Origin of the sequence: Spiribacter halobius (genome assembly GCF_020883455.1) — a bacterium.
In the GTDB taxonomy this organism is placed as follows: Bacteria; Pseudomonadota; Gammaproteobacteria; order Nitrococcales; family Nitrococcaceae; genus Sediminicurvatus; species Sediminicurvatus halobius.
In genome coordinates, this window is sequence record NZ_CP086615.1 from 3,142,412 (window position 1) to 3,254,594 (window position 112,183).

Annotated in this window: 108 protein-coding genes, 4 tRNA genes and 5 pseudogenes (1 of these 117 only partly in view); 36 read left to right on the forward strand and 81 right to left on the reverse strand. The window is 67.7% G+C overall.

Annotated features, from left to right (window positions below; genetic code table 11):
* The 38 genes from rplO to LMH63_RS14940 all read right to left on the reverse strand — a co-directional run.
* On the reverse strand, window positions 1-239 hold the 5' portion of the coding sequence (rplO, locus tag LMH63_RS14755; RefSeq protein WP_109679324.1) for a 50S ribosomal protein L15. The gene continues 196 nt to the left of window position 1, outside the view; the window shows 239 of its 435 coding nt (coding positions 1-239); the start codon lies at window positions 237-239; the stop codon falls past the left edge of the window.
* Window positions 240-241: 2 nt separating this feature from the next.
* On the reverse strand, window positions 242-430 hold the full coding sequence (rpmD, locus tag LMH63_RS14760) for a 50S ribosomal protein L30 (protein ID WP_109679323.1): 189 nt from the start codon (window positions 428-430) through the stop codon (window positions 242-244).
* A gap of 2 nt (window positions 431-432) precedes the next feature.
* On the reverse strand, window positions 433-933 hold the full coding sequence (gene rpsE, locus LMH63_RS14765) for a 30S ribosomal protein S5 (protein WP_109679322.1): 501 nt from the start codon (window positions 931-933) through the stop codon (window positions 433-435).
* Window positions 934-950: 17 nt separating this feature from the next.
* A complete protein-coding gene (gene rplR, locus LMH63_RS14770; protein ID WP_109679321.1) occupies window positions 951-1,304 on the reverse strand; it encodes a 50S ribosomal protein L18 in 354 nt (117 codons plus the stop codon).
* A gap of 71 nt (window positions 1,305-1,375) precedes the next feature.
* Window positions 1,376-1,912, reverse strand: a complete 537-nt coding sequence (gene rplF / locus LMH63_RS14775; RefSeq protein WP_109679320.1) for a 50S ribosomal protein L6 — start codon at window positions 1,910-1,912, stop codon at window positions 1,376-1,378.
* 18 nt (window positions 1,913-1,930) lie between these two features.
* Window positions 1,931-2,326, reverse strand: coding sequence for a 30S ribosomal protein S8 (gene rpsH, locus LMH63_RS14780; protein ID WP_109679319.1), 396 nt, complete (start codon window positions 2,324-2,326; stop codon window positions 1,931-1,933).
* Window positions 2,327-2,372: 46 nt separating this feature from the next.
* Complete coding sequence (gene rpsN, locus LMH63_RS14785; RefSeq protein ID WP_109679318.1) at window positions 2,373-2,678, reverse strand: 30S ribosomal protein S14; 306 nt, start codon at window positions 2,676-2,678, stop codon at window positions 2,373-2,375.
* 12 nt (window positions 2,679-2,690) lie between these two features.
* The gene (gene rplE / locus LMH63_RS14790) at window positions 2,691-3,230 is read right to left on the reverse strand and encodes a 50S ribosomal protein L5 (RefSeq protein ID WP_109679317.1); all 540 of its coding nucleotides are present in this window, start codon (window positions 3,228-3,230) and stop codon (window positions 2,691-2,693) included.
* Window positions 3,231-3,239: 9 nt separating this feature from the next.
* Entirely contained in the window at window positions 3,240-3,554 is a 315-nt protein-coding gene (gene rplX, locus LMH63_RS14795) for a 50S ribosomal protein L24 (protein ID WP_109679316.1), read from the reverse strand.
* Between the two features lie 3 nt (window positions 3,555-3,557).
* Window positions 3,558-3,926 (reverse strand): 50S ribosomal protein L14, encoded by a 369-nt coding sequence (rplN, locus tag LMH63_RS14800; RefSeq protein WP_109679315.1) that lies wholly within the window; start codon window positions 3,924-3,926, stop codon window positions 3,558-3,560.
* A 55-nt stretch (window positions 3,927-3,981) separates the two neighbouring features.
* Entirely contained in the window at window positions 3,982-4,245 is a 264-nt protein-coding gene (gene rpsQ, locus LMH63_RS14805; RefSeq protein ID WP_109679314.1) for a 30S ribosomal protein S17, read from the reverse strand.
* The gene (gene rpmC, locus LMH63_RS14810; protein ID WP_109679313.1) at window positions 4,242-4,445 is read right to left on the reverse strand and encodes a 50S ribosomal protein L29; all 204 of its coding nucleotides are present in this window, start codon (window positions 4,443-4,445) and stop codon (window positions 4,242-4,244) included. The genes rpsQ and rpmC overlap by 4 nt, the downstream gene beginning before the upstream one ends.
* Window positions 4,445-4,858, reverse strand: coding sequence for a 50S ribosomal protein L16 (rplP, locus tag LMH63_RS14815; RefSeq protein ID WP_109679312.1), 414 nt, complete (start codon window positions 4,856-4,858; stop codon window positions 4,445-4,447). The genes rpmC and rplP overlap by 1 nt, the downstream gene beginning before the upstream one ends.
* Window positions 4,859-4,880: 22 nt before the next feature.
* The gene (rpsC, locus tag LMH63_RS14820; RefSeq protein ID WP_109679311.1) at window positions 4,881-5,567 is read right to left on the reverse strand and encodes a 30S ribosomal protein S3; all 687 of its coding nucleotides are present in this window, start codon (window positions 5,565-5,567) and stop codon (window positions 4,881-4,883) included.
* Window positions 5,568-5,580: 13 nt separating this feature from the next.
* Window positions 5,581-5,913, reverse strand: a complete 333-nt coding sequence (gene rplV / locus LMH63_RS14825) for a 50S ribosomal protein L22 (RefSeq protein WP_109679310.1) — start codon at window positions 5,911-5,913, stop codon at window positions 5,581-5,583.
* A gap of 3 nt (window positions 5,914-5,916) precedes the next feature.
* Window positions 5,917-6,192 (reverse strand): 30S ribosomal protein S19, encoded by a 276-nt coding sequence (gene rpsS, locus LMH63_RS14830; RefSeq protein ID WP_109679309.1) that lies wholly within the window; start codon window positions 6,190-6,192, stop codon window positions 5,917-5,919.
* Window positions 6,193-6,212: 20 nt separating this feature from the next.
* Window positions 6,213-7,037, reverse strand: coding sequence for a 50S ribosomal protein L2 (gene rplB / locus LMH63_RS14835; protein WP_109679308.1), 825 nt, complete (start codon window positions 7,035-7,037; stop codon window positions 6,213-6,215).
* A gap of 26 nt (window positions 7,038-7,063) precedes the next feature.
* The gene (gene rplW / locus LMH63_RS14840) at window positions 7,064-7,363 is read right to left on the reverse strand and encodes a 50S ribosomal protein L23 (protein WP_109679307.1); all 300 of its coding nucleotides are present in this window, start codon (window positions 7,361-7,363) and stop codon (window positions 7,064-7,066) included.
* A complete protein-coding gene (gene rplD / locus LMH63_RS14845; protein ID WP_109679306.1) occupies window positions 7,360-7,965 on the reverse strand; it encodes a 50S ribosomal protein L4 in 606 nt (201 codons plus the stop codon). The genes rplW and rplD overlap by 4 nt, the downstream gene beginning before the upstream one ends.
* Window positions 7,965-8,618 (reverse strand): 50S ribosomal protein L3, encoded by a 654-nt coding sequence (gene rplC / locus LMH63_RS14850; protein ID WP_109679305.1) that lies wholly within the window; start codon window positions 8,616-8,618, stop codon window positions 7,965-7,967. Before rplC ends, rplD begins: the two co-directional genes overlap by 1 nt.
* 296 nt (window positions 8,619-8,914) lie before the next feature.
* Window positions 8,915-9,232 (reverse strand): 30S ribosomal protein S10, encoded by a 318-nt coding sequence (gene rpsJ, locus LMH63_RS14855; RefSeq protein WP_109679304.1) that lies wholly within the window; start codon window positions 9,230-9,232, stop codon window positions 8,915-8,917.
* A 6-nt stretch (window positions 9,233-9,238) separates the two neighbouring features.
* Window positions 9,239-10,429, reverse strand: coding sequence for an elongation factor Tu (gene tuf, locus LMH63_RS14860; protein ID WP_109679292.1), 1,191 nt, complete (start codon window positions 10,427-10,429; stop codon window positions 9,239-9,241).
* 58 nt (window positions 10,430-10,487) lie between these two features.
* On the reverse strand, window positions 10,488-12,581 hold the full coding sequence (fusA, locus tag LMH63_RS14865) for an elongation factor G (RefSeq protein ID WP_109679303.1): 2,094 nt from the start codon (window positions 12,579-12,581) through the stop codon (window positions 10,488-10,490).
* A 22-nt stretch (window positions 12,582-12,603) separates the two neighbouring features.
* Window positions 12,604-13,074, reverse strand: coding sequence for a 30S ribosomal protein S7 (gene rpsG / locus LMH63_RS14870; RefSeq protein ID WP_109679302.1), 471 nt, complete (start codon window positions 13,072-13,074; stop codon window positions 12,604-12,606).
* Window positions 13,075-13,115: 41 nt separating this feature from the next.
* Window positions 13,116-13,490: a 30S ribosomal protein S12 gene (rpsL, locus tag LMH63_RS14875; RefSeq protein WP_109679301.1), complete on the reverse strand. Its 375-nt coding sequence runs from the start codon at window positions 13,488-13,490 to the stop codon at window positions 13,116-13,118.
* A gap of 266 nt (window positions 13,491-13,756) precedes the next feature.
* On the reverse strand, window positions 13,757-18,031 hold the full coding sequence (rpoC, locus tag LMH63_RS14880; RefSeq protein ID WP_109679300.1) for a DNA-directed RNA polymerase subunit beta': 4,275 nt from the start codon (window positions 18,029-18,031) through the stop codon (window positions 13,757-13,759).
* Window positions 18,032-18,167: 136 nt separating this feature from the next.
* On the reverse strand, window positions 18,168-22,232 hold the full coding sequence (gene rpoB / locus LMH63_RS14885; protein WP_109679299.1) for a DNA-directed RNA polymerase subunit beta: 4,065 nt from the start codon (window positions 22,230-22,232) through the stop codon (window positions 18,168-18,170).
* 176 nt (window positions 22,233-22,408) lie between these two features.
* Window positions 22,409-22,789, reverse strand: coding sequence for a 50S ribosomal protein L7/L12 (gene rplL, locus LMH63_RS14890; protein ID WP_109679298.1), 381 nt, complete (start codon window positions 22,787-22,789; stop codon window positions 22,409-22,411).
* 70 nt (window positions 22,790-22,859) lie between these two features.
* Complete coding sequence (gene rplJ, locus LMH63_RS14895) at window positions 22,860-23,381, reverse strand: 50S ribosomal protein L10 (protein ID WP_109679297.1); 522 nt, start codon at window positions 23,379-23,381, stop codon at window positions 22,860-22,862.
* Window positions 23,382-23,804: 423 nt separating this feature from the next.
* A complete protein-coding gene (gene rplA / locus LMH63_RS14900; RefSeq protein ID WP_109679296.1) occupies window positions 23,805-24,497 on the reverse strand; it encodes a 50S ribosomal protein L1 in 693 nt (230 codons plus the stop codon).
* 4 nt (window positions 24,498-24,501) lie between these two features.
* Entirely contained in the window at window positions 24,502-24,933 is a 432-nt protein-coding gene (gene rplK, locus LMH63_RS14905) for a 50S ribosomal protein L11 (protein ID WP_109679295.1), read from the reverse strand.
* 194 nt (window positions 24,934-25,127) lie between these two features.
* The gene (gene nusG, locus LMH63_RS14910) at window positions 25,128-25,661 is read right to left on the reverse strand and encodes a transcription termination/antitermination protein NusG (RefSeq protein ID WP_109679294.1); all 534 of its coding nucleotides are present in this window, start codon (window positions 25,659-25,661) and stop codon (window positions 25,128-25,130) included.
* A 6-nt stretch (window positions 25,662-25,667) separates the two neighbouring features.
* Window positions 25,668-26,045, reverse strand: a complete 378-nt coding sequence (gene secE, locus LMH63_RS14915) for a preprotein translocase subunit SecE (RefSeq protein ID WP_109679293.1) — start codon at window positions 26,043-26,045, stop codon at window positions 25,668-25,670.
* A gap of 61 nt (window positions 26,046-26,106) precedes the next feature.
* A tRNA-Trp gene (locus LMH63_RS14920) sits at window positions 26,107-26,182 on the reverse strand.
* Between the two features lie 103 nt (window positions 26,183-26,285).
* Window positions 26,286-27,476 (reverse strand): elongation factor Tu, encoded by a 1,191-nt coding sequence (gene tuf, locus LMH63_RS14925; RefSeq protein ID WP_109679292.1) that lies wholly within the window; start codon window positions 27,474-27,476, stop codon window positions 26,286-26,288.
* Between the two features lie 63 nt (window positions 27,477-27,539).
* Window positions 27,540-27,614 (reverse strand) — tRNA-Thr (locus LMH63_RS14930).
* A 41-nt stretch (window positions 27,615-27,655) separates the two neighbouring features.
* A tRNA-Gly gene (locus LMH63_RS14935) sits at window positions 27,656-27,729 on the reverse strand.
* Between the two features lie 199 nt (window positions 27,730-27,928).
* Window positions 27,929-28,013, reverse strand: a tRNA-Tyr gene (locus tag LMH63_RS14940).
* A gap of 177 nt (window positions 28,014-28,190) precedes the next feature.
* Between LMH63_RS14940 and LMH63_RS14945 the strand changes: the two genes are divergently transcribed.
* Both LMH63_RS14945 and LMH63_RS14950 read left to right on the forward strand, forming a co-directional pair.
* Window positions 28,191-29,213, forward strand: a complete 1,023-nt coding sequence (locus LMH63_RS14945; protein ID WP_109680427.1) for an IS110 family RNA-guided transposase — start codon at window positions 28,191-28,193, stop codon at window positions 29,211-29,213.
* Window positions 29,214-29,795: 582 nt separating this feature from the next.
* Complete coding sequence (locus tag LMH63_RS14950; RefSeq protein WP_109679887.1) at window positions 29,796-30,221, forward strand: VanZ family protein; 426 nt, start codon at window positions 29,796-29,798, stop codon at window positions 30,219-30,221.
* 205 nt (window positions 30,222-30,426) lie between these two features.
* On the opposite strand, the gene LMH63_RS14955 is transcribed toward LMH63_RS14950, so the two are convergent.
* Window positions 30,427-31,905 (reverse strand): MBL fold metallo-hydrolase RNA specificity domain-containing protein, encoded by a 1,479-nt coding sequence (locus LMH63_RS14955; RefSeq protein WP_109679888.1) that lies wholly within the window; start codon window positions 31,903-31,905, stop codon window positions 30,427-30,429.
* A gap of 68 nt (window positions 31,906-31,973) precedes the next feature.
* Between LMH63_RS14955 and LMH63_RS14960 the strand changes: the two genes are divergently transcribed.
* The gene (locus LMH63_RS14960) at window positions 31,974-32,237 is read left to right on the forward strand and encodes a hypothetical protein (protein WP_109679889.1); all 264 of its coding nucleotides are present in this window, start codon (window positions 31,974-31,976) and stop codon (window positions 32,235-32,237) included.
* Window positions 32,238-32,266: 29 nt separating this feature from the next.
* Here the strand turns inward: LMH63_RS14960 and LMH63_RS14965 are convergent, their stop codons facing one another.
* Both LMH63_RS14965 and LMH63_RS14970 read right to left on the reverse strand, forming a co-directional pair.
* Complete coding sequence (locus LMH63_RS14965; protein WP_109679890.1) at window positions 32,267-33,331, reverse strand: hypothetical protein; 1,065 nt, start codon at window positions 33,329-33,331, stop codon at window positions 32,267-32,269.
* Window positions 33,331-34,398, reverse strand: a complete 1,068-nt coding sequence (locus LMH63_RS14970) for a hypothetical protein (RefSeq protein ID WP_146205273.1) — start codon at window positions 34,396-34,398, stop codon at window positions 33,331-33,333. The genes LMH63_RS14965 and LMH63_RS14970 overlap by 1 nt, the downstream gene beginning before the upstream one ends.
* 242 nt (window positions 34,399-34,640) lie before the next feature.
* On the opposite strand from LMH63_RS14970, the gene LMH63_RS14975 reads away from it, so the two are divergent.
* The 3 genes from LMH63_RS14975 (at window position 34,641) to LMH63_RS14985 (ending at window position 36,649) form a co-directional block, all read left to right on the forward strand.
* Window positions 34,641-35,708 (forward strand): lipase family protein, encoded by a 1,068-nt coding sequence (locus LMH63_RS14975; RefSeq protein ID WP_109679892.1) that lies wholly within the window; start codon window positions 34,641-34,643, stop codon window positions 35,706-35,708.
* 129 nt (window positions 35,709-35,837) lie between these two features.
* Window positions 35,838-36,134, forward strand: coding sequence for a nucleotidyltransferase domain-containing protein (locus tag LMH63_RS14980; RefSeq protein WP_146205274.1), 297 nt, complete (start codon window positions 35,838-35,840; stop codon window positions 36,132-36,134).
* The gene (locus tag LMH63_RS14985) at window positions 36,131-36,649 is read left to right on the forward strand and encodes a hypothetical protein (protein WP_109679894.1); all 519 of its coding nucleotides are present in this window, start codon (window positions 36,131-36,133) and stop codon (window positions 36,647-36,649) included. The genes LMH63_RS14980 and LMH63_RS14985 overlap by 4 nt, the downstream gene beginning before the upstream one ends.
* A gap of 374 nt (window positions 36,650-37,023) precedes the next feature.
* Here the strand turns inward: LMH63_RS14985 and LMH63_RS14990 are convergent, their stop codons facing one another.
* A complete protein-coding gene (locus LMH63_RS14990; RefSeq protein ID WP_109679895.1) occupies window positions 37,024-37,791 on the reverse strand; it encodes a S1C family serine protease in 768 nt (255 codons plus the stop codon).
* Window positions 37,792-38,118: 327 nt separating this feature from the next.
* Here LMH63_RS14990 and LMH63_RS14995 point away from each other — a divergent pair, with 327 nt between their 5' ends.
* From LMH63_RS14995 to rfbA, 12 genes are all read left to right on the forward strand, one after another.
* Window positions 38,119-38,769 carry a hypothetical protein gene (locus tag LMH63_RS14995; protein ID WP_109679896.1) on the forward strand — a complete coding sequence of 217 codons (651 nt, stop codon included), beginning with the start codon at window positions 38,119-38,121 and terminating at the stop codon, window positions 38,767-38,769.
* A gap of 34 nt (window positions 38,770-38,803) precedes the next feature.
* Window positions 38,804-39,109 (forward strand): HPr-rel-A system PqqD family peptide chaperone, encoded by a 306-nt coding sequence (locus tag LMH63_RS15000; protein WP_158280460.1) that lies wholly within the window; start codon window positions 38,804-38,806, stop codon window positions 39,107-39,109.
* On the forward strand, window positions 39,106-40,071 hold the full coding sequence (locus LMH63_RS15005; protein WP_109679898.1) for an HprK-related kinase A: 966 nt from the start codon (window positions 39,106-39,108) through the stop codon (window positions 40,069-40,071). The genes LMH63_RS15000 and LMH63_RS15005 overlap by 4 nt, the downstream gene beginning before the upstream one ends.
* Entirely contained in the window at window positions 40,028-41,107 is a 1,080-nt protein-coding gene (locus tag LMH63_RS15010; protein WP_109679899.1) for a nucleotidyltransferase domain-containing protein, read from the forward strand. The genes LMH63_RS15005 and LMH63_RS15010 overlap by 44 nt, the downstream gene beginning before the upstream one ends.
* Window positions 41,100-44,537 (forward strand): VanZ family protein, encoded by a 3,438-nt coding sequence (locus tag LMH63_RS15015; RefSeq protein WP_109679900.1) that lies wholly within the window; start codon window positions 41,100-41,102, stop codon window positions 44,535-44,537. The genes LMH63_RS15010 and LMH63_RS15015 overlap by 8 nt, the downstream gene beginning before the upstream one ends.
* Complete coding sequence (locus LMH63_RS15020; protein WP_109679901.1) at window positions 44,534-45,676, forward strand: Kelch repeat-containing protein; 1,143 nt, start codon at window positions 44,534-44,536, stop codon at window positions 45,674-45,676. Before LMH63_RS15015 ends, LMH63_RS15020 begins: the two co-directional genes overlap by 4 nt.
* 51 nt (window positions 45,677-45,727) lie before the next feature.
* Window positions 45,728-49,390 (forward strand): VanZ family protein, encoded by a 3,663-nt coding sequence (locus LMH63_RS15025; protein WP_109679902.1) that lies wholly within the window; start codon window positions 45,728-45,730, stop codon window positions 49,388-49,390.
* Window positions 49,311-50,387, forward strand: coding sequence for a dTDP-glucose 4,6-dehydratase (gene rfbB, locus LMH63_RS15030; RefSeq protein WP_109679903.1), 1,077 nt, complete (start codon window positions 49,311-49,313; stop codon window positions 50,385-50,387). Before LMH63_RS15025 ends, rfbB begins: the two co-directional genes overlap by 80 nt.
* A 227-nt stretch (window positions 50,388-50,614) precedes the next feature.
* A complete protein-coding gene (rfbC, locus tag LMH63_RS15035) occupies window positions 50,615-51,163 on the forward strand; it encodes a dTDP-4-dehydrorhamnose 3,5-epimerase (RefSeq protein WP_109679904.1) in 549 nt (182 codons plus the stop codon).
* A complete protein-coding gene (gene rfbD / locus LMH63_RS15040) occupies window positions 51,160-52,080 on the forward strand; it encodes a dTDP-4-dehydrorhamnose reductase (RefSeq protein ID WP_109679905.1) in 921 nt (306 codons plus the stop codon). The genes rfbC and rfbD overlap by 4 nt, the downstream gene beginning before the upstream one ends.
* 119 nt (window positions 52,081-52,199) lie before the next feature.
* The gene (locus LMH63_RS19555) at window positions 52,200-52,517 is read left to right on the forward strand and encodes a four helix bundle protein (protein WP_373317939.1); all 318 of its coding nucleotides are present in this window, start codon (window positions 52,200-52,202) and stop codon (window positions 52,515-52,517) included.
* A gap of 69 nt (window positions 52,518-52,586) precedes the next feature.
* Window positions 52,587-53,480, forward strand: a complete 894-nt coding sequence (rfbA, locus tag LMH63_RS15045; protein WP_109679907.1) for a glucose-1-phosphate thymidylyltransferase RfbA — start codon at window positions 52,587-52,589, stop codon at window positions 53,478-53,480.
* Window positions 53,481-53,795: 315 nt separating this feature from the next.
* Here rfbA and LMH63_RS15050 read toward each other — a convergent pair whose 3' ends face one another.
* On the reverse strand, window positions 53,796-55,289 hold the full coding sequence (locus LMH63_RS15050) for an amidase (RefSeq protein WP_109679908.1): 1,494 nt from the start codon (window positions 55,287-55,289) through the stop codon (window positions 53,796-53,798).
* Window positions 55,290-56,170: 881 nt separating this feature from the next.
* Between LMH63_RS15050 and LMH63_RS15055 the strand changes: the two genes are divergently transcribed.
* Together LMH63_RS15055 and LMH63_RS15060 are read left to right on the forward strand one after the other, a co-directional pair.
* Window positions 56,171-57,256 (forward strand): alpha/beta hydrolase, encoded by a 1,086-nt coding sequence (locus LMH63_RS15055; protein ID WP_109679909.1) that lies wholly within the window; start codon window positions 56,171-56,173, stop codon window positions 57,254-57,256.
* A 137-nt stretch (window positions 57,257-57,393) separates the two neighbouring features.
* Window positions 57,394-57,855, forward strand: a pseudogene (locus LMH63_RS15060) (sugar phosphate nucleotidyltransferase); the annotation flags it as partial.
* 23 nt (window positions 57,856-57,878) lie between these two features.
* Here LMH63_RS15060 and LMH63_RS15065 read toward each other — a convergent pair.
* The 11 genes and pseudogenes from LMH63_RS15065 to LMH63_RS15115 form a co-directional block, all read right to left on the reverse strand.
* On the reverse strand, window positions 57,879-58,079 hold the full coding sequence (locus LMH63_RS15065) for a PIN domain-containing protein (protein WP_199225739.1): 201 nt from the start codon (window positions 58,077-58,079) through the stop codon (window positions 57,879-57,881).
* Window positions 58,080-58,280, reverse strand: coding sequence for a PIN domain-containing protein (locus LMH63_RS15070; protein ID WP_199225740.1), 201 nt, complete (start codon window positions 58,278-58,280; stop codon window positions 58,080-58,082). It lies immediately after the preceding gene.
* Complete coding sequence (locus LMH63_RS15075; protein WP_109679911.1) at window positions 58,277-58,507, reverse strand: type II toxin-antitoxin system Phd/YefM family antitoxin; 231 nt, start codon at window positions 58,505-58,507, stop codon at window positions 58,277-58,279. The genes LMH63_RS15070 and LMH63_RS15075 overlap by 4 nt, the downstream gene beginning before the upstream one ends.
* Window positions 58,508-60,226: 1,719 nt before the next feature.
* Window positions 60,227-60,592 (reverse strand): hypothetical protein, encoded by a 366-nt coding sequence (locus tag LMH63_RS15080; protein WP_146205275.1) that lies wholly within the window; start codon window positions 60,590-60,592, stop codon window positions 60,227-60,229.
* Window positions 60,593-61,004: 412 nt separating this feature from the next.
* Window positions 61,005-61,514, reverse strand: coding sequence for an Xre family toxin-antitoxin system antitoxin (locus tag LMH63_RS15085; RefSeq protein WP_146205276.1), 510 nt, complete (start codon window positions 61,512-61,514; stop codon window positions 61,005-61,007).
* A gap of 215 nt (window positions 61,515-61,729) precedes the next feature.
* Window positions 61,730-62,533: a metallophosphoesterase gene (locus tag LMH63_RS15090; protein WP_229332612.1), complete on the reverse strand. Its 804-nt coding sequence runs from the start codon at window positions 62,531-62,533 to the stop codon at window positions 61,730-61,732.
* Window positions 62,534-62,548: 15 nt separating this feature from the next.
* Window positions 62,549-63,064, reverse strand: coding sequence for a 3'-5' exonuclease family protein (locus tag LMH63_RS15095; RefSeq protein WP_109679914.1), 516 nt, complete (start codon window positions 63,062-63,064; stop codon window positions 62,549-62,551).
* A gap of 23 nt (window positions 63,065-63,087) precedes the next feature.
* The gene (locus LMH63_RS15100) at window positions 63,088-65,109 is read right to left on the reverse strand and encodes a type IV secretory system conjugative DNA transfer family protein (RefSeq protein WP_229332613.1); all 2,022 of its coding nucleotides are present in this window, start codon (window positions 65,107-65,109) and stop codon (window positions 63,088-63,090) included.
* A 1,653-nt stretch (window positions 65,110-66,762) separates the two neighbouring features.
* Window positions 66,763-67,541, reverse strand: a pseudogene (locus LMH63_RS15105) (IS1595 family transposase); the annotation flags it as partial.
* A gap of 146 nt (window positions 67,542-67,687) precedes the next feature.
* Complete coding sequence (locus tag LMH63_RS15110) at window positions 67,688-68,068, reverse strand: helix-turn-helix transcriptional regulator (RefSeq protein WP_109680364.1); 381 nt, start codon at window positions 68,066-68,068, stop codon at window positions 67,688-67,690.
* 360 nt (window positions 68,069-68,428) lie between these two features.
* A complete protein-coding gene (locus tag LMH63_RS15115; protein WP_158280494.1) occupies window positions 68,429-69,148 on the reverse strand; it encodes a helix-turn-helix domain-containing protein in 720 nt (239 codons plus the stop codon).
* 190 nt (window positions 69,149-69,338) lie between these two features.
* On the opposite strand from LMH63_RS15115, the gene LMH63_RS15120 reads away from it, so the two are divergent.
* Window positions 69,339-70,610, forward strand: a complete 1,272-nt coding sequence (locus LMH63_RS15120) for a hypothetical protein (protein ID WP_158280495.1) — start codon at window positions 69,339-69,341, stop codon at window positions 70,608-70,610.
* A gap of 54 nt (window positions 70,611-70,664) precedes the next feature.
* Here LMH63_RS15120 and LMH63_RS15125 read toward each other — a convergent pair whose 3' ends face one another.
* The gene (locus tag LMH63_RS15125) at window positions 70,665-70,889 is read right to left on the reverse strand and encodes a ribbon-helix-helix domain-containing protein (protein ID WP_109680369.1); all 225 of its coding nucleotides are present in this window, start codon (window positions 70,887-70,889) and stop codon (window positions 70,665-70,667) included.
* Window positions 70,890-71,215: 326 nt separating this feature from the next.
* Between LMH63_RS15125 and LMH63_RS15130 the strand changes: the two genes are divergently transcribed.
* Window positions 71,216-71,470, forward strand: coding sequence for a type II toxin-antitoxin system TacA family antitoxin (locus tag LMH63_RS15130; protein WP_158280496.1), 255 nt, complete (start codon window positions 71,216-71,218; stop codon window positions 71,468-71,470).
* Window positions 71,467-71,982, forward strand: coding sequence for a GNAT family N-acetyltransferase (locus LMH63_RS19560; protein ID WP_109680368.1), 516 nt, complete (start codon window positions 71,467-71,469; stop codon window positions 71,980-71,982). Before LMH63_RS15130 ends, LMH63_RS19560 begins: the two co-directional genes overlap by 4 nt.
* A gap of 319 nt (window positions 71,983-72,301) precedes the next feature.
* On the opposite strand, the gene LMH63_RS15140 is transcribed toward LMH63_RS19560, so the two are convergent.
* From LMH63_RS15140 to LMH63_RS15165, 6 genes are all read right to left on the reverse strand, one after another.
* Window positions 72,302-72,550: a hypothetical protein gene (locus LMH63_RS15140; protein WP_109680411.1), complete on the reverse strand. Its 249-nt coding sequence runs from the start codon at window positions 72,548-72,550 to the stop codon at window positions 72,302-72,304.
* 11 nt (window positions 72,551-72,561) lie between these two features.
* Entirely contained in the window at window positions 72,562-74,106 is a 1,545-nt protein-coding gene (gene tnpC / locus LMH63_RS15145) for an IS66 family transposase (protein ID WP_373317936.1), read from the reverse strand.
* 84 nt (window positions 74,107-74,190) lie between these two features.
* Window positions 74,191-74,538, reverse strand: a complete 348-nt coding sequence (tnpB, locus tag LMH63_RS15150; protein WP_109680413.1) for an IS66 family insertion sequence element accessory protein TnpB — start codon at window positions 74,536-74,538, stop codon at window positions 74,191-74,193.
* Entirely contained in the window at window positions 74,535-74,927 is a 393-nt protein-coding gene (tnpA, locus tag LMH63_RS19410) for an IS66-like element accessory protein TnpA (RefSeq protein WP_146205305.1), read from the reverse strand. Before tnpA ends, tnpB begins: the two co-directional genes overlap by 4 nt.
* A 99-nt stretch (window positions 74,928-75,026) precedes the next feature.
* The gene (locus LMH63_RS15160; protein ID WP_109679742.1) at window positions 75,027-75,218 is read right to left on the reverse strand and encodes a hypothetical protein; all 192 of its coding nucleotides are present in this window, start codon (window positions 75,216-75,218) and stop codon (window positions 75,027-75,029) included.
* Window positions 75,219-75,614: 396 nt separating this feature from the next.
* Window positions 75,615-76,874 carry a hypothetical protein gene (locus LMH63_RS15165; RefSeq protein WP_109679744.1) on the reverse strand — a complete coding sequence of 420 codons (1,260 nt, stop codon included), beginning with the start codon at window positions 76,872-76,874 and terminating at the stop codon, window positions 75,615-75,617.
* A 1,414-nt stretch (window positions 76,875-78,288) separates the two neighbouring features.
* Here LMH63_RS15165 and LMH63_RS15170 point away from each other — a divergent pair.
* Window positions 78,289-78,990, forward strand: a complete 702-nt coding sequence (locus LMH63_RS15170; protein WP_146205262.1) for a glycosyltransferase — start codon at window positions 78,289-78,291, stop codon at window positions 78,988-78,990.
* 855 nt (window positions 78,991-79,845) lie between these two features.
* Here the strand turns inward: LMH63_RS15170 and LMH63_RS15175 are convergent.
* Together LMH63_RS15175 and LMH63_RS15180 are read right to left on the reverse strand one after the other, a co-directional pair.
* Window positions 79,846-82,014, reverse strand: coding sequence for a vWA domain-containing protein (locus LMH63_RS15175; protein ID WP_158280450.1), 2,169 nt, complete (start codon window positions 82,012-82,014; stop codon window positions 79,846-79,848).
* Window positions 82,015-82,136: 122 nt separating this feature from the next.
* Window positions 82,137-82,778 (reverse strand): hypothetical protein, encoded by a 642-nt coding sequence (locus LMH63_RS15180; protein ID WP_109679747.1) that lies wholly within the window; start codon window positions 82,776-82,778, stop codon window positions 82,137-82,139.
* Window positions 82,779-82,964: 186 nt separating this feature from the next.
* On the opposite strand from LMH63_RS15180, the gene LMH63_RS15185 reads away from it, so the two are divergent.
* Window positions 82,965-83,729 (forward strand): hypothetical protein, encoded by a 765-nt coding sequence (locus LMH63_RS15185; RefSeq protein WP_146205263.1) that lies wholly within the window; start codon window positions 82,965-82,967, stop codon window positions 83,727-83,729.
* 81 nt (window positions 83,730-83,810) lie between these two features.
* Window positions 83,811-86,006: a hypothetical protein gene (locus LMH63_RS15190; RefSeq protein ID WP_109679749.1), complete on the forward strand. Its 2,196-nt coding sequence runs from the start codon at window positions 83,811-83,813 to the stop codon at window positions 86,004-86,006.
* Window positions 86,007-86,048: 42 nt separating this feature from the next.
* Here the strand turns inward: LMH63_RS15190 and LMH63_RS15195 are convergent, their stop codons facing one another.
* From LMH63_RS15195 to LMH63_RS15215, 5 genes and pseudogenes are all read right to left on the reverse strand, one after another.
* Window positions 86,049-87,611, reverse strand: a complete 1,563-nt coding sequence (locus tag LMH63_RS15195) for a two-component system sensor histidine kinase NtrB (protein ID WP_109679750.1) — start codon at window positions 87,609-87,611, stop codon at window positions 86,049-86,051.
* Window positions 87,608-88,666 (reverse strand): cobalamin B12-binding domain-containing protein, encoded by a 1,059-nt coding sequence (locus LMH63_RS15200; protein ID WP_158280451.1) that lies wholly within the window; start codon window positions 88,664-88,666, stop codon window positions 87,608-87,610. Before LMH63_RS15200 ends, LMH63_RS15195 begins: the two co-directional genes overlap by 4 nt.
* A gap of 64 nt (window positions 88,667-88,730) precedes the next feature.
* Window positions 88,731-89,039 (reverse strand): antibiotic biosynthesis monooxygenase family protein, encoded by a 309-nt coding sequence (locus LMH63_RS15205; RefSeq protein WP_109679752.1) that lies wholly within the window; start codon window positions 89,037-89,039, stop codon window positions 88,731-88,733.
* Between the two features lie 2 nt (window positions 89,040-89,041).
* A pseudogene (locus LMH63_RS15210) lies at window positions 89,042-89,320 on the reverse strand (hypothetical protein); the annotation flags it as partial.
* Window positions 89,321-89,958: 638 nt separating this feature from the next.
* The gene (locus LMH63_RS15215; protein ID WP_109679754.1) at window positions 89,959-90,465 is read right to left on the reverse strand and encodes a hypothetical protein; all 507 of its coding nucleotides are present in this window, start codon (window positions 90,463-90,465) and stop codon (window positions 89,959-89,961) included.
* Window positions 90,466-91,275: 810 nt separating this feature from the next.
* Here LMH63_RS15215 and LMH63_RS19625 point away from each other — a divergent pair.
* From LMH63_RS19625 to LMH63_RS15230, 4 genes are all read left to right on the forward strand, one after another.
* Complete coding sequence (locus tag LMH63_RS19625; RefSeq protein ID WP_442777721.1) at window positions 91,276-91,413, forward strand: hypothetical protein; 138 nt, start codon at window positions 91,276-91,278, stop codon at window positions 91,411-91,413.
* Between the two features lie 7 nt (window positions 91,414-91,420).
* Window positions 91,421-92,071 carry an IS1595 family transposase gene (locus LMH63_RS15220; protein WP_109679755.1) on the forward strand — a complete coding sequence of 217 codons (651 nt, stop codon included), beginning with the start codon at window positions 91,421-91,423 and terminating at the stop codon, window positions 92,069-92,071.
* A gap of 499 nt (window positions 92,072-92,570) precedes the next feature.
* The gene (locus tag LMH63_RS15225) at window positions 92,571-92,879 is read left to right on the forward strand and encodes a type II toxin-antitoxin system TacA family antitoxin (RefSeq protein ID WP_109679756.1); all 309 of its coding nucleotides are present in this window, start codon (window positions 92,571-92,573) and stop codon (window positions 92,877-92,879) included.
* A complete protein-coding gene (locus LMH63_RS15230; protein WP_109679757.1) occupies window positions 92,851-93,369 on the forward strand; it encodes a GNAT family N-acetyltransferase in 519 nt (172 codons plus the stop codon). Before LMH63_RS15225 ends, LMH63_RS15230 begins: the two co-directional genes overlap by 29 nt.
* A gap of 118 nt (window positions 93,370-93,487) precedes the next feature.
* Here LMH63_RS15230 and LMH63_RS15235 read toward each other — a convergent pair whose 3' ends face one another.
* Genes LMH63_RS15235 through LMH63_RS15240 form a run of 3 tightly spaced genes read right to left on the reverse strand, consistent with a single transcriptional unit; the run spans window position 93,488 to window position 95,743 of the window.
* The gene (locus LMH63_RS15235; RefSeq protein WP_109679758.1) at window positions 93,488-95,032 is read right to left on the reverse strand and encodes a Fic family protein; all 1,545 of its coding nucleotides are present in this window, start codon (window positions 95,030-95,032) and stop codon (window positions 93,488-93,490) included.
* Window positions 95,033-95,055: 23 nt separating this feature from the next.
* Entirely contained in the window at window positions 95,056-95,472 is a 417-nt protein-coding gene (locus LMH63_RS19630) for a transposase-like zinc-binding domain-containing protein (RefSeq protein ID WP_442777722.1), read from the reverse strand.
* A complete protein-coding gene (locus LMH63_RS15240; protein ID WP_146205265.1) occupies window positions 95,456-95,743 on the reverse strand; it encodes a hypothetical protein in 288 nt (95 codons plus the stop codon). The genes LMH63_RS19630 and LMH63_RS15240 overlap by 17 nt, the downstream gene beginning before the upstream one ends.
* Window positions 95,744-96,199: 456 nt before the next feature.
* On the opposite strand from LMH63_RS15240, the gene LMH63_RS15245 reads away from it, so the two are divergent.
* From LMH63_RS15245 to LMH63_RS15250, 3 genes are all read left to right on the forward strand, one after another.
* Entirely contained in the window at window positions 96,200-96,526 is a 327-nt protein-coding gene (locus LMH63_RS15245) for an MTH938/NDUFAF3 family protein (protein WP_109679760.1), read from the forward strand.
* 89 nt (window positions 96,527-96,615) lie between these two features.
* Window positions 96,616-96,738 carry a hypothetical protein gene (locus LMH63_RS19415; RefSeq protein ID WP_255414640.1) on the forward strand — a complete coding sequence of 41 codons (123 nt, stop codon included), beginning with the start codon at window positions 96,616-96,618 and terminating at the stop codon, window positions 96,736-96,738.
* A gap of 2,296 nt (window positions 96,739-99,034) precedes the next feature.
* Window positions 99,035-99,685: a hypothetical protein gene (locus LMH63_RS15250; protein ID WP_146205266.1), complete on the forward strand. Its 651-nt coding sequence runs from the start codon at window positions 99,035-99,037 to the stop codon at window positions 99,683-99,685.
* Window positions 99,686-100,406: 721 nt separating this feature from the next.
* Here LMH63_RS15250 and LMH63_RS15255 read toward each other — a convergent pair.
* Window positions 100,407-100,793 (reverse strand): type II toxin-antitoxin system VapC family toxin, encoded by a 387-nt coding sequence (locus LMH63_RS15255; protein WP_109679762.1) that lies wholly within the window; start codon window positions 100,791-100,793, stop codon window positions 100,407-100,409.
* Window positions 100,790-101,029: a type II toxin-antitoxin system Phd/YefM family antitoxin gene (locus LMH63_RS15260; RefSeq protein WP_229332615.1), complete on the reverse strand. Its 240-nt coding sequence runs from the start codon at window positions 101,027-101,029 to the stop codon at window positions 100,790-100,792. Before LMH63_RS15260 ends, LMH63_RS15255 begins: the two co-directional genes overlap by 4 nt.
* A gap of 1,043 nt (window positions 101,030-102,072) precedes the next feature.
* Between LMH63_RS15260 and LMH63_RS15265 the strand changes: the two genes are divergently transcribed.
* The gene (locus LMH63_RS15265; RefSeq protein WP_109679763.1) at window positions 102,073-102,729 is read left to right on the forward strand and encodes a hypothetical protein; all 657 of its coding nucleotides are present in this window, start codon (window positions 102,073-102,075) and stop codon (window positions 102,727-102,729) included.
* Between the two features lie 33 nt (window positions 102,730-102,762).
* Here LMH63_RS15265 and LMH63_RS19635 read toward each other — a convergent pair.
* The 3 genes and pseudogenes from LMH63_RS19635 to LMH63_RS15275 all read right to left on the reverse strand — a co-directional run.
* Window positions 102,763-102,936, reverse strand: a pseudogene (locus tag LMH63_RS19635) (IS1634 family transposase); the annotation flags it as partial.
* 9 nt (window positions 102,937-102,945) lie between these two features.
* Window positions 102,946-103,809, reverse strand: a complete 864-nt coding sequence (locus tag LMH63_RS15270) for a nucleotidyl transferase AbiEii/AbiGii toxin family protein (protein ID WP_109679764.1) — start codon at window positions 103,807-103,809, stop codon at window positions 102,946-102,948.
* Complete coding sequence (locus tag LMH63_RS15275; protein ID WP_109679765.1) at window positions 103,806-104,633, reverse strand: type IV toxin-antitoxin system AbiEi family antitoxin domain-containing protein; 828 nt, start codon at window positions 104,631-104,633, stop codon at window positions 103,806-103,808. Before LMH63_RS15275 ends, LMH63_RS15270 begins: the two co-directional genes overlap by 4 nt.
* 345 nt (window positions 104,634-104,978) lie before the next feature.
* Here LMH63_RS15275 and LMH63_RS19565 point away from each other — a divergent pair.
* Together LMH63_RS19565 and LMH63_RS15280 are read left to right on the forward strand one after the other, a co-directional pair.
* Window positions 104,979-105,044, forward strand: a pseudogene (locus LMH63_RS19565) (hypothetical protein); the annotation flags it as partial.
* 71 nt (window positions 105,045-105,115) lie between these two features.
* Complete coding sequence (locus LMH63_RS15280; protein ID WP_199225728.1) at window positions 105,116-105,715, forward strand: aldolase/citrate lyase family protein; 600 nt, start codon at window positions 105,116-105,118, stop codon at window positions 105,713-105,715.
* A gap of 151 nt (window positions 105,716-105,866) precedes the next feature.
* Here LMH63_RS15280 and LMH63_RS15285 read toward each other — a convergent pair whose 3' ends face one another.
* The 5 genes from LMH63_RS15285 to LMH63_RS19575 all read right to left on the reverse strand — a co-directional run bounded on the left by LMH63_RS15285 (window position 105,867) and on the right by LMH63_RS19575 (window position 112,168).
* The gene (locus LMH63_RS15285; protein WP_158280452.1) at window positions 105,867-107,207 is read right to left on the reverse strand and encodes a lyase family protein; all 1,341 of its coding nucleotides are present in this window, start codon (window positions 107,205-107,207) and stop codon (window positions 105,867-105,869) included.
* Between the two features lie 228 nt (window positions 107,208-107,435).
* Window positions 107,436-107,756: a helix-turn-helix domain-containing protein gene (locus LMH63_RS15290; RefSeq protein ID WP_109679767.1), complete on the reverse strand. Its 321-nt coding sequence runs from the start codon at window positions 107,754-107,756 to the stop codon at window positions 107,436-107,438.
* Window positions 107,757-108,151: 395 nt separating this feature from the next.
* Window positions 108,152-108,358: a type II toxin-antitoxin system CcdA family antitoxin gene (locus LMH63_RS19570; protein ID WP_109679777.1), complete on the reverse strand. Its 207-nt coding sequence runs from the start codon at window positions 108,356-108,358 to the stop codon at window positions 108,152-108,154.
* Window positions 108,359-109,320: 962 nt separating this feature from the next.
* Entirely contained in the window at window positions 109,321-111,798 is a 2,478-nt protein-coding gene (locus tag LMH63_RS15295; RefSeq protein WP_109679768.1) for a TOTE conflict system archaeo-eukaryotic primase domain-containing protein, read from the reverse strand.
* Window positions 111,799-111,850: 52 nt separating this feature from the next.
* On the reverse strand, window positions 111,851-112,168 hold the full coding sequence (locus LMH63_RS19575; RefSeq protein WP_109679769.1) for an ATP-binding cassette domain-containing protein: 318 nt from the start codon (window positions 112,166-112,168) through the stop codon (window positions 111,851-111,853).
* Window positions 112,169-112,183 lie beyond the last annotated feature (15 nt).

Below are 112,183 nucleotides of genomic sequence, written 5' to 3' on the forward strand. Positions count from 1 at the left end.
CCAAGGCGCACTTCGGCGGCGAAGCGGCTCTTGCGCGAGCGGAAGCCGATCTTCGGCACCCGCCGCTGCATCGGCATCTGGCCGCCCTCGAAGCCCACCTTGGTGAAGCCGCCGCTGCGGGACTTCTGGCCCTTGACGCCGCGGCCCGCGGTCTTGCCGAGCCCGGAGCCCGAGCCACGGCCGACGCGCGTCGCGCCGGGGCGGCTGCCCGGTGCCGGACGGAGTGTATTCAGGCGCATGGTCACGCTTCCTCCACGGCCAGCATGTAGGAGACCTTGTTGATCATCCCCCGGTTCTCGGGGGTGTCGGCGACGACGACGGAGTGGTGCATCCGCCGCAGGCCGAGCCCGGCGACGCAGGCCCGATGGGCGGCGACCCGCCCGGAGAGGCTGCGCACCAGGGTCACGCGGAGCTGCTTCTTGGCGGTCATGATCAGGCCTGGATCTCTTCGACGGTCTTGCCGCGCTTGGCGGCGACTTCCTCGGGCGAGTGGTAGTCGCTGAGGGCCTTGATGGTCGCGCGCACCACGTTCACCGGGTTGCGCGAGCCGATCGCCTTGGCGAGCACGTCCTGCACGCCCACCACCTCGAAGACGGCGCGCATGGCGCCGCCGGCGATGATGCCGGTGCCCTCGGAGGCGGGCTGCATGAACACCTTGCTCGAGCCATGATTGGCGGTGAGCGGGTACTGCAGGGTCGGCCCGCTGAGGTTCACCGGGCGCATGTTCTGCCGCGCCTTCTCCATCGCCTTCTGGATCGCCAGCGGCACCTCACGCGCCTTGCCATAGCCGAAGCCAACCCGGCCCTCGCCGTCGCCGACCACGGTCAGCGCGGTAAAGCCGAACTGGCGGCCGCCCTTCACCACCTTGGCCACGCGGTTGATGGTGATGAGCTTCTCGCGAAGACCCTCACCGCTAACGTCGCTCGTCGCCATAGCCTATGTGCCCCTGGTTAAAACTTCAGTCCGGCCTCGCGGGCCGCATCGGCGAGCGCCTGGACACGCCCGTGGTAGCGGAACCCCGAGCGGTCGAACGCCACCTGGGTAATCCCTGCCGCCGCGGCGCGCTCGGCAATGGCGCGGCCCACGGCCTTCGCCGCCTCGACGTTGCCGCCGCTGGCGAGATCGCCGCGCACGCTCTTCTCCAGCGTGGAGGCGGTCGCCAGGGTGCGGTCGGCATCGGCCGAGATCACCTGTGCGTATGTGTGCCGCGGAGTGCGGTGCACGGTCAGCCGCACCGTCCCGAGCTCCCGGATCTTGGCGCGGGCGCGTCGCGCCCGCCGCAGTCGTGCCGCCTTCTTGTCCATCGCCCAATCAACCTCGCTAAGACGCCTCCGGCACCGTGGCCGCGGTGTGCGGCCCGGCCCGCCGGCCGGCGTTACTTCTTCTTGGCTTCCTTCATCACCACGCGCTCGTCGGCGTAGCGCACGCCCTTGCCCTTGTAGGGCTCCGGCGGGCGATAGGCGCGGATCTTCGCCGCCGTCTCGCCCACCAGCTGCTTGTCGATACCCTTGACCACCACCTCGGTGTTGCTCGGGGTCTCCACCGTCACCCCGTCCGGGACCGGATGGTCCACCGGATGCGAGAAGCCGAGGGTCAGGCTCACGTTCTTGCCCTGGGCCTGGGCGCGGTAGCCCACGCCCACCAGCTGAAGCCGGCGCTCGAAGCCCTGGGTCACGCCGTGGACCATGTTGTTCACCAGCGCCCGGGTGGTACCGGCCAGGGCCACCGCCTCCTGGCGGTCCTGGTTGGCGGCGAAGCGCAGCTCGCCCTCACCCTCGGTGACATCCACCCAGCGATGGATGGTGTGGCTGAGCTCGCCCTTGGAGCCCTTGACGGTGATCACCCGCTTGGCGTCGATGGTCACCTCGACACCCTTGGGGAGCGCAATCGGGTTTTTCGCTACTCTGGACATGACGCCTGGATCCCGTCGTTAAAACACCACGCAGAGCACTTCACCGCCGTGGCCCGCATCGCGTGCGGCCCGGTCGGTCATGACGCCCTGGGAGGTGGAGATGATCGCGGTGCCGAGGCCGCCGCGCACGCGCGGCAGCGAGCGCTTGCCCTCGAATCGGCGCAGGCCAGGACGGCTGACGCGCTGGATCTCCTCGATGACCGGACGGCCCTCGTGGTACTTCAGCTCCACCACCAGACGGGGCTTTCTGTCTTCGCCCTCCACCCGGTAATCGTGGATGTAGCCCTCGTCCTTCAGCACCCGGGCGATGGCCGCCTTCAGCTTCGAGGAGGGCATCGTGACCTCCGACTTCTCGGCGGACTGCCCGTTGCGGATGCGGGTCAGCATATCCGCGATGGGATCGGTCATGCTCATGTTCGCGTCACCTGGTTCCTTGCCTGGTTGCCCGTGCCCGCTGCGCTTACCAGCTGGACAGCTTCAGGCCGGGGATCTCGCCGCGCATCGCGGCCTGGCGGAGCATGTTCCGCGCCAGCCCGAACTTGCGGTAGTAGCCGCGCGGGCGCCCGGAGATGTTGCAGCGGTTGCGCCCGCGCGTCGGGCTCGAGTTCCGCGGCAGGTTCTGCAGCTGCTCCTGGGCGGCGACCCGCTCCTCGTCGGACGAGGCGGGGCTGCGGATGATCTCCTTGAGCTCCGCGCGCTTGGCGGCGTACTTGCGGCGCAGGCGCTCGCGCTTGCGCTCCCGCTCCACCATGGAAACCTTTGCCATTTCCGACCCTCTCTACTTGCGGAACGGGAAGCCGAAACCCTCGAGCAGGGCCATCGCTTCCTCGTCGGTCTTCGCCGTGGTGCCGATGGAGATATCCATCCCCCGGGTCATGTCGACCTTGTCGTACTCGATTTCCGGGAAGATGAGCTGCTCGCGCACACCTACGTTGTAATTGCCACGGCCGTCGAACGAGCGCGGCGAGAAGCCGCGGAAGTCGCGGATGCGCGGCGCGGCGACGTTCACCAGCCGGTCCAGGAACTCGTACATGCGGTCCCGGCGCAGCGTCACCTTGGCGCCGATCGGCCAGCCCTCGCGGATCTTGAATCCGGCCACGGACTTGCGCGCATAGGTGATCACGGGCTTCTGCCCGGACAGCCGCGCCAGGTCGTCGGCGGCGTTGTCGAGGACCTTCTTGTCGCGCACGGCCTCGCCGAGGCCCATGTTGATCACGATCTTCTCGAGCCGCGGCACCTGCATCGGGTTGCCGTACTCGAAGCGCTCGGTCAGTGCAGGGACGACGTCCGTCCGGTATTGCTCACGCAGCCTCGCCATCACGGCACCCTAGTCGATGAGTTCGTTGTTGGACTTGAAGAAGCGCACCTTGCGGCCGTCCTCCTCGCGGATCCCCACCCGATCGGCCTTGCCGGTCTTCGGGTTGTAGATCGCGACGTTGGAGCGGTGCAGCGGCATCTCCATCTCGACGATGCCGCCGGACTCGCCGGACTGCGGATTGGCCCGGCGGTGCTTCTTCACCATGTTCGCGTTTTCCACCACCACGCGGTCCTTCTCCGGGATCACGCGGGTGATGCGGCCGCGGCGGCCCTTGTCCTTGCCGGCGATGACCATGACCTCATCGCCCTGCCTGATCTTGCGCATGACTTACAGCACCTCCGGGGCGAGCGAGATGATGCGCATGAACCGCTCGGTACGCAGCTCGCGGGTGACCGGGCCGAACACGCGGGTGCCGATGGGCTGCAGCTGGTTGTTCAGCAGCACCGCCGCGTTGCCGTCGAAGCGGATCAGCGACCCGTCCGGGCGGCGCACGCCACGCTTGGTGCGCACCACCACGGCGTTGTACACCTCACCCTTCTTGACCCGGCCACGGGGGATGGCGTCCTTGACGCTCACCTTGATGATGTCCCCGATCCCGGCGTAGCGGCGCTTGGAACCGCCCAGCACCTTGATGCACTGGACTTCCCGCGCCCCGCTGTTGTCCGCCGCGCCGAGCAGCGTCTGCATCTGAATCATGGTGATCGACTCTCTCGTATCCGTTTGACGGCGCGGCCCCGAGGCCGCCGCCGGACTACTGCGCGCCGCGCTCCAGGATCTCCACCAGCCGCCAGGACTTGCGCTTGGACAGCGGGCGGCACTCCTCCACCGCCACCCAGTCACCCGGCTGGCAGGCGTTGTCGGCGTCGTGCGCGTGCAGCTTGGTGGTGCGGCGGACGAACTTGCCGTACAGCGGATGCTGCACCATGCGCTCCACCGCCACGGTGATGGTCTTGTCCATCTTGGTGCTGACCACGCGCCCGTTTACGGTCCGCTTGACGGCCTTCTGCTCACTCATGACGTCTCGCCTGCCTTGATCTTCTCGTTGAGCACGGTCTTGATCCGCGCGATGTCGCGGCGGACCTTGCGCATCTGATCGGGGCGCGAGAGCTGGCCGGTGGCCTGCTGCATGCGCAGGTTGAACTGCTCCTTGCGCCGCTCCAGCAGCTCCTGGTTCAGATCGGCCACGCCCTTGCCGCGAAGCTCGCTTGCGTTCATCACATCACCGTCCGCTGCACGAATGTGGTCTGCACCGAGAGCTTCGCCGCCGCACGGCGGAAGGCCTCCCGGGCGACATCCTCGGACACGCCCTCGATCTCGTAGATCACCCGGCCGGGCTGGACCTTGGCCGCCCAGTGGTCGACGTTGCCCTTGCCCTTGCCCTGGCGGACCTCGAGGGGCTTGGACGTGATCGGGGTGTCCGGGAAGATCCGGATCCAGATCTTGCCGCCACGCTTGACGTGGCGGTTGATCGCCCGGCGGCCGGCCTCGATCTGGCGCGCGGTCACCGGACCGCGGGTGGTCGCCTTGAGGCCGAACTCACCGAAGCTCACCTTGTCGCCGCGCGTCGCCAGGCCGTTGTTGCGGCCCTTCTGCTGCTTGCGGAACTTCGTGCGCTTGGGCTGAAGCATGTCTGACTCCTTACCTCCCGGCTCAGCGCGCCGCGGCGCGCTTGCCCGGGGCCTGACCGGTGCCGCGCGGGGCGGTGTCGGCGTCGAGGATCTCGCCCTTGAAGATCCACACCTTCACGCCGATGACGCCGTAGGTGGTCTTCGCCTCGGCAAAGCCGTAGTCGATGTCCGCGCGCAGGGTATGCAGGGGCACGCGGCCCTCGCGGTACCACTCGCTGCGGGCGATCTCGGCGCCGTTGAGGCGCCCGCCCACCTGGATCTTGATGCCCTGGCCGCCGAGGCGCATGGCGTTACCCACCGCGCGCTTCATGGCGCGGCGGAACATGATGCGACGCTCCAGCTGCTGGGCCACGTTCTCGGCGACGAGCTGCGCATCGAGCTCCGGCTTGCGGATCTCCTCGATGTTGACGTGCACCGGGATACCCATCCGCTTGCTGAGGTCCCGGCGCAGGCGGTCGATGTCCTCGCCCTTCTTGCCGATCACGATGCCCGGCCGCGCCGTGTGGATCGTGATCAGCGCGTTCTTCGCCGGGCGCTCGATGCGGATGCGGCTGATGGACGCGTGGGACAGGCGCTGCTTGATGTAGTCCCGGATCTTCAGATCCGTCGCCAGATAGTCACCGAAATCGGCGCTGTTGGCGTACCACATGGAGCGCCAGTCCTCGGTGATCCCGAGCCGGAAACCCGTCGGATGAACCTTGTGACCCATTCGGTAACCCCTGTCAGTCCTCGGCCACCGCCACGGTGATGTGGCTGGTGCGCTTCAGGATGCGATTGGCTCGGCCCTTGGCCCGAGGCTGAACGCGCTTGTACGTCGGCCCCTCGTCGACGAACACGCGAGCAATGCGCAGCTCGTCGATGTCCGCGCCGGCATTGTGCTCGGCGTTTGCAATGGCCGAATCCACCACCTTGCGGATCACCCGGGCCGCCTTGCGCGGGCTGAACTCGAGAATCTCCAGCGCCCGCGCAACCGGCAGGCCGCGGATCTGGTCGGCCACGAGCCGCGCCTTCTGCGGCGAGATGATCGCGAACCGAAGCCTGGCCGCCGTCTCCATGACTTACCTCTTCGCCTTCTTGTCGGCCGCGTGGCCCTTGAAGGTCCGCGTCGCCGCGAACTCGCCGAGCTTGTGGCCGACCATGTTCTCGTTCACCAGCACGGGCACGTGCTGGCGCCCGTTATGCACCGCGATGGTCAGACCCACCATCTCCGGGACCACCATCGAACGGCGCGACCAGGTCTTGATCGGCCGCTTGCTGTTGGCCTCCGCCGCCTGCCGAACCTTGTTCAGCAGATGGGTGTCGACGAACGGCCCTTTGCGAATCGAGCGTGGCACGGTTCACCCACCTCTAGTCGTTAACGTTTCCGCCGGCGCACGATGAACTGATCGGTACGCTTGTTGCTGCGCGTCTTGTGGCCCTTCGTGGGGATGCCCCACGGGGTCACCGGATGACGGCCGCCGGAGGTCCGGCCCTCGCCGCCGCCGTGCGGATGGTCCACCGGGTTCATCACCACGCCGCGCACCGTCGGCCGCTTGCCGCGCCAGCGCGTCGCCCCGGCCTTGCCGAGGGAGCGCAGCGCATGCTCGCTGTTGCCCACCTCGCCCACCGTGGCGCGGCACTCGGAGAGCACCTTGCGCATCTCGCCGGAGCGCAGGCGCAGCGTTGCGTAGGCGCCCTCGCGGGCCACCAGCTGCACACCGGCGCCGGCAGAGCGCGCGATCTGCGCCCCCTTACCGGGCCGCAGCTCGACACAGTGCACCTGGGTACCAACCGGGATGTTCCGGAGGGGCAGCGCGTTGCCCGGCTTGATCGGGGCGTTGGTGCCGGAACGGATCTCCCGGCCCGTCTCGATCCCGCGGGGCGCGATAATATACCGCCTCTCGCCGTCGCGATAAAGCACCAGCGCGATATGCGCGCTCCGGTTCGGATCGTACTCCAGGCGCTCCACCACGCCGGGGACGCCGTCCTTGTCGCGGCGGAAGTCGATCTCGCGGTAGCGGCGCTTGTGGCCGCCGCCGATGTGCCGCGTGGTGATGCGGCCCTGATTGTTGCGACCGCCGCTCTTGCCGAGCTTGCGCACCAGGGGCGCGTACGGCTCGCCCCGGTGCAGCTGCTTCTCCGTGGTCTGGACCACGAAGCGGCGGCCCGGGGAGGTCGGTTTCGCCTTGCGAAGTGCCATGGTGTTCGTCCCGTTCGCCTGAACCGTTACTCGGCGCCGCCGATGAAGTCGAGCTCCTCGCCCGCCGCGAGCGCCACGTAGGCCTTCTTCCAGTCCGGCCGCCGGCCGCGGATGCGGCCAAAGCCCTTGCGCTTGCCGTTGACGTTGGCGACGCGCACGTCCCGGACCTTAACCTCGAAGAGCTGCTCCACGGCGGCCTTGATCTCGCGCTTGTTGGCGTCGCGCGCCACCTGGAACACCACCTGGTTCGCCTCGTCGGCGATCAGGGTGCTCTTCTCGGAGACGTGCGGCCCGCGCAGGATCTGATAGATACGCTCCTGATTCATGCCAGCCACTCCTCGATGCGGCGCACCGCGTCCACGGTCATGATCACGTGCTCGTGGCCGAGCAGGCTGACCGGATCCACCGCCTCGGTGTCGCGCACGTCGACGCCGGGCAGGTTGCGGGCGGCAAGGTAGAGGTTCTCGCTCACCTCGCTGCCGATGATGAGCACGTCGGCGACGCCCATGCCCTCCAGCCGCGCCTTCAGGTCGCGGGTCTTGGGGCTCTCGGCATCGAAGCTCTCCACCACGTGCAGGCGCTCCTGGCGCACCAGCTCGGAGAGGATCGAGCGGATCGCGCCGCGATACATCTTGCGGTTGACCTTCTGCGAATGGTCCCGCGGGACCGCCGCGAAGGTCTTGCCGCCACCCCGCCAGATGGGGCTGCGGATGCTGCCGGCGCGCGCCCGGCCGGTACCCTTCTGCCGCCACGGCTTGGAGCCGCCGCCGCTCACCTGGGCGCGGGTCTTCTGCGCCTTGGTGCCGGCACGGGCACCGGCGAGATACGCCGTCACCACCTGGTGCACCAGGGGCTCGCGGAAATCGGCGCCGAAGGTGGTCTCGGAGACGGTCAGCGTGCTGCCGCCCTCGCGCAGCTGGAGCTCCATCACTTGCCTCCCTTGGCCGCAGCCTTCACCGCCGGACGCACGATGACGTCACCGCCGCGGCTGCCCGGCACCGCGCCGCGCACCAGCAGCAGGTTGCGCTCGGCGTCGACCCGGAAGATCTCCAGGTTCTGGGTGGTGCTGCGCACATTGCCCATCTGCCCGGCCATCTTCTTGCCCGGATGCACCCGGCCCGGGTCCTGGGCCTGGCCGATGGAGCCCGGCGCGCGGTGGGCCTTGGAGTTGCCGTGGGTGGCGTCCTGGGTGCGGAAGTTATGCCGCTTGACGGTGCCGGCGAAGCCCTTGCCCTTGGAGGTACCGGTGACGTCCACGGTCTGCCCGGCCTCGAACTGGTCCACCTTGAGCTCGCCGCCGGCCTCGACGCCCTCGGCGTCCGCCTCGAGGCGGAACTCCCAGAGCCCGCGGCCCATCTCGACCCCGGCCTTGGCCACGTGGCCGGCCACGGGCTTGGGCACGCGGTTCGGGCGGCGCTCGCCGGTGGTCACCTGGACCGCGCGGTAGCCGTCACGCGCCTCCGCCTTGATCTGGGTGACGCGGTTCGGTGCGGCTTCGATCACCGTCACCGGCACGGAGGCCCCGTCCTCCGTGAAGATCCGCGTCATGCCGCGTTTGCGGCCGACGATTCCGATTGCCATCGCCGTGTTCCTCTCTCAGTCCGTTGTGCCGGATCGGGCGCGCTGCCAGACCGGGACCGTTCCCGTTGCCGGTGTCCCCCGCTGCGCGCCGCGTGGGGCGCGAAGGGTACACGAGACACCGGCGCGGCGCGAGCCCCGCGCCGCGATTGCTGCGTCCGGCCGGGCCGCGCCCGCCGGTCGCATCAAGGGGACCTGCCCCCGGTCTGTTTCCCGCTACCCGGGCCGGATGCCCGGAGTTCATGGGGCCCGCCTCGGCTGACCGGCCAGCGGCCGGGGCCGGGGTAGTTCCCCGGATCTCAGTAGAGCTTGATCTGCACGTCGACGCCGGCGGCGAGGTCGAGCTTCATGAGCGCGTCCACCGTCTTGTCCGTCGGATCGACGATATCCATGAGCCGCTTGTGCGTGCGAATCTCGTACTGATCCCGCGCGTCCTTGTTGACGTGCGGAGAGATCAGGATCGTGTACCGCTCCTTCTTCGTGGGCAGCGGCACCGGGCCCCGAACCTGGGCCCCGGTACGCTTCGCCGTCTCCACGATCTCCCGGGCGGACTGATCGATCAGCCGGTGATCGAACGCCTTCAGGCGGATGCGGATGCGCTGACTGCTGGCTGCCATATCGCGTTACTCGAGGATCTTGGAGACGACGCCGGCGCCCACGGTGCGGCCGCCCTCGCGCACCGCAAAGCGCAGCCCCTCCTCCATCGCGATCGGCGCGATCAGCGAGACCGTCATCTTCACGTTGTCACCCGGCATCACCATCTCCGTGCCCTCCGGCAGGTCACAGGCACCGGTGACGTCGGTGGTGCGGAAGTAGAACTGCGGCCGGTAGCCGTTGAAGAACGGCGTGTGCCGCCCGCCCTCGTCCTTGGAGAGCACGTACACCTCGCACTCGAACTTCGTGTGCGGCGTGATCGAGCCCGGCTTGCAGAGCACCTGACCGCGCTCGACGTCGTCACGCTTGGTGCCGCGCAGCAGCGCGCCGATGTTGTCCCCCGCGCGCCCCTCGTCGAGCAGCTTGCGGAACATCTCCACCCCCGTGACCACCGTCTTCGTGGTCGGGCGGATGCCGACGATCTCCACCTCCTGGCCGGTCTTGATGATCCCGCGCTCCACGCGCCCGGTCACCACCGTGCCACGGCCCGAAATCGAGAACACATCCTCGATCGGCATCAGGAAGGCACCGTCCACCGCCCGCTCGGGCTCGGGGATGTACTCGTCCATCGACTCCACCAGGCGCACGATCGAGGGCGCCCCGATCTCGCTCTCATCACCCTCCAGCGCCTTCAGCGCCGAGCCGGTGATGATCGGGATGTCGTCGCCCGGGAACTCGTACTGGCTCAGCAGCTCTCGGACCTCCATCTCCACGAGCTCCAGCAGCTCCGCGTCGTCCACCATGTCCGCCTTGTTCAGGTAGACCACCATCGCCGGCACGCCCACCTGGCGCGCCAGCAGAATGTGCTCGCGGGTCTGCGGCATCGGGCCATCGGCGGCCGAAACCACCAGGATCGCACCGTCCATCTGCGCCGCACCCGTGATCATGTTCTTCACATAGTCCGCGTGCCCGGGGCAGTCGACGTGCGCATAGTGACGATGGTCGGTCTCGTACTCCACGTGCGCCGTGGCAATCGTGATGCCCCGCGCACGCTCCTCCGGCGCGTTGTCGATCTGGTCGAACGCACGCGCCACACCACCGTACTTCTCCGCCAGAACCTTCGTCAGCGCCGCGGTCAGCGTCGTCTTGCCATGGTCCACGTGACCAATCGTGCCAACGTTCACATGCGGCTTCGTGCGCTCAAACTTCGCCTTGGACACGACTCACCTCTTTCCCGTCAATTCCGTTCCGATTCCATTCCGGCCGCGCGCGTCGCGCTCAGCCGGCCTTCTTGATCACTTCGTCGGCGATGTTGCTCGGCGCTTCCTGGTAGCCCTCGAACTCCATCGAGTAGGCCGCGCGCCCCTGGGTTGCCGAACGCAGGTCCGTGGCGTACCCGAACATCTCCTTCAGCGGCACCTCGGCGCGGATGATCTTGCCGGCCGGGCCGTCTTCCATGCCCTGGACGGTGCCACGACGACGGTTGATGTCGCCCATGACGTCGCCCATGAACTCCTCGGGGGTGACCACCTCGACCTTCATGATCGGCTCGAGCAGCACCGGATCCGCCTTCGCAAAGCCCTCCTTGAAGGCCATGGAGCCGGCGATCTTGAACGCCATCTCCGAGGAGTCGACATCGTGGTAGGAGCCATCGAACAGCTCCACGGCGAGGTCCACCACGGGGAAGCCCGCGAGCACGCCGTTCTCCATCTGCTCCTGGATGCCCTTGTCCACCGAAGGCACGTACTCCTTCGGCACGACACCGCCCACGATCTTGTTGGTGAAGCTGTAGCCCTCGCCGCGCTCCTGCGGGCGCATGCGGATCCAGACGTGACCGTACTGGCCGCGGCCGCCGGACTGGCGCACGAACTTGCCCTCGACCTCCACCGGCTTGCGGATGGTCTCGCGGTAGGCCACCTGGGGCTGGCCGACGTTGGCCTCCACCTTGAACTCGCGCTTGAGCCGGTCGACGATGATCTCGAGATGGAGCTCGCCCATCCCGGAGATGATGGTCTGCCCGGACTCCTCGTCGGTGCGCACCCGGAAGGACGGGTCCTCCTGCGCCAGCTTCTGCAGCGCGAGGCCCATCTTCTCCTGGTCGCTCTTGGTCTTCGGCTCCACCGCCACGGAGATCACCGGATCCGGGAACTCCATGCGCTCGAGCATGACCCGGTCGTTGTTGTCGCAGAGGGTATCGCCGGTGGTGACGTCCTTCAGGCCGATGGCGGCGGCGATGTCGCCGGCGCGGACCTCGGAGATCTCCTTGCGCTCCTTGGAGTGCATCTGCACGATCCGCCCGAGGCGCTCGCGCTTGCCCTTGACCGGGTTGTAGACGGTGTCGCCGGTCTTCACCACGCCGGAGTAGACGCGGAAGAAGGTCAGCGTGCCGACGTACGGGTCGGTGGCGATCTTGAAGGCGAGCGCGGCGAAGGGCTCGTCGTCCGAGGGATGGCGCTCCACCAGGGTGCCGTCCTCGCGCTCGCCCTGGATCGCGGGGACATCGGCCGGGCTCGGCATGTACTCGACGACGGCGTCCAGCATCGCCTGCACGCCCTTGTTCTTGAACGCCGTGCCGCAGAGCACCGGGACCACCTCGTTGGCGATGGTCTGGCTGCGCAGGCCGAGGTTGATCTCCTCGGCCGTGAGGCCCTCGCCGCCGATGTACTTCTCCATCAGCTCCTCGTTGGCCTCGGCGGCGGCCTCGATGAGCTGCTCTCGATACTGGGCGACCTGGTCGGCGTACTCGGCGGGCACGTCCCGCTGATCGTAGGTCGCGCCCATGTCGTCCATGTTCCAGTAGATCGCCTTCTCGCGGATGAGGTCGATCACGCCCTCGAACTGGTCCTCGGTGCCGATGGGCAGCTGCACCGGCACCGCGTTGGTGCCGAGGCGCTCGCGCAGCATCTTCACGCAGCGGAAGAAGTCCGCCCCCATCTTGTCCATCTTGTTGACGAACACCATGCGCGGCACGCCGTACTTGTTGGCCTGGCGCCAGACCGTCTCGGTCTGGGGCTCCACGCCGGCGTTCGCGTCCAGCACGCAGACGGCACCGTCGAGCACGCGCAGGGAGCGCTCCACCTCGATGGTGAAGTCAACGTGCCCGGGGGTGTCGATGATGTTGATCCGGGTCTCGGGGTACTGCTGATCCATGCCGCGCCAGAACGTGGTCGTGGCGGCGGAGGTGATGGTGATGCCCCGCTCCTGCTCCTGCTCCATCCAGTCCATCACGGCGGCACCGTGATGCACCTCGCCCATCTTGTGGGAGATGCCGGTGTAGAACAGGATGCGCTCCGTCGTCGTCGTCTTGCCGGCATCGATGTGGGCCATGATGCCGATATTGCGGTAGCGCTCGATCGGTGTCTTGCGTGCCAAAGCTGCAAATTCCTCTAAACCGTTACCAGCGGAAGTGCGAGAACGCCTTGTTCGCCTCCGCCATGCGGTGCGTGTCCTCGCGCTTCTTCACTGCGCTGCCACGGCCCTCCGAGGCCTCCAGCAGCTCGTTGCCGAGACGGTGCCCCATGGTGGCCTCGCTGCGCTTGCGCGCGGCGTCGATCACCCAGCGCATGGCCAGCGTGTTGCGGCGCGTCGGGCGCACCTCCACCGGCACCTGGTAGGTGGCACCACCCACCCGGCGCGACTTCACCTCGACCATCGGGCGGACGTTGTCCAGCGCCGTCTCCAGCACCTCCATGGGGTTGTCGTGCCCCTTGGAGGCGATGCGGTCGAGGGCACCGTAGACGATCTTCTCGGCCACGGCGCGCTTGCCGTCGCGCATGATCATGTTCACGAAGCGCGTGAGCATCTCGCTGCCGTACTTCGGATCGGCGAGAACCTTGCGCTTGGGAACTTCTCTTCTTCTCGGCATCGTTGCTTACCCGCAATCGTCCGTTCGGTGGTGGCGGCCGCTCAGCCCTTGGGCCGCTTGGCGCCGTACTTGGAGCGACCCTGGCGGCGCTTGGAGACGCCGGCCGTGTCCAGCGAGCCGCGCACCACGTGGTAGCGCACGCCGGGCAGGTCCTTCACGCGGCCGCCACGGATCAGGACCACCGAGTGCTCCTGGAGGTTGTGGCCCTCGCCGCCGATGTAGCTGGAGACCTCGTAACCGTTCGTGAGCCGCACGCGCGCGACCTTGCGCAGCGCCGAGTTCGGCTTCTTCGGCGTGGTGGTGTACACGCGGGTGCACACGCCGCGCCGCTGGGGGCAGGCCTCCAGCGCGGGCACGTTGCTCTTCTCGTGCCGGCGCTTGCGCGGCTTGCGGACCAGCTGGTTGATCGTGGCCATAAACCCTTGACTCCGGTCTTAACGGAAGACAGGCCGGAGAACCCCGGCCTGTCGAGAGCGCGTAAGTTTAGGGGCGGGGCTGTGGGGTGTCAACCGCAAAGCCCCGCCAAGACACGGTCTTATCGCCGCCGGCCCCAGTGGGAGCGGCCTCCGACCGCGAGCGCGCGCGCAGCGCCGAACGCTACGCCGCTGCGCGGCGTTTCGCGGTCGGAGACCGCTCCCACCGACGGGCCCGCCCTACGGCGGGCGTCCGCGGGACCGGTCGCCTAGGACCCCTCGCCCGCCCCGGGCTCGTCCAGCGTCGCCGTCTGCCCGCGCAGGCCGAACTGGGGCGCCATCGGGATCATCGGCTCCGGCGGCTCCTGGCGCTGGCGCTGACGCTCCTGGTGATAGGCGTTGCCCGTGCCCGCCGGGATCAGCCGGCCGACGATGACGTTCTCCTTCAGCCCGCGCAGGTCGTCCCGGGCGCCGCGGGTGGCGGCGTCGGTGAGCACGCGGGTGGTCTCCTGGAAGGAGGCCGCGGAGATGAAGGAGTCCGTGGCGAGCGAGGCCTTGGTGATGCCAAGCAGCTGCGGCTCGAAACGCGCCGGCTCCTTGCCCTGCTCCACCAGGCGCTCGTTCTCCTCGACCACACGGCCCCAGTCCGCCTGCTCGCCGCGCAGGTAGCGGCTGTCGCCGGGCTCGCGGATCTCGACCTTGCGCAGCATCTGGCGGCTGATCACCTCGATGTGCTTGTCGTTGATTTTCACGCCCTGCAGGCGGTAGACGTCCTGGATCTCCTTGACCATGTGCGCGGCGAGCTCGGTGACGCCGAGCAGGCGCAGGATGTCGTGGGGGTTCGGCTCGCCGTCGGCGATGACCTCGCCCTTCTCCACGTGCTCGCCCTCGAACACCGTGACGTTGCGCCACTTCGGGATCAGCTCCTCGTAGTGCTCGCCGTCCGGCGTCGTGATCACCAGGCGCTGCTTGCCCTTGGTGTCCTTGCCGAAGGACACGGTGCCGGAGACCTCGGCGAGGATCGCCGGCTCCTTCGGCTTGCGGGCCTCGAACAGGTCCGCCACCCGGGGCAGGCCGCCGGTGATGTCGCGGGTCTTGGAGGACTCCTGCGGGATGCGGGCGATGACGTCGCCCACGTCCACCTCGGCGTTGTCGTCGACGCTGACGATGGCCCCGGCCGCCAGGTAGTAGTGGGCCGGGATGTCGGTGCCGGCGAGGTTGAGGTCGTTGCCGTCCTCGTCCACCAGCTTGATCATCGGGCGCAGATCCTTGTAGGCGATGCGCTCCTCGGTCTGCTTGCCCTTGGCGTCGGTGACGTTGCGCCGATGCTCGCCGGTGCCGCGGGTCTTGGGGTCGGTGACCACGAGGCTGGTGAGGCCGGTGACCTCGTCCACCTCGCGGTTGACCGTCACGCCCTCGACGAAGTCGAAGAACTTCAGCCGCCCCTTCACCTCGGTGATGATCGGGTGGGTGTGCGGATCCCAGTTGGCGACGATCTGCCCGGCCTCCACCGGCTCGTTGTCGGCCACCGCGATGGTGGCGCCGTAGGGCACCTTGTAGCGCTCGCGCTCGCGCCCGGCCTCGTCCATGACGGTGATCTCGCCGGAGCGGGAAACCGCCACCAGGTTGCCGGAGTGGTGCTGCACGGTCTTGAGGTTGTGCAGCCGCACGGTGCCCGCGCCCTTCACCTGCACGTTGCTCACCGAGGCCGCGCGGGAGGCGGCGCCGCCGATGTGGAACGTGCGCATGGTGAGCTGGGTGCCCGGCTCGCCGATGGACTGCGCGGCGATCACGCCGACCGCCTCGCCGACGTTCACCCGGTGGCCGCGGGCGAGGTCACGCCCGTAGCAGGCCGAGCAGACGCCGTGGCGGGTCTCGCAGGTGATGGGCGAGCGGACCCAGACCTCGTCCACGCCCTCGGTCTCGAGCTGCTCCACGAGGCGCTCGTCCAGCAGGGTGCCGGCGTCCAGCAGGGTGTCATTGGCACCGGGGCGGACCACGTCCTGGGCCAGAACCCGGCCGAGCACGCGCTCGCCGAGTGCCTCGACCACGTCGCCGCCCTCGATCAGCGGCGCCATCTTCAGGCCGCGATGGGTGCCGCAGTCGTCCTCGGTGACCACCAGGTCCTGGGAGACGTCCACCAGGCGGCGGGTCAGGTAGCCGGAGTTGGCGGTCTTGAGCGCCGTGTCCGCCAGGCCCTTGCGCGCGCCGTGGGAGGAGATGAAGTACTGCAGGACGTTCAGGCCCTCGCGGAAGTTCGCGGTGATGGGCGTCTCGATGATGGAGCCGTCGGGCTTGGCCATGAGGCCGCGCATGCCGGCGAGCTGGCGGATCTGCGCCGCCGAGCCACGGGCGCCGGAGTCGGCCATCATGAAGATCGAGTTGGTGGACTTCTGCACCACCTCGTTGCCCTCGGCGTCGGTGAGGGTCTCCTTGCCGAGCTTGTCCATCATGGCCCGCGCCACCTCGTCGTTGGTGCGCGACCAGATGTCCACCACCTTGTTGTAGCGCTCGCCGTTGGTGACCAGGCCCGAGGCGTACTGATCCTCGATGTCCTTCACCTCGACCTCGGCCTCGCGCAGGATGCGCTCCTTCTCCTCGGGGATGACCATGTCCTCCATGCCGATGGACACGGCGGCCCGGGTCGACATGTGGAAGCCGAGGTACATGAGCTGGTCGGCGAAGATGACCGTGGCCTTCAGGCCGAGTCGCCGGTAGCACTGGTCGATCATCTCCGAGATGGCCTTCTTGGTCATGTCCCGGTCGACCAGGGAGAACGGCAGCCCCTCGGGCACGATGTCGTACAGCAGGCCGCGGCCGACGGTGGTCTCCACCCGGCGGGTGCCTTCGCTGCGGTTGCCCTCGTCGTCCACCACGACCTCGTGGATGCGCACCGTCACCCGCGCGTGCACGTCCACCATGCGGCTCTCGTAGGCCCGGTGCAGCTCGGTGAGGTCGGAGAAGCGCATGCCCTCGCCGCGCCGGCCCACCAGGGACAGCGTCATGTAGTACAGCCCCAGCACGATGTCCTGGGAGGCGCCGATGATGGGCTCGCCGGAGGCCGGCGAGAGCACGTTGTTGGTGGCCATCATCAGGGCCCGGGCCTCGAGCTGGGCCTCCAGCGAGAGCGGCACGTGCACCGCCATCTGGTCGCCGTCGAAGTCGGCGTTGAAGGCCGGGCAGACCAGCGGGTGCAGCTGGATCGCCTTGCCCTCGATGAGCACCGGCTCGAACGCCTGAATACCCAGGCGATGCAGCGTCGGCGCGCGGTTGAGCATCACCGGATGCTCGCGGATGACGTCCTCGAGGATGTCCCAGACCTCAGGGGTCTCGCGCTCGACCATCTTCTTCGCCGCCTTGATGGTGGTGGCGAGCCCCAGACGCTGGAGCTTGGAGAAGATGAACGGCTTGAACAGCTCCAGCGCCATGCGCTTGGGCAGGCCGCACTGGTGCAGGCGCAGGGTCGGGCCGACCACGATCACCGAACGCCCGGAGTAGTCCACACGCTTGCCGAGCAGGTTCTGCCGGAAGCGGCCCTGCTTGCCCTTGATCATGTCCGCCAGGGACTTCAGCGGGCGCTTGTTGGTGCCGGTGATGGCGCGGCCGCGGCGGCCGTTGTCCAGCAGCGCGTCCACCGCCTCCTGCAGCATGCGCTTCTCGTTGCGCACGATGATGTCCGGCGCCGAGAGCTCCAGCAGCCGGCGCAGGCGGTTGTTGCGGTTGATCACCCGGCGGTAGAGGTCGTTCAGGTCCGAGGTGGCGAAGCGCCCGCCATCCAGCGGCACCAGCGGCCGCAGGTCCGGCGGCAGCACCGGCAGCACGGTCATGATCATCCACTCCGGCTTGTTGCCGGAGTCGATAAACGACTCCACCAGCTTCAGCCGCTTGGACAGCCGCTTGATCTTGGACTCGGAGTTGGTGGCGCCGATCTCCTCGCGCAGGGTGTTCGCCTCCTCCTGGAGGTCGATGCTCTTCAGGAGATGGAACACCGCCTCGGCGCCCATGCGGGCGTCGAACTCGTCACCGTACTGCTCGATGGCGTCGAGGTAGCCCTCGTCGGTGAGCAGCTGCCCGCGCTCCAGCGGCGTCATCCCCGCGTCGATGACCACGAACGCCTCGAAGTAGAGGATGCGCTCGATATCGCGCAGGGTCATGTCGAGCAGCAGCCCGATGCGCGAGGGCAGCGACTTCAGGAACCAGATGTGCGCGGTGGGGCTCGCCAGCTCGATGTGGCCCATGCGCTCGCGGCGCACCTTGGCCAGCGTCACCTCGACGCCGCACTTCTCGCAGACCACGCCGCGGTGCTTGAGTCGCTTGTACTTGCCGCAGAGGCACTCGTAGTCCTTCACGGGCCCGAAGATCTTGGCGCAGAACAGGCCGTCCCGCTCCGGCTTGAAGGTCCGGTAGTTGATCGTCTCCGGCTTCTTCACCTCGCCGAAGGACCAGGACCGGATCTTCTCCGGCGACGCCAGCCCGATACGGATGGCGTCGAAGTCGTCGAGCTGGGCGCCCGGCTGCTTGAACAGATTCAGAAGGTCTCTCATATCCGCTGCCCGTCCAACTTGAGTTGGCTAAATCGTTGGGTGGGGAATTCGGAATCGCCGCGTCTCGCGCCTCCCACGGTGGCTTCGCTCCCCGCTGTGGGAGGCGCGCGTCGCGGCGACCTCTAACTCCCCAAAATCAATCCTGCTCCAGCTCGATATCGATACCGAGCGACCGGATCTCCTTGACCAGCACGTTGAAGGATTCGGGCATCCCCGCCTCCATCTGGTGGTCGCCGTCCACGATGTTCTTGTACATCTTGGTGCGGCCGGTCACGTCGTCGGACTTCACCGTGAGCATCTCCTGCAGCGTGTACGCCGCGCCGTAGGCCTCCAGCGCCCAGACCTCCATCTCGCCGAAGCGCTGGCCGCCGAACTGGGCCTTGCCGCCCAGCGGCTGCTGGGTGACCAGGCTGTACGGACCGGTGGAGCGGGCATGGACCTTGTCGTCCACCAGGTGGTTCAGCTTCAGGATGTGCATGTAGCCGATGGTCACCGGGCGGTCGAAGGCCTCACCGGTGCGGCCGTCGTAGAGCGTGGTCTGGCCGTTCTCCGGCAGCTCCGCCAGCCGCAGCATGGTCTTGACCTCGGTCTCGTCGGCGCCGTCGAACACCGGCGAGGCCATGGGCACGCCGCCGCGCAGGTTGTCCGCCAGGCTGCGGATCTCCTCGTCGGTGAGGCTGTCGAGGTCCTCGCGCTTGCCGCTGGAGTTGTAGATCTGGTCGAGGAACCGGCGCAGCTCGGCGAGCTCCACCTGCTCGTCCAGCATGCGGCCGATCTTCTGGCCGAGGCCCTTGGCGGCCCAGCCGAGGTGGGTCTCCAGCACCTGGCCGACGTTCATCCGCGAGGGCACGCCCAGCGGCGAGAGCACCACGTCGATGGGCTCGCCGTCCTCGGTGAAGGGCATGTCCTCCACCGGCACCACGCGCGAGATCACGCCCTTGTTGCCGTGGCGCCCGGCGAGCTTGTCGCCCGGCTGGATCCGCCGCTTCACCGCGAGGTAGACCTTGACCATCTTCAGCACACCGGGGGCGAGGTCGTCGCCGGCGGTGATCTTGGCCTTCTTCTCGTCGAAGCGGCGGTCGAAGGCCTCGCGCTGGGCCTTGAGCTGGGCCTGCACCTTCTCCAGCTGCTCGGTGACGTCGTCGTCACGCATGCGGATCTCGAACCAGCGCTCCCGCTCGACGCCCTGCAGGTACTCGGGCGTGACCTTGGTGCCGGCCTTGAGGCCGTTCGGGCCGCCCTCGGCGACCTTGCCGTCCAGCAGCTTCTCGAGGCGGGCGAAGGCGTCGTCCTCGAAGATGCGGAACTGGTCGTTCAGGTCCTTGCGCACCGCGGCCAGCGCATCCGCCTCGATGGACAGGGCGCGGGCATCCTTCTCGACGCCGTCGCGGGTGAACACCTGGACGTCCACCACCGTGCCGTCCATGCCCGTGGGCACGCGCTGGGAGGTGTCCTTCACGTCCGAGGCCTTCTCGCCGAAGATCGCCCGCAGCAGCTTCTCCTCGGGGGTGAGCTGGGTCTCGCCCTTGGGCGTGACCTTGCCGACGAGGATGTCGCCCGCGTTGACCTCGGCGCCCACGTAGACGATGCCCGACTCGTCCAGCTTGGCGAGCGCGCTCTCGCCGACGTTGGGGATGTCGGCGGTGATCTCCTCCGGCCCGAGCTTGGTGTCACGGGCGACGGCGGTGAGCTCCTCGATGTGGATGGTGGTGTAGCGGTCCTCCTCCACCACCTTCTCGGACATGAGGATGGAGTCCTCGAAGTTGTAGCCGTTCCAGGGCATGAAGGCGACGCGCATGTTCTGCCCGAGCGCCAGCTCGCCCATGTCCGTGGACGGGCCGTCGGCGAGGACGTCGCCCCGGGCCACCTGGTCGCCCGGGCGCACCAGCGGCTTCTGGTTCTGGCAGGTGTTCTGGTTGGAGCGCGTGTACTTGGTCAGGTTGTAGATGTCGACGCCGGGCTCGCCGGGGACGGTCTCGTCGTCGTTGACCCGCACCACCATGCGCGCGGCGTCCACCTGCTCCACCACACCGCCGCGCTCGGCGATCACGGTGACGCCGGAGTCGATGGCGACGGCGCGCTCCATGCCGGTGCCCACCAGGGGCTTCTCGGCGCGCAGCGTCGGCACCGCCTGGCGCTGCATGTTCGAGCCCATGAGCGCGCGGTTGGCGTCGTCGTGCTCGAGGAACGGCACCATGGAGGCCGCCACCGAGACGATCTGCTTCGGCGAGACGTCCATGTACTGGACCTTCTCCGGCGAGGCCATGCCGAACTCGTTCTGGTGGCGCATGGAGATCAGCGAATCCGCCAGATAGCCGTTCTCGTCCAGGCGCGCGTTGGCCTGGGCGATGACGTAGCGGCTCTCCTCGATGGCGGAGAGATAGTCCACCTCGTCGGTGACGCGGCCGTCGATCACCTTGCGGTACGGCGTCTCCAGGAAGCCGTAGCTGTTGAGCCGGGCATAGCAGGCGAGCGAGGAGATGAGGCCGATGTTCGGCCCCTCCGGCGTCTCGATGGGGCAGACGCGGCCGTAGTGGGTCGGGTGCACGTCGCGCACCTCGAAGCCCGCCCGCTCGCGGGTCAGGCCGCCCGGGCCGAGCGCCGAGACCCGGCGCTTGTGGGTCACCTCGGAGAGCGGGTTGTTCTGGTCCATGAACTGCGAGAGCTGCGAGGAGCCGAAGAACTCCTTGATCGCCGCCGCCACGGGCTTGGCGTTGATCAGCTCCTGGGGCATCAGCCCCTCGCTCTCGGCGAGGCTCAGGCGCTCGCGCACGGCGCGCTCCACGCGCACGAGCCCCACGCGGAAGACGTTCTCCGCCATCTCGCCGACACAGCGCACCCGCCGGTTGCCGAGGTGGTCGATGTCGTCGACCGTGCCCTTGCCGTTGCGGATGTTGATGAGCTCGCGCAGGACGTCGAGGATGTCCTCGTTGTCCAGCACGCCGGAGCCGGTGACCTCGTCCCGGCCGACCCGCAGGTTGAACTTCATCCGCCCCACCGAGGACAGGTCGTAGCGGTCCTCGCTGAAGAACAGGTTGGCGAACAGGTTCTCCGCGGCCTCCTTGGTCGGCGGCTCGCCCGGGCGCATCATCCGGTAGATCTCCACCAGCGCCTCGAGCTGCGTGCGCGTGGCGTCGATGCGCAGGGTGTTGGAAACGTAGGGCCCCTGGTCGAGATCGTTGATGAACAGCGTCTCGAAGGACTTCACCCCGGCGTCGCGCAGCTGCTGCACCAGCTCCTCGGTGAGCTCGGCATTGGCCTCGGCCAGCACCTCGCCGGTGGACTTGTCGACGATGCCGTGGGCGAGCACCTTGCCCACGAGGTACTCGTCAGGGACCTCGAGCTTGTCCAGGCCCACCTTCTCCATCTGCCGGATGTGGCGCGCGGTAATCCGCCGCCCGCTCTCGACGATGGTCTCGCCGCCGGCCTTGATGTCGAAGCTCGCGGTCTCGCCGCGCAGGCGGTCCGGCACGAGCGCCAGCTCGGCGCCCTTCTTCTTCAGCTTGAACTGGTTCTTCTCGAAGAACAGGTCGAGGATCTGCTCGTTGTCGTAGCCGAGCGCGCGCAGCAGCACCGTCGCCGGCAGCTTGCGGCGGCGGTCGATGCGCACGTAGATGGCGTCCTTCGGGTCGAACTCGAAGTCGAGCCATGAGCCGCGATAGGGAATGACCCGCGCGCTGAACAGCAGCTTGCCGGAGCTGTGGGTCTTGCCCTTGTCGTGGTCGAAGAACACGCCCGGCGAGCGGTGCAGCTGCTGCACGATGACCCGCTCGGTACCGTTCACCACGAAGGTGCCGTTGCGGGTCATGAGCGGCATCTCGCCCATGTAGACTTCCTGCTCCTTGATGTCCTTGACCGTGCGCGTCTCCTTGTCGTTGATGACCAGGCGCACGAGCACGCGCAGCGGGGCGGCGTAGGTCAGCCCGCGCAGCTGGCACTCCTTGACGTCGAAGGCCGGCTCGCCGATGCGATAGCGCACGTATTCCAGACGGGCATTGCCAGAGTAGCTCTGGATCGGGAACACTGAGCTGAACGCGGCGTGCAGGCCCTTGCCGTCACGGCTGTCCGGGTCGCGCTCGAGCTGCAGGAAGTCCCGGTAGGACTCGATCTGCGTCGCGAGCAGGAAAGGGACATCCAGGATATTCGGCTGCTTGCCGAAGTCCTTGCGGATGCGCTTCTTTTCGGTGAACGAATAGGCCATCGAGGTTCCTCAACCAGGTTGGGGTCCGCCGTGTGCAAGGCTCCGGACGCTCGCGGGAACGCCCGCAGCCTTGGACACGCCGGGCGGCGTGATATTACAAACGGGAAAAGGCCGGCGGCCCGGAGGCCACCAGCCGGTTTCCCTTTCAGCTAGTTATAGAGTGGTGCGGCACCGAGTTACTTGAGCTCGACGCTGGCACCCGCCTCCTCCAGCTGCTTCTTCAGCGCCTCGGCGTCCTCCTTCGAAGCGCCCTCCTTCACCGGGGCGGGAGCGCCCTCGACCAGCTCCTTCGCCTCCTTCAGGCCGAGACCGGTGGCCGCACGCACGGCCTTGATCACCTGCACCTTGTTGGAGCCGAAGCTGGAGAGCACGACGTCGAACTCGGTCTGCTCCTCGGCGGCCTCGGCCTCGCCACCACCGGCGGCGGCCGGGGCGGCGGCGACGGCGGCAGCGGCAGTGACGCCGAATTTCTCCTCCATCGCCTCGATGAGCTCGACCACCTCCATCACGGTCATGCTGGAGATCGTCTCGAGAATATCCTCTTTGGAAACGGCCATCGTCAATTCTCCTGAGTGTTGACGCGATTACGTTGCACTGACTGCGGCGGACAGGATCGCGGCGGGCTGCCTACTGCTTGGCATCCTTCACCGCGGCGAGCGTGCGCACCAGCTTGCCCGGCACCTCGTTGAGGGTCGTGGCGAGCTTCTGCACCGGCGCCCGCATCGTCGCCATGAGGCGACTGATCGCCTCGTCGTAGGTCGGCAGGGTGGCGAGGCGATCGATCTCCGAGCCCGGGTACACCGACCCGCCCACGGAGAGCATCTTCACCACCAGCTTGTCGTTGCCCTTGGAGAAATCCTTCAGGACACGCGCAGCCGACCCTGGATCCTGCTGCGAGAACGCGAGCAGCAGCGGACCTTCGAAGCCATCCTTCATGCATTCGAAATCCGTGCCCTCGACGGCACGCTTGGCGAGGGTGTTCTTCACCACGCGGATGTAGACCCCCGACTCGCGCGCCTGCACACGCAGCCTGTCCATGTCGCCGGCGGTGAGACCCCGGTACTCCGCGGCCAGCGCGGAGTGGGCCTCACCGGCGACTTCGGCGACTTCCTGCACCATCCGCTTCTTCTGTTCCAGACTCACGCCCATTCGGTTTGCCTCCTGGAACGGCGGTTGGCGAACACGATGCCGGCGGGCGAGCCGGCACCGCACCGGAGACCCCGCCTGCCGGCGGAGACTCCCGCCCCGCCCGGCGTCATTGCCGGAGCGGAGCGACGGTGGCCCAGTGCAGGAAATCCATCCTGTCCCGGCAGCACCGTCTACCGCAGGCGACCCGAAGGCCTTTCAGCGCCAAGGCGCACCATGCGGTCTTCGACGGCTGTCGTTGACGACAGCCACGGCCGGCCTGTCGGCCGGCCGTTGAGTGACAAGTTTCAAGTTTCAAGTTGCAAGACCGCCTCCGAGCGGCCGCTGGCTGCGGTCCGGCGCCCTTCCGATGCACCGCCCGCCACCTCTTGCTTGCAACTTGTCACTTGCAACTTGCCACTGCCCTCACCTAGGGCGCACAGCGCCCTAGGTGAGGGCTCCCAAATCCACCGAGACCCCCGGCCCCATGGTCGTGGAAACGGTGGCCCTCTTCAGGTACACACCCTTGCTCGACGCCGGCTTGATCTTCTGCAGATCGTTGAGCAGCGCCTTCAGGTTCTCCGCCAGGGCCTGGGGCTCGAAATCCACCTTGCCGAGGCTGCAGTGGATGAGGCCGCCCTTGTCGGCGCGGTAGCGGACCTGGCCGGCCTTGGCGTTGTGCACGGCGCCCGCCACATCGGCGGTGACCGTGCCCACGCGCGGGTTCGGCATCAGGCCGCGGGGGCCGAGGATGCGGCCGAGGCGGCCAACGACGCCCATGGCGTCGGGGCTCGCGATGACCACGTCGAAGTCGAGCTCACCGCCCTGGATACGCTCGGCGAGATCCTCCATGCCCACCACGTCGGCGCCGGCCTCCTTCGCCGCGTCGGCGTTGGCGCCCTGGGCGAACACGGCCACGCGCACCGTCTTGCCGGTGCCGTTCGGCAGCACGGTGGAGCCGCGCACCATCTGGTCGGACTTGCGCGGGTCGATGCCGAGGTTCACGGCGACGTCCACCGACTCGGTGAACTTCGCGCTGGCGAGCTCCTTCAGCAGCGAGAAGGCCTCCTCCGCCGGATAGAGCTTCGTGCGGTCGACCTTCTCGCGGAAAGCCTGCTGTCTGCGGGTCAGCTTGGCCATGGCGTCAGACCCCCTCCACGTCGAGGCCCATGCTGCGGGCGCTGCCGGCGATCGTGCGGATCGCGGCGTCCATGTCGGCGGCGTTCAGGTCCGGCCACTTGGTCTTCGCGATCTCCTCGAGATCGTCGCGGCTGACCTTGCCCACCTTCTTGGTGTTGGGCGTGCCGCTGCCGGACTGGATGCCGGCCGCCTTCTTCAGCAGCACCGCCGCCGGCGGCGTCTTGGTGACGAACGTGAAGCTGCGGTCCGACATCACGGTGATGACCACCGGGATGGGCAGCCCGGGCTCGATCTCCTGGGTCTGCGCGTTGAACTGCTTGCAGAACTCCATGATGTTGAGACCGTGCTGACCCAGCGCCGGACCCACGGGCGGGCTCGGATTCGCCTTCCCGGCCGGCACCTGCAGCTTGATGTAGGCAGTGACCTTGCGTGCCATGACAGACTCCTGATGTGGGTGATAGCGCCCGGGACTGGCTACCCGGGCTCCCCGGCGGCCCCGCAGGGGCCGCAGTACTGAGTTGCAAGTAGCAAGTTACAAGTGGAGCCGGGCGGCACCGGAGGGGCACCTTCACGCCTCTCGCTTGTTACTTGTCACTTGCAACTTGCCACTAAAGGCTGAGCGCGAAGCGCTCAGCCCTTCTCAACCTGGCTGAACTCCAGCTCCACCGGCGTCGAGCGGCCGAAGATCAGAACCGCAACGCGCAGGCGGCTCTTCTCGTAGTTGACCTCTTCCACCACGCCGTTGAAGTCGTTGAAGGGGCCGTCGGTGACGCGGACCACCTCGCCGACCTCGAACAGGACCTTGGGCCGCGGCTTCTCCACGCCCTCCTTCACCCGGTCGAGGATCTGCTCGGCCTCGCGCTCGGAGATGGGGGCCGGCTTGTCGCGGGAGGCGCCGATGAAGCCCATGACCCGCGGCACCTCCTTGACCAGGTGCCAGGTGTCGTCGGTCATCTCCATCTGCACCAGCACGTAGCCGGGGAAGAACTTGCGCTCGCTGCGGCGCTTCTGGCCGTCCTTCATCTCCACCACTTCCTCGGTGGGGACGAGGATCTCGCCGAACTGGTCTTCCATCCCCGCGCGCTTGATGCGCTCCAGCAGGGACTTCTTGACCTGGTTCTCGAAACCCGAATAGGCGTGCACGACGTACCAGCGCTTCGCCATCGGTGATCAGCCTCCGGGGCTCACGAGGGCGCCGACGCCCCACAGGAAAAACATGTCCATGAGCCAGAGGATGATGGCAACGATCACCACCATGACGAGCACGATGAGGGTCGTCTGCATCGACTCCTGGCGCGTCGGCCACACGACCTTGCGCAGCTCCTGGCGCGCCTCGCGGGCGAACGCCCAGGCATTGCGCCCGTACTGGCTGCTCACGGCGATGGCGATGGCGACGGCCGCCACCACCACCATGCCGAGCGCGCGCAGCAGCGCGGACTCCGCCTCGAAGTAGTAGAAGCCCACCACGCCGGCGAGGAATACCCCGGCGGCGGCAGCGAGCTTGAGCTTGTCGAGGGACGAGGCTTCGCTGTCGGCTCTGGCGCTCATGGATTCACGACGTAAAGGCCACCTCGCCAGCTCCCGAAGGGCGGCGACGCGGCCGGAGAGTTGGCAGGCCAGGAGGGACTCGAACCCCCAACCTGCGGTTTTGGAGACCGCTGCTCTGCCAATTGAGCTACTGGCCTGTAACCTGCCGCCGGTGACCGGCCGTCACTCGGCGAACTCGGTAGTCTACGGCAACGCCCTGGGCAAGGGAACCCCTGCCCAGGGCGCATGCAGGCGACCCCGTTACTCGAGGATCTTGGAGACGACGCCGGCGCCCACGGTGCGGCCGCCCTCGCGCACCGCAAAGCGCAGCCCCTCCTCCATCGCGATCGGCGCGATCAGCGAGACCGTCATCTTCACGTTGTCACCCGGCATCACCATCTCCGTGCCCTCCGGCAGGTCACAGGCACCGGTGACGTCGGTGGTGCGGAAGTAGAACTGCGGCCGGTAGCCGTTGAAGAACGGCGTGTGCCGCCCGCCCTCGTCCTTGGAGAGCACGTACACCTCGCACTCGAACTTCGTGTGCGGCGTGATCGAGCCCGGCTTGCAGAGCACCTGACCGCGCTCGACGTCGTCACGCTTGGTGCCGCGCAGCAGCGCGCCGATGTTGTCCCCCGCACGCCCCTCGTCGAGCAGCTTGCGGAACATCTCCACCCCCGTGACCACCGTCTTCGTGGTCGGGCGGATGCCGACGATCTCCACCTCCTGGCCGGTCTTGATGATCCCGCGCTCCACGCGCCCGGTCACCACCGTGCCACGGCCCGAGATCGAGAACACGTCCTCGATCGGCATCAGGAAGGCACCGTCCACCGCCCGCTCGGGCTCGGGGATGTACTCGTCCATCGACTCCACCAGGCGCACGATCGAGGGCGCCCCGATCTCGCTCTCATCACCCTCCAGCGCCTTCAGCGCCGAGCCGGTGATGATCGGGATGTCGTCGCCCGGGAACTCGTACTGGCTCAGCAGCTCTCGGACCTCCATCTCCACGAGCTCCAGCAGCTCCGCGTCGTCCACCATGTCCGCCTTGTTCAGGTAGACCACCATCGCCGGCACGCCCACCTGGCGCGCCAGCAGAATGTGCTCGCGGGTCTGCGGCATCGGACCGTCGGCGGCCGAAACCACCAGGATCGCACCGTCCATCTGCGCCGCGCCCGTGATCATGTTCTTCACATAGTCCGCGTGCCCGGGGCAGTCGACGTGCGCATAGTGACGATGGTCGGTCTCGTACTCCACGTGCGCCGTGGCAATCGTGATGCCCCGCGCACGCTCCTCCGGCGCGTTGTCGATCTGGTCGAACGCACGCGCCACACCACCGTACTTCTCCGCCAGAACCTTCGTCAGCGCCGCGGTCAGCGTCGTCTTGCCATGGTCCACGTGACCAATCGTGCCAACGTTCACATGCGGCTTCGTGCGCTCAAACTTCGCCTTGGACACGGCGCGATCTCCCCTTTGTTATTGCCTGCCTGAGGAGCCGAGGGCTCGTCGTGCGATGAAAGATGGAGCCCATGCCCGGATTTGAACCGGGGACCTCTTCCTTACCAAGGAAGTGCTCTACCCCTGAGCTACATGGGCGTATGGCCAGTCCGCGCTATTCAGCCCCGCGGCGGGCGCAATGGAGCGGGTGATGGGAATCGAACCCACATCATCAGCTTGGAAGGCTGAGGTTCTACCATTGAACTACACCCGCGGGGATCTATCGCCACCCGCGACGCCACCACCCAGCGAGCCGCCGCCGGGGCGGCATCAGTCAGGCGCCCGTGCCAGCGTCGCCAGCCGTGCTGCCTTTATAGGACCAGTCCGGCGCGCGCGCCAGCGGCCTGCCGGCGGTGCTGCCCGGAAAAATTCCGGTCCACTCAGCAGCGACTTGCCGCTGGTGCACCTATATGTGGTGGAGGGGGGAGGATTCGAACCTCCGAAGGCTGTGCCAGCAGATTTACAGTCTGCCCCCGTTGACCGCTTGGGTACCCCTCCGCGCGATCAGGCCGCGTAATGTGCGGAAAAGCGGGCAGAGTGTCAAGGCCGCCCGGCCCCCGTGGGAGATGGAGTAAAGCGGCCTGCGGCTTGAGTGGAGTGGGAAGGAGGAGACAACCTCCCGAGCAGATTCACGAGGTCGCCGAAGGCGCCTCAACGGAAAGGGAGGTTGTCTCCATGCTCTACGCTGGCATCGATGTGGCGAATCGGGCAAGCACGGTTTGCGTGGTGGACGCGAACGCCGAGGTGATCCTCGAGCGCACGGTGGCGACCGAGGCGGGGGCGCTGATGGAGGCGTTCTCGGGCCTTGAGGCGACGCGGGTGGTCATCGAGAGCACGCCGCTAGCGGAGTGGGTGGCGTTGGTGGTCGAGGATGCTGGCCATGAGGCGGTGGTGATCGATGCGCGCTCGGCGAAGCGGCTGATGGATGCCTCGAAGAAGACCGACCGGCGGGATGCCCGGACGCTGGCGCGCATGGCTCAGGCGGGCTGGTACACGGCGGTGCACCGCAAGTCGGCTGAGGCGCGGTTGCAGCGCTCGCGGCTGCAGGCGCGTCAGGGGCTGGTGGAGGCCTACAAGGGCTTCGCGGCGCGGGTGCGGGGGCTGTTGCGCGCGCACGGGGTGCGGGTTGGCCGGGTGAGCAAGGGCGAGTTTGCGCCGCGGGTGCGTGCGCTGTGCGCCGAGCACGTGCCGGGGCTGGCGGCCTACCTGGAGCCGCTGCTCGCGGCCTACGAGCATGCGCTCGGTGAGGCGCGGCGCCTGCGCCGGGAGATCGAGCGCGAGGCGCGCGAGCATGCGGTGGCGGAGCGCCTGGCGAGCGTGCCCGGAGTGGGTCCGCTGGTCAGCCAGGCGTACGTGGCCACCATCGATGACCCGCGGCGGTTCGCCAGTGGTGATGAGGTGGCCGACTACGCGGGGCTCACGCCGCGGATCTACCAGTCCGGCGAGCTCCAGGTACAGGGGCGCATCAGCCGTGAGGGCGACAAGCTCCTGCGCTGGCACCTGGTGGAGGCCGCGCATTCGCTGCTGGTCCGCGGTCGGGACTGCGCGCTCAGGCGCTGGGGCTTGCGGCTTGCCGAGCGCAAGGGCCAGGCGAAGGCGAAGGTGGCGCTGGCGCGCAAACTGGCGGTACTCCTCCACCGGCTCTGGGTGAGCGGTGAGCGCTTCAAGGCCTGGCCCGAGCGGGCGGTGGGTGCCTGATCACGACCGCCGGGAGGTAGCGCAACGCGCAGCAAAGCGATCAAAGCGAGCAAACAGGTTGGCCGGGGTATCGAGGACGCCGATCCTGCAGACCGCTTGGGGCAGTGACCCCGTGTTTGGGAGATTCCGGACGGCGTTCTCGTACATCCCATCCTGTCGGCGCCCCCACGGGGGCGACCACGTAGAGAAGCCTGAGGCCTCGGCCAGCCTTCCTTTTACAACCCGGGAGGTTGACTCCGGGGGCCGCTTTAGAGAAGCGGTCTCCGACCGCGAAACTTCTCCGTAGGTTGTGCGCGGCCAAAGGCCGCGTGCAACGTTCCCCGGCACCGGACACCCGGGATGTCGCACACGGCTTCGCCGTGCACGACCTACCCGGTCGGTTCTGCGCGGTCCGAGGCCGCGTGCAACATCGGCCCGCTCCGGGCACATGCACCTGGCACACGGTCCAGCCTTGCACGACCGACCCTGTAGGAGCGGTCCCCCCAACCGCGAAACGGCGCGCAGCGCCGTACTCCCGTTCGGCGCAGCCGTGTGCGACATTCACCGGCCGTCACACAAAGCAATCAACATGCCCCACTCGCCATGAAAACACCCCTCGCACCCCTGCTCCTCGCCCCCCACCGCCGCGAGCCGGCCTGGCTCGCCCCGGCGGCCGCGGTGCTCGGCATCCTCGCCCTCGCCTCCATCCCCGGCGTCCCCGCCGAGGAGGTCGAGGGCCGCTTCTCCATTGCCGCCCTGCCCCCGACCCTGCAGAACGCCCTGCACATCCCGCTCTACGGGATCATCACCTGGGTCTGGCTGCGCGCCCTGCACCACGTCGGCCAGCGCGCCACCCACCTTGGTCTCGCCGCCACCGCGGCGCTCGCCACCGGCCTCCTCGACGAGCTCCGCCAGGGCTTCGTTCCCGGCCGCTACGCCTCCCTCACCGACATGGCCCTGAACGCCGCCGGCATCCTCCTGGCCCTGCTCCTCTGGCATGGCCTGACCCGGCAGCTTACCCCCCGCTGAAGCCCATAGCCCTTTCAGGCGCACCCTTCAGCAGCGGAGCGGGTCGGCCAACGCCCATGGGAAAGGTGTCCGACCGAGATGGCCAGCGCAGCGCGCTACATGCCGCGAGCCGGAGCCGTACGCCGGTGCGCGGCCTTTCGCGGTCGGAGACCGCTCCCACAGGGGGGCCGCTCCCACGGGGCAACGTCTGCGCCTTCCGCCCTCGCTACAGCACAACCCTCGCCCCCTCGGGGAGCCCGCCCCGCGCCAGCAGCGCCTCGCGCAGGGCACGCTTGGCATTCGGCTCCCCATGCACCAGCCGCACCTCCCGCGGCCGGCGTCGCATGCGGCGGACGAAGCGGATCAGGTCTTCACGGTCCGCGTGGGCGGAATAACCGCCGAGGGTCTCGATGCGGGCGCGGATATCGATGCGCTCGCCGTCGAGCATTACCCAGCCGCCGCGGGGGCCGTAGCGCTGGATGTCCCGCCCGGGCGTCCCCGCCGCCTGGTAGCCGACGAAGACCACCGCATGGCGCGGGTCGGGGAGCATGCGCCGGAGGTAGTTCACCACGCGGCCGCCGGCGCACATCCCGCTCGCGGCGATCACCACCGCCGGGCGGTGGGTGCGGGCCAGATAGTCCGCCGTCTGCAGATGCTCCTCGTGGCTGTCCACGGTGTAGAGGTTGTCGAAGGCGAGCGGATGCCGGCCCGCGCGCACCCGTCGGTGGGCCTCGGCATCCCAGTAAGGGCGGAGATCCCGGTAGACCTCCGTGAAGCGTGCGGCGAGCGGGGAGTCGACGATGATCTCGAGGTTGGGCCAGTCTGCGGGTGATGAGGCGAGTCGCCGCGGGAGCGCGCCTCCCATGGCCCCCTCTCCCGTGGGAGGCGCGCTCCCGCGGCGATCCCCCCAATCCCTCGACCCCGCCGCCCCGTGAATCAGCCCTTCGATCTCGTACAGCAGCTCCTGCGTCCGCCCGATGCTGAACGCCGGCACGATCACCGTGCCGCCGTCGGCCAGCGCCTGGTCGATCGCCGCCTTGAGACGGTGGCGCCGCGCCCGCCGCCCCTCGTGCACACCATCCCCGTAGGTGGACTCGAGCACCAAGCGGTCCGCGGCGTAAGACGCCTTCGGCGCAGGCAGCAGCGGCGCGTAGGGCGCCCCCAGGTCCCCCGAGAACACGATGCGCTCCCGCCGACCCTCGCACCGCCAGTCCACCTCCACATAGGCCGACCCGAGAATATGCCCGGCGCGCTGCAGCCGCAGCCGCGTGCCGCCGGCGCCGGGCAGCCCGTGCCACGCGCCGTAGTCCAGCGCCACCAGCCGCCCCTGCACCTCATCCAGGAACTGCCGGATCAGCCGCTCGTCCCGGGTGAAGCCGATCTTCAGCGCATCCTCGATCACCAGCGGCAGCAGCCGCGCCGAGGGCACGCTGCAGAGGATCGGCCCGCGATAGCCGGCGGCCAGCAGATAGGGCAGGCGCCCGATATGGTCGATATGCACGTGGGTGACCACCAGCGCAATGACGTCGTCGACAGGGAAATCGATCCGGTGGCGCTCCAGCGTGTCACCCGAACCGCCGTCCTCCCCCTGGAACAGCCCGCAGTCCACCAGCAGGGACTGCCCCGGGCCAAGCCGCAGCCGATGGCAGCTGCCGGTCACGCCCTCATGGCCGCCGTGGTGCTCGATGCGTGGGTAGTCCTCCATGACAACCTGTCCTTACTCGAGTTGCTGACTGTGCTAATTTTCTCGCTAGACCAGAACGGGGATGGCCAATGCCCGATAGCGTAGAGAATCTGCTGCTCGAACATCTGCGCGTCATCCGCTCGGACCTCTCCGCGATGAAGGAAGACCTTCGGGAGGTCAAGCAACGGATCACCAGCGTCGAATCAGGCGTCGCCGGCCTGCGTCGCGACAGCGCCCAGGTATACGCTGACACGGTGGATCAGCACGGCCGTTATGATCGGCTGCTGGAGCGTATCGAGCGCATCGAACGGCGCCTGGAGATCCAGGATGAAGCTCGGGGGCCAGGCCCCTAGGGTATTCTGGTGCCTGCCGTGGCGGCCCCTCAGCGCCCGAAACTCTCCAGAATCGTCCTCCGATTCTCCACCAGCTTCAGCAGATCCACCGTCAGGAAGAACCCGGTCTCGTCGTCACGGCGGGACACACCCACGGTGTAGGCGTTGGCGAAGTGCAGCGCCGCGCCGTAGCCCCAGTCCTCCACCTCGCGGCGGTCCGAGTACAGGGCGATGAGCGAGCCGCCGGAGGGCAGGTACCAGCGCTCCTGGCGCCAGTAGTTGACCCCCACCACCTCCAGCATCAGCGCCTCCTGGAACTGGTCCCCGTCCTCCGCCCCCTCGACGTACTCCATCACCAGGTTCGGATGCAGCAGGATCCACTGCCTCTCCGGCGGCGGCGCAAAGCGGGCGTCCTCGTCCCGCCGGTAGAGATAGCTGTTCAGCGTGAGCTCCAGCAGGGTCTGCGAGCGGGCGTCGTCCAGATAGGCCTGCCACTGGGCGTCCAGATCCCGCGCGTAGCGGGCAAAGGCCAGGGCCGAATCCGAGGCGTAGGTCGCCTGGGCGTGGTTGTAGAGCTCGGCGTACTCGTCCAGCACATCGAAGCAGTCCGCCCTGTCGGCCACTTCCATGGCCCGGGCATCACAGGCCCCAACGTTCGCCGGCTGCAGGAACACGCGCCCGTCGATCACCAGCTCCCCGTCGCGCCCGACGGTCACCGTCGGCACCCCGCGCCCGGCGTCGATGACATCCAGCACCGCCTGATTCGGGCTGACCCGCTCCCCCCGCTCGCCGGCCTCCGTGAGGCGCCGGAAGCCGCCATAACGCTCCGCCCAGCCCTGGGTCTCCCGCAGGAAGGTGGTCAGCCGCTCGAGCACGCCCCGCAGGTCCTCGTTGTCGGCGCAGAGCGCCGCGCGCACGTCCGCGGCGCCGGCCTGCACCGCCGGCAGGTGCACCGCGGGCGGCGTCTCCTGCTCGCAGAGGCAGTCCGCCGCGGTGGCATCCGGCCCGCAGGGATTGCCCGGCCCGTTCTGCGCACCCGCCGGGCCCACCAGGCCGAGCAGGGCAACCAGCACCCCGCCCACCAGCAGCCGCCGCGCCAACCCGACCACGCCCATCACTCGAACTCCTCCCCGAAGCTCTCCACCAGCGCCTTCAGCGCCTGCCCGGCACGGATGAGATCCCGCAGCGCATCCTCGTCCCGCGGCTGGAAGTCCTCGAAGGCCTCCTCCAGGCGCTCCGCATGTCCGCGCAGGGTGCGTGCGAAGAACCGCTCCGAGGCCGCCTCCGTCTCCGCCTTGCGGGGACGGAACCGGAACAGCAGCCGGAACAGCGGCAGGTGCACCTTGGGGTTGAGCAGGTAGTGGCCGATGGCGTGGGTGTTGGCGCGGGTGACGGAGGTCAGCTCCGCCAGCGTGTAGGCCTTGCGGAAGACCAGATGCGATACCCAGCGGCCGTTGTCCGTCGGGTCGAAGGGCCGCACCCGCGCCACCGGGTCCAGGCGATGCCGGTACTCGAGGAACTCCGCCGTGCAGCCCCGCTCACCCGGGCGCACCGGCGAGGCCTTCACGTCGATGAAGCTCTGCAGCACGCGGCTGACGTTCGCGACCATGTGCACGCTGCCGAGGCGGTGGGTCGTCGGGCTCAGACTGTGCTGGCTGCCGTCGGGGCCCACCATCTGTTCGGGGCCGTAGGCCTTGGCGAGGGTGTCGTGGACCACGGCCGTGCCGAGCGAGTGCCCGAGCACGTGGACGTTGGCCGAACCGTGCTCGGCGATCGTGCGCGCCAGCGCCTCGGCGAGCCGCAGCCGAACACGCTCGCTGAGGATCGTGAAGCGATACAGCAGCACATCCAGCCAGTGCGTGCGGAAGAAGCTGTCGTCGGTGATCTCCGACTCCAGCGCGTTGATCCGCGCCGCCACGCTGGAGGCGATGGGCAGGGTCCCGGCAATGGCCGCCATGCGCTCGGCCAGCGGCTGCGCCCGCTCCGCAAGCTCGGCCCGGAACTCCTCGAAGATGTCGTTATAGCCGACGGGGACGATGTCGAAGCGCCCGGTGACGTCCTCATCCCGCAGCGAGTCGTACAGCCCGCCCGCCTCCCGGCAGGCATCTCGCACCTCGTCCCGGAACGAGTCCGCCGTGTGCTGCCCCATCCCGTGGACGATGATCAACTGCTGCCTTGCCATCCTTCCCCCAACAGCCGCGGAATCCCTTCATCCCTCGCCGGATTAGATAGACCATCCAGCCCGGTTTGGATACCCGAAATGCCCGGGTTAGAAGCGGTCTCCGACCGCGATGGCGCGCACAGCGCGCCAACAGCAGCCTGGAAACCTGGCAAAACACCCCTGCCTGATCTTTCCTTCAGAGACCGTCAGCGCAACGAGATCCAGCCAACACGGCCTTACCTCCAGCAAGGACAGGCACCCCGATGAGCGACTACTTCGTCTGCGACATCGACCTCGATAGACCGCCCACCCGCCGGGCCGCCTACTCCGACCGCACCGCATGGCTCCTCGCCGAGCTGTCACGCCTGGTCTACGAACCGCTCCCGGGCAGCGAGCTCCCCTCCGACCTCCTGCCGCGGCTGCGCGCGGCCATCGCCGACGACGCCGACGACACCGAGCTGACGCGCCTGCTGCACGACGCCCTGGCCGCCCGACGCCCGGCGAGCTCCCCGCTCGACCCGGCCCTGGCCCGCGCCCATCTCGAGCTGCTGGACATCTTCACCGAGGGCGGCACGGAGGGCATGATCCTCCGCTTTCCCCCCGTCGAGGACTTCGACGGCATGCTCGTGGTGGTATTCCGCGGCACGCAGCCCTCCATCGCCGACGTCGCCACCGACCTCAAGGCCAACATGGTGGCCGCCCCCGGCGGCGGCCGCGTCCACGCCGGTTTTCTCGAAGCCTTCGAGCGGGTGCGGGAACCGATCCGCCACGCGCTGGCGCAATACCCGGGACTGCCGGTGTATTTCAGCGGCCACTCCCTCGGCGGCGCCCTGGCGCTGGTCGCCACCCGCTACCTGCAGGCCGACAGCACCGGCGCGACCTACACCTACGGCTGTCCCCGCGTCGCCGACGACGAGTTCTTCCGCCATCTGAAAACGCCCGTGTACCGCGTTGTCCACGGCGCCGACGGCGTCACGCGGATCCCGTTCGGCTACGGCCTGACGGTCCTGCTGGCGGGCATCCGGGTCATCCCGATCAACTTCACCTTCAACCTCAGCGAGTGGGTCCGCCGCCACCTCGGCGGCTACACCCACCACGGCCACCTGATCTACCTCCGTCCGGGCCCGGCCCTCGCCCCCGATGGCAACGGGGAACCCCGCAAGGGCCTGGTCGGGCACAGCCCGAACATCATCTGGCGCGCCAAGGAGGTGATCCAGCGGCTGCTTGCCACCGGCTTCCGCGCCCTGGCGTCGGACCACAGCATGAACCAGTACGCGCTGAAGCTCAGGGTGTACGCGGAGCACAGGAACCCGCGGAGCGGGTCATCCTGATCCACCAGGAAGCGCACGGGGGACAAGGCGCAGGTGAGCAGCGGAAGACATCAGACGCCGGCGGTGCACGAGATGGACGCTCTGTGCTATCACCAGGGGAACTCGGGTCAACAGGATCCCTTGCTATACATGAGACTCTCTCAGCCGGAACAAGACGCCATAATCGATCTCGCTCGAAAACACTTTGGCGATAGTGCCGAGGTCTGGCTGTTCGGGTCGCGCGTCGACAACGAGCGCCGCGGCGGCGACATCGACCTCTACGTGGAGACGGACCGCGACGACATCCTGCGGGCTCGCGCCGCCTTCAAGGCAGCACTTGCCCGCAAACTCGGGGAGCAGCAAATCGACCTCATCGTTCGGCCACGGCAGCGCCCGCCCACCGCCTTCGAGCGCCATGTCTGCCACCAGGGCATCCGGCTGCAATGAAATATGACGCCACTGCCGCGCAGATCTTCACGGAAGTATTCGCCGAAGCCGCGCGCTCGGCGCGAAACCTCGAATCGTCGCTTCGGCGCGGCAGGAGCCAGGGCTGGCTTCCGGTAGCCGAGGACGCCTCGCCGGAAGCATTCGACGAGGACACGAAGGACCACCTCGACGCATTTCGTGCCCGCTTCTGCGACCTGCAGGATGCCCTCGGCCGCAAGGTCTTTCGATCGCTGCTTTTCCTGGAACAGGAGGCAGCGAGCGAGGCCACGATGCTGGATGTGATCAACGCCATGGAAAAGCGCGGTCTGATCTCTGGCTTCGAGCGATGGAGCGAAGTCCGTGAGGTGCGAAACGCCCTTTCCCACGACTATCCGAAACAGAGCGTCGACCGGGTCACGGCTCTTAACCGGGCACTTGAACTCGCGCCGGAGCTACTGGATGCCCTGCAGCGCACCAGGCATTACGTTGAGAACCGCATCGGCCTCGAACTGCCAAAGCGGCAACCCCCATCGTAGGTCGGGCGCGGTGAAGCCGCTGCGGGCTCCCTGCCTGCAAGACCCCCCCCCCTGAGTACTTTGCGAGCCGCCGTTTCACGACTGAGGGAAGCGCTTATATCAAGTCGCGTGGGCCTCTTTAAAGGTCCAGGAGATCTCGAACGGACTTCAGCGGGCGCGGCAGACGCAATGGGTGGCCTGGCAGGGGCCGGGGCTCATCGCCGGCATGCGACGGCTGCTCGGCGGGCGTCAAGAGGGGGTCGGGCTATGAAGGGCGTTACCCGATTCCTTCAGGAGGCCGCCGCGCTAAATTATCCCGTCGGCGCGATCACGCGCAACCAGCATCCTGCCGGCGAGGCCGGCACCCCACCCACAGCGCCCAAGATAATGGTACGTCAGCGAATGCCGTCCAGCAGCGCCCGTATATACTGCGCCGGGACCGCGTAGGAGATACCGCTGGGGTCCTCCAGCACCCGCTCCTTGCTACCCTTCACGAAGACACTGTTAAGAAGGCCGACAACCTCGCCGGTCTCCGTGTCATAGACCGGACTGCCACTGTTCCCGGGATACGCGGTGGCATCAAGCTGAAACACTCGGAAAGGGCTGCGCAGGCGCCGGATGGCCTCCGCATCCAGCTCGCGGCCACGATTCGCCGGCGTAATGATGGGGGTGATCGCGCTGACAATCCCCCGGTGCGTCACCGGATAAAGACCCAGAACCGCGCCGATGGGGAACCCGGTGAATGCGTACCCCTCGCCCTCGCGCACGCTGTCCGAGTCGCCGATCTGCAGAGCGGGCAGTGGTCGCCCATCGATCGCCAGCACAGCGATATCGTGCTCGGAGTCCGACCGGCGCAGCGTAGCCGGCCGCCACTCGAGCCGCTCCCCGCGCCGGAAGAAAATCGCGAGCTGTTCCCGGTTTTCCTCGTCCAGCACCGTCGGCAGCACGTGATCGGCCGTAACCACATGGCGGCCTTCGAGCACGACAAAGCCGGTGCCGAGAAGCTGGGAGGGCGGCCGGCGAGTGGCCTGGTAGGTGCCGACGCCGACGATCGCCGGCTTGATCCGCTCGATGGTGTCGGGCAACTCCTGCGCCGACACCACCGGCACGAGCGCAAGGGCAGCCAGCAGGAGCGTCGCGGCCTGGCGAGGCAATCGCAGCATGGTGACACTCCGTGAGTGGCGGTCGTTCGGTATCAGCGCATCACCCAAAACGTACACCACCGGGCGCGCTCCAACATCTGTCGAAAACCTTTACACCGAGACACTCACTGGCGTCCGACCAAGGCGCCCACCAGCTGCACAGCGCGGAACGTCAAGGGAATCAGCCGATTCGGCGCAAATCGTGCATGCCTGAATACAGCCACGGTGACGGGCGAGTACGTGGTGAGGACCGGAGGCGATTGCCAATGGGTAAAATGTGACATAGATTACAGAAATAGAGAGAGCGGTTATTGTAACCGCAGATCTCCCAACTGACGGGCACCCGCGATGAAGCAGGACGAACCGCGCAAGCCGGCCGAGTCAGAGGCGGCACATTCCGCGCCGGAGCAGTCGCCGGACCGGCGGCGGCGGTCTTTGCTCAAGGGCATCACCGTCACTGCACCGGTGCTATTGACCTTGCCGAGCCGGCGCGTCTGGGGGGCGGATGGCAACTGCACCATCTCCGCCATGACCTCGGCCAACCTCTCGCGCCCGGAGCGTACCGCGAGCTGTGAAGGCTGCACGCCCGGGTACTGGATGAACAATCCGGGGCAATGGCCCGAAACCTTCGACCCAGGCACGCCGTATGCGGAAAAGGGCAGTAACTGCTTCAACAAGGACGGCACGCCGTTCCACGCGGACTACCTGTTCGAGAAGTCCGTCAACGCCAATTTCGCCGACCTCACGCTGATGCAGGTCATGCGCCGCGCGCGTTGCAAGGACACGAAAGACGTCTACAGCGATCCCTTCGAGCTGGGCTTCCACGCAGCGGCGGCTCTGCTGAACGCCGCCGATCCCCGCGTCGAGTTCGGCTATGGCTGGTCGGAGATCGTCGAGATCTACAACGCCCGGGTGCACGACGATCAGGAAGGGCTCAGGGCCGACCTCATCATGCTGAACGAGCGGTATTGCCCACTGGCGGCGGACGACTCGCTCTGAGCCGCGGCCCCGGCGGGGCCAGGAGCCGCGTCCCGTGCAAGACTCCGCGACAACGCCGCTGACACTCTCACCCGGCTGCCGCTGGCGCACGTGGGAGGGCGAGAGCGTACTCTACGACACGCGCAGCGACGCCACGCACTACCTGAATGCTTTCAGCACCCAGGTCCTCCATTGCATCGAACAGGGCATTGCCGAGCCCGATGCCATAACCCGACGCGTGCGCTCGGCGCTCGGTCTGCGCGCGTGGGTGGCCACACAGCGCGATGTGCATCGCGCGCTTGCGGAGCTGTGGATCGCCGGCATCATCATTGCGGCCGAGGCAGAAAAGGACGCGCCATGACTCTGGCCGAGTTGCCCCTGGGGGAGATCCGGCGGCGCCTGCGGTCCGATCTGGGCCTGCGCCTGGGCATCGGGCCATTCGCGGTCGCTCTCCGGACCACGGTGCGAGACATACCCGCCGCATTGTGCACGCTCTATGCCGACTTTCCCGTGGTCGACGAAGCGGCGTTTGTCGACTTCCACCTCGAGCTGGACCGTCCCCGCGGGCTGCGTCGCTGGCTCGCGCCCCAGGTCAGCTTCTCGCTGGATGGCCGCGTCCCGTTCAAGCCCTTGCCCCTGGCCCACGCTCCGGCGCTGCAGGAGTGGGCACTCAACTGGTGCATCTACACGCATGCCCATCAGTATCTGATCATCCATGCCGCCGTCGTGGCCCGAGGACCACACGCGCTCATCCTCAGCGGCCCCCCGGGCTCCGGCAAGAGCACCCTGACCGCCGGGCTGATCCACGACGGCTGGCGCCTGCTCTCCGACGAGCTGGCACTGGTCCTGCGCGATGGCAGCACCCGCATCCAGCCGCTCGCGCGCCCGGTGGGGCTGAAGAACGACGCGATCGGGCTCATCCAAGCGCGCTCGCCCGGGGCCGCGTTCGGCCCCCTCGCCCGAGACACGCTCAAGGGGACGATCGCCCATCTACGCCCGCCCTCGGAAAGCGTCACTCGGGCGCACGAGATGGCGAGGGCGGCCTGGGTGGTCTTCCCCCGCTTCGCCCCGGACAGCGACACGAGGCTCGAGGGGGTGCCACGCGCCCAGGCGTTTCTCGAGCTCGCCAGGAACAGCTTCAACTACGACCTCCTCGGCGTGCGCGGTTTCGACTGCCTGGCGGATCTTATCGAGGGCTCCAGCACACATAGCCTGGTGTACGGCAACCTTGATCAAGCCCTCCGGGAACTGGCCGCGCTACCGAAAAGCGAGCCTGAGCATGTCCAAAGAGCTACTGCTGCGAGCGCTGCGGCGCCCGGCTGAGCTGCCGGCACGCCGTGCACGCGACTGGGACCTGCTGATCCGCCAGGCCCGCCAGGCGCAGCTGCTCGCCCATCTGCACGCCATGGGCGAACAGGCGGGCTGGCTGGACGCAGTACCCCCGTCGCCGCGATGGCACCTGGACGCGGCAGCGCTACAGGCGGAGCACCTCCACGGCTCGGTCAACCGCGAGCTCGCCGCCGTCGCAAAGGCACTCGGGGCACTGAACCAGCCGGTGGTACTGCTGAAGGGTGCAGCCTACGTGCTTGCCGGCCTGCCGGCGGCACGCGGCCGCCAATTCAGCGATATCGATCTGCTCGTCCGCCGTGAGCGGCTGGACGAAGTGGAGCGCGCCTTGTTCCTCCACGGCTGGGTCAGCACCAAGACCGATGCCTACGACCAGCGCTACTACCGGCGCTGGATGCACGAGCTGCCGCCCCTGCAGCACAGCGCCCGTGGCAGCATCCTGGACGTGCACCACAACATCCTGCCGGACACCGCGCGTCATCACCCCTCGGGCGAGCGGCTGATCACCGCCGCCGAACCCCTACCGGCCCATCCTCCGTTCGCCATCCCGTCGCCGGAGGATCGGATTCTCCACTGCGCCACCCACCTCTTCTGCGAGGGCGAGTTCGATCACGGGCTGCGTGACCTGGTGGATCTGCGCGCCCTGGTGGCACCGCTCGGAGACGATCCCGCCCAATGGCAGCGGCTGACCGAACGGGCGGACGACATGGACCTCTCGCGTCCGCTCTATCACGGCCTCATGACCGCTCGCGCCGTGCTGGGGGTCACCGTTCCGCCGGAACCCCTGGAAGCACTCGCGCGGGGCAGCGGAACCACACGGCCCAGCGACCGCTGGCTGCTTCCGCTCTTCCGCACCGCCGTGCGCGGCGTGCACCCGAGCTGCGAGCCCCGCGGCGCGGGCCTCGCCCGCTGGCTGCTTTACGTGCGCGGTCACTATCTGCGCATGCCCCTGCACCTGCTTCTCCCTCACCTCACACGCAAGGCCCTGCGGGGGCGCGAGGCCCATGCCTGAGGCATCAGATCCACATGTCGAGCCCGCCGAGCGCGGGTCCACGGGAGGCGGCGCACTGACGCTTCTGCTCGGCGGCTACCTGCTGCTGCTCGCCTACGGCAGTCTCTTCCCGTTGGTCGGCTGGCGCCCGCCGCTGCACGACCCGCTGCAGCTACTCCGGACGCTCGATGCCCAAGCCCTCGGCGGCAGTCAGCTGGCGCTCAACCTGCTGGTCTACATACCGCTCGGGTTGCTGCTCGGGATAGGGCTTGGCCGACGTCTCGGCACACTCCCGGCGCTCATCCTCGTGACCATGGCAGGCGCCACGTTCAGCCTGTCCATGGAGCTTCTCCAGGCCTACCTGCCCGCACGCCAGACGTCGGGCACCGACCTGGCCGCGAACACGCTTGGGACGCTGGCAGGGGCTCTCCTGGAGCGCCTCGCTCGGGCGGACACGCCGCCGGGGCGGGTGATGCGCCACTGGCGGCGCAACTGGCTGCTACCGGGCCTAACCGGCGATCTCGCCACGGGAGCGCTGATCCTCTGGCTGCTCGCTGAGCTCGTACCCTTCGCGCCAGGGTTCACCCTCGAAACGCTGCGCACTGGCCTGCTCCCGGTGGAGCGGGGGCTGCTGGGCGTTGCGCCCGTCGCCTGGCATCAGGCCCTCTCCCACGCCCTCGAGCTCGCCGGCCTGGGGCTGCTGCTGTACACGGTAGGCAACCGCTGGAAGCCCTGGCCGCTTGCATTCATGGCGCTCGCGGGGGCGGCGCTGCTCCTGAAGATCCCCGTCCTCAGCCGCGCCCTGACCCTCGAGGCCCTCATCGGTCTCGCCACGGCAGGGGCGCTCCTGGCGCTGCTGACCCGCGCAAACCGCAAGAGCGCTGCGTTGCTCGCATGCGCGCTCCTGCTCGCGGGCGCCGCCGCGGGCGGCCTCGGGGGCTTGGGCATCGAGGGCGCGCCCAATCGGGCCTTCAACTGGACGCCGTTCCGGGGTCATCTTCCCGGCGTGCTCGGCCTCGCCGGCATCCTGGAAAGCCTCTGGCCATACCTGGCCGCAGGCTGTGCCCTGCGCAGCTACAGTCGCCACCCGGGGCTGCGGCGCTGGCTGGCCATTGGTGGCGGCCTGCTGGTGCTGGTGCTTACCGGCGCCGTCGAGCTCGCCCAGACCGGCATCCCGGGCCGCTATCCGGACGTCACCGACATTGCGCTGCCGCTGATGGGCTGGGCCGCAGCCTGGTACCGCTGGCGCACCGGCAGCTCCGAGCGCGCACGGGTGCGCCCGCTGGCGCTACGCCCGCTCGGCCTCTGGGCACCACAGGGTATTATCCTGCTGACGGCGGCCGGCCTGCTCGGCGCCAGTGTCGTCTTCGGCCCCACCGGGGAGGCCGAGCAGGGCCCGTCCACTACGCCGGCCCCGGAGTTTCCGGAACCCTCGGACCTGACGCCGGTCTCCCTGCCCGGATTCCGCCACGAGCACCCGAGACTTCCCGCTCCGTCGGCATCCGACATCGAACGCCTGCGGGCCGAGAACCCCGGCTACCTGGAGCGCCACCGGGAGCGCGCCAGCGGCGGGGCGGGGAATCTCTACTCCGTCACCCTCACCGCCTTCCTCGACCCGGGCAGTCAGGACCTAGGGCGCCTCCACGAGCGGCTCATGGCGCTCGAGTACGACTGGCGAGGCCACCAGCAGGCCAAGCCCATCGCCCTCGCCTATGACTGGCTCCATGATCAGTGGACCGCCGAGCAACGCGCTCAGCTCCAGGACAAGCTCGTGGAAGGGGGCGAGTACCTGATCGGCTTCATCCGCGAGCAGCGCCTCTCGCCCTACAACGTCTACCTCTACAACAGCCCTTTCCAGGCGCTGGTCGCCGTCGCCCTTGCCGGCTACGGAGATACCCCCCGGGCGGATCCAATCATGCGCTTTACCCAGGACCTCTGGGAGGAGCGCGTGCTGCCGGTCTGGCGCCAGGTCATGGGGGAGAACGGCGGCTGGCACGAAGGCGGCGAGTACGTGGGCATCGGCATCGGCCAGGCGATCTATCAGGTGCCGGCCATGTGGCGCTCGGCCACCGGAGAGGATTTCTTCGCCAGCGAACCCGGCATCCGCGGCTTTCTGGACTTCCTCGTCTACCGCAAGCGCCCCGATGGGACGGACTTCCGCTGGGGGGACGCCGGGCACTTCAACAACCGCGTCCCCGACCGTGTACCCCTCGCCCTCGAGTACGGCCACGCCGCGGCCTACAGCCTCGGGAACCGCCCGCGCATCGAGCCGACGGCCTGGCCCTGGGGTCCGCTGCCCCGACCCGAGCTCTACGACCCGGACGCGGTCAGGCGTCTGCCCTGGGCCAGGCTCTTCGATGGCCTGGGGCTTGTGGTCGCGCGCAGCGACTGGTCGGGCGAGGCCACCTACGTAACCTTCAAGGCGGGCGACAACTACTGGTCCCACAGCCACCTGGACCAGGGGGCCTTCACGATCTACAAGGGCGGGCCCCTCGCCATCGACAGCGGGCTGTACGGGCCGAAGTACAACTCCGACCATCACATGAACTACACCTACCAGGCGATCGCGCACAACGTCGTCACCGTCACCGATCCCGACGACACCGTGCACGCCCCGCCGCGCAAGGATGACGAGTCCAGCCGGCGCATTGCCAATGACGGCGGCCAGCGCCGCATCGGCTCGGGCTGGGGCGTGGAGGCCGCCCCCATCGACCTCGCCGAGTGGCAGGCCAAGCGCGAGATCTACGAGACGGGCGACATCCTCCACCACCGCATCGAGGAGGACTATCTCTACGTCGTCGCCGACCTCACCGCCGCCTACACCAACGCCCTCTCCGGCGACGGTACCTTCTCCCACCGCACGCGGCGGGTGGAGCGCTTCCTGCGCACCTTCATCTATGACCGACGCAGCGGCGCGGTGATCGTCTACGACCGCGTCCGCGCCACCGATCCGGACTTCCGCAAGCGCTGGCTGCTGCATTGCGTGGAGCGCCCCGAAGCGGAACGCGGTGGCTTCGAGGTGTTCACCACGGGCACCGGCTCACCCGGGCGCGGGGGGGGGCGGATGCCCGCCGAGGTGCTGCTGCCCGAAGGCGCTAACGTCAACCCGATCGGCGGCCGGGGCTTCGAGTTCTTCGTCGAGGACCGCAACTACGACGCGGACGGCGAGGTTCAGCGGATCGTCGAGGAGCGCAAGCCGGATGCCGAACCCGGATCCTGGCGGATCGAGGTCTCCCCGGGCATCGCGAGCCGCGAAACGCGCTTTCTGGTCGTGATGTTCCCTCGCCTGGCGGGCGAAGCGGACACCCCGGAGGTCACCCGCATCGAGCAGCCAGACCGCCTGGCCGTGGAGCTGCGCAGCCCGGACGGGGGCACCACTCACTGGTGGTTGATCGATGACCGCGAGCAGGGCGTGCGGGTGCGTGTCGCCCGGGACGACACGCCGCGGTGAGCCGCGCGGCGCAGTGCCAGCGTCGGCGGCGGCGTCTCGCAGCGGGACTCGCGAGTGCCCTGCTGCTCGCTGCCTGCAGCGAGGACCCGGCCCCGTCCGGGGCATTCGGCACCGCTGGCCTCGAGTCGCTGCCGCCAAACCGCTGGGTGTCTCTCCACGAGGCCCGGGATCTGGGCTGGCACCGCCAGGGCCACGCCGGGGCAGCCTACGACCGTCGACGCGGCCACCTGCTGCTCTTCGGTTCCGACACCCACGGCCGCGACTGGGACAATACCGTTCACCGCTTCGACCCGGCCACGCGCCGCTGGCAGCGAAGCCATCCGCCGGCCGACCCGGATAGCTATCGCGCAGACGGCTCGGAGCGCGCCGTCGCCGGCCCCCGCGGCGACCAGCCCTGGGCCATGCACACCTACGATGGCGTGCTCTACGATGCCCTCGCGGATGCCCTCTTCGTCGCCTCGCACCCTCTGCACAACCCACGCCGGCAAGAGGTTTCCGCCGAACTCGCCCCGTTCGCATGGCGCCATGGCCTGGAGACGGGCGAATGGCGCGCATTACCTGCACCAACGTCACTGTTCCTGAGCGCCAGCGCCTACGACGAGCGCCGCGAGACCATCGTCGTTTACAGCAACGGCATCTGGGAGCTCGGCCCCGAGCGCAGCCAGTGGCTGCAGGCATCCGCGGAGAGCCATCACAACATGCACCACACCATGGCCTACGACAGCCGCTCGGGGAGCCTTGCCGTGTTCGGCGACCAGCGCAGCGAGCGCGCCCGGGAAGGTGTCTGGCTCTACCACCCCGGGACGTTGCCGGGCGATGCCGGCCGCTGGGAGTATCGCCGTCCCGGGGGCGACGAGTGCCCCGCCGACCAGCACTTCCCGGCAGCCTACAGCCCCGACCACGGGGTCTACCTGCTGCTTCCCGACGAGGGCGGGGAGGACGCCGAGCGTGCCGTCACCTGCGTCTATGACCCCGAGCGCAACCGCTACCGGCGCCTGCCCGAGGCAACGCTGCCCGCTCAGGGCATGAACTTCATGATGGTCTACGATCGCAGGCGGGAGGTGTTCCTGCTGGTCACCGGCAGTCACGCTGAGCCCACCACTGTATGGGCGCTGCGCCTGGAACGGTCCGCCTCCTAGAGCAACCCGGCCTGGCGCAGCGCGCCGGCTCCGCACGAGGCCCGAACCGGCATGGTCACCACCGCCGCCGAGCGAGCGATCCCCGCCACCGGCCCCACCACGGGCCGCCGGTTATGGCCGTGGATCACGGCCTACCTGGCGGGGCTCGCGTACGTCAGCTTCATCCCTTTCCGCTACCGGGGGCTGCCGGCGGAGATCTGGTGGCAGCGGGCACTGGAGCTGCGCTGGCTGGATCTCGGGCTCGGCAGCCGAGCGGACTGGATCGCGAACCTGGTGCTCTTCGTGCCCTTCGGCATGCTGCTCGTCGCTGCACTGGCCCGGCGCCATCGCCACCCCGGCCCCATCGCGGCGCTCGGCGCCCTCTTCGCCGTGCTCCTCACTGCCCTCGCCATCGAGGTGGTGCAGCCCCAGTTCTCGCCACGCACGGCCTCGCTCAACGACATCCTGGCCGCGCTCCTTGGCGGTGGCCTCGGGATCTCACTGTGGATCGGCGCCGGGCCCCGCATCCTCGCGAGCCTGCGCGCCGCGGCGCACCCCGGCCTGCCGGGCATCACCGCCGGCCTTGGCGTGTACACCGCGGGCTACCTGCTGTTCAGCCTTTTCCCCTTCGACTTCATCACGAGCGCCGACGAGCTCTCCCGCCGGCTCGCCACGCGGCCGCCCGCGCTGCTGATAAGCGGCTGCGAGGACGAAGCCCGCTGCGCTGCGCGACTGCTGCTCGAGACGCTGACCGTGCTGCCCATTGGCGCCTGGCTTGCGCTGCGGGCCAGGCTGCACGGGCGAGCCCTCGGAACCGCACCCGTGTTCCTGGCCGGCCTCGCGCTCGGCGTTTGCCTGGAGACCCTGCAGATCTTCATCTTCCACGGCGTGAGCCAGGGCGCCTCCATTGTCGCGCGGGGTGTCGGCAGCGCAGCCGGAGCCCTGGCCCTGACCCACGCCCTCAGCACCCCGCCCGAGCGGTTGCGCCGACAGCTGAGAACACTCGCACTGGCCGGGATCATTCCCTACGCCATCGGCCTGCCCCTCCTGAACGGCCTCACCGGGAGCTCGCGGCTGCCGGTGAATGAGGCGCTGGCACGCCTCTCCGAGGTATCGTTCCTCCCCTTCTACTACCACTACTTCACCTCCGAGGCGGAGGCGATGCAGAGCCTCGTCTACCACCTCGGGCTCTACGCACCCATCGGTGCCGCGCTCTGGACATGGGGTCGCGGTGCGGCCACGGCCGGGATCGCCGCCACCGTGGCTGCGCTCATCGCGCTGGTGATGGAAACGGGCAAGCTCCTGGTGGCCGAGCTCCATCCGGACCCCACCAACCTCCTGATCGCCGCAGTCGGGGCCGTGCTCGCTCATGCGGTACTGGAGCGCGGGTTCACCGCGCTGTCAGCGCGCAGCCCCCCACTGCCCGCAGGACCGCCAAGTCGAGTTCCCGCCGCCGCGGCAGAGAGCGCCGGGCGCCCGCCGGGTGACTCGGTGGCCGTGAGCACGAGCGTCTGGCAGCAGGCGCCCCGTTCGGGAAGACGCATCAGGCGCGGTGCCCGGCGCCACGCGCCGGCACGCCCGAAGCGGCCCTCCCGCTACCGGGCGCGAGCCGTCGCGCTCCTGCTCGGACCGACAGCGCTGGCCGCGGCGCTGTTCTGGCCAATGGCCGGACTGCTGCTGGTGATCGGCCTCATCGCCTACGCCGCCTGGCTCTATCGCGACCCCGGGGCCTGGCTGCTCGCCGTTCCAGTGGCAGTGCCTCTGCTCAACTTTGCGCCTTACACAGGGCGATACTTCGTCAGCGAGCTCGATCTGCTGCTCGCCGTCACCCTGGCCGTCGGACTCTGGCGCCGACCACCGGCCGCCCACGGCCTGCACCTGCCGCGCCTCGCCGCCACGGCGGCGGGGCTGTTCGCGGTTTCCTGGGTGATCAGTCTGGCCACCGGCCTGTGGCCCCTGCCACCCCTCGACGCCAACGCCTTCGCCACCTACGACAGCCCCATGAACGCCCTGCGCGTTGGCAAGGGCTTCGCCTGGGGTGTGGCGCTCTACCTCCTCGCGCGCCGCCTCCCGAGCGCCGAGGCCGAGCGCGTGGGTCATCGCTTCACCGCCGGCATGACCGCCGGCCTCGCGGCCGTCGTGGCTGTCGTGCTCTGGGAGCGCAACGCCTACCCCGGGCTCCTCGACTTCGACAGCGGCTACCGCGTCACCGCACTCTTTGCGGACATGCACGTGGGCGGCCCGACCATCGAGGCCTTTCTGGTGCTGACGCTGCCCTTCGCCCTGCTTTGGACATGGCAGGCGCGGCACCTGATCACGTTCCTGTGCGGGCTCACGCTACTGGCTGGCGCAGCCTACGCGGTCCTGGTCACCTACTCCCGAGCCGGCTATCTCGGGGCGGCCCTCGCCGCGGCAGCGACCCTCGCCGGGCTCGCATGGCTGGCCTGGCGCGACGGCGATCGGCTGCGCGCCATCGGGTCGCTGGCCGCCCTCGTACTGCTGCCGCTGCTCGCAGCCGGCGTGCAGGGCGGCATGGGCAGCTACCTCGACTACCGCCTCACCCGTCTGGAGGCCGATCTGGAGGGGCGCCTCGAGCGCTGGCAACACGCCCTTCGCCTCGCCGAGGCTGGCGCGCTGGAAGCCACCTTGGGCCACGGGCTCGGCGCTTACCCGCGCCTCCACGTGGCCGACCGCCTCGCCCGCGAGGAGCGCCTGCCGGTGAACTTCGCCCACTCGGCGGAGCCCGGCGACGGCCTGCTGCGCCTCAGCCCGAGCCAGCCGAGTTTCGTCGCCCAGCGGGTCGCCGCGATGCCCGGGTCACGGTTGACCGTGGAGCTCCAGGTGCGCCCCGTGCTCGCCGAGTGGGGCGCGCTCGCGGTCGTCCTCTGCGAGACCCACCGGATGGAGTGGGTACGCTGCGAGTGGCAGCGGCTTCGGGTGGAAGGCGAGCCCGGCGTCTGGCAACAGCACGAGCTCAGCATTCAGGCTGGCGATCTTGGCGCCGGGCCCTGGTTCGCCCAGCGGGGTCTTGCCTTCGGGATCGCCCATTTCGGCGGTGAGGGCATCATCGAAATCGAGCGCGCCGCACTGCTCGACGACGGCCATGACCTGCTCTCCAACGGCAGCTTCACCGACGGCCTCGAGCGCTGGTACCACACCACTTCCCGCCATGAGGCCTGGCGCGCCGAGAACCAGTGGCTCGAGTTCTACATCGATCAGGGCCTCCTCGGCGCCACCACCTTCACCCTCTTCATCCTGGCCGCGGCGGCCGCTCTGGCGCGCCGGTCCGTCGCCGGCTCACCGGTCGCGCTTGCGGTCCTGGCCGCCCTGGCGGGCCTATTGGTCATCGCGGTCTTCGCCACGGTGTTCTGGTCGCCTCGGATTGCCATGCTGTTCTGGCTGGTGGCATTCCTGGGGATGGCGAGGGGGCGGGTGGAGAGGGGGGGGGGGGACGGGGTGATGGGGCGTAGGCCGCGTGCTGCCCGTTTTACACGGCGGCATCGCCCGGCCAAAGCAGGCTTCTCTGGTCACACGGCTGCATCCACCTCCGATGCCGACCTCATTACCCCATCACCACGCACTCACCCATCACCAACACCCCAGAGCCATAGAATCCGATACGCTTCGTCACAGCGAGAAAGGCGGCAGGAGCACCATGCGCATCCTCATAACCGGCGGGGCCGGCTTCATTGGATCGGCCGTCATCCGCCATCTGATCCGCGAAACCGAGCATGAGGTCATCAACCTCGATGCCCTGACCTATGCCGGCAACCTCGCTTCGGTCGCCGAGGCGTCCAACAGCGCCCGGTACCGTTTCATCCACGTCGATATTCGTGACGCGGCGGCACTGGAGCGCACCTTCGCCGACTCATCACCCGATGCAGTGATGCACCTTGCGGCGGAGTCGCACGTCGATCGCTCCATCGCCGGACCCCAGGCATTCGTCGAGACCAACATCGACGGCACCTTCAACCTGCTGGAGGCGAGCCGGCGGCACTGGGAGGCACTGCCGGCGGAGCGCCGGGCGCGGTTCCGCTTTCACCACATCTCTACCGACGAGGTTTACGGCAGCCTCGGGGCCGAGGGCCTCTTCACCGAGGACAGCCCCTACCAGCCGAACTCGCCCTATTCCGCGAGCAAGGCCGCCTCGGACCACCTGGTGCGGGCCTGGCACCACACCTACGGCCTGCCAGTGGTCACCAGCAACTGTTCCAACAACTACGGCCCCTACCAGTTTCCCGAGAAGCTCATCCCCCTCATGATCCTGAATGCCGTGGACTGGAAGCCGCTACCGGTGTACGGGCGCGGCGAGAACGTCCGCGACTGGCTCTATGTCGAGGACCACGCCCGCGCGCTGCGGATGATTCTGGAACGGGGCGCCCTTGGCGAAACCTACAACGTCGGCGGCCTCAATGAGCGCAACAACCTCGAAGTCGTCCAGACCGTGTGCGGGATCCTCGATCGCCTGATGCCCGACCCGCGCAGCCCACGCGAGCAGCTCATCCGCTTCGTCACCGACCGCCCCGGCCACGACCAGCGCTACGCCATCGACGCCACCAAAATCCGCCGCGAGCTCGGCTGGGAGCCCCACGAAAGCTTCGAAACCGGACTCGAGAAGACCGTGCAGTGGTACCTGGATAACCCCGAGTGGGTGGAAAGCGTGCGCACGGGGGCGTATCGGGAGTGGATGGAGAGGCAGTATGGGGTTGGGGGGGATGGGGGGATGAGGTAAGCGTGGCCGAATCCCGGCGGCGGGGGCGGCTTCTTCGGGGGCCCGGCCCTGCCGGGCGAATCCCGACCCACGCGGCCGCAGACATTCACCCGCGAAACCAGCTTCCGCACGAGTGCCAGCCACCCCGTCACCGACTACCCCTTGCCCCAGCCCTCCCCGCAAGCCACCCTCTCAACCACCTCATCACCTCATGACTTCATCACTTCATCACCTCATCACCCAATCCCATGCACCACACCCCCACCCACATCCCCGACGTCCTCCTCCTTACGCCGAAGGTCCACGGCGACCACCGCGGCTTTTTCATGGAGACCTGGAACGCCCGTGTCTTCGCCGAGCTCGGGCTCGATCTCGTCTTCGTCCAGGACAACCACAGCCGCTCGCAGCAGGGCACTCTGCGCGGCCTGCATTATCAGATCCGCCAGCCGCAGGGGAAGCTGGTGCGGGTGACGGTGGGCGAGGTGTTCGACGTGGCCGTGGACATGCGGCGCAGCTCGGCCACCTTCGGACAATGGGTCGGGGAGCGGCTGTCGGCGGAGAACAAGCGCATGCTTTGGGTGCCGCCCGGCTTCGCCCACGGCTTCCTGGTCCTCTCAGACGCGGCCGAGTTCCAGTACAAGTGCACGGACTACTACGCTCCGGAGCACGAACGCACGCTGCGATGGGACGATCCGGACCTCGGGATCGAGTGGCCGCTCACGGCAGGGAACCGACCGCTACTCTCCGAGAAGGACGCCAGCGGCGCCGCATTCGCTGAGGCGGAGGCCTATCCATGAGCGCACCGCGCCTGCTACTGCTCGGGCCCAACGGCCAGGTAGGCTGGGAACTGCGACGAGCACTCGCCCCGCTCGGAGAGCTCATCGCCCTGGACCGGGATGGCCGTGACGGCCTCCACGGCGACCTCGGCACCCCCGGCAAGCTTGCCCAGACCGTACACACCCTCAAGCCGGACGCAGTGGTCAACGCCGCCGCCTACACCGCCGTCGATCGCGCGGAGCAGGAGGCGGACACCGCACGCCAGATCAATGCCCACGGTCCGCAGGCACTGGCCGAGGCCTGCCGGGAGACGGGTTCGCTACTGGTGCATTACTCCACAGACTATGTCTTCGATGGCAGCGGCACGGCTCCCTGGCGAGAGGGCGACCCCACCGACCCGCTGAACCTCTACGGCAAGACCAAGCTCGCCGGGGAGACCGCCATACGCGCCGCAAGCTGCCGCCACCTCATCTTCCGCACCAGCTGGGTCTACGCGGCCCGCGGCAGGAATTTCCTGCGCACCATGCTGCGCCTCGCCGCCGAGCGCGACGCCCTCCAGGTCGTCGACGACCAGCACGGCGCCCCCACCGGCGCCGAGCTCATCGCCGACGTCACCGCCCAGGCGCTCCATGCCACACTCCGCAATTCAACGCTGGACGGCACCTACCACCTCACGGCCCGCGGTCAAACCACCTGGCACGGCTACGCCCGCCACCTGATCACCGAAGCCCGCGAGGCAGGCTACCCGATCCGCGTCACCGACGACGCCATCACCCCCGTGCCGAGCGAAGCCTTCCCCACCCCCGCCGCCCGCCCCCGGAATTCACGGCTGGACGTCTCGGAGCTGGAGCGGGCGTTCGGGCTCCGGATGCCACCGTGGGAGGCTGGGGTGGAGAGGGTGGTTTCTGAATTGGTTGAGGGGGATGGGATTAGGTGATTAGGTGATGATGTGAACGAGCAGGGAGGCTCGACAGGGGCGTGGAGGCGAAGGAAAGGCCGCATCGTCGTCTTCGGGCGTGGCGCGCGGGGATGTTGCTTGTGAAGGATGTCTACGGCATGACCCGGCATTTCCCGCGTGAGGAAGTTTACGGGTTAACGACACAGAGGCGCCGGGCGCCAGTGCCCGTGTGCAGCAACATCGCAGAGGGGGCAGCCAGAAGCCCGTCGAGGAATTTTGCGCGCTTCCTTGCCATGGCCAATGGCTCGCTCAGCGAGCTCGATACCCAGACCGTAATCGCGAAGGAGCCCGGCTTCGTCAGGGAAGCATCCGCTCGGGAAGCAAGAATCAACGAAGTATCGGCCCTGGTCTCGGGCCTACACCGCAAGGTGGCTAACGGCCCACCCGCCCAATCACCTAATCACCCAATCACCTAATCACCCAATCACCTAATCACCCAATCACCTAATCACCCAATCACCTAATCACCCAATCACCTAATCGCGATGCATACACCACCGAACCGAAAGGGAATCATCCTGGCTGGCGGCTCCGGCACCCGCCTCTACCCCGTCACCCACGCGGTGTCGAAGCAGCTGCTTCCGGTCTACGACAAGCCGATGATCTACTACCCGCTCACCACGCTCATGCTGGCGGGGATCCGCGAGGTGCTGATCATCTCCACGCCGCAGGACACGCCGCGCTTCGAGCAGCTGCTCGGCGACGGCAGCCAGTGGGGGATGCAGCTCGAGTATGCGATACAGGAGGAGCCGCGGGGCCTCGCCGAGGCGTTCATCATCGGCGAGCGTTTCATCGGCGATGCGCCGTGTGCACTGGTGCTCGGCGACAACATCTTCCACGGGCACGACCTCGCCACCACCGTCGCCCAGGCCGCACAGCGGGAGGCGGGGGGCACCGTGTTCGCCTACGCGGTGCGCGACCCGGAGCGCTACGGCGTGGTCGAATTCGACCGCGAAGGCCGCGCCGTCAGCCTGGAGGAAAAGCCCGATCAGCCGCGCAGCCGATATGCCGTCACGGGCCTCTACTTCTACGACGCAAGCGTCGCGGACGTCGCCCGCAGCCTCTCGCCCTCCGCACGGGGTGAGCTCGAGATCACGGACATCAACAAGCATTACCTCGCGCGTGGGGAGCTGCAGGTCGAGATCATGGGCCGCGGCATGGCCTGGCTCGACACCGGCACCCATGAATCTCTCCTCGAGGCCGCCACCTTCATTGAGACCCTGGAAAAGCGCCAGGGCCTCAAGATCGCCTGCCCGGAGGAGATCGCCTTCCGCATGGGCTACATCGACGCCTACCAGGTCCGCGCCCTGGCCGCCCCGCTCGCAAAGAGCGGCTACGGCGACTACCTCCTCCGCATGCTGGAGGAGGTGGTGTTCTGAGGCGCGATCAGGGACCTCCCCCCGGGGCCACCATCGCGCCGCAGCAGGACAACGGCTCCCGGTCGGCCGCACCCGCCCAAACACGATTCAGGGGCAACCAGATTCCCGGAACAGGCTTTCACGGGTAGGGCAGGGCTTTCATGGCGGGCCCCCCAGCATCGTTTTTCAGGTCCCGTGAGCGTTTGTCAGGAATAGCGCCTTCCTGCAAGACCGACACCTGGGACGTTGCCGTGGCTCTGCCGCGCATCCTCCGCGCCATCGGCGGGCGTCACCGCATCATCGAAAAAGACGGCTGGCGGCTCCTGACGCCGCGCCCTACGCTGCTGCGGGCGGGCACCGCCGGAACCAGGGGCAGGCGCGTTCGAGCTGCGCCGCCACCTGCAGCAGGCGTGCCTCGCCACCCGTGGGCGCAATGAGCTGCACCCCGATCGGAAGGCCGGCATCGGTCCAGTGCAGGGGCAGGCTGATGGCGGGCTGCCCGGTGAGGTTCGCCAGCTGCGTGAACGGCGTGGCAGCGAAGGTCTCGGCTGCGAGGCGCTCCGGGATGCGCAGCCGGAGTGCCGCATTGGCCACCCCCGGCAGGCTCAGCAGCCGGCGCTGCAGGTATTCCCAGCCGCGGGGGAGCAGCTCGCCAAGGCGAGGCGCCGCCGACGCGGCGGTGGGTGTGAGGTAGAGGTGGTAACAGGCGTGGTATTCGGTCATCGCCCGTGCGGCAGTGCTCCAGTGGTCGTGAGCGTGGCAGTACTCCGCGGCGGAGAGTGCCTGGCCCAGGCGGGCGAGGGCGCGCGTGGTGACTTCCAGCGCGCTGGGACGAAAACCGTCACCGAGGAGCTCGCTAAGCCTCTGCAATTGTGCGCCCGCCTGGCCGTAGTAGAGCGTCAGGAAGGCGCGGGCGATGGCCATGCCGTCGACAGCCGGTTCGGCCTCCTCCACATGGTGGCCGAGGTTCTGCAGGTGCCGGGCACACTTCTCTACGGCCTCGACGCACGAAGGCTCGACGGGCATATCCACCGGCGAGCGGGTGGTGAAGCCCACGCGCAGCGCCGGGGGATCGGCAGCGATCGCCTCGCGATAGGGCCGCTCCGGACGGGGCGCGGTGTACGGAGCGCCCCGGCACGGTCCGCTGAGGACGTCGAGCATGCCGGCGCAGTCGCGCACGCTGCGGCTGACCACGTGCTCGCACACGGCGCCGTGCCAGACCTCGCTGTGATACGGCCCCATTGGCACGCGCCCGCGCGACGGCTTGAGCCCGACGAGACCACACCAGCCCGCGGGGATGCGGATCGACCCGCCGCCGTCGTTCGCGCCGGCCATGGGCACGATGCCGGCTGCCACGGCCGCCGCGGCACCACCGCTGGAGCCCCCGGCAGTGCGCGTCAGGTCCCACGGGTTGCGGGTCGCACCGAAGGCCTCGGGCTCGGTGGTGGCCATCAACCCGAGCTCGGGTATGTTGCTGACCCCGAGGGGTAATACGCCGGCGCCGAGGGCGCGGCGCACGTACTCGCTGTGTACCGGCGGGACGTAGCCACGAACCGCCGCGCTGCCGAAGGTCATGGGTACGCCCGCAAACGCCTGGAGGATATCCTTGAACAGGAAAGGCACCCCGGAGAAGGCTTGGCCGCCCGGCCCCGCCGCCGCAGTGTGCGACTCCTCCAGGGTCGTGCGGATCACTGCGTTGACCGCTGGGTTGCGGCGCTCCAGCCGCTCGATTGCGGCCTCAAGCACCTCCTCGGCGCTGACCTCGCGAGCCCGCACCAGTTCTGCGAGTCTGGTCGCATCGCAGTCCACATACTCGGGGAAGACGCTCATCGGCCGCTCCCTGTCATGATCACGTGACCGGCTGAAGCTTCCGGAATTCGATCGCAACGGTGGCCGTCGCAACCCCGATCCGCCAGACAGATCGTGCCTGCGGCGGCGTTGCGGTAGTCCTCCCCGCGCCTACTCCCCCTTCTGACGATTTCTCCCCCCATTCGCGTGTAACGAATCCCAGCGACACATGCTCTTCTGGTACCGAGCGCGCCGGTGGTGATCGTCCCGCACCTCGGTGCGGTTTCACGCTGCGTTGGGTGTCTGAAGTCATGCGCTCGTACACACTATCCACAGATCGCGCGCTCCCGTCATTCCTCGGCGAATGCCAAGAGATCTCGGCAAATCCGCTGGACGCCGACCACCCGAAGCGGTCTGTCATTCGGGGTTTCCACCAGGGCCGCAATCTCGCGGGAGGCTATGTAGTCAATTGCGCCGCACCGTTGAGGTACTACGAGTGCGTTCCGGAACTGCCTACGAGGGGCCAGCCACACGTCCCGGTGAACCGCCCGGGAGCATCTATTTCGCGAGTCGGGTCCAGTTGCCATGGACCCTGCCCAAAGGTTACGCCACCAACCTGCTGGCAGCCGCGGCCTCCCGCACCTCCAGCAAGCTCCAGCGCCGCAGGCCCGATAAGCCAGGAAAGCGACAGGTCACTCCGGGTGATCAGGGGTGAATCCGGGAAGCCTGTCTGCGATGGAAGTCGCCCTGCTGGCAGAGTGCGTGATAATCGCGACTATATCGGGGATCTTCTATCGAGCGGATTTCGACGACAGGGCGTACCTGGGGAAAAGTGTAAAATGGCTACACTGGCCAGCGACACCCACTCCTCACCAGAATTCTGAATATCCAGAAAGACGATCCCGGTTGCCAGGGAGACGCCGATGTACGTCGTAACGAATCGCTGGGTCCACGAGGGCGAGACCGGTCTCGCGCAGTTCGGGGACAAGCCGAACCAGGGCGGGAGCAACAACCTGCGCCTTGCGAATATCACCCGGGACGGAGACGCCTGGCAGGTCGACTTCATCCCGGACGAGCCGCTGCCGCAGGAGGAGGTGAAGGCCCTCATCCAGGAATTCGGGCTCCCGCTCAAGCCCGATGACACCTTCTATCCCAGCCTGCGGGTGGCCTGCGAGATCGCCCGCCGCGTCCGCAGGGAGAAGCGTCATGTGCTGTTCTTCGTCCACGGCTACAACAACGACATGCACGATCTCCTCTCCAGCGCTCAGGCACTGGAGAGCCGGTACGGCGTGGAGGTCGTTGCCTTCTCCTGGCCGGCCAACGGGGGCGGCCTGCACGGCAGGCTGAGCTACAAATCGGACAAGCGGGACGCCCGGGCCTCGACAGGCGCACTGGAGCGCGTCCTCAAGTTCATGCACCAGTACCTGCAATGGATCACAAACGCCCGGCGGGAGCGGCTGCTGGCACGGGCGAACCAGGAGCACAAGAGCAACCCGGAGGCCAGAGACGAGCTCTACGCACGGCTGCTCCGGGAGGACTGCCCCTTCACCGTGAACGCCATGTACCACAGCATGGGGAATTACCTGCTCAAACAGATGCTCAAGAGCAGCGCCAATGAAGGCAACGCCCTGCTGTTCGACAACATCACCCTCTGCCAGGCCGACACCAACCACCTCGACCATCCGCTGTGGGTCGACCGGCTCCGCTTCCGCAAGCGCCTGTTGATCACGATCAACGAGAACGACTACGCCCTTGGCCTCTCGCGCGCCAAGCTCGGCTCCGAGCAGCTGGCCCGTCTGGGTCACTACCTGCAGGACCTCACCAGCCGGCACGCGTACTACGTCAATCTCACCGACACCCCCCGGGTGCGCAACTCCCACTCCCCGTTCGGCGAGCCGGCGGAGAAGAACGAGAAGGTCGCGGCCTTCTTCCAGGCCGCGTTCCGCGGCGGGAGCGCCGAGCGTGGCCTGAAATATCACCCGGAGGGGAACTGGTATGCCCCGAAGTGAACGCCCGCGCGCGGCTCTGGCTCCGCCCTCGGAGGGCCTGTGCGCCGCGGCGCCAGTCGCGCGGTATAGCCGGCGTGTCGGCGAGCGCTGCGCGTTTGCCGTAAGCGGTTAAACCAGGCCGTTCTGCCTGGTCCTGTGATCCGTGTTCAGGTGGTGTGGTCGAACTGGACGGCGAGGGCCGCGCGGTCAGTCTGGCGGAAAAGCCACCTCAACCGCGCAGCCGCTATGCCGTTACGGGCCTCTGCTTCTACGACGCAAGCGTCGTGGACGTCGCCCGCAGCCTCTCGCCCTCCGCACGGGGTGAGCTCAAGATCACGGACATCAACAAGGATTCCCTCGCGAGCGGCGAGTCGCAGCTCCAGATCATGGGCCGCGGCATGGCCTGGCTCGACGCCGGCACCCACGAATCCCTCCTTAAGGCCGCCACCTTCATCGAGAGCCTGGAAAAGCGCCAGGGCCTCAAGATCGCCTGCCCCGAGGAGATCGCCTACCGCATGGGCTACATCGACGCCGATCAGGTGCGCGCCCTCGCCGCCCCGCTCGCAAAGAGCGGCTACGGTGACCACCTCCTCCGCATGCTGGAGGAGGTGGTCCTCTGAGGCTCTCTCGCTCCGCGGCGAGTTCAGGATCGAGCATTGCAGCGCGCCAGATCCGAAGACCAGTCGAGCAGACGCTGGTCCGCGGTAACCAGCGTCGCATTGGCGATCTGTGCCGTGGCCGTGATGAAGCGGTCCACAGGATCCTTGTGCTGCAAATCGAGTCCGACCGCGTGCAACGCCACGCGGCCATCGACTGGAATTTCTGCAAGGCCAGCCCCCAGCAACTACAGCCTCCACTCCGCAATCGACATTGGGATCACGACTCGCCCGGCTGCGGCGAGCATCGCGCATTCCCGGAAGCTGATAGCGCTGACGGCGACGGCTGATTGATTCCACGCGTGCGGTATCAACTCGCGAGCTTTCACCCCCAGTGACGGATCATCGACGTCCATCCATAGCAGCACGTGCGTGTCGAGTACGATCACTCCATCACTTCCCAGGCCTGCTGCTCCAAGGGCGTTAGCACATCCCCAGAGATCCGTACGTTCGGGTGCAAGCCGAACGGCGACTCTGCCCTGCCTGGAGAATACCGACGCAACTCCGCAATGGGCCGTCCATTCTTGGTGATCACCAACGTTTCCCCCGTCGCAGCCACCTGCTCCATTAGCGCCAAGCACCTGGCCTTGAACTCGGACGCCTGAATCGTAGCCATTGCTCACTCCCCGCACAGGTTCATGGCGATATTACCCATGGTCATGACCATGGGTAATTCTTCCCGATGCAGACAACCAGGCGGGCCGTCCCACCCACACAGGACCGCAGCGCGCGAACTGGGCCGCTCGCAACGTCGCGTGGTGGGCGAGCGCCCATTCAGGTGCGGACCCTCTCGCCGGGGCCGGACACCCCAAGTTCATCAGGCAACCCCTGGATTGGGGGGGGTACACGCGTAGCGCTCCATGCGCCCGGCAAAATCCTCCTCGAACACCGCCCCAGCCGTCTGCACAATTGCGCCCTTGCTCATGCGGAATGCCGCTTCAATTCGGCCACGGAACTCGCACGCGGCGAAGATCTTTCGACAATGCCCGCGCGTGCGTCACCAATTCCGCGTCCTCCATCAGGGCCCAGGGTCGTCACTCCCACGGAAAGTGGCAAAGACAGCGAGCAAACGCCGGCACAATGCACACTATGCTGGCAGTCTGTGTTGCGGTGTGGTATAATAATTATAACCTTTATAATTTTATAAGTTATAATGTCCATAAGGTTCACGAAAATCGTCACGCTCAAACCGCGTCATTACTGCCGTCGACCGCACCCGAGTTTGTGCCAATCCAGGCATTACGAATGCCAGAAACGGCAAAAGCGCCGCCGATTCCGGCAGAGCCCATCACAAGAGCCCTTTGTGACGGATCAGGCCGGGAGTTCAGGGCGCATTCCTCACCGTTCCTGATCATGGACGGCTTTGCGCCGCTACGCCGCCTTCCGACCCTGCCGCTGACGATTTCGTGGACACCAGATTGACTTGCATTCACGCGGCCCTCGTCACGGTCTGAAAGGCTCGCCGCATCATCGCCGGTGGCCCACGGCGCAGCCGGCGGCATCACGGACTCCGGCAGGGCCCGTTGACGCGGCAAGTGACCCGGGGGATGCCTTTAGTCTGCCAACGGTCGAGCACCCGGCGAGGCGCCTCGAACTCTGTGCGCGCGACGAGTGGCCGAGCTTCCTCAAAGGGCTGCGCGCTGCTGCCCGAGAAAGCGAATGGTAGGGTACCCGGGGAGTATATCGCCGTTCGTGCGCGCGCTCGCTCTTCAGAGATGACCTCGAAGGACGGTACCCGGACGGTACTGCGGACAGGCCCCGCGATGAGTGTCGCTTGCAGCACCCAGAGGGCTCCAGGTCCTGCGGAATTTGGGAAAGCCCGAACTCCCCCATTCCTTGTGGACGGCGGTCTCGCAACCCCTTCATCGACGGTGCTCAAGCATCCCCCCTGTCGCGACGTGTGCGGCAACTCCGGCTGTCTTGTCTTTGGAAATCACCATCGGATCTCACAGAGCGTGTGGCCGACAAAGGCGCCGTCGTGCCACCGGCCTCGACCCCGAAACCGGTCGAGGTGACCTCAGCAGGTGATGCAGATCGACCCAGCGAACTCTGAAGCTAGCCCCCGGACGGCCTTGCACCTGAGGCGATCGGTGGGGATTATCCCGGGTCATCCGTGCACGGATATCCGTCCCAGCCTAAGATCAACCATGGAGTGGATCGTCCCAGGCCGGGACAAAGTGGGGGCAGGCACCGGCGCCGTAGAAGCGGCAGCCTGCTTCGCGATAGCGCCCCTACCTCCGCTGCACCTGCCTCAGCCGCACACGCCGTGCGGCTGCATGGGACCTCGCACGGGTTCTACCCCGTCTCCACGGACGCTTTCCACCGCGCGGACTCGCTAGCGCTGCCCACCGAAGTAGTCCGCGAGGGCGTCGAGCTCCTCGGGGTGCGTGACAAGGTGCGCACGCACGTCGTCACGGACCTGCTTACGCACCCGTTCCCGATACGCATGGGACATCGTCTCATCGAGCCTTTTCTGCAGCGCCGCGAGCTCGGAGCGGGTAACGCGAATACTCTCGACCATCACCTCGAGTGCTGCCTCTGCGTCGCGATCCCGGCCGGAGTCCAAGTCGTAGGCCTCAATGGCACGGCGCACCACCTCTGACCCCGAAATCTTCTCCTGCTTACTGATCCGCCGCACCTTTTCCAAGTGCTCCGGCGCCAGAAGCCAGTGACGACGGCTAACACGCTCTCGGGCTGGCATGGGACCCTCGTCCGGCCGACGTTCGGCAACTTACGTCTCAACATTATAGGGCATGGCAAGCCGGCTCCCATCGCAATATGCGAGTCTGAACGTGCGTAAGCCGATGCTATCTCGGGAGAGTCGCAATGGTAGGCGTTCCCATTGCAGGGCCTATTGCCCAGAAGACGGGAAAGGGGTCGGGACTGCCGCACCACCACGAAAGCCGTTTACTCGCATGCTCGTCGCCGAGGCACAAGCCGAGAGGCTGACCCCCCTTACCGCCACGGCCGCCCTCCCCAGATACGGCCTTCAAGGCCTGTCCGAGCCGCAGCGCTGGTCGTCGGCCGGATGCCGCGACGCCCCCCTTGGAGGGGTATCCGCGGGGCTGATCGCGGTCAGCGGATCTTCAACGCATGGTCTGAATACCCTGGTCTCAGGCGGCGACGCCGTGTTCGAGCCGACCGAGCAGTTGTTCGATGCAGCGAGCCCCTGCCTCATTTGTCAGGAGATCCGACGGCGCGTTGCCATCAAGCGCTGCATTCGCCCTTTGCAGCCAGGCGCTGCCGCGGTCGCGGTCCCCGAACGCCCGGGTTGCCAGAGCGTAGATGTGGGCAACACGCACTGCTCGCTCCGACTGCAGAGTCGACAGCCTCGCGGAGGGAGCTTTTGACTGCAGCGTTGTCCTTGGCATCACGCACCTGTCGAACACGGATGCGCTCACCCGACTGCGCATCCGGGCAGCATGGCGCGCCGCCACCCCTTGCTCTGTCAGCCGGTGCAGCGCTGCCCAATCGCCCCACTGCAAAGCCACGAGCTCACGGGACTCGAGGTCGCCGAGGTAGTATGCGAGTTCGGCACCAAGTTCAGATTGACTCTCCATCTTCATCGCCCATTCGCTTTCCCCTTGGCTCGTAATGACATTCAAGGGCGTCGCTGTGCCCACCAAGCTGGCCTCCAACCGCCATTGCTGCTCGCGCTGAAATCCGCACGGTCTCACGCTCAGGTTGAGCAGGTCCGGCCAGCCCCGCCTTCTTCCGCTTCTGTACTGCGCACTCGCGGGAGCGTGGATCAAGGTCCATCGAATTCCCCACCCACTGTTCTGGATAACGCCGTCCCGTTCCCCTGTCCATCCAGCCCTTTTTCAGACGGACAGTCCGGTCACTCCACGCGCAGGAGTCGGTGCGCATCGAACGCCTCGTTCTCCTCGAGGCCACCGTAACCGCGAGCGTTGGAGACGACACGACAACCGCCAATCCGGGTATCGATCACCTCATGCGTATGCCCGTGAATCCAAAGCGCCGGCCGCGCACGCTCGATAAGCGCGGTGAGGTCCGAGCCGTAGCTGAATGAGATGGACGGCCCCCAGTCAGAGTACGGGTAATACGGCGCATGGTGGGTCACCACTACCGGCGTCTGCCCCAGATAGTGAGCGCGGGCGACTTCCTCTTCGATGTACGCCTTCGTCCGGACATGAATCGACATCAAGTCGCGCGGGTGGACTCGATACGCGTATGGGGCGTCCGGAGGGCCGGTGCGGATACGCCGGAAATCGCGCATCTGCGTCTTTGCGGCATCCATGGCCGTTGGGCTTCCCCGCCTGAAATCCGTCCAGAGTGTTGCCCCGATGATCCGCAGAGATCCTAACGTGACGGCACGCCGCTCCAAGACATGCACGTTCCCGACGCCAGCCGCTTTGACCCGATCGAGCAGCTTCCCGGGGAGTCTTGCGAGGGACTGCCCGTAGTACTCGTGGTTGCCCAGAACGAGCACCGCGGCATGAAAGTGTTCTGCAACCTTCAGCGCGAAATCACAGCTGCGCATGCCAACGTCGATGTCACCCGCCAGGACCAGCACGCGGTGCCTGTCGACGTCAGAGACGGGCAGCTGGAACGGGGTGTCCTTACGGTGCAGCCCCCGGCCGCTGACCTCCAGGTGAAGGTCGCTCACATAGCGGATTTCCATGGCCTTACTGCTCCCCTAGCGCTGACCTGCGCCCTGAGAGGCCAGTCGGTACGCCTCGAGAAGCGCACGTACGTCCGTCTCTGCCCGGTGCCGCTGTCCACCGATGCGCTGGTAGGCGGCCTCCTTGTAGCCCTCGAGCGCAGCCAGCGTTGTATCCGGAAACACCTCTATCGCCGGGGCGACGCGGAACTCCGGCAGCAGGCCAGCCGCTTCAAACAGCACATCTAGCCACCAGCCATCGAGCGCGGACGCATCGCTGTAGGCAACGCCCACCTGCCCCAGGGCGGCGTTCAACCGCAACGTGACGCGCTCCACGGACTCACCTTCACGCACCGCCAGTTCTCTGGGGATACCGTGAATCGCCTCGGCGTTGGCATCCCAGTGGGTCCAGTAATCAACCGGTGCGATCAGGCAGTCGGTAACCGACCCATCAGGCTTGCTCCACGCCACTTCCACGGGATAGCTGTCCGGCGCAATTCCGGATGCCTCCACGTCGATGAAGCAAGGCAGCGGCGCTGGGTGCTCGGTCATTGCCCTTGGGCCTCCGCGTGAGCCTAACCAGGGTGATCTTCCCGATCCCGAATCATGCGCCCGCGGGGACCTTCGCGCTCCACACGCAGGAGGAGATCGCAGAAGCCGCGCACGATGAACACGAACCAGTCCCAGTCATGTTGCTCGACGTCGACAGAGAGGCTCCTGGCGTACGAAATCCTCACGCCGGCCCGCCTACCAGGCTGATCGTCGTGGCGCTCCACAGACCACGGCGCCTCGGTGGTCGCTACTCCCCTGGCACCGCAATCGCGCTCCGCAAGGCCGGGCATCTCAACGAGGTCGACGGCCTCGCGAAAAGGCATGGTCAGTGACCAGGCACCGGATCCGCCCTCCCGTTTCGCTTCAAGATAAAGCGTGTCTCCGCGCCGCTCGAGTCGGACCTCCCGCTCACGTGCGTTATCGGGGAAATCGAGCGAGGCAGACATGAGACGGCGCCCTCGGCGCCCCCTGAGCAGATCGCGAAGCTCATCGACGCGGTAGTCGGCACCGCCGATGAGCCAGTTCGCCCAGGGTTCGATATCCCCGTGGCTCGGGCCAATCGGGTTGTCGAGCATGACCGTCGCCGGTGGCGCGAACCGGTCAGCGGCAACCTCTGGCAGCGGCTGGTGGAGGCCGGAGGCCATGTGCGGGTAACCCGCGGTCGCGCCCGCGCGCACTGTGGCGCACACCGGGCCACCGTGGCGCTCGAGATGGTGGGAGACGACAACCGCCTGCCCCTGGCGCAGACGCACCCCGCACGCCTCCAGCACCGCCTCCCGGGCGGCAGGCCCGGCCTGCGCCTGCAGGTGAGCCAGGGTGTGGGGGTCGTGGGTGGAAAAGGCGATCGTGGTCCCGCAGTTCTGCAGCAGACTCTCTACCGTCGCCGGCGGGCAGCCGCCCGGTAGCCGCGCGGCGAGCGAGGCCACCCCCTGCGTGGCGAGCAGGTTGATGTGCCCGCTCGAGCGCGAGCGGTCGAGCCATAGGTTGTCGTCTAGCAGCCCGGAACTCGCGCCGCCCGGCGCGAAGTGCACATGCTGCTGGTACTCGTCGATCGCAAGGAAGGTAAAGCGGTCCCGCCCCCAACCCTCGGCGCGATGGTGAGCGTAGCCGAGCACCGCCTCCCGGAGCCGGATCCGCAACAGCTCGTGCACCAGGGCAGCCGTAGCCCCGAATAGGTGCGCGGGCAGGTCGGTGACCACGACCTTCCGGGCCCGATAGAGCACCTGGGTCATATCGAGCGCCGGCGCCGCCGGATCAGCGAGCTTCGAGCGCAGTCGCTCGTCAGAGGCGAAGGGGTGCAGCGCAGGCAGCACGTGGTTAACGTGCCAGGCGTACTGCTTCCTCACTTCCTCGTCGAGCTTCCAGGAGGAACTGCCGTGTGCGTGCCGCGAGCCGCCAGCGGCGAGGATGCTGAATGCGTCAGCGCGCACGCCGTGGAGCAGGGAGAGGTAGTCCCGTGGCAGCGTCGGCTCGCCCTCGACCCAGGCATCGAAGCGCGCGACGAACGAACTCGGATGGCTCAGCGCATCATGCAGATCCGCGAGCGTGGTCGCCCGGCCCCAAAGCCGATAGGTCTGGTGGACGAGCAGCGCATAGTCGATGGCACGCGAGCCCCAATAGGAGTCGCGGGTCGCGCGAGTCCGGGTGAGGCGCTCAAGCAGCGCTCGCAGCGGCTCCACCGCCATGCCACCGATGAGGTTGACCGGGGTCGCCTCGCGAGACGCCCCGAGCAGCAGCGTGCGCTGCGGGTATTCCGCGGCGAGGCCGGCGTCTTCCTCCTTCGCGCTTAAGACCACGCCCGAGCAGCCGCTCTCGATGAGCCGCCGGAGCGCGGGCAGCATCACCGATACGGTCTTCCCGCTTCCCGTGGTTCCGGTGACTAGAACATTGCGGGTTGCGTCACCAAAGGTGAGCAGCACCTTGCCGCGTCCTGCGTTGGCGAGCCTTCGCAGGCCGCCATCGTCCTCGGCTGCCGTGGCCCATGCGCCGTGCAAGGGCTGATCGTCGAGTCCGCCGAAGGCAAGCAGCACCTTATCGCGAAGCATGATCGCCTCTCTCGCGGTAGATCGGATCATGCCGGCTCCTTCGTCCAGAGCTGGACCGTGCGGGCATGATCCTGACCAGGGATAGGGGAGTGGGCGCGGACGCCCGGCACCGCCCCGGGGACCGCGACCGGCCCGACGCGGGGACCTTCGTCCGAGCGCGCGCCGGGGCGTCCGTGGTCTAGGCGATCGAGGCTATTCGACGGCCCCGGTTGGCGCCGTCGCGCGGGGTAGCGCAGCAGTGCCCGGCCTCGGCGGGGGGCCGGCGGGAGAGGTCGAGCGGAGGTGCTTGATGGATCAGGTAGCGCATGTCTGCTTCCGGCTGATGCCAGCTAGATGGTGACTCATCGCGGTTGGCGGTTAACGGGGCGCGCGTTGCCGCCGTGCGGTAACGGGCTTTAATGCCCGCGTATGCGCAGTGCGCCGGAGCTGGCGTTTGGAAGCAGGCGGGGAAAGGTACTCACGGGGCTACTCTGATCTGATGTGCTCGTAAGACGCTGACGCAGCAAGCCACATCGCGAAGGGCGTTGTCAACGCCTCAGCTTTTGGCTGGCTTTCATCGCCAGCCGATCGGCGCACGGCTGAACCCGGCGATCTACGCGATTTCGGTGCGCCACTTCGCGACCTCGGATGCATCGACGGCCAGATCGGCATCAGGTCCGGGCACCTCATGAGCGCCAACGGCGCATCTGAGGCCGTACCGCGTCCCGTCGGGCTCCAGCGGACGCCCTCGAACGGCCGATCTCGAAGCCTGCTGTGCGGCCAGCGCCTTGCCCGGCGGCTAGACAACCAGGCCGCCGGCAAGTTCGGGCGCGGGCGGCACTCCACTGTTACAGGATCAACGACGAGGCCTGGGCAGCGGGCGGGGGCCGAAAAGCGCCCGGGACATCGCCGCAGGGTATCACCGCCTGCCCGAGCGCATCCGTGCGCACGCGATGGATCTGCTTCCTCGCGCTGGCGGTGTGCCGGTTGCTGCGCAGACGGCCGCCGGCACCCCACGGCTAACGGCCGAAGTGCATAGCGTTTAGCAGCTACTGGAGCTATCGGGCTCGGAGACAGTGCAGCTGCACAAAGCGTTGGTGACGTGTTGAACACCTGTTGTGGCTGAGGCCCCCTCCCATTTCAGTTGGGAAAAACAGCGCGCTGCCCGCAAGCACTCGGAAGTCGCGATAGATGGGGTTCTCTGGCGCGCATTCACGCCTGCCGGTTGGGGGAGGCAGGCGCGGCATTACACAAACGCGGGGGGGTTACACTCCCTTTCCCCTGCCGCGATCCCCTTCAGTGGCGCCGCGCTCGTGGCGGTCATGCCTTCCGCCAGTGATTGGGTCGTAACCAACTGACTTGAAAGCGATTTCTCGGCGCCCACGGCGTGTCTCGCATGGAGGGGGGTGGATACGTGTGAGCGCACCGAGAGCGCCGCGCGCCGGCGAGCCACCCCTGTGATCGAGAGCCGTGCCCTGCCTTGACGGCATCGAGGGGCTGGTGCGCACTGAGGCCGCAAGTGTCTGGCCCGGTTTCCAAACTTTTCCACCCACAGCGATCATGCCGCGTGTAACCCCAGCGTTTGTGTAATGCCGGGAGTCCGCCTGCGTCACGTGGTGTCATCCGCGCGGTGCCCCCGGTGGGTCACTTATCCTCTGCGGACTGCCCCTCCACAGATTGTGTAACCCGGGCGTTGCCGAGCACCGTGCTGATCCAGCGCAACTCAGGCAGTTCGCTTGGCTTGCGCGCGCGGCCACCAACGTAGGGCGATGCGTGCAGCCGGTGGCGGTGACGCCGCAGAAGCACGCCAGGCCGTCCGAGGAGGCCGTGCTGCCGGGTACCAGACTCGCCTCGGCCCGGCGCTTCACCACCTCACTGGTGAACGTTGCCACGGGGGTGAGGCGGGTGCGCAGGGGGTGGCCTTCGTCGCTGAGAGAGACGGCCGCGAGAAAGCCGATCTTGTTCTCCGAGCCCCGGCCGGCCTTGCCACCCCATCGCTCGCCGCCGAGGTAGGCATAGTCGAGCCGGACGTGGCCGGAGAGGCGGTAACGCTGCTCACGCTCCGCCATGGCGGAGCGTGAGCTTGTGATGCATCAGCCAGGCGCTGGGGTAACTCACCCCGAGATGGCGTGCGAGGGCGAGCGCCGAGAGCCCGGTCTTCGCCTGGCTGAGGAGGCAGATGGCGAGGAACCGCACGGTCAGCGGGAGCTTCGTGCCCCGCATCACGGCGCCTGCGATCAGCGAGGTCTGATGGCGGCAGCCACGGCACTGGAATAGCGTATGGGTGCGCCCCTGCACGCGGCTGTACGCCGCCACGTGGCAGCGCGGAAGGCGCAAGCCCGCCGGCCAGCGTGCCTGCTCGAGGGCCGCCGCACACTGGCACTCCTGCCTGTAAAGTCGAAGGAACTTGGGCATCGAAAGCCGGGTTGAAACGGGGTGCAGTTCATGGGCATGGGGCGATTCTCGGATCTGAATACTGAATGCATGATCAGTATATGCGGACCTCCGAATCGCACCAGCAGACGGTAGCTGACGATCGTTGCTGATCAGGAAACCGCCTGGTAGCCGGCTCGAATTGCCAGCGCGCTCGCCATTGTCGTTAGCGCCCTGCGGTCGTATTGACCGGTGAGGGGTCGGCATTGGCGAACGCGACGCTGAATCCGGCCTTCGGTTTCTGTGCCACCGTCTCGGGGCGAACCCGCTCAGCCTCGAGGCGGAGCTCAAAACCGCACGCCTCGGCGATCTTCTGGATCTGATCGAGGCCCGGAACGCGCCCGGCGTTGCCGCCCTCAAGGCGAGAGATCACGGTACGGCTTGTCTCCACGCGCTCAGCCACTTGCCTTTGGGTCAGGCCTCTCGCCTCGCGCATCCCAAACGCAAGGCGCCCCAAATCGAGCGCCATCGAGGCGCGGCGCATCGCATCGCGGTTCTCGGGGCGTTCGGCGAGCTTATCGAGCAGCCTGTACGCTTGATCGGCCATCAGCAGCCCTTCCCGTAGACATTGGCCGCGCTGCCGATTGCGCCGCGGACATGCGGCATGACTCCGGCGAATTGGGGCTGAACCACCCCGCGCGAAGATCGCTCTGCGCTCGGGTGATGCGCAATGATTGGCTCAGAATCGTAACTGCCCATTGGGAACCGTAAATGAACCGCCTCGGCGCCGGGCGCGAGCCTGTCCACCAATTCGTCGATGCCGGGATACCCGCTGATTGTGCATAACGCTCCCTGGGGCGCAGCGCGTGGCTGGCGTCCTTCCGCTTCCTGGCAGCGCCCGCGCTGCGTGTGTGACGGACAACTCACGGGTTTCTCGGCGACGTTGCCTTTTGAGCTTTTGAGCAGGTTAGCAAATCTGCGACATCTTGTCTTGCGGGCACGACCACAGGTGGTGCACCCACGGGCCGCGGCGTTGCGGGGCGAGCAGCCCGGCGTCGCGCATCAGCCGCGGGACGCGGGGCTTGCCCGTGCGGATGCCCTGCTGGCGCAGCCGCGCCCAGACGTTGCGATGGCCCTCGCCGGTGAACGGCGATTGCTGGATCGTCGCCTTGATGACCGCGGTCAACGCCGCGTCACCCTGGACCGTGTCGGGACCCCGCCCGGCGGGCGGCTGTGCGGACGGTGCGCCGCTGTGACGGCGCGCGGGTAGACCGTCGAGCGGGGGATGCTCCACTCCCGGCGGAGCCAGACCACACCGAAGGGCTCGCCAGTAGAGATCGAGTGCGCCCGGCTCACGAGCTCGACCTCCTCGGGTCCAAGTGGCGCTCTCCTTGTGGCGGCTGACCGCCTCGCGCGAGGCCTCGTGATCCATGGTGAGCTCGCCGACCCTGGCTTGCAGCTCGCGAACCTGCTGCTCGCGTCCATCCCCTGGACGGCTCTTCAGGCCCGCTTCGCCGCCGGCGAGAAACCCCTCACGCCACCGGCTCAGGCATGCCGCCGTCACCCCGAGCTCGCGGCTCAGCGTGTCAAGGTCCTCGCCCCGGAGCAGGCGCAGCACCGCCTCGGTCCTGCGCCTGCTCGAGAAGCGCCCCTTGTCCTTCTTCCCCTGCGGATCGCGCTGGCTCATGGACACCTCCTTCACTGCTTCCAGCAAGGGGAAGGCCCGGCTACACACCCGGGACCTTGCTCCAGTGCGGTGTCCAAAATAACCCGCGAGTAAGCGAACCATGCACGGTGTGGCATAATAATTAACCAGGCGAAGACAAGGAGCGGTGATGACCAAGGGCAATGCACGTCGAATGCTCTGGCAAGCTGTAATGACGCCAGCACAGTTCGAGCGCCTCGATTCGTCACGAGATCCGAGCGAGCCCGGTGTTCTCGCGACCCGGGAGGTGCTTGTCGAGGGGCACGACGTGGCCGTGGCCGCCGAGCGCCATGGCGTCAGCCCGCAGACCATCCACGAGCACATGCAACGAATCATCGGCAACGGGATGGAGGCGCAGGCAACACTCACCGTTCGATTTCAGTGCGCGGGGCGCGACCCGATCGCCTTTGCCGAGGCCCTTGGCTGCGATCCCGCGGACATCAGGTGGTACCCGCCGACCGCCCTCGCGGATGCCGTCCGGTTGATGCGCGCCTGTGCCGAGGCAAGCCATCTGGTCTGGCCGGACCTGCGCAGCACCCTCTCGCTGCTCCCCGGAGCCGAGAAGTTCACCCCGCAGCTTGCCCGCTTCTTCGCCGAGGCCCCCGCTGACTACAGAGCGCGCTGCGAAAAGCTCATCGCCGCGCACGGCAAGCGCACCGGGCTCGTTGATATCGAGCTCGACGTGCCCGCCAGCCGCCATGGACAACTCGAAGCGATCGCGCAGCAAACGCCCGCCCCCTCGGAGTGCCGGGAGGAGACGCAGAGCACCGCGCTCTGGGAGATCACCACCCGCCTTCCCTATGCCCGCTCGCGGGCCACCCAGCGGGAGCTCTTCGACTTCTTTCGCAACGCCACCCGGGGGCGAGCAAGGGAGGGCACGCTCGCCATCACCGAACGGATCTTCGATGAGATCGGCATCGGTGAGATCGAGCAGGCCGCACCCGGGGTTGCCATCGCCCCCGAGGGTGTGGCGGCCTTCGCGCGCATGCTCATCCAGGAGTACCCGGCGCGCATCAACCGCAAGAGCTCCATACAGCCGATCTATCGCCGCGACGCCCTCGCGCGGGCACTCAACAGCTGCCGCCATGAGCTCGGACCGCGCCTTCGCAGCGCCCGCGGACGCGCGGCGCTGAAGCGGATCTACCTGGATGGCGTGCCACCGAACAGCGCCTTCTCCGACGCCGGCTTCGACTCCGTGCCCAGGCGCGATGTGCGCGCCCTGGGTGCGGCGCTGAAAGACGAGCAGGTCCATCTCCCGCTCCACTACCTCATTTCCGCAAGCGAGAAGCCGGCGCTTGAGGCCGCACTGAGAAAGTTCGGCGCTGAGCCGCTTACCCTCGAGACCGAGGCCGTCGCAGGCAGCCGCCGGGTCAACGCCCAGGCGATCCTCGGCATCCTGCATCAGCGGCGGGGGCCGCCCCCACGCGTCAGCCCAGGCCCTTAAGACTTACCGCTGCATTGCGAAAAACCAGGAATACCGGGGGGCGGAGGATCGCTGCTAGTCGCCGCCGGTGACCTTCTTCCGGGCCGCCTCGCACAGCTCATCCATCGAGCGCTTTCCGGGGGCGCTGGCAAGCCCCGCATCGATCCGCGCCTGACGCCGCTGATTACGCCGGATCAGCTCGCGCACGTAGTCGCTCGTGCTCCTGTAGCGACCACTTTGCGCCGGCTGCTCGGCCGAGCGCTTCATCGCCGCGGGTAGGGAAACGCTCATCGTGGCCATGGTGGATACTCTAACGACAGGGTCTTGGAGCCACTTGGCCATCATTGTCAAATCTGGCCCGGCGCCCCCGCTGGGGCTGCGGCGTTGCCAGGGAGAAAAGCAGCGACTCTGCGACGTCTCGTCTTGCCAGCACGCTCACCAGTGGCGGTAATAAGGGGCTTCCCATACAGGGCCCCCGTCGTCATTCGGCCGATCAAAAGGGATGGTCAGTTGGCAATGTCCGCCGATGTGGCGTACATTACACGAATGTGAGAGTCGCTCGGGCGGCGAGGAATCAGGTTGGAGTGAGACGAGAGATGGAGCAGAGGGACAGGCAAGCCAGTCGCATGTACATTCGCACCTCGCAGGCCATGCGAGAGCAGGTGAGCCGCGCTGCAGCTCTATCGGGTCAGGGCGTGAGCGAATACGTCAGGGACGTCCTGGCTCGTGAGGCGCGGCGCACCATTGAAGCGCATGAGACCATCGCGATCGCCGAAGGCGACCGCGATGCCTTCATTGAAGCGATGCGCAAACCTCCGGCGTGGCCCGAGCACATGAAGGCCAAGGTACGGCGCTATCGCGAGCGTATTGCCAGCGAATGAGGATAGTTGCCCTTGCGAGGGAATCCCATAAGCAAGGCCGTACGGCGTTCCATTGCGGCAGGCCGAAGCTCGATGACTGGCTCGCCAGGCGGGCCACGCAGTATCGGAAGAACGATCTCGCCCAGACTTACTTGCTCATAGACGATGCTCGAGAGCCGCCAAAGGTCGCTGGTTTCTATGCTCTATCAAGCGCTAGCATCCAGCCTGATGACTGGCCGGCAGATCTCCGTGGCCCACGTGGGAAGAACCATCCCCTGCCAGTGATACTCCTCGGGCAGCTGGCCGTCGATCGAGGCTATGCGGGCCGCGGATACGCCAGTGATCTTCTTGTCGATGCCTTGCACAGAGCCGCGCTCGTCGGCGAGCAAATTGGGACCGCCGCCGTCATCGTCGACGCCTTGGATCAAAGCGCCGTACAGTTCTACAAACACCACGGCTTTCAGCCGCTGCCGAGCCATCCCTTGCGACTACTGCGACCACTGAAGTCGATTCGTGATCTCCTGGAGCTTTGATGCTCACACCGGCGTCGTTCTCGGAGCTTGAGGGCCAGAGTTGGTCATCAGGTTGTGAAGGGTCTAAAGCCCATCGAAGACTTTCCACGCACCCGAATCGGGTAATGAGAAAGAGCGTATCGAGTCGAGGGTCATCGAATCCCTCGTCGACATAGCGGCCGGTTGCAAGAATCAGACGCTCTTCGTCATCCGGAATGGCCACCAGCTGATCGCGGGCCTCACTGCGTTTGCGTGCCCCCATCCCACCGTGAAATGTCACGAGATGGCGGACGAATCGTAAGCGTACGACGACCACCCCTTGCGCAGGCCGGCGGATGGTCTAACGCGGCGGGTTGATCTCGTCGGTGCGCTCGCCTTCCTCGAGCGCGAGGTGGACGGCGGCGTCGAGCCGGCGCAGCAGCGCGGCGAGGTTCTCACCCCGGCGACGCCGCAGCATGGCCAGGGCGTTGTGCTCGTCGTTGGCGATGGCGACGACGCCGACCGGGTCGAGGTGGCCGACCGTGATCTGGCCATCCTCCTCGATCAGGGCCTCGATGTTCGGCAGTGCCGGTGGCGGGGGCTCGGTCATGGGATCTTCGCTCAGGCAGCCTGACGGCGATGGTCGCCCAGCTCGGCGGCCAGGTTCCAGGGCAGCAGCGCGTCGATCTCCCGGATCGGATGCTCGGCGATGCGCTCGAGCACCGTACGCAGGTAGGCGAAGGGGTCGAGCCCATTGAGTCGGGCGCTGCCGATGAGGCTGTAGATCAGTGCGGCGCGCTCCCCGCCGTGGTCGGAGCCCATGAACAGGTAGTTCTTGCGCCCGAGGGCGACCGTGCGCAGCGCCCGCTCGGCGGCGTTGTTGTCGATCTCAAGCCGCCCGTCGCCGAGGTAGCGCGCAAGCGCCTCCCAGCGGCCAAGGGCATAGCCCGCTGCCGCGGCGAGCGCGGATTTTGCCGAGAGCGTGCGCAGGATCTCCTCGAGCCAGGTTCTGAGCCCGGCAACGAGCGGGCCGGCGCGGGCCTCGCGGGCAGCGCGGCGCACCTCGGCCGGGCGGCCACGGATCTCGGCCTCCAGCGCGTAGAGCGCGCCGATGCGCGCGAGCGCCTCGCGCGCGAGCGGCGAGTCGGTGGCCGCGGCCACGTCGTGGAACTTGCGGCGCACGTGCGCCCAGCACGCCGCCTCCTCGATGCGCCCGCTGGCGTACAGCGCCCCGAAGCCGGCATAGCCGTCGGCCTGGAGCGTGCCGCGGTAGCCGGCCAGGTGGCGCTGGGGGTGGATGCCCTTGCGGTCGGCGCTGTAGCGGAAGACCACCGCGGGGGCGGCCGCGCCGCCCCAGCCGCGCTCCTCGCGCACGTAGGTCCACAGGCGCGCGGTGCGCGTGCGCCCGCGCCCGGGATCGAGCACCGGCACCGGCGTGTCGTCGGCGTGCAGGCTCGCGCCACCGAGGACGTGGCGCTCCAGCGCCTCGCCGAGCGGGGCGAGCAGCGCGCTCGCCGCGCCCACCCAGTCGGCGAGCGTGGAGCGCTCGATGGCAACGCCCTCGCGGGCATAGATCTGCGCCTGGCGGTAGAGCGGCAGGTGATCGCAGTACTTCGCCACGAGCACGTGGGCGAGCAGCCCCGGGCCGGCGAGCCCTCGGGCGATGGGCCGCTCCGCAGCCGGCGCCTGCACCACCGCCGCGCAGGCGCGGCAGCGCTGCTTGGGGCGCACGTGGCGGATCACCCGGAAGGAGGCCGGTACGTACTCGAGCACCTCCGAGACGTCCTCACCGAAGGTGACCAGCACCCCGCCGCAGCTCGGGCAGGCGCAGGGGCCCTCATGGCGCTGGGTCTCACGCGGCAGGTGCGCCGGCAGCGCCCGCGGGGTGCGCGGCGCGCTCTGCCGTGCCGGCTTGGTGGCAGGGGGAGCCGCCACCGCTTCCCCGGCCGGCTCCCCGCCAAGCGCCTCGATGGCGAGCTCGAGCTGCGCGATCTGCGCCTGCAGCCGCTCCGAGGAGCGCCCGAACTGCATCCGGCGCAGCTTCGCGAGCTGCAGGCGCAGCCGCTCGAGCTCCTCGGCCTGGCGGCGCACCGTCGCCTGCGAGGCGGCAAGCTCCGCGCGGCTCGCGAGCAGCAGCTCGCGCAGCGCCGCGGCGTCGACGGGCAGGGCGTCAGGCGGATGGGGAGTGGTGGATTGCACCGGCTAATTATACCCGGGCAGATCGGCCAAGTCGCTCTTTTTCGGATCGATTCAGGCCGCGCATTGCGGGTCGAAGGTGCGCTGCGGGAGGCGCCAGTCGATGCCCTCGAGCAGCATCGAGAGCTGTGCGGCGGTGAGGTGCACCGCCCCCTCGCGCACCTGCGGCCAGATGAACCGGCCCCGCTCGAGGCGCTTGGCATAGAGGCACAGCCCCTGGCCGTCCCACCAGAGCACCTTGATCCGATCCCCGCGCCGGCCGCGGAAGACGAACAGCTGCCCCGAGAAGGCGTTCTTCGCCAGCGCCTGCTGCACCAGCGCCGCGAGCCCGTCGAAGCCCTTGCGCATGTCGGTCACGCCGGCCACCAGGTAGATGCGCACCCCCGAGGGCAGCGCGATCATCGCCCGAGCACCTCGAGCGCGACGCGCAGGGCCGCGGCGTCCGCCGCGCCGCGCACCACCAGGCGGTGGCCGGCGGCGAGCACGATCTCCAGGCTGCCCGACGGCGCCGCGCTCTTCACCTCCGGCGGCACCGGCGGCGGCTCGGAGGCGGCCAGGCGCACCGGCAGCAGGCTCAGCGCCGAACCCTCACTCGGCGCCCCAAGTTCCCCGAGGCGGTAGAGCCGGCGCCAGCGGAAGAGCTGGTTGGCGTTGACGTCGTGGCGGCGCGCGACCACCGAGACCGAGTCCGGGCCCTCGAGGCTCTCCTCAACGAGGCGGCGCTTGTATTCAATGCTGAAGCGCCGCCGGCGCTGGCGGCTCAGCGTCTGATCCCCATCGATGGTGTCCACCTCGCCTCCAAGTGGGCACCTCACAAGTGCCCGCCTATGCGTGAGCGCTGATCATCGGCGAGGCGACGTCACAACGAGAAGTGGGTGCTGGCCGGACGCTTACGACGAATCCACGCAACCGCTCGGCAAGCAAGGCCAGTGATCCCGGCGCTCGATCAGCACAAGGGGGCTGAAACCGGATTCGAGCGCGCTCAGGATGTCATCCATCACTTGCGCGTTGCGCTCTTCGCTTTCGACCAGAGCGCCATAGAGCTGCTGGATCGACCGATCCTGGTCCGGTGCCGGCAGCATGAGTCGCGTCCGTCGAACGATGAGGCGATGCCGAAACGGGCGTTGCACGGCCCGAGTTCGGGCGTCGGCGATGAACCGGTGCGGGCCGAGCTGCATCGTGAGAATGGGGTGGTGACCGTCCCGGCGCGTCGGCTGCCTATCCCGGCACCATCATGGCGTCAACGTCTGCCAAAGCCGCGGCGCCGTGCTCGTCGCCTTCGGCGACGACATCTCCGCGGCGATTGAGTACGTGCCGGCCGCCTTCCGGCTGATCAGCCACAGCGCCCCCAACCTGCGCTGCGGCACCTGCGCAACGGCCGTGCAGACACCGTCCGCGGGTCCGGCGGCACGGGGCCGCTTGCCCCCGCCCTCATCGCAAAGCAGTGCGATCATCTGCTGCAATAAGCCGAGAAGCGGCTATACGCGCACCGGCATCGAGATCGAACGCTCCACGCCGCTCTCGGCGGCGACCGCGAGGGGCTCGGCGCCGAGCTCGCTCAGCGCGGCCTCGAGGGCGGGCTTCACCTCGGCCGAGGTGAGGTAGTGCAGCGAGATGTATTTACCCTCCGGGGCAAGCCCATGACGAAGGTGGTAGAGATCACGCGCCGGCACCGAGTTGAAGCCGGCCTCGCGAAAGGCGCTGTTCGGGGGCACGCCATCAAGGTAGATCCGCTTCACTGCCACGCGCCCGGGGGCGCTGCGAAGGCGTGGACCGAGCTTACCGCGGCAGGCATTGAGGGCCCGGGCAAGCGCCTCACGGCGGTAGACCGGGCGCATGTAGTGCTCGCGGCTGATGCGGGCCGGGTACTCCTGGATGAGCATGCGCGCGAAGGCCGCCACTCCCTCGGGCGCACGGGCTACCCCCGGCGTGGCGTGCTCGAGTATCCCAACGCCGACCTCGCGGAAAATCCGCTCGGTGATGGCGCGGGCGCCCTCGCTCGGCCGCCCGCGGGTAGGATTGCGGAAGAGATCTAAGAGCTCGCGCTGCGTCGCGCGCGAGCGCGCGTAGGGCAACCACGCGGTGATCTCCCAGAGAGCGTTGTGCTCGACATCCTCGGGGCACTCGGGGGCAATGGGCGTCTGCGCTGCGATCTCCTCAAGCCGCTCATAGTCGGCAGCCGGCAGGGGCAGCTCGATATCGACGAGCCCGGTGCGCGCACCAAGCTCGGCGAGGAGCTCCTGGCAGCTCGCCCGGTAGGCTGCGGGGGATTCGCCAAAGAAGCGGGCAAGCGTCAGGGTGAACTCCTCGGCGCCGGGCAGCAGGGAGAGGGCGCTGCGCAGATCCGGCCACACGAGATCGTTGGCCGCCGCGCACGAGCGCATGAGGCCGATGGCATCGGCGAGCGCGGCGGGCGGGTACCACCTGATCTCACTGGGGTCACAACCAAGCGCCTCGGCAAAGGCCACCGGGTCGCGGCCGACGCACTGAAAGCGTACGGTGATCGTCTCCCCAACCTTTGCCGCACGCGCGAGGATCCCTTTCAGGCGCTTGTGTACAGTGCCTCGGCTGATCCCATGATTCTCGGCGGCGACGCTAACGCCGTCGCCCTCGACGAGCACCTCCCGGGTGGCCAGAACACCGGGCTGATTCGGATCCCGCGCCGACTCGTAGCGCTCAAACTGGTCCTGCGTGAGTACCGGGCGCCCCAGCATCCGGCGTGCACGATCCTGCCCCATGGTCGCTCCAGATTCTTTGCCTTTCAGTCGTCGAAGCGTGCGATCTGACGCGCACATCTTTAGCATCGACTGACAAACCCGTTTCTTGAGCACTGGCGGCATGGCGCGCCTCTTGAAATCGAGCGCCCCGACGTCACGCACTGGGCACGATCGCTCCGGGCGCAAGCACCATATCTCCGTTGGCTCCGACCGCGGCCGCAGGCGCACCACACTCGTTTACAGCGTCACCGGTAGCTCGTGGCTCACGGGATTCGCCCTGCGCCTATCTTTGTGTGACGCTCGCGCGCGTCGCCAAACACCCGTTCCGGGTGATCGACGCGTTGCTGCCCTGGAACCTGGTCGCCGGGATGGATGATCGTCACCACCAGGCTGGCGGCGCGGAGGCTCGCGTCATGGGAAGCTCCAACCCCCGGCCCCGGCAATCATTGAAACGCTGATCGAGGAGGACGGGGAGATCAGCATCGGCCAGCTTGCGGTCCGGTCGGTGTCATCGCCATCGCCAATGATGAGTTCAGCACCCCGGCCATCCTCCGGCCCCGCCGCGGAGTGGGCCCCAGCGAGCTGCTGCGCGGCGCGACGGTGCGAGCCACCGGCTCTGTTCTGACTAGCGGTTGATGAGCATGGCAGAGCCAGTGGTGGCGCGGCATCCGCTAGGCACTGCCTTGTGCCCAGACAAACCGCGGCACATCAGTGCTCTCGGCGTAGGCCTACCGACCCATCAACCCCTAATCAGAACAGAGCCGAGCCACCTGCCACTCGCTTGCAGAACGCAAGCGCATCGACTCAAGCAATAGACCACGCGAGGATTCCGCATTTGCCTATCGCTCGGCCACTGCATGGGGCGCCCGTCGCGCGCATACAGCAGCCGGTGAGAGATTTGAGCGCAAGGGAGCGGCGGGATGGGTATTGAGGAGGTACCGCCAGGCCGCGGGGATTTTCGATTCGAAAATCGGATGCCCTGTCGGAAGAAGCGATCGACTCCGCCAACTGCGGTGCGCCGGGCACGCGTGCTCCGCTCCCCCGCCCCTCGAGAGGCGGCCATAGGCGAGCGACAGCGTGCACCGTGCCGCGCTTTGCAGCTCGGATCTCGTGGGGTACCAAATCTCTCACAATTGGGGGCACCCGGGCCAGGGATGGCGCCCAGCGTGGTAAAGGGGGGCACGGTCACGGCCTGGGTCCGGGAACCAGGTTCGGGCCGGGGAAAGAGCCGGTGCAGTCGCAGGGGGGGCACTTGGCTCGCATCCGCCTGGGCTCAACGGACAACACGGAAAGGTGAGAGATTTGGGCAACCGATCAACGGATCCGCCGCCCGGCGCTTCGCCCCGAAGTGGCATTTGCCAACGCCGGCTTCGCGGGCTCCGTGGTGCACGCTTTCGTCGAGAATTGCCTGCCCGCCATCGCCTAGGTGAGCACCGTGGAGCTCGACCAGATGGGGGCGCCGTTCCCGCCATCACCGGAAGTCGCCGACACGGCGAACTCCGATATCACCGCGCGACGGATTCGGGAGGCCCTCGATCAGGAGTGCACGGTCATTCCGCCGCTGGTGACCCCGGGCGCTACACCGGGCGCGAGAGGGTGGCTCAGTGCTCCACGTCAACCCGTGCAGGCTCAAGGGGATCGACATCACCCCCGGCCTCGGGCCGAGCGCCGCCCGGACATTCCCTTCCATATCGTCGAGGCCTGGGGCAGCAGCGAAGAGATGCGCCGCCATCGCAACCGCGCGGCGTCGCTCCCCAATGTCACCTGGCATGACTCGGTAGCGGACATGCGCCCCCTGTATCGCCGGGCGCGCGTTGTGACCTCTCCAGGCCGCTGCCCGGAGGCATGGGGCCACGTCGCAACGGAACCGCAGGTCAGCGGTACCCGAGTCCTTGGGAGCAATCGCGGCGGGCTGCCGCAGGCCGTCGTCCCCGGTGGCGTGCTGCTGGACCCCGACGTCGGCATGGATGCCTGCAAGCGGGCGCTCTCCGAGCTCTGGGACAATGACTCGCGGTACGACGCACTCTTAGGCACCGCCAGGGCCCACGCCACCAGACCCGAAAGGCAACCGGAGACGGTCGTTACCCGATTCGAAGATGTCCTGGCCGAGCACTGCCGGTCGGCCAATCGGAAATAGCGCCCAGGGTGCGATTGCGGCACAACCGGTCAGCGACACGCCCGGCGCCAGGTCCAGCGCTACCGCATCGGCCTTGGCGCCGAAGGGCACCCGCCGCCTCGCGCAAAGCGGCAATGCAAAGGGGGAGCACGCCCTGGAGCAGCCGCAGCAGCGGGGCATCCGTATCGCTCGGGATGAACCCTGACCACCCGGACTCGCCCCCCAAAGCGAGCATTCAGCGGACCAGGATCTGCTGCTGCCGCGAAGCCTGCGCGAGCGGTGGCCGAGGGATCACGTGGCCGGCTTCATCAGCGGGGTGGTCGAGGAGCTCGACCCTGGCGCCTCCCACGCGGCCTGCAATGAGGGCGATGGGCCGCACCGGGTGCCTGTCGCCTCGAGCTGGCCCGCGTCAGACGACAGCCGCCAACGACGCTACGGCGCCGGAAACACCATCGCTCAGCGCGCTCCTGCGGCCCAGACACCTACCCGAAGAGGTCCTCACGCTGCCGGCGGATGACGTCCAGCGTGTCCTGGCGGGCTTTCTTCACTGCCCGCCGGTACGGCTCCTGCGTCGCCTGCCCGCCCTTCACCGGCACGAGGCGCCGCGAGGTCCTCTTGCGTTCCGCCGACACACCCTAGCGCCGCACCCCCTTGAGCCCGGCGGCACCGAATTCGCGCTTGGCCGCCGCGGTGGCCGGCGATATCCCGCTCCGCACCTGCTGGTTTCCGGGTGAGGATCTCGCCGCCGATGCGTGGCAAATGACAGACCCCTCCCGTGACAGGCGATCCCCGGGAGCCGCGCTGCGCGCGGTCTCGCCGTAAGGGCACACCTCCCACGGGGAGCGGCGCCCGTCACCGCGGCATAGCGGCTGCCACCTACGCCTTCGGCACTCCGAGCCCCAACCGCCGGAACACGACGTCGCGCAGCATCCGCAGGACGTCCGGGCCGGTGAACCCCGCGAGCCCGCCGAGCACCGCCGCCGCACCGGCGTTCGCGACCAGCGCCGGGGACCAGGGCAACACCATAAGCGTATAGAAGAGCGCCCCGTAGAAGAGCAGCCCGACCAGCGCCCCGACGATCAGGAACGGCCCGAGCAGGGCGCGATACCCCGGCGTCCCGCGCTCCGCCACCTCCAGCTGCTGGTAGCGCCGGATCACCGCACCGGCGACCCCGCCCAGCGCGGCGGCAAGGAGCGAGGCGAACGGCGTCACCGCCACGAAGACCACGCTCCCCGCGCCGAAGAGCGCAGCCGATTCACTCGGGCCGCGCTCCGCGTCCGTTGGCTCCAACGGCCGCACCAGGGCCTCGATCACCGACGTGCCCGGCGTCTGCGAGGCGCGCAGGGTGATGCGCTCCTCGACGATCGCGTTGCACCCCGCCGAAAGCGGCGCCACCCGTGGCGGCACCAGCGTGCCACCGCGGCTCGCGGCGAGCTCGAGCGCCCTTGCTCCGCCTTCCACGGGCGGCAGGCAGCTCAGCGTCCAGCGCTCACCCTCCTCTGCGGCGACCGTCAGCACGCGCAGGAGCGCCTGCGCCTCGCCGTCGGCGGCGATCTCTGCCGGGTTGGCCCAGATCAGCAGCCCCTGCTCCCTGCGCTCCGCCCAGCCGGCGCGCTCGGCAAAGCCGACGAGTTCCCGCACCGGCAGCGAGCGGCCGTCCACCTCGAGCCCCACCTCGAACAGGAGCGGCTCGAGCGTCCCGACCGTGAAGCTGAACGCCACCCGACCCTGGCGGAACACGGCACGAATCCGGAAGACGGCGTTCTCAAGCACCACGTGCTCGCCGGCGTCTATGCCAAGGCTCCGCGCACGCGGCTGGGCGAGTGCCGTGCCGATCAGCCCGGCGCCGGCCGCGCCCTGGCGGCCGGCCAGCGTCGCGAGCTCGTGCGGCGTCAGGGTGAAGAGCAGCGCGTGCTCCCCGGCGGCCGGCACCGGATTGCCGGCGTCGTCGCGGTGCACGACCTTGATCGCGAGGCGCCGGCCCACCGGCATGCTCGGCTCCTCGACCACCAGCTCGAAGCGGCCGCGGCCAGTGCCCTGTGCCGCCTCGGCGGGCGTCACCGGCACCATCCGGCGCCGGGACAGGCCGAGCCCCGGCACGCTGCCGGCGATCACCACCATCCCGGACGCATCCCCGACGGACACCGCGTCCTCCACCGTCCCCGCGCCGGCCGGGAAGAGCAGCTCGACGCGTCCGTGCTCGACCCGCGTCAGGCCCTCCACCGTGGCGCGGGGACGGCTCGCCGTGAGCTCGAGCGGAATCGGCTCGAGCGCGACCACCGCCCGCCCATCACGGTCCACCAGCCGGCCGGTCACCGCCAACGGCTCTCCCGCGCTGCCGCGCTCCGGCACCTCGAGCGCGAGGAAGACTTCGGTGACCTGGCCGATGATCGACTCGAAGATCGCCTGCAGCGCGCCCGCGTCAGGGGCCGCGAAATAGCGGCCGCCGGTGGCCTCGGCAACGGCGCTCAGGAGCGTCTCCGCCTCCTCCGGCACCTGCAGGCCCACCGTGAACACCGTTGTCCCCTGCGCCCGGGCACGGCGCACCGTGGCTTCCGAGATCCCCTCGGTCGACATGCCGTCGGTCAGGAACACCACGATGCGCCGCGCACCCTGACGCGCGGACTGCTCCAGGAGGTCCAGCGCGGTATCCAGGCCGAGGTCGAGATCCGTGCCGCCGCGGCTCGGCACATCATCCAGCGCCGCCAGCAGCCGCGCGTGGTCTTCGGAGACCGGCACGGTGAACTCGACCCCCTCGTTCCAGCTCACCGCGCCTACCCAGGCCAGCTCCGGCTCCAGGCCCTCGACCACCTGCCGCGTGGCGTCGATGCGAAGCCCCTCCACGTCCTTGCCGTAGAACGGGGCGTTCTCCGGATCCTCCTGCGGCGGCAGTGGTCCCATGCTCCCGGAGCTGTCGATGGAGAAGACGATGTCGAGGGGAACCCCCGTCCGGGCGGCGCCCCGAGCCGTGCCGGACAGGAGCGGGGCGGCCAGGAGGAGGATGGCCACCGCTACGACAATGGAGCCACTGCGGACGCTCTGCATGGCCGAGCCTCCGCACACAACACACCCCGAATATAGTCGCTGCACGCGAGCTGCGCCGCGGCACGCGGGTCCCGCTGCCATGAGGCGGGCTATGGTGCATGCCAGAGGAGCCGGCGCTCCGGTCAGAAGAGCTGAATCGTCATCTGCAGCGGCGGCTGCAGGTCCTGGCAGCGGGCGACGCCGGCGAGGGCGAGTTCCGAGGTCAGCTCGAGCTCTCCCGCGCAGTGGCCGACCCGGTTGTACAGCTGCCCTGGCCGGAACTGGAACGAGACCGTATCCCCGTTGACGAACCCGGGCGAACCGTCTCCCGTGCCCGGCTGCACCAGGAACTGCCCGGTGCGGAAGTCCATCTCCCCCATGGGCACCATCTGCACGAAGGTGCCGTCCGTGGTGAAGAGAGCCCGCACCCGCTCATGGACCGCCTCGGCATCCTCCTCGGGGATGGCCAGCACCACCGGCAGCGTCGGCATTTCCTCGAGGCGGTGCTTGATGGCGGCGTGGCGCAGCCCCTCGTCACCGCTGATGAACGCCCGCTGCAGGCCGAGGCGGCGCTCGTAGTCCGAGCCCTCCCGCACCATGCGCTGCAGGGCCAGTATGCGTACGTGCGGGTCGGGGTGATCCAGCAGCGCGAGCACGTCGTCGATGCGCGCACTCTGCTGCTGAGCCTCGCCGAGGATGTCCTCCGCGCTCAGCCCCTGGGTCTTGCCCGGCCCCGCCAGGCACAGCGCCAGGATCACGCCGCCGGTGAGCTTCGCCGGATTCATGCATCGCCTCCGCTCGCCGCTGCTGCCCCACGTCGGGCCGTCCAGGTCGGCAACCGGCACTCGTACCGGAACGAACCGCCCTGATTGTAGTAGACGGTCCTCCAAGCGCGCTGCTGCGGCCACTCCGCCCCTTGCCTGCTACCCTTCCTATCGAGGTTTACACCGGCTGCAGGAGGGCCCGGCGCCGTGAGGCCGTTGCCGCCGACCAGCCTGCGTGCCGCCGGGTGGGTGGCCGTCGCTCTCGCCCTGCTGGCCGGGGGCGCCGCCGCCCAACCGGAGGTCGCGTTCCAGCAGGCGAGCTACGTGGACGAGTTCCGCGAGGACGGCGTCGTCAAAGTCCGCGGCCGGGTGATCGCCGGGCTGCGTTTCTCCGGGCAGAACCACCCACAGCGGCTGCTGCTCGCCCCCATTGCGGAGGACGGTACCGACGCGCTCTGCGTGCGCGTGATCACCTCGGATGGTCTCTACGCCGGGCGGTCGCACTACACGCTGGATTCCCCAGCGGCGCCCGCGGGAGCGATCGCCCGTCTGCCCTACCTGGAGGGCAGGGAATTCCAGGAGAACCCGGTGAACCTCGCCGCGTACGAGGAGACATTGGAAGGGCGCGGCGGCGACTTCGCGACGCTCATCACCCCCGGGGACTGCCCCGGGGAGGCGATCCGGACGGTGCTGGTCGGCCTCTGGTCCGACGACGGCAAACGCGCTGCGACCCCGCCGGTGGAGCTGCTGGTGAACGGCATGGGCGCCTCGGACGTGCGGGTAACCTGGGAAAGCGGGCAGGGCCGGCGCCTGGTGCGCTGCGTGCAGTCCCAGAGCGGTCGCCGGGTGGGCTTCGACTTCACCTGCCCGCTCGCCTGGGAGCCCGGGGCTGCGGAGTACACCGTCACCGTCACCCTTCGGGAGCTGGGCATGGTGACGGGCCGCGCCCACTTCCGTGCACTGCTACCGTAGGCGCTGGCGCATGCCTCGGAACCCTCCGCGGGAGCAACTGCCGGCCGGCGGCCGCTGCCGCCGCCGCGGGATGGCGGGGAAATGAGCGCACAGCCCCCCGAAGCGCCCGGGCACGACGGCGACCGCCTCGCCGGCGACGAACCGGCCACCGGATCGGCGCCTGCCAGTCGCCGGCGCTGGCTGACCGTCACCATCACCCTCGTGCTCTTCCTCGGGCTTATGGTGCTCGCCACGGTCACTCAGGACGCACGGTTCTCCGTAACCGCCATCACCCAGTGGATGGGGGTCTCGCTCGCGAAGGAACCGGAGCGACAGGACTGGCCGATCCGGGGCCTGAACGCCTGTCAGCCCAGGGAAGACGGCGGCTGCGATACACTGGAAGCGCTGGAGTCGCTCGCCCGCCCGGTGCTGCGCCTCACCGCCGGTACACGCGTGGTCTTCGCCTCCCAGGGCGCCGACACCCTCAGGATCAGCGTCCTCGCCACACCAGAGCGGCGGGCCACGCTCCTCAACGGCCTCGATGGCAGCAAGCACGGCTCCTTCGACGACACGCTGCTGCTCACCGCGCGCCGCGCGCAGGAGTCGCCGCACAATTTCAGCTTCGCCTTCTACGGTATCGCCGACATCGGCCGCACCGCCGGGCAGACTGCCGGCATGCTCTTGAGCGGGGAGGTGCGCCTGGTGGGCCGGCCCGTCTACGGGCCACGCTACACGGTCTACACCGAGCGCCTGGAGCCGGGCGACTCGGTGCTCCTGCTGAACGCCGCGGGGGAACCGGCACCCGCCTTCGGCGCCGTCTACCTCAACGCCGATCGCGATCAGGACGGCTTCTCCGTGCTCCTCCAGGGCGAAGCCGAGTCCGCCCACATCAGCCGCTTCGGCGGCACCGACATCGACTTCGCCGTCGGCAGGCTGTACTACATGATCGCAAACCCGATCACGCTGTATCTCGGCGCCGTCGGCGTGGTGCTGGTGGTTCTGGGGACCCTCGTCCAGGGCCTGCTGTGGATCTTGGCAGGCCCGGCGAATGCGCAGGCCCGGGGCACTCCGGCAGGCAACGGCTGGCGGGCACGGGAAACCTTCGCTCTCATCGGCCGCCCCCTGGGTAAGGCGCTCGGCCGGGTGAGACAGCGCGTTTCCGGGCTGATCTCGCAGCACCGCTGCCTGTTTGCCGCCCTCGCCCTCGGCGGCGCGCTGGCGCTGCCCGCACCGGGCACCCATGCCGCCCCGCGCCAGGCGCAGCTCACGGTCTTCGAGCAGGGGCAGGCGGTGCTCGTGCGCGCGCAGGGCGCCTGCCTCGCGCTAGCGCCGCTCCACGTGCTCGCCGGTGACACCGGCGGCTACCTCATCCCCGAGGATGGCGCCGGTGCGCGCTACGCCGGACATCTGCTCCACGAGCTGCCGTTCGACATCGCCGTCCTGGAGGTGCCGGAGATCCCGGCGGCGGAGTGCGGGCTGCACCTCGGGGAGATCGCGCGCGGCGTCTCCCGCGCGCCGGACCTCCGCGGGCGGGTGCAGCTGCGGGCGGTCACCGGGGGCGGGGCCATCCGCACCCGCCCGGTGCGCCCGGAAGCACTCGGCGGCCCCATGCTGCTGGTATCACCGGACGGTGACTACCACATCACCACCGGCATGAGCGGCAGCGTCATTACCGTGGACGGCAGCCCCCTCGCGATGCTGCTGCGGGTCAACGAGGGCGGCATCGGCGAGGCCCTGCGCCTGGATTACCTGGCCTACTGGATCACGCCCGTACTGCAGGCCGGCGCTGCAGCGGGCAGGTCGGCGCCAGCCGTCGCCGGGGACCCGGCCGCACTCGCCGCGCGCATCCTGCGCGTCACCGCCCGCCCCGCGCCGGGCTCACCGGACGCGGACGTCCTGCTCGGGGCGGCCGAGCCACGTGGCCCCTGGCGCGCCGTGGACCCACCCTACCCCGTGGAGGTGGAGCTCGGGCTCGAGGCCGACGACGGCGTGCCCGAGATTGGCTGCGTGCGCCTGGACCTGCGCCAGGTGGAGCAGCCCGCCCGCAAGCCGAGGGCCTACGAGCTGCTCGTCTCGCCCACCGCCGAGGGACGCAACCACCGCACCCTCGCCCACGGCACGATCCCGCGCATGACCCGCGTCTGGGCGGTGCACCGCAACGTGCCGGTGCGCGCGCACCGGCTGCTGCTGCGGCTGCGCTCGAACTGGGGCGATCCGCGCCAGCTCGCCCTCGGGCGGCTGCTCGCCTACCCGGCGGTCGCCCCGGGGCAGTGCGAGAGCGAGTTCGCGGAGCCCTAGCGCGGCGGTCGCATTTCGGCAGCCTGTCGCCTCCCTGCGGGCTCAGCCTGTTGAGGGGGCGGGACACCCGGAGGTGGACGCGGGCAGCACCAGTTCGACCGAGGTCCCCTCGCCGGGCGCGCTACGGATGTCGACACGGCCGCCGGCAAGCCGGGCGAACCCCGACGCCAGCGTAAGCCCGAGGCCCATCGCGGTCGCCGCGTCGCGGGTCGTGAAGAACGGATCCGTGACGCGGGCGAGGAGATCGGGATCCATGCCGGCGCCGGAGTCCCTCACCGCAATGCGCACCTCGGGTCCGCGGGCGGTCGTCTTGAGCGCCGACTCCAGCCGGATCCTGCCGTTCCCCCGTATTGCGGCGAGCGCGTTGTCGAGCAGTTCCTCGATCACCTCGGCAAGGAGCGTATCCGCGGTGGGTAGCTGAACGTCCCGGGCGCGCAGGTCGCACTCCAGCTGCACCGGGCGAGGAAGCCCATCCCGCCACTGCCGCATCGTGCGTTGGAGGACCTCGTCCACCGGGGCCTGCCCTGGTGGCATGGGCTTAATCCCGGCATAGAGCATGAGCCGCTCGACAAGCTTTGCCGCCCGCTCACCGGCCCGCTCCGAGAGCCGGACGCTCGCCTCGGCCGGATGGCCCGCCGGCAGGTCTTCCCGGAGCTGCTCATGGGTGCCGATGATCACGGTGAGCAGCGAATTCAGGTGGTGTGCGATGCCGGCCGTAAGCTCCGTGAGGGCTTGCTGGCGCTCGAGCTCCCGGCGCTTGTCCTCCAGCGCCACAGTGGCCGTGACGTCCTCGACGAGGCCGACAAACCCCGGTGGCTGACCGCCACCCTCGCCAATCGGCACGAGCTCGACGCGCAGATGCCCGCCGTCACCGTGCGTTGTCGCTCGGCGGTAGCCGCCCTGCCATCGAGCCCCGCGACGCAGCGCCTGCCGCAAGCCGCTGACGACGTCCCTGCGGTCACGCCGGTGAACGGCGGCGAGCCACTCCCGGGGCGTCGCGCCGCCGACAAGCTCGAAGAAGCGGCTGTTGGCCTGCGCGAGCCGCCCATTGCGCTGGAGGCGGAAGATGCCAAGCGGCAGGGATTCGTAGAGTGCCCGCAGCTCGGCATTTGCACGCTCCAGATGATGGTTGCTGCGGGTGAGCCGGCGCTGGGTGGTTGCAAGCTCATTGTTGAGCGCGGTCAGCTCATCGAGCATGCGCTCATCCTGCGCCGAGCGCTCCTCGAGCTGGCGCGCGGACTCGCGCAGGACGTGGCGCAAGCGCACCAGCTCCCGCGAGCTGCCGAGGGGAAGCTGCTGGCCAAGTGCCACCAGGTCCGCACGCGTGCGCGCAGCGACCACGACCACCCGCCCCTCGACCCAGGCGCCCGCGAAACGCAGGGTCTCGATGCGTCCGGCAAGCATGACGTTGATGGCCCAGTCAAAGGCGGCAAGCCGGGTGTTCACGGTGGCCTGGAAGCGCGCGAGCTTGGCGCGATCACCCGTATCAACGATCTCGGCGAGCGCCGCGCCGGCCGCTACGGGGAGGGTGAAGTCGTCCCGCAGCAGCGCTGTCAGCCGCCCGCTTTCGTCGCAGATGACGGCCAGGCCCTGAGCGTCGGTCACGCAGCCCCCCGCACGAGCTCGTCGGCCCGATCCACCGCCGCCTCCGCATCCGCGGCCCAGCCGCTCGCGCCGATCCGCTGCCAAAGGTTGTCCGTGATGAGGAACGGGCGCCCGCCGACCAGGATCGGCAACTCGGCGAGTGCGGGCCGGGCGCGCAGCGCCTCGACGAAGTCGGCGAGCGCGCGCACGTGATAGGGCATGGTCACCGAGACCGCCACCAGATCCGGCGTGCGGCGCTCGAGCTGACGGATGAGCGCCGCGCCCGGCGTGTTCGCGCCGATGTAGTCGCAGTCCCAGCCTGCGAGCTCGAGGAAGTCGGCGACGATGCGAAGCCCGATCTCGTGGAGATCGTCAGCGACGCAGAACGCCGTGACGCTGCGCCCGTTGCGGGGCGCCTCCAGCACAAGCGGATAGAGCTGGCTCATCAGCACCTGGGTGGCGGCGCTGCAATAGTGCTCCTCGGCGACCGTGATGCGGTTCAGCTGCCAGAGTCGGCCCACCTCGCGCTGCGTGCGCTGGAACACGTCCAGGTAGACCTGCCTCAGGGGGACGCCGTCGCCGAGTGCGCGCTCGATCAGGGCGCCAGCATCCCGGCGCCGGCCCTGGAGCAACCGCTCCAGATACTCCTGCGCGAGCACCGCATTGCGCCCGCCCTCGTCAATGAACGTCGGCGGGGCGTCGGGCAGGTCCGGCAGCCTCGCGAGCGCACTATCGAGCGGAGCGAGCGCGGGCGAGAGGTCATCGCCCTGGAGGTGCACGGCGAGCGCCTCACGCAGCAGCCGCAGATTGTGGACCAGATCCTCCACCAGCACGCCGTGCGCGAGGAGCATCGACTTCGCCCACGCCACATAGTCGACAAAGAGCGCAGGCTCGCCGCTCGCCACGGCCTCCGCAAGGAAGGAGAGGTGATAGGCGTTGTCGCGCAGGTAGAGCTCGCGACCCCGCTCGCCATAGCGCTCCAGGAGCTCGGGGCGGCGCGCATAGTCGCTCGCGACCACCCAGCCGCTGATCGCCTCGCTGCGCTCCGTGATCTGGCGTGCCAGGACAACGCTCACCGTATCCGATTCCTCCCGGCGTCCAGGGGTATCGCCGCCGCCCCGCCGCATGCGACGCGGCACCTCAGTCGGTGACGTGCTCGAAGTAGGTGATTCCGGTGCGCCGGCGGTCGAGCTTGAGCCCCCGCGGAATCAACCGGTGGGATGCCTTGTGGGCCGGGCTGTGATGCCAGCGCAGGAAGCTCTCGCGATCCCGCCAGTAGGTGATCAGCCAGATTTCCTCCGGCGCCTCCTCGGGGCTGATCACATCGAGGCGCAGGAATCCATCCGCCTCCTCAACCAGGCCCGGGCGGTCCCGGAAGGCCGCCTTGACCGCCTCGACCGTGTCACTGACCACGGCAAAGCGACTCATTGCCACGAACGCTGAACGCATCCTCAAACTCCGGTCAGGCTCATTGCTGCGCCGCGCAGGGCTTCCGAGAGGCTCGCCGCCAGGGCACTCAGGCGATAGGGCTTCATGATGAAATGCTCGCTGCCAGCCCGCACGTCCGCAGGCAGGGCGCTGTCGCCGCTCCAGCCAGAGGCAAGGACCACCGGGATGCCGGGTCGTCGGGCCCGCACCTCGGCGGCGAGCTCCCGGCTCCTGCGCGTTCCGGGCAGCACGATGTCGTTAAACACCATGTCGGTGCGCCGGTCACGGTCCAGTATCTCGAGCGCCTCATCGGCGTCTCCAGCGGTGAGCCCATCGTAGCGGAGGCTGGCGAGGCGTTGTGCGACGTACGCCCCAAGAGGTTGTCATCCTCCACCGCGAGTATACAGCGGCGCGAACCGCCGCCCGTCGCTTCCGGCGGCGCAAGTGAGGCTGCCGCCGCATCCTCGCCCACGGAGTCTGCGGCCGCGTACGGCAGATGCAGCGCGATCCGGGTACCCTCGCCCGGCACCGAGTCGATCGCCCTGCCTTCCCCGGCGTGGCGCACGAAGCCGTGCACCATGCCAAGGCCCGCCGCCTCGCTGAAGGGGGCAAGGGTGCCGACGATCCCGCGTCCGGCAGGCGTCATGCGGAGCGGCTGAAGGTACCCGCTCGACCTGCGTTGCACCGATCTCGGGGGGACGTGCCGCGGCCCGTGGCTCACTGCCTCGGCGGCGTCCGGGGTTGCCGTTTCAAGAAAACAGCATCCACTTCAGCGCGGCAGTGCCCCCCTCCTCCGAAGCCGGGAGCCGAGCACCGGCAAAGGCTCTTTGGCGGGGCAAAGTCAAATCTGACGCCCGGCCGGCAGTTACCCCAATGACCGGGCGAGGGCCCTGGTGGTGAGACCGCTCATGGCGCTCCCTGACGGGGCGAGGTCATCGCGTCAGGCGACATCGGTCGCCGTGACCCAGCCGTCGACGGTGGTGAGCTTCCGGCAGATGAAATGCTTGACGAACGACTCGACGATGAACGCGCCATCGAAGGCGTAATTGCGCGCCTCGTCGCGTGCGATGCCGTGATTGCGCCCCTGACAGGAGCACTCGCACCAGTGCCGGGTGGCGGTCTGGCACGAGGGAGTGCAGACCTGCTCGATCACGTGGGTGTGCACGAGATACACCGCCCCATGGTCTTCGAGACACCGTTGCGTGAGCCGATCGAACCAGCTCACCGGCACCTGCCACGCTCTCGCATCGGACCGCCAGCGCGGCTTCCGCAGCTCGTCCGCACGCAGCCACACGCCCGTTCTGGCGTCGCTGCGGAACCGCACGAGCAGAATCGCCCGGAATCCGGAATCTGCCGACGGCGGCAGAGCGCAAAGCAACGGGGCATCCGGATAATTCCAGATCCGCAGCATGCGGGAGTCATTCAGCAGGGCATTGAGTATCTGCATCGGTCTTCTCCATCGGTGGGTTGGAAGCAATCGCGTCGGCGCGGAACACTCTCGAAGCAGGCAGGCGGGTAAACGCACTCCTCTGCCCGCCCAAAAAACCAGGAACGCACTCCGGGCTGGAAGTGCGCGATTGGTGACGAACTCGGGATCGACGGCCCGCCATCCCGACACAACGCTTCCGGAGCAACCGAGAGTCCGGCTGGAGGCCATGACACCACCGGTCGCATTGATCGAGGTGACGCCCGGTTTCACGGGCCGAACGAAGATGCCGCTACCCCGCACCTGCGGCCGTTCGGGGCGCACCGGTGACCGCGACCAGCCACGCAACCCGTTTTTGCGAAGACGGCCTGTCACAGACAATCCCGTTTTCGGGTCGCCGCCAGACGGATATCCGAGCGTTATTCGCTCCCTACGGAATCGACTTCTCGCGCTCTGCCCCCAATCAACGCAGTGCGCCCGCCCCTTCATCAGGAAAACCATCACCATGTTTTTCTACCCGGATTTGCCGGCCTGTTGGGATGTAGGTTTCTCGGGGCTGAGCGTCAAGCAGGCCGCAGAAGATTCGGCATGCGCGGCTCTGATCTGACTGGGGGTTGATGGCTGGACTTACCGGTTTCTCAGGACGGGGGACAAGGTGATGCGGGCACGACGGTTCAAGGCGCTCCTGGCGGCTCTGGGAAGCTGACGGGGCACAGGTTCGAGGTAGCTGCGCCAGGCGCTCGGCGAGGCGCATCAGCAGCGCCAGAGCATCCTCGCCACCGGGGAGGCGCTGCCCATCGGCTGCCGCCCCTGCGCGCAAGCGAGCGTGTGGTGCGCAACGGCACGCGGCACGGGATCCAGCACTGGCTGTGCCGGGAGTGTGAGCGCAGCTGCACGGTCGCCACCGGCACCGCGCTCTCGCACCTGCGGCGCAGGCGCCAAGTTCGAGGCCTACGTCCGGGGCCTTGAGCCGGGCATGACCGTGCGCGATGCCGCCGAGGGGGTAGGCGTGCGCGTGGATACCGCCTTTCGCTCGCGTCACCGCTTCCTTCAGGCCGCCGTCGCCTGCCAGCCCCGCGGGGTGTCGGGGGTACTGCAGGTGGGCGAGACCTGCTTACCCGACTCGAAGAAGGGCCAGCGCTGCCCGGGGCGCAAGGGGAAGAAGCGCGGCGGCGAGGGGTCCGGGCGACGGCGCGGAGACTGGGTGCCGGTACTCGTCGGCCGCGGGCGGGGGCTGCCCGCCACCAACGACCGGGTGCGCGAGGCCATGAACGGCGAGGCGGTCACCGACGCGCTGAGGCAGGTGGTTGCCCCCGGGGGGCAGACGCTGGTCTGCACTGATGGGCACTCGGCGTTCCTGCGCTTGCAGAGCGCGCCGGGTGTGGCCACGAGAACGTTCGTGGCGAGCTGCCACGGCCACGTCCGCAACCGGGCCCACCACGTGCAGACCGCGAATCAGTACCACGGCACGCTCAGGGGCTGGATCCCGGTGGCGCTGCGCGGGGCCGCCACCAAGTACCTCCCGCGCCACCTCGGCTGGATGCGCCTGATGAGCTGGGCTGGGCGAGGCGCAAGGCCGCGGGAAATCGTGGCATCCGCCCTCGGGAGGCAGGTCATCAACCGCTGATCAGAACAGAGCCGACTGGATCCTGGGGGCGCGGCAGACCCCGAGAGGCGGGGGACAGATCAAGGCGTTCACGTAAAGTGTTGATGAGGTTCGGGAGCGTTCTGAGCAATCGATTCCCGTCAGTCACCTACGCTCACAGGTGGTCGGCAGGTTCTGCCAAAAATCTGGCTGAGCTCCCTTGTGGGCATGACACGGGGTGGGGGCCATATGCAGTGGCCGAGCTCGGCGCAGCTGCGGCGCCTTCAATTGGGGTGGAGTGTCCCGCCTGGGAGCAGACGCGGGATCGACGTGCCACACCGCGGCTGCAACCGGGCATGGGGCGCGGCCCTCCCCCAGACACCGAGCGTTCCAGAACAGGCCCTCCTGGTACCGGGAGTGAACGCGGCACCCCGTCCATGCGTATGCCATTCTGGCACCACATTTGACATGCCCCCTCTGTATGCCATTTTGGCACCATCTATCCAGGATCTGGAAGGATGACGACAGAGGAGATGTCGCAATGACAGCGCCCACTGAACGAGAGAAAGAGAGGCGGCTGGTCGCACGCGCCAGGCCGGAGGTCCATCAACGGATCGCGGAAGCGGCGGAACTCCAGGGCGCCACGGTTTCCCAGTTCTTGCTGGACGCCGCGTTGGAACGCGCGGCCGAGGTCACCGAACGCGCCACGCGGATCGCCACGAGCCGCGAGGCGTTCGAGCACATGATGACGGTCCTGGACCAGCCGGCACGGCCCCTGCCGCGCTTGAGGAAGGCGGCCCAGCGGTACAGGGAAACGGTGGATGGCTCGGATCAGGAAAGAACAACTTAGCAAGCACCACCACCGCACGGCCTTTGACTGCGGGGTCGAGGAACTCAACACATTCATTCAGAAAACAGCGCGACGGCAGGACGAGCGGCATCTGGTCCGGACCACGGTGCTGGTCGATCCTGACCGGCCGGAACGCATTCTGGCCTACGACTCCACCGCGCCCTGCGAGATCGCGCCGCCACCCGGCGTCAGGGCCTGGAGGAAGTACCCGCACCCTGTACCCTTCCTGCGGATCGCCCGACTGGCGTCGGACCTGAGCGCCCGTGGCCAGGGACTGGGAGAGTTGGCTCTGCTCGCCGCCATTGAGGACGCGGCAACCATCTCCCGGGAATTCACCGCCATCGGCGGACTGGTGGTGGACGCCAGGGACCAGAAGGCCGCGGCCTTCTACGGGAAATACGGCTTTATCAGGATCGAGGAGGACGGACTCCAGCTCTTCCTGCCGATTCAGGACTGTATTTCACTCATGAATGACACGGACGCCGAATGAGCCATCAGCTTCATAGCCAGGCCCGGCTTCAGATAACTGGTCATGTCCCGCGATAATCCGAGCCCTGCATTCCGACGCTGCCAGGCGGCCCGTGGACCGCAGAAAAGATCCCCAGCGCCTAAGCCTCGCTGAACAGCCGTTCGTAGACCGCCTCCACCCGGGCCGCCTCCGCATCCGTCAGCGCGGCGAACTCCCGTTCGCGCGCCCGCCTGGACAGGCGACCATCCCCTTGTCGCAGAAAGCGAAAAAGAAGGTCCACTGTGTGATCCGGCATGTCGACCATGGCCGTCACTTCGCTCCTGAACGCATCGTATTGCCGCAGGAAGGCAGCCTCATCGGGTACATCCTGCTCGATGGTCCGCTCAACACAGCTGTAAAGAAACTCGGCCTGGGGCGTCGCATCGAAGAAGCGGTAGAAATCGCCCGTGTCGTTGCGCACGTGGACGTTGCCGGTCTCGGTGGGCACCCAGTCGATGACCGGCAACAGGCGCGCCGAGTAGGTTTCCAGCACGCGCCGGTAATCGTCCAGGCGGTCCAGGATCGCCGCGGAGACGGGAAATACAAGTCCCGGCGGATTGAAGCCCCGCTCGGCCAGCACGTGGTGAATGAGATAGCGGTGGATCCGCCCGTTGCCGTCTTCAAACGGATGAATGTAGACGAAGCCGAAGGCCAGTGCGGCGGCCGCCAGCACCGGGTCGAGCGCCTGGGCGGGACCGCGGTCAAAGGCCACCAGTCCTTCAACCAGGGCGTCCAGGTCCTCGGGGCGCGCGCTGATATGCTGCGGCAGCGGCAGGCGCGACTGCCGGTCATGCTCGCCAACGAAGCCCCCTTCCGCTCGGAGGCCGAGCGTCACAAAGCGGGCATCGCCGATCACGGTACGCTGGAGACGGTGCAGTTCGTCCTCGTCCAGCGGATGCCGGCCGGCCTCACCGATCGCCCGGCCCCAACGCTGGATCCTGTCCTGGGGCGGGTGCTCGCCCTCAATCGCGTAGCTGGACTTCGAGTCTTCGAGCAACAGGAAGGCGGCCGTGCGCGCGATGACATCGCGCGGCACGTCAGCAACGAGCTCACGGGCCCGGCGGGCCAGATCAAGCTCGACAGAGCGCTCCAGCGCCGGGGTGCGGAAGATCAACGGGCAGAAGGCCGGCGTTCCCGGCAGGTTGTTTCGCACCCGATGCCGCGGCGAGTTCTCACCGTGAATCGCCCACTGCTGGGCCGGGTCCACCGCCGGGACGTAACGCCCCGCCTGCGCATCGGGGAGGTCGAGTTGCGCCCCGAGCAGCCACTCATGGAGAAACCAGATCCGCCGGGCGTATCCCCCGGTGGGCCTGTTCTCCACGAGCTCCACGATGGGTGCGGGTCCCGTTGCCTGGAACAGGCGCTTGAGCACCGCCAGATCCAGCCCCTCATACTTCAGGGCGAACGTCAGGTGGCCATCGAGCGTCGCGGCCGGGGCATGACGCGGGGTCATGATGCGCCAACCGCCGCCTTCGGTGATCCGGTGGTGCTGGCCCGTGGCCGTCAGCTGCCGCGGAAGCGGTACCGCCAGGTCATACGCGTCAATGAGCGCGCTGTACCCCGCTGGCGTTGCCCGCTCCGGCAGCCGGGTTTCCTGAAAAACCGTTATCGGCCCTGGAAAATGCTCTCCTTGCCGCTCACCCATGAAATTCTGTCACCCTCCTCGAATTATTGTCTCTGCACGCCGCTGCCGTGAAAATTGACACTAGCACGTGAAAAATGGTTCCCAAACGTAGAATCTGTGAAAAGGGGTTCTGCGTTATGTGCACAAACGGTGGTCGCGGTGCCGCTGCGCCCGCACTCCGGGCACAGCCAGCGCCGGATCCCGAGCCGCGTGCCGTTGCGCACCGCGCGTTCGCTCGCGCAGTGGTGGCAGCCGATGGGCAGCGCCTCCTCGATGACCAGGATGCTCTGGCGCTGCTCGTGCGCCTCGCCCAGACCCTGGCGCAGCTCCCCGGGCTGTGCCTCCGTGATATCCGCCAGAGACGCCATGAGCGCCTTGAACCGCCGTGCCCTCATCACCGTCCCCCCGCATGAGGGGCGGGCAAGCCTAGCCATCAACCTCAAATCAGAACAGCGCCGCATTCACTGACAAGGCTGCACGGGCGTGCGCCCCACGATCGTTTGCCAGGGCCAGGTGTTGGGGTGTCTGCCGGCACCCGAAGATCCGGTCGCTGAGCGACGTGACTCGGTCTCGCGTGAGCGAAACCGGCGCGCCGCGTCCCCAAAAGCCCGCATCGCCGCTGCGTTGCAGTGCATCCAGGGGCAGCCCGGCCAGGCGGGCACCGTCGAACGGCCGGTGCCTGGCGAGCGCCTCGGGGCCGGGCGCCGACAAGTGAGCCGCCAGCGTGAGCATACGATGTCGGCGCCCTGCGCCGCCCGCGGTATGTTCTTTGCCTCCGGATCGAGAACGGCCAGCGGGCCCGATCTGCAATCGCGCGAGGCGGTGCGCGATGAGCTCAACGGGATTATCCGCACGGTCCTCGCAGAGGCGCCCATCCGGCGCGACCGGCGGCGGATGGGCGCATGCACCCCCCACACACACGCAACGACGGCGACAGCACCCCTTGGACGTCAACGACCCTGACAGCCAGGGGCCCTCCACCGAGCTACAGGCCGCGCCTCGCTGAGCTTCCCAACGCGTGTACCGGCATGGCCACGGTGAGCGCGATCACGAAAGCCTGAAACTGTCCACCAGAACCGGGCAACTTCGGCCCTGGCCGCGGCACGGCCCTACGCGAGGCTCACCGGGCGGCGGGGCACGGCGCCCGGGAGGCTGGAATCGTCTTCAAGGCAGGGTTGCGGGGGCCGCATGACAATCGAGACGCTCGGGTCGGGAAAGGACTTCAAGCTATGGCCGGGCGGTGGCCGGGCGTGGGACTGGAATGAAACCGGCACCCGCCACGTCCCCGGCATCCAGCCCGCCGACGTCAGGGAGCTGCTCGAGCACGGGGCGACAACCGTCGTGCTGAGCCGCGGCATGTGGAAGGCGCTGCGGACGATGCGCGAAACGCGGGTGCTCCTGGACGCACGCGGCGTAACCGTTCACATCGCGGAGACCAACGAGGCCGCTCGGATCTACAACGAGCTGGTCGAGCGCGGCGATGCCGTTGGCGGGCTCTTTCACTCCACGTGTTGAGGCGACGGCCACGGCCTCGTTGTCGAGGCTCCCTCGCGCCTGCGCAAATCGTGCCGAAGGCATGCCGGCCAATCCGCGCGGTGCACGCCATGGCAGGCAATCGGATCGAGGGCGCCGCACAGGCGCCGGACCGCGTGGAGGTGGGTGCCGCCGGCACGACCCGGGGCATCGGCAGCCCGGTAAGGGAGAAACGACGGCAACCCAACCGGTGACTCGCTTCGGCATTACACAAACGGGGGGTTACAGACTGGACTTCCCGGCGGGCTGGGCGTTGGGACGCCAGCCCGGGAGGCAGAGAATCGGTAACCCGCGTGATGCCGCGATCCAATTGACCGGGCGATCCGGCGTGTAACCCGAGCATCTCTTCTGTGTAACCCTCCGTGTTCGTGTTCTGCCGGCACTCCTCCGGAGATAGCCAGATACCAGATGACCATGGGCGCCCCGCTGTCCTGCATCGTCGTGCCCGAGCACCCACTGCAGCGGAAGCGGTAATCCGTACAGCGGGACCAATAGCCCGGGCGGGCGGAATCACCGCTCGTGCTCCGCTCGCTGGCAGGCAATGCGAGCCGAAAGACACACACATCGAGCGGGAAATCTGTCCCATGCGATCAGCTGAACCGTGCCCCCTGGTCGGGCCACCGAAATCCGGAACGGCATGTTGGATGGGCGGCGCAGTTTCTCACCAACCACCGAGCACGACAGGTGAGAGATTTGGGAAGACGCGCGGGGACGCCGTGCCGCAGGAGATCCGGAGCAGGGTCGCGGGAGGCGGCGTTTCGCTTCGAAGCATGAACCGATTGATTCCCGCTCCCCCCTACCGCCCGCGTGGAGTGCTGGTATCGCCTCCCTTGCCCCGCTGAGCCTGCGCGGCCTGCTCACTCGGGTGGGTGGGCGGGAGCGGGTCATGGATCGATTCGCCAAAGTGAGAGATTTGGGAAGATGAGCCACGGTGCGACACGAAAGCCCGCAGCGGGCCGGTGCCGGGGCCCAGCCCGGCGGGGGAGTTTCGAATCGAAACGCGAGGGCCCGGGCTCCGACGCGCCAGGCACGGCGGGGTGGGACTCCCAAATCTCTCACTTTGCGAATGCGGGCAGGCCGCCTATTACGAATGGCGCCGTCGAGGGGGTGCGCGCCTGAGGCGACGATGCGGCCGCCGGCAATCGGTACCACCGGAGCTCTCCGATCGCGGGGTATCCCGGGGAGTGCCGAACGGTGAGAGATTTGGAAATGTCCGCGCGAGCGCCGGGGCGCGGGAGCTCCGGATCGGCATCACGGAAGGCCGGGGTCGCGAATCAATGCACGAAGGTGAGAAATTTGGGAAGGCCAGCCAGCAAGCAAGCAACACGGGATCAGCGCCGCACGCCCGTGTGTCGGGACGCGAGGCGAGTGGAGTTTCGAGTCGAAACTAGAGGGGCGGACCTCGGAAGCGCCAGGCACGGCCGGCGGGCTCCCAAATCTCTCACTTTTCCCATCATGGCGGCGATATCGACGCGAAGAGGGCGCGCGGCGAAGCGGATGAAGTGGCAACAACGAGGATGCCGAACAAATGGCGCCGGGGGCGGCATCAGAAGTGAGAGATTTGGGAGGGATCCGGAAGGGAGGAGATCCCGGTGATGGCTTCGCCGTCGCCCGAGCGATGCGCGGAATTTCGCCGCGCAGTTCGCCCCCGGGAATCCGCGACGGTGTCGTGCCCCGCGCGCTGCGGTGACTCGCAGGCCGTCGCGCACATTGCCCCCGGAAAGCAGCCCCTGGCAGGCCCTGCGTGCGCCCAAAGCGGTGAGGGATCAGAGGGCCTGCGAAAAGCGACCCGGCACTTATGCCCCCTCACACACGGCAGCACACAGAGGGCTCTGCCGGAGGTATGGGAGGAATCCCCTGCAGCCGAAGAGAATCCAGGCCGAAGGAGACTGCATGCCCAGGGCAAAACGGCGAGACGGAGGGCACGTTGTCTGGCGCCGAGAAGAGCCCTGCCTCAGTGGCCTTGGCCCCGCTATCAGGGTCGCCGGCGCTCTTCTCGTCCTCTGATGCTAGCCAGTGGTCCCCGCATTTCGCCTCGAAACGCGCCACCGATTGGCCATCCGGGCGTTCCATAACCCGGTGATGGGGCGTACGGCCGGGAAAAAGGCGAGGAACGTGGGATGCATAGCTAGGAAAGCCGACCGCGCGATCCGACCCTTGCTCCTGGGGTGCAATCCACCGAATCGATCGGCTTAGCTTCTCTGCGCAGTACCAAGTCTCTCACCGTTTTGTGGGCTCTGTTCTTATCAGCGGTTGATGCCTCCCGCACAACCCGTGACGGCGCGGGATACGACCGGCAGCACTACTGCTCGCCCGGCACCCGCCACGTCAAGGCTTGCGGCGCAAGTGACTCAGCCCGCCAGCCCCTAACCAGAACGGAGCCAGCCGCTCTGCCGCACCCCTAATCGCCGGAACACATCAGCCCTTGTCGTTTTTGATGGAGACTTTTGTACAATGACCCCATAACAATAAAAACAACGAGGTGACGCCATGAGCCGCTGGCTTGAGAACTCCAAGAAGAACCTGCTTCCCCTGAGCGTAGCACATGATTTCCACGCGGCACTAACGGAGTGGCAATTCACTGGGGAAGTGCTGAAGTGCAACAGCGAGAGTAGCCATAATTACTGTGAACTCTGCGAGCAGAAACACCTATCTCTTCACTTCGTCATCGGAAACTCCGATACCGGTAGCGAGCTCCGTGTGGGGTCCAGCTGCATCCTAAAATTCCCCGCCATTGGTGTCTACGACACACGGGGGGTACTTGTGACGGATCCGTCCAAGCGGGAGGCCCGACTTCGGGCGGCGCGTGAAGAGCAACGCATCGAGAACTCTCTGCGGCCGCTCCGGGAGCTCTGGAAGAGGACTCCCGAGGATCGCGGCGACATTAGGCGAGTGGCGATGCCGATTAAACAATATGGACGGCTTGAGCCGTTGCCTTTGCTCTGGCTTTTCTCACGCCTGCGGGCGGCGGACGTGCCATTCGACCCCACCCTTTACCAGGTCGATCTGCGCCCGTTGCGAGCCGCCGAGCAGATGAACAATATGTCGGAGTCCGAGTTCGATCAGCTCCGGCCAGCGCTGTCGCGCGAGCAGCTCAAACGGTACGCGCACCGGTTCTCGGACGGTCTGGAGCTTAGCTGAAGGGCGGGTACGTCGATGGCCACGGTCGGGCCCCCCGTGCAATGACGCTGAGCACGGATTGCCAGGTGCCCAACAACACGATGTTGGCACCCGGTCTCGACCGCGCCCGCTCCGCGGGCCGTCATGCCTAACATTAACGCGTAGGCCGTCAGCGGATCGAAGTGGACAGGATGATCAGGTTTCCACGGTCATACCACGAATGTCGTGATCCGGGACGCGATCATCGCCACCGCAGCAGCCGGCCCGCCGGAAGATCAAACTCCCCCGTATTGCTCCCGCAATCTGCGTAAAGCCCCGTTAGCCGCTGCGTTAAGACGGCAGTAAACAAGTTCGCGCGGCCCGAGGTAACGTGCCCGCGCCGTCAGTTCGCCGTCCTGATCGTAGGCCTGTACGCGGACCCGTTCTCGAGTCAGCACTTCAGTCACAAAATAGTCCACGACAAGTCCATCCGGCGCGATGAACATAATGACGTCCCCCCGCGTGAAACGGGGGCATAATGGCTGGTGTGTGTTCTGTTGTTCCATGGGATTCATTTAGTGTCGGAGCCATCAAACGTCAAGCGCGCTCCCGGGGGCGGAAGGGGGCACGGCTCGCTGTCGCCTGCCGACTATCCCGCCCAGGTCAGCATTACTCCGTTGGCCGCCGAGGCCTCCCTGGATTTCCATTTAACAATACTCGATCCGAGCCGATCCGGATCATCGGCTGCTCGTAGCATCCCGCGCTATGAGTGAGCAGGGAGGTGCTGAACACCGTACTTGGGGATTTCGGTATCCGCGGTAAGGATGGTCAGCCCCTCGGCTTGTGCCTGGGCGACGAGCATGCGGTCGAACGGGTCCTTGTGGTGTTGTGGCAATGTGCCGGCCTGCGTGCCGTGGAAGGTTATCGGCAAGTGGTTGAACCCCTCCTCCTCGACGATGCTGTCGAGGTCCTCGTCCTCGATGCATAGCTTGCCTATAGCCCGTTTGATCGCGATCTCCCAGCCGGTTGCCGCGCTGACGAACACCTGGTTGCGGGGATCGGCGATGGCCGCCCGGGCACGCTCGCCAAGAGACGGGTCCGCGCTGAGCCACCACAGGAACGTATGAGTGTCGAGCAACAAGCGCCTCACGCCCCCTCCTCGAAAGCCTCAATGACCTCCCCGGGGGTCTCGTCGAAGTCCGCCGACATTTGGATCTTGCCGGCGAGGCGACCGGGCTTTCGTTGCCCCTGAGGGGCGATGTAGGGACGAAGCTCGAGATAGGGCTTGCCGTTTTTGGCAATGATGACCTTCTCCCCCGCCCATGCTCGCTCCGCTAGCTGGGAGAGCTTCGTCTTGGCCTCATACATATTGATCTGGATGGCCATTGCGACCCGAGCCCCATATGGTCTAGTTGGTCTAGTCTGCGCTCCCAGAGGAAGCCTCGCAACCGCTACTCGGCATATGCGTCGCAGTGGCGTTGGGCCGGAGTTCTGGCTGACCGACACCACGCCCCCTGGGCCGGTTTCCGGCCACAGCGGGGACTTCTCGACGCGACGCCGCAGGATTTTCGACGCGTGAGCTGAATGCCTTGGTCGTGGGCAACTTCACGGTTCAGGTAAAGCGTTCAGGGACGGCCTGCAAAACCGGTGGACGGCGAGTGTAACCGGGGAGGCGTTTGGGTAATGCCGTGATGCCGACTGACGGTGCTGTAAGTCTTCGCTCCATGCCTACAGGGTTCCCCCGGGGTCGGCCACGCGCTTGAGCATCCGGCGCACGAGTGTGTTGCTCGCGGCCCAGCGTGAGCTACCCCCCAGGGGGCTACACGGCCAGAGCAAGAGTTGGGGCCACCGTGGTGCCGGGGGCCTGGCGTCTCAGCAGGACAGGTCTTGCTCACCTTCCCCGCGACTCGTGAATCGCGCATTGCGGGGTCCGGCCGGACGCCTTCATGGGGTCTCAAGCAACTGATCGGGGGAGATTCAGCCAGGCGGTCATGCGTTCCCGCTTCATTGAGGGACTCATCATGAGCTCGGCATAACGCGAACGCGGGGGTTACACAATATGCGGACTGGCTGCCCCGGGCCGGGCGCAGCCATGAGTTGCCGCCCCTGAAGGGGATCGCCGCCGGGCAGAGGCGTGTATACCCCGCCTCTATGCAACGCCAAGGCTGTCGCTGTTCGCCACGCCTGATTATGTACCCGAGTTGGGCGGCATCGCGGTCGCCCCGCATCCGGGCACCGCCGACGCATCAGCTACCGAGCGGATCGAATGGGTGGCAACGGTCTTTCCATGCCGGCTCCGAGACACATATCTCCAGCAACAGGCCACCCCACAAGACCGGAGTTCAATCCTGAATCCGATCGCACTTGTCATTTTCCTTCGTTGATCCTTTATAATGGAGCGACAATAATAATAAGAAGGAGTCCCCCTCATGAACCGCCACGTCGCGATTGCCACACTCAACCTGCTCCCCCTCAGCGTCTCCGATGAATTCCGGGCCGCCTTGGCCGAATGGCACTTTACGGGTCACGTGATTGACTATCCGCCGAAGAGCGGATGGGTCTGCTGCGAGCTCTGCGAGCAACTGCATTTATCCCACAACTTTGAGATAGCGAACTCGCAGACCAATACCAGCCTACTCGTTGACTCGAGCTGCATACTCCGATTCCCCGAGATCGTGGTCCGGGACAGGTCCGGGGTTGCGGTCACCGACGCGGCAAGCCGCAACGCCTGCCTTCGGGAGGCGCTGCAGACCAGGTTGAAGGAGCGCGCGCTCGAGCCGCTACAGACGGCTTTGAAGAAGACACCGGAGCACAGGCCTGAGCTCGAGCGCATAGTGGGGGCTATTACCGAATGTGGACGGCTGGACCCGAAGGATATTCTGTCCCTTTTCGACATCCTCCGATGCGCGGGAATCGCTTTCATCCCTTCGGACTACACTGTCAATATCCGGTCGGCACAGGCAACCCGGCAGATGCTCGCGATGTCCGAGTCGCAGCGAGAGCGAATAAGGCCCGCCCTGTCTCGGGATCAGTTTAAACGGTTCGCGTATCTGTTCCGGGAAAACGATCGGGTTTTTTCCCCGTGAGCGGGATCGCTCGTACTTGGGGAAGCAACCATCGGCAAGGGCAGGATTGAGCTCGGCGATCAGATCGGTGAGCTCCGCATAGCGTCGCCCCGGGACGGCCAGGCCCTGCTCGCGCCCCAACGCCTCCAGGGTCTCACCGCTGTTGAGACTCAACAGGCCACGGTCGGCAACCACCACCACACGCTCGAGCGCGAAGCGCTCGAGCAGACAGCGACCTCACCATGTAATGCCGAACCTTTCTTTCATCGCCGGTGTTCTCGCCCAGGGCTCCCCGGGCAGCCCATCGATAAGGGCCGTGAACACGCGGCGGAACGCATCTTCCGTCGACTCTTGCGTCCATGCTTCCACCTGGGCCGCTGGCAGCAGAGGCCGCATGTCGAGCAAAAAGCGTGGGTTGGCCAGCTTAGCGAACATCCGCTCCTGCGCCTTCGCCCGCGTGATGGCTTGGCCGGCCAGGTCGAGATAGCGGCCGAGCATCTCGACGACGCGGTCGACGTCGAGGCCCTCGAACACCTCGAGCGCATAAGCAAGGTCGTAGAGATCGCGCCCCTTGTCGCGCTGCAGCAGCGCGCGCAGCTTAGTCGCCAACATCTCCTCCCGGGAAAACGTTGGGATTGCCGCGTCGCCGGAGAACCACGGATTCACGACCTCGAGCGGCAAAGCCGTCGGCGCATCGAATGCCTCTGTCGCGCGCGTGTTGATCTCGATCTTCAGCCGGATCGGCACGCCACTGCCGTCTTCGGCTTCGGCCCGAAAGCGGAGCTTCGGCGCGACCGGACTCTGGTCGAATTGCGCGCGCCCTAGCCACGGTTCCAGAACGACGCGCAACTGATCGAGGATCGGACCAATCGGACCGGCAGACGTGCGAACTAGGTCGATATCCTCCGAGTAACGCAGCGGTTCCGGAAAGTGCAGCTTGTTGAGCGCCGTGCCGCCGCGAAACCGCAGCGCATCGCGCAGCATGTCGTCCGAGAAAATCTCGACAAGCGCGCGGCTGATGATGAGGTCCTGCTCGACCTGCCGCTGATCCGCCCACGGGACGACATTGCCCCAGGCGACGATGTTCTGCGCCGGAATCATTCGTCGAGCTCCGGTGCGCGCCGCACGACCACCCGCCAGCGGGCATCGCGTTCCTGGGGCTCGGGTGCAAAATCCGGGTCCCGGGCTTCCTGGCGATCCAGCTCGGTCCAGGACGCCATTCCCCGCTTTTGCAGCGCACTCAGCATCGGGCCCGTCAGAGCCTCATGCCCGAGACGATCCAACAGGTGCCCGAGACGTTGAACGACCGGCCGCTCCACCGTGACGGAAAGGGCGGCGAGCTGATCGGCATCAATCTTCTGGCCAAGGTCGGAGAGCACCGTAGCGACGTTGTCGATTCCGGCGGACGCCTGCGGATAGCGCAGCAGATCGAGAGCGGTGAGCGCGGCCGACGAGATCTTCATCGTGCCGGTATCGGTCTTGCGATTCTCGATCCCCGCGGCGACTGCCTCCATATTCTTGCGGAAGTAAAAGACGATCAGGTTGCGACCGGCGCGGATCTTCGGAAGGCGCTTGGCCGAGACCACCTGAAACTCCATGACAGCCTGATGCGTCGCTCCATGCAGCTCTGCGGCTTTGAGGAGCCCGACATAGTACGCTTGGCCCTCGTAGCGCATGAGCTCATCGATGTACCAGGCCGGTGGCGGTGCACCCCACGACGCAAATTGTGGGGGAACGACGACATAGAAGCCCTGCCGCGGGTTCAGCAGAGCGTTTCGGCGCTGCAGCCGCTCGGCGGCATCCAGCAACGCACCGCGCCCGACGCCCAAAGACTGCTCAGCCTCCTCGGCCGTAAAGACCGTCCGGCCCATCGAGAGAAGGCTACTGGCATAGCTTGCCAAAGCTGAGCGCTGATCGTGAACCATGCTTCATTATCCGCTTTTAGAGCGGATTTTTCAACATGATTTTGGCCATTGGTTCGGTTCAAGCTCAAATAACCGCACTAAGCCAGGAAATTCCAACATGATTTTCCAACCTGCAGTCCAAGCAGGACCCACGACAGCCCCTTTCCCCGGGGCGTCCCCTTCGGGCCGGGCTTTCGGCGAAGCGGAAGCCCCTAGCGGGTCTTCCCCCGTCCGGGCACCTGATTATGCCCCTGCCTCAGCTGCCATCTGGATTTCCTTTCGTGGGCAGGGGTTTGCGCGCATGAGGGCGACGGCAAGTCGGGGCACCATGGCTGCCAGGTCGTAACGGCGGTTCAGTGGCTGTCCATGGCCTCGCCCTACACCGCGGAGGGATGCGCCACCGCCGGCTTCCAGTGGCTGCTGATCGACAACGAACACGCGCCCAATGACGTTCGCAGCACTCTCGACCAGCTCCAGGCGGTCGCCCCCTACGCGGCCATCCGGTGGTGCGCGCCCGCAGCGGCGCCCCGGCGCTCATCAAGCAGCTGTTGGACGTCGGCGTCCGGACGCTGCTCGTGCCCATGGTCGACACGCCCGAGCAGGCCGAGAACGTGGTGGCCGCGACACGCTACCCGCCGCAGGGCATCCGCGGCGTGGGCGCCGCGGCGGCCCGCGCGTCGCGTTGGGGTGCCCGGGCAGGCTATGTGGATATCGCCAATGACGAGGTCTGCTTGCTGGTCCAGGCGGAGTCGGTGGCGGCCCTGTCCAATCTGGACCGCATCTGCGCGGTGGATGGCCTACACGGCGTTTTCATCGGCCCGGCGGACCTCGCTGCCTCCATGGGGTACCTGGGACAGGCGGGGCACCCTGAAGTACAGGCCGCGATCGAGACGGCGATCCAGACCATTTCTGCCAGCGGCAAGGCGCCCGGCACGCTCACCGGAGACTCGGCAATGGCCCGCCGCTACCTCGACCTCGGCGCGCGATTCGTCGCCGTCGGCATTGATGTCACGCTCCTCGCCGGGGCGACCCGCCGCCTGGCGTCAGATTTCGACCTGGGCTCGAGCGACCCGGCCTCGACGCCCGGTGCGTCGGCGTACTGACCGCCGTGGGGGGGGGGGGAGGGGGTCTACGCCATTTCCGCGGACGGTTGGGTTAATTCCACACCGCACCGATTCGAACCTGCCCACCGGATTACCGAGACTCTCCTCACGCCACGGTTCGACACTTCGTGGCCGGATACGGCGAACTCATCTAACGCGCATTTTTCCCAGCTGGCTCGCCGTGGCGGAGCCACGCGCGCGCAGTAGCCGCCGTCTCCCGGGCGCGGCGGGGGGCCCAGCCCGACACCCCGGCGGTGAACAGGCTATCGTCCGGCGGTTCGGCGCCTGCCGTGGTGAACGCCTCGGTAACCGCCTCGCGGAACGGTAGACCCTGATGGTGGCGGGCCATCGCCGCCTTCATCAGCTGGTGACCGCGCTGCTTCCCAACCGCCTGACAGAGCACAATGTTCAGGCTCTCGGAGAGGACCGAGGGCTGCGCGTCCAGGTTCGCCCGGATGGTTTCGGTGCGTATCTCCAGGTGCACGCAGAGGTCGGCGAGGTCAGCAGCGAGCCGGCCAGTGGTGAGGCAGAGGTGGGCGAGGCCGTGCCACTCGGCATAGGCGGAGCCGATTTCGCGCTCGCCCTCCGGCAGGCCGGCGGCCGCATCGACGCTTGCGGCGAGCCCCCGGCCCACGACCGCCAGCCCGTGCATGCGCTGCGCCCGCCAGGGGTTGATCTTCTGAGGCACGGAGGAGCTGCCGGCGGCGGCACCGTCGGCCACTTCCTCGATTCCCGTGCGCTGCAGGTTGTAAATCTCGTGACCTGCCTTGCCGGCCAGGGTGCAGAGCTGGGCGAGGGCGCCGGCGAGCGCGACGAGTGGATCCCGGGCGGTGTGCCAGGCGGTGCGCACGGGCTGCAGGCAGAGGCGTTCCGCCACGGCGCGCTCCACCCGCTCGGGGTCGCCGCCCATCACAGCGAACGAGGAGCCGGTTCCCACCGCTCCAGCAATGCTGATGAGGCATGCCTCGGCGCTGGCCCGCTCGAGCCGGGCGGCGACGCGGAGCAGCTCATCGAGCCAGATCGCAAGCTTGAAACCCAGTGTGGTCGGGGCACCCGCCTGGCCCTGGGTGCGCCCGACCATGGGGGAGTCGGCATGGGTATCGGCGAGTTCGGCCAGGCGTCCGGCGACTGTCCGGACATCCCGCAGGATCAGCCCCGTCGCCTCCCGCAGCTGCAGCACATGGGCCGTGTCCCAGGCATCGTGCGCAGTCACGCCGTAATGGGCATAGGGCGCGGCGTCGTGCAGCTGCTCCACCAGGCCCGCCACGGGATTTCCCGTGGTCACGGCAAGCCGCCCCGCCGCGGGCAGGTCCAGCTGCGAGACGTGGATGGCGGCGAGCTTTGCAGCCTCGCCACCGGGAACGAGGCCGAACGCCTCCTGGACCTCCAGCAGCGCGCGCTCAAAATCAAGGAAGGCTGCCGCGAACCCCTCGTCCGCGAACACGTCGAGCAGCGGCCGCGTGCCGTAAGTCGCTCCGAACAGCTGCAGCAATGCACTCATCCTCGGGCTGTCGACGCACCAAGCAGGACTTCCTCGGCGCGCCCTGTCAAGTCGTTGGCGAGTCGCCCTCGGGATCTCCTGCTGCCGCCCGCAAAGGGAAGCCGAAGGGATGCGCGCGCGGCCCCTTAGTCGCAGCCCGTGGCAGACCGGATTCTCCACCCGAGGGCGGTGCGAATGCGCGAGGGTTGGTGCATCGCCCGGCCGCAGGCCAGTGTCACATCACTCCGGGTCGGTCGGCATCGGTGGCGGCTCATCGACCGCCCACAGACGCGCACGGCAGGCATCGATGTAGCGAGCGAGCAGCTCCGGATCCAGCTCGCCGGCGGTGGACTCAACCCGCGACATGTCGGCGTTTCCCTTACCGACGGCTTCAGCGATCTCGTCTCGCGTGAGCCCTGCGGCACGACGCAGGCCAACCAGGGCCGCCGCCAACGCCCGTCGTGACGCCGTACGCTGGATCTCGCCGTCCAGCACCGGGTTCTTGTTGCGTAGGTCGCGAAACCGCTCAAGCAAATCCAATGAGTCCGTCATCGCGGCCACCGTGGCGATGCTGGGGGTATGGGCTAACAGTATAGCGGCGCGGCCATCCCTCGAGCCGGTTCCACGAGTCTATCCAGCACGTGCCAGCCAAGGCACTTGTCGTTCGCTGGTTCACCGGCCCGGGAATCGGAACCGCTTCACAGTTGGCCACGCTCGCATCAGCCCGGAATGTTCAGCGACCCTGCGCCCGTGGAGTGGACTCCACCATCACGCAACAGCTGGCGCGGCTGGACTTGATACACGGCGAGCGGATCCGCTGACTGTGGTCCTGCTTGCGAGCCACAACCTGTGCGCGGCCGTGGGCAAGATGCGTGCACCGGTACTGTCTCTGGCACTGGTCTGCGCCCAAAGGCAGGGCAAGGCTGAACGGGATCGGTCAGCAGCTTGAGGGCGCATCAGAGCCGGCGGAATCGATCTCGCAGGCTACCGCGAGAGCCCGCGAATTGGTTGTCCTCGCGTATGGCCTCCCGGCTCTCCTTCCGCCAGGCCTGTTCGCGACGCTCCCGGAGGGCCGCGCGCGCAGATGCTTGTCGAGAAACTGCGAAAGATCGATCCCCTGTGCCCTCGCCTCTTCCATCAAGGCACCGTCGAGGCTCAGCCAGGGGCTGCGGTTCAGGTGACTCAACCCATCAACCCCCAATCAGTACAGAGCCACCACACCAGTGTGCTCAAAAAGGTGCCCGAGATGCCCGAGCGTGAACACACCCACGCCTTGGCCAGGTGGTGACACCGGCGGTGACCCCAGGGGCTGAGTTCATATAGGTGACTGAAATTCCTGGATTAACCTCGCCACGCCTTGCCCACGGGGAGCGCGTATCGCTTGGGGGGAGTGGGTGTGTGTTCAAAAAGGTGCTTGAAATGCCGGGCCGTGAATACACATCGGCACTCGAGGCGGCTCAGGGGAGCTTGTTCACGTAAGTGTTTGAATCATGGTGTGACGAATCAAGAGGCCGTGCCCACCCAGGGAGCCATACGGCCTTGTGACGAGGGGGTGTGTGTTCAAAAAGGTGCCTGAAATGACGGGCCCTGAACACACATCGACACTCGAGGCGGCTCAGGGGAGCTTGTTCACGTAAGTGTTTGAATCATGGTGTGACGAATCAAGAGGCCGTGCCCACCCAGGGAGCCATACGGCCTTGTGACGAGGGGGTGTGTGTTCAAAAAGGTGCCTGAAATGACGGGCCCTGAACACACATCCTGAAGACCACGATTCTCAGCAACTGCCGGGGCCTTTGCGGCTACTGCGACCACTGAAGTCGATTCGCAATCTCCTGGCGCTGTAACGTGACTGCATGCCCCTTTCCGGCAAGAGGTCTCGCCAGCCGTAACCCGGGAAGTACCCGGCATAGATACCCCTGACACGCAGCGACCGGAATGCTGCGAATGGGCGAGGCGGCTCGATGGGGCCAGCGTCCGTATTCCGGCATCGTGACCGGTGATTCCGGGAACGTGACGGCGGATTCCGATGCCGGGGCTGGAATCGGTCACCTTCAGCCGGAATTACCGGTCACGATGGACCGGAATACGCGCCGGTCACCGCCCAACGGCTGTCCCGGCGCCACGTTCACTCGTTGGGTTCCGGCTCCAGCGGCAGCTGCTGATCGCTGCCGGCGTCTTCGTCCCGCTCGTAACCAAGGGCTCGGTACGCCGCGAGGCGCTTGTCGAACATGCGCGCGAGCATCGGCACCTCCACGTCAACGTAGTCGTAGATCCGGACCTCGCGCTTGCCGCCATTGAGCCGGTGTAGGCGACCCGCGTACTGGGTCACCGTTCCTTTCCATGCGATGGGCATGGCGAGGAAAAGCGTATCGAGTCGCCGGTCATCGAATCCTTCACCGACGTACCGGCCGGTCGCAAGAATCAACCGCTCTTCATCCTCCGCAATGGCCGCCAGACGATCCCGGGTCTCCCTGCGCTGGCGCACCCCCATGCCACCGTGGAAAGTGACGAGATGGCGAACGAATCCGCGCAACCGCTCCGCGAGCCGGATCAGATGGTCTCTGCGCTCGGTCAGCACAAGGGGGCTGCGACCCGCTTCCAGCGCACTCAGAATATCGTCCACCACCTGCGCATTACGGTCTTCGCTTTCAGCCAGAGCGCCATAGATCTGCTGGATTGGTCGATCCTGCACGGGGTCCGGCAGCGTGAATCGCGTACGCCGGACGATGAGGCGGTGCCGGAACGCACGCTGCGCGGCCTGAGTGCGGGCGTCAGCGATGAACCGAGGCGGGCCGAGCTGCATCGTGAGAATGGGGTGATGACCGTCCCGGCGCGTGGGCGTCGCCGTCAGCCCGACAACGTAGCGTGCCTTGACTTCCGCGAGGACGCGCTCGAAGGAAAAGGCGGGCAGGTGATGGCACTCATCCACGATGACCTGGCCGTAGCCTGCGACAAGATCGGACACCTCGCCTTTACGAACGAGACTCTGGATCATCGCAACGTCCAGCCGGCCGGTGGCACGCTGACGCCCGCCACCAATGCGACCGACCTCCTTCTCGGCGATGCCAAGGAACAGCGCCAACCGCGCCACCCATTGCTCCATCAGGGGTTTCCGGTGGACCAGGACCAGGGTGCTGCACCCGCGTTTCGCCGCGAGAAACGCACCGAGGACGGTCTTCCCGAAGCCAGGCGGCGCGACAACAACTCCCATCTCCTCACCGAGCATCGCGTCTGCGGCATCACGTTGCGGAGCGGTCAGCTCGCCCCTGAAGGCGTGTTGCACGGATGCGCCCGAGGTGCGCTCGTCCTCGACAACAAGCTCGACATGCTGCTCGCCAAGCAGGGTTCGGAGCTCGGTCAGGCACCCGCGGGGGATCGCGAGGTAGGCCCCGTGGCTCTCATCGCGCGCAATCACCCGCGGCGTCAGCGCGGTGGACAGACGCATGCGCTGCTTGCTGTAGAACTCCGGGTTCTGGAACGCCGCCAGCCGTCGGATGCGGCTGATCAATGGCGACGGTAGCCCCTCGGTGCGCACGAACAGCTTCTGGGCCAGCACGGCATGAACCGTATCCGGAAGCAGCGCCGGATCCAGCGCCGGTTTCACGCTGCCCGACGGCGGCAGTCGCCAGGGCGCTTCCCGCGGCTCACCACCCTCTCCCGACGGGACACCCAGCACCTGGTGCTTCCTCGCCGCCTCGGTGGCGAGGGCCTCCACCCGGGCGGGGGCGATACGCGGGATCGAGGCCAGGTAGCGCCACTGGTCCGGATACGGAGCAAGGTGCTCGTCGAGGAACACCGTATTTCCCTGGTCACGGGCACGGCGCTGTAGCGGGAGCGCAATCAGGTTGCCGAATCCCCCACGCGGGCGCGTGTCCTGGTTCGGGAACAGCCGGTCGTAGGACTCCAGAGCGATGTCGCGTCGGGTCGACATCGTCAGCGTCAGCAGGTGGCAGCCGAGCTGTCGTGCAAGCGATGCGGGGACAGGGCGCTCGAAGAAGAACCAGGCGTGCGCCCCGTCGCCGGACTGTGAGCGCTCCACCGCGCAGGGAACACCGGCAGCACGGCACGTGTCCCGGAAGGCGATGACGTCCTCCTGCCATGACTGCTTGTCGAAGTCGACCGCGAGAAAGCAGCACGTGTCGTCCGCAAGGAGCGGATAGACGCCCATCACCTGACGCCCCTGCAGGTGGGCGAGAAGTGCCTGATCGTCGACCGGCACGAACGCCTGATTCGGACACTCGCCGCACTTGATCTTCGGAAGTCCGCAGATCCCTGGCACGAACTTGTTCGAACACCCGGGGCTGTAGCCGGCCTTGCCCGTCCTGCGACTGACGAACCGCAGGGGGTAGACGTCCTGGCGTCCCCGGAACAGCGCCCGAAACAGGGCGAGCTTCGCGGCGGGCGTTTCCGGTCCATCGGCCGCGGCCTCCGCGGACTCCTGCGACGCGGAAGCCCCGTTGGCGGAGGACTCGGCAAGCCGCAGCCGCAGGCGGCGAAGCTCCTCGCGAGCCCGCTCGCGCTCGGCATCGAGGGCAGCAAGCCGCTCCTCCTCGCGTGCGATGGTCGCGCGAATAGCCTCCGGCTTGTCGTCGTCATCGGTCATGCGCAGGCGACACTAGGCCGTGATAGCAACCGCCTGGAGAATGCTGTCATGCTCAATGGCGTATTGGCAGGCCGGGTGCTGGAAACCCGACAGCATCAGTCCGGAGATGACTTCGACGGGCATGCCGCCGGCAAGACGATATTCGCAGTAACGTCACCCGCCGGCGCCACGCGTGGGCGCGCATGCTCTGCCGGTCGCGACCGTCAAGCCGGATGTCGCCGCCGTGGACGTCGAGATCCGCCACGGCGCGGAGAAGTCGGGGCTTGCCCGCGCCCGAGGCGCCGGACGAACCGACGACTTCGCCTGGGGCGACCGCTACCGCCGCTCCCGTCATGACGCCCGCCCTCGCCGAGCGCCTCCGACAGTTCATGGTTTCGCTACATCC

Bases quoted from the DNA above. Each gene is read 5' to 3' on its own strand.
- rplX (WP_109679316.1), bottom strand. From the start codon at position 3,554: ATGCGCAAGATCAGGCAGGGCGATGAGGTCATGGTCATCGCCGGCAAG.
- secE (WP_109679293.1), bottom strand. From the start codon at position 26,045: ATGAGCGCCAGAGCCGACAGCGAAGCCTCGTCCCTCGACAAGCTCAAG.
- rplC (WP_109679305.1), bottom strand. From the start codon at position 8,618: ATGGCAATCGGAATCGTCGGCCGCAAACGCGGCATGACGCGGATCTTC.
- rfbD (WP_109679905.1), top strand. From the start codon at position 51,160: ATGAGCGCACCGCGCCTGCTACTGCTCGGGCCCAACGGCCAGGTAGGC.
- LMH63_RS15125 (WP_109680369.1), bottom strand. From the start codon at position 70,889: ATGGCCACGATGAGCGTTTCCCTACCCGCGGCGATGAAGCGCTCGGCC.
- LMH63_RS15215 (WP_109679754.1), bottom strand. From the start codon at position 90,465: ATGCAGATACTCAATGCCCTGCTGAATGACTCCCGCATGCTGCGGATC.
- rpsC (WP_109679311.1), bottom strand. From the start codon at position 5,567: ATGGGTCACAAGGTTCATCCGACGGGTTTCCGGCTCGGGATCACCGAG.
- LMH63_RS15275 (WP_109679765.1), bottom strand. From the start codon at position 104,633: ATGGTTCACGATCAGCGCTCAGCTTTGGCAAGCTATGCCAGTAGCCTT.
- rplF (WP_109679320.1), bottom strand. From the start codon at position 1,912: ATGTCCAGAGTAGCGAAAAACCCGATTGCGCTCCCCAAGGGTGTCGAG.
- rpmC (WP_109679313.1), bottom strand. From the start codon at position 4,445: ATGAACGCAAGCGAGCTTCGCGGCAAGGGCGTGGCCGATCTGAACCAG.
- rplN (WP_109679315.1), bottom strand. From the start codon at position 3,926: ATGATTCAGATGCAGACGCTGCTCGGCGCGGCGGACAACAGCGGGGCG.
- rplP (WP_109679312.1), bottom strand. From the start codon at position 4,858: ATGCTTCAGCCCAAGCGCACGAAGTTCCGCAAGCAGCAGAAGGGCCGC.
- LMH63_RS15055 (WP_109679909.1), top strand. From the start codon at position 56,171: ATGTACGTCGTAACGAATCGCTGGGTCCACGAGGGCGAGACCGGTCTC.
- LMH63_RS19630 (WP_442777722.1), bottom strand. From the start codon at position 95,472: ATGCGGCGCTGTTCTGATTTGAGGTTGATGGCTAGGCTTGCCCGCCCC.
- LMH63_RS15175 (WP_158280450.1), bottom strand. From the start codon at position 82,014: ATGCAGAGCGTCCGCAGTGGCTCCATTGTCGTAGCGGTGGCCATCCTC.
- LMH63_RS15160 (WP_109679742.1), bottom strand. From the start codon at position 75,218: ATGCTGCCGGCACCGGACCAGGATCGGTCGATCCAGCAGCTCTATGGC.
- LMH63_RS15080 (WP_146205275.1), bottom strand. From the start codon at position 60,592: ATGCCAGCCCGAGAGCGTGTTAGCCGTCGTCACTGGCTTCTGGCGCCG.
- LMH63_RS15130 (WP_158280496.1), top strand. From the start codon at position 71,216: ATGTACATTCGCACCTCGCAGGCCATGCGAGAGCAGGTGAGCCGCGCT.
- rpsJ (WP_109679304.1), bottom strand. From the start codon at position 9,232: ATGGCAGCCAGCAGTCAGCGCATCCGCATCCGCCTGAAGGCGTTCGAT.
- LMH63_RS15095 (WP_109679914.1), bottom strand. From the start codon at position 63,064: ATGACCGAGCACCCAGCGCCGCTGCCTTGCTTCATCGACGTGGAGGCA.
- LMH63_RS15015 (WP_109679900.1), top strand. From the start codon at position 41,100: ATGCCTGAGGCATCAGATCCACATGTCGAGCCCGCCGAGCGCGGGTCC.
- LMH63_RS15110 (WP_109680364.1), bottom strand. From the start codon at position 68,068: ATGGCCGATCAAGCGTACAGGCTGCTCGATAAGCTCGCCGAACGCCCC.
- LMH63_RS15190 (WP_109679749.1), top strand. From the start codon at position 83,811: ATGAGCGCACAGCCCCCCGAAGCGCCCGGGCACGACGGCGACCGCCTC.
- LMH63_RS15005 (WP_109679898.1), top strand. From the start codon at position 39,106: ATGACTCTGGCCGAGTTGCCCCTGGGGGAGATCCGGCGGCGCCTGCGG.
- LMH63_RS14985 (WP_109679894.1), top strand. From the start codon at position 36,131: ATGAAATATGACGCCACTGCCGCGCAGATCTTCACGGAAGTATTCGCC.
- rpsH (WP_109679319.1), bottom strand. From the start codon at position 2,326: ATGAGCATGACCGATCCCATCGCGGATATGCTGACCCGCATCCGCAAC.
- rpsQ (WP_109679314.1), bottom strand. From the start codon at position 4,245: ATGAGTGAGCAGAAGGCCGTCAAGCGGACCGTAAACGGGCGCGTGGTC.
- rpsL (WP_109679301.1), bottom strand. From the start codon at position 13,490: ATGGCCACGATCAACCAGCTGGTCCGCAAGCCGCGCAAGCGCCGGCAC.
- LMH63_RS19575 (WP_109679769.1), bottom strand. From the start codon at position 112,168: ATGAACTGTCGGAGGCGCTCGGCGAGGGCGGGCGTCATGACGGGAGCG.
- LMH63_RS19560 (WP_109680368.1), top strand. From the start codon at position 71,467: ATGAGGATAGTTGCCCTTGCGAGGGAATCCCATAAGCAAGGCCGTACG.
- LMH63_RS15050 (WP_109679908.1), bottom strand. From the start codon at position 55,289: ATGAGCGTCTTCCCCGAGTATGTGGACTGCGATGCGACCAGACTCGCA.
- LMH63_RS14965 (WP_109679890.1), bottom strand. From the start codon at position 33,331: ATGGGCGTGGTCGGGTTGGCGCGGCGGCTGCTGGTGGGCGGGGTGCTG.
- LMH63_RS14970 (WP_146205273.1), bottom strand. From the start codon at position 34,398: ATGGCAAGGCAGCAGTTGATCATCGTCCACGGGATGGGGCAGCACACG.
- LMH63_RS14980 (WP_146205274.1), top strand. From the start codon at position 35,838: ATGAGACTCTCTCAGCCGGAACAAGACGCCATAATCGATCTCGCTCGA.
- LMH63_RS19415 (WP_255414640.1), top strand. From the start codon at position 96,616: ATGGCAGGCAATCGGATCGAGGGCGCCGCACAGGCGCCGGACCGCGTG.
- rfbA (WP_109679907.1), top strand. From the start codon at position 52,587: ATGCATACACCACCGAACCGAAAGGGAATCATCCTGGCTGGCGGCTCC.
- LMH63_RS15260 (WP_229332615.1), bottom strand. From the start codon at position 101,029: ATGGCCATCCAGATCAATATGTATGAGGCCAAGACGAAGCTCTCCCAG.
- LMH63_RS14960 (WP_109679889.1), top strand. From the start codon at position 31,974: ATGCCCGATAGCGTAGAGAATCTGCTGCTCGAACATCTGCGCGTCATC.
- LMH63_RS14945 (WP_109680427.1), top strand. From the start codon at position 28,191: ATGCTCTACGCTGGCATCGATGTGGCGAATCGGGCAAGCACGGTTTGC.
- LMH63_RS14990 (WP_109679895.1), bottom strand. From the start codon at position 37,791: ATGCTGCGATTGCCTCGCCAGGCCGCGACGCTCCTGCTGGCTGCCCTT.
- rpmD (WP_109679323.1), bottom strand. From the start codon at position 430: ATGACCGCCAAGAAGCAGCTCCGCGTGACCCTGGTGCGCAGCCTCTCC.
- rplW (WP_109679307.1), bottom strand. From the start codon at position 7,363: ATGAATCAGGAGCGTATCTATCAGATCCTGCGCGGGCCGCACGTCTCC.
- rplL (WP_109679298.1), bottom strand. From the start codon at position 22,789: ATGGCCGTTTCCAAAGAGGATATTCTCGAGACGATCTCCAGCATGACC.
- rplR (WP_109679321.1), bottom strand. From the start codon at position 1,304: ATGGACAAGAAGGCGGCACGACTGCGGCGGGCGCGACGCGCCCGCGCC.
- rpsE (WP_109679322.1), bottom strand. From the start codon at position 933: ATGGCGACGAGCGACGTTAGCGGTGAGGGTCTTCGCGAGAAGCTCATC.
- rfbB (WP_109679903.1), top strand. From the start codon at position 49,311: ATGCGCATCCTCATAACCGGCGGGGCCGGCTTCATTGGATCGGCCGTC.
- LMH63_RS15270 (WP_109679764.1), bottom strand. From the start codon at position 103,809: ATGATTCCGGCGCAGAACATCGTCGCCTGGGGCAATGTCGTCCCGTGG.
- LMH63_RS15120 (WP_158280495.1), top strand. From the start codon at position 69,339: ATGACGCCAGCACAGTTCGAGCGCCTCGATTCGTCACGAGATCCGAGC.
- rpsG (WP_109679302.1), bottom strand. From the start codon at position 13,074: ATGCCGAGAAGAAGAGAAGTTCCCAAGCGCAAGGTTCTCGCCGATCCG.
- rplE (WP_109679317.1), bottom strand. From the start codon at position 3,230: ATGGCGAGGCTGCGTGAGCAATACCGGACGGACGTCGTCCCTGCACTG.
- LMH63_RS15115 (WP_158280494.1), bottom strand. From the start codon at position 69,148: ATGAGCCAGCGCGATCCGCAGGGGAAGAAGGACAAGGGGCGCTTCTCG.
- LMH63_RS15075 (WP_109679911.1), bottom strand. From the start codon at position 58,507: ATGGCTACGATTCAGGCGTCCGAGTTCAAGGCCAGGTGCTTGGCGCTA.
- tnpB (WP_109680413.1), bottom strand. From the start codon at position 74,538: ATGATCGCGCTGCCCTCGGGGGTGCGCATCTACCTGGTGGCCGGCGTG.
- rplD (WP_109679306.1), bottom strand. From the start codon at position 7,965: ATGGAGCTCCAGCTGCGCGAGGGCGGCAGCACGCTGACCGTCTCCGAG.
- LMH63_RS15205 (WP_109679752.1), bottom strand. From the start codon at position 89,039: ATGCGTTCAGCGTTCGTGGCAATGAGTCGCTTTGCCGTGGTCAGTGAC.
- LMH63_RS14950 (WP_109679887.1), top strand. From the start codon at position 29,796: ATGAAAACACCCCTCGCACCCCTGCTCCTCGCCCCCCACCGCCGCGAG.
- rpoB (WP_109679299.1), bottom strand. From the start codon at position 22,232: ATGGCCTATTCGTTCACCGAAAAGAAGCGCATCCGCAAGGACTTCGGC.
- rplV (WP_109679310.1), bottom strand. From the start codon at position 5,913: ATGGAGACGGCGGCCAGGCTTCGGTTCGCGATCATCTCGCCGCAGAAG.
- LMH63_RS15025 (WP_109679902.1), top strand. From the start codon at position 45,728: ATGGTCACCACCGCCGCCGAGCGAGCGATCCCCGCCACCGGCCCCACC.
- rpsN (WP_109679318.1), bottom strand. From the start codon at position 2,678: ATGGCAAAGGTTTCCATGGTGGAGCGGGAGCGCAAGCGCGAGCGCCTG.
- LMH63_RS15180 (WP_109679747.1), bottom strand. From the start codon at position 82,778: ATGAATCCGGCGAAGCTCACCGGCGGCGTGATCCTGGCGCTGTGCCTG.
- rplJ (WP_109679297.1), bottom strand. From the start codon at position 23,381: ATGGGCGTGAGTCTGGAACAGAAGAAGCGGATGGTGCAGGAAGTCGCC.
- LMH63_RS15250 (WP_146205266.1), top strand. From the start codon at position 99,035: ATGAGCCGCTGGCTTGAGAACTCCAAGAAGAACCTGCTTCCCCTGAGC.
- LMH63_RS15090 (WP_229332612.1), bottom strand. From the start codon at position 62,533: ATGGAAATCCGCTATGTGAGCGACCTTCACCTGGAGGTCAGCGGCCGG.
- rplK (WP_109679295.1), bottom strand. From the start codon at position 24,933: ATGGCACGCAAGGTCACTGCCTACATCAAGCTGCAGGTGCCGGCCGGG.
- LMH63_RS14995 (WP_109679896.1), top strand. From the start codon at position 38,119: ATGAAGCAGGACGAACCGCGCAAGCCGGCCGAGTCAGAGGCGGCACAT.
- rpoC (WP_109679300.1), bottom strand. From the start codon at position 18,031: ATGAGAGACCTTCTGAATCTGTTCAAGCAGCCGGGCGCCCAGCTCGAC.
- LMH63_RS15010 (WP_109679899.1), top strand. From the start codon at position 40,028: ATGTCCAAAGAGCTACTGCTGCGAGCGCTGCGGCGCCCGGCTGAGCTG.
- nusG (WP_109679294.1), bottom strand. From the start codon at position 25,661: ATGGCGAAGCGCTGGTACGTCGTGCACGCCTATTCGGGTTTCGAGAAC.
- rfbC (WP_109679904.1), top strand. From the start codon at position 50,615: ATGCACCACACCCCCACCCACATCCCCGACGTCCTCCTCCTTACGCCG.
- LMH63_RS15265 (WP_109679763.1), top strand. From the start codon at position 102,073: ATGAACCGCCACGTCGCGATTGCCACACTCAACCTGCTCCCCCTCAGC.
- LMH63_RS14975 (WP_109679892.1), top strand. From the start codon at position 34,641: ATGAGCGACTACTTCGTCTGCGACATCGACCTCGATAGACCGCCCACC.
- LMH63_RS15140 (WP_109680411.1), bottom strand. From the start codon at position 72,550: ATGACCGAGCCCCCGCCACCGGCACTGCCGAACATCGAGGCCCTGATC.
- LMH63_RS19555 (WP_373317939.1), top strand. From the start codon at position 52,200: ATGACCCGGCATTTCCCGCGTGAGGAAGTTTACGGGTTAACGACACAG.
- LMH63_RS15165 (WP_109679744.1), bottom strand. From the start codon at position 76,874: ATGGGGCAGGATCGTGCACGCCGGATGCTGGGGCGCCCGGTACTCACG.
- LMH63_RS14955 (WP_109679888.1), bottom strand. From the start codon at position 31,905: ATGGAGGACTACCCACGCATCGAGCACCACGGCGGCCATGAGGGCGTG.
- LMH63_RS15230 (WP_109679757.1), top strand. From the start codon at position 92,851: ATGGCTCGGATCAGGAAAGAACAACTTAGCAAGCACCACCACCGCACG.
- LMH63_RS15295 (WP_109679768.1), bottom strand. From the start codon at position 111,798: ATGACCGATGACGACGACAAGCCGGAGGCTATTCGCGCGACCATCGCA.
- LMH63_RS15235 (WP_109679758.1), bottom strand. From the start codon at position 95,032: ATGGGTGAGCGGCAAGGAGAGCATTTTCCAGGGCCGATAACGGTTTTT.
- LMH63_RS15240 (WP_146205265.1), bottom strand. From the start codon at position 95,743: ATGCTCACGCTGGCGGCTCACTTGTCGGCGCCCGGCCCCGAGGCGCTC.
- LMH63_RS15245 (WP_109679760.1), top strand. From the start codon at position 96,200: ATGACAATCGAGACGCTCGGGTCGGGAAAGGACTTCAAGCTATGGCCG.
- LMH63_RS15220 (WP_109679755.1), top strand. From the start codon at position 91,421: ATGACCGTGCGCGATGCCGCCGAGGGGGTAGGCGTGCGCGTGGATACC.
- rplA (WP_109679296.1), bottom strand. From the start codon at position 24,497: ATGGCCAAGCTGACCCGCAGACAGCAGGCTTTCCGCGAGAAGGTCGAC.
- LMH63_RS15100 (WP_229332613.1), bottom strand. From the start codon at position 65,109: ATGCTTCGCGATAAGGTGCTGCTTGCCTTCGGCGGACTCGACGATCAG.
- rplB (WP_109679308.1), bottom strand. From the start codon at position 7,037: ATGGCACTTCGCAAGGCGAAACCGACCTCCCCGGGCCGCCGCTTCGTG.
- LMH63_RS15225 (WP_109679756.1), top strand. From the start codon at position 92,571: ATGACAGCGCCCACTGAACGAGAGAAAGAGAGGCGGCTGGTCGCACGC.